At 69.0% G+C, this 111272-nt stretch carries 105 protein-coding genes, 4 tRNA genes and 2 pseudogenes (2 of these 111 only partly in view); 63 read left to right on the forward strand and 48 right to left on the reverse strand.

The features are described from left to right. The 4 genes from pstS to pstB form a co-directional block, all read left to right on the forward strand. Positions 1–633, forward strand: partial view of a phosphate ABC transporter substrate-binding protein PstS gene (pstS, locus tag AB0333_RS05480; protein ID WP_366217700.1) — the 3' portion only. It extends 468 nt beyond the left edge of the window; the window shows 633 of its 1101 coding nt (coding positions 469–1101); its start codon lies beyond the left edge, outside the window; it ends in the stop codon at positions 631–633. A 150-nt stretch (positions 634–783) separates the two neighbouring features. After that, positions 784–1752, forward strand: coding sequence for a phosphate ABC transporter permease subunit PstC (pstC, locus tag AB0333_RS05485; protein WP_366217701.1), 969 nt, complete (start codon positions 784–786; stop codon positions 1750–1752). Next, positions 1752–2933 (forward strand): phosphate ABC transporter permease PstA, encoded by a 1182-nt coding sequence (pstA, locus tag AB0333_RS05490; protein WP_366217702.1) that lies wholly within the window; start codon positions 1752–1754, stop codon positions 2931–2933. Before pstC ends, pstA begins: the two co-directional genes overlap by 1 nt. 34 nt (positions 2934–2967) lie before the next feature. Then, positions 2968–3747 carry a phosphate ABC transporter ATP-binding protein PstB gene (gene pstB, locus AB0333_RS05495; protein WP_188804931.1) on the forward strand — a complete coding sequence of 260 codons (780 nt, stop codon included), beginning with the start codon at positions 2968–2970 and terminating at the stop codon, positions 3745–3747. Positions 3748–3852: 105 nt separating this feature from the next. Here the strand turns inward: pstB and AB0333_RS05500 are convergent, their stop codons facing one another. The 3 genes from AB0333_RS05500 to AB0333_RS05510 form a co-directional block, all read right to left on the reverse strand. Beyond that, a complete protein-coding gene (locus tag AB0333_RS05500) occupies positions 3853–4872 on the reverse strand; it encodes an inorganic phosphate transporter (RefSeq protein WP_366217703.1) in 1020 nt (339 codons plus the stop codon). A gap of 5 nt (positions 4873–4877) precedes the next feature. Further along, positions 4878–5504 (reverse strand): hypothetical protein, encoded by a 627-nt coding sequence (locus AB0333_RS05505; RefSeq protein ID WP_366217704.1) that lies wholly within the window; start codon positions 5502–5504, stop codon positions 4878–4880. Between the two features lie 178 nt (positions 5505–5682). Continuing rightward, complete coding sequence (locus AB0333_RS05510; protein WP_366217705.1) at positions 5683–6357, reverse strand: hypothetical protein; 675 nt, start codon at positions 6355–6357, stop codon at positions 5683–5685. A 214-nt stretch (positions 6358–6571) separates the two neighbouring features. Here AB0333_RS05510 and AB0333_RS05515 point away from each other — a divergent pair. The 4 genes from AB0333_RS05515 (at position 6572) to AB0333_RS05530 (ending at position 10232) form a co-directional block, all read left to right on the forward strand. Beyond that, positions 6572–6644: transfer RNA gene (locus AB0333_RS05515), tRNA-Lys, on the forward strand. 394 nt (positions 6645–7038) lie between these two features. Beyond that, positions 7039–8436 (forward strand): endonuclease/exonuclease/phosphatase family protein, encoded by a 1398-nt coding sequence (locus AB0333_RS05520; protein WP_366217706.1) that lies wholly within the window; start codon positions 7039–7041, stop codon positions 8434–8436. A 7-nt stretch (positions 8437–8443) separates the two neighbouring features. Next, positions 8444–9163 carry an esterase gene (locus tag AB0333_RS05525; protein ID WP_366217707.1) on the forward strand — a complete coding sequence of 240 codons (720 nt, stop codon included), beginning with the start codon at positions 8444–8446 and terminating at the stop codon, positions 9161–9163. A 40-nt stretch (positions 9164–9203) separates the two neighbouring features. Further along, positions 9204–10232, forward strand: coding sequence for a hypothetical protein (locus AB0333_RS05530; RefSeq protein ID WP_366217708.1), 1029 nt, complete (start codon positions 9204–9206; stop codon positions 10230–10232). A 19-nt stretch (positions 10233–10251) separates the two neighbouring features. Here AB0333_RS05530 and AB0333_RS05535 read toward each other — a convergent pair whose 3' ends face one another. Continuing rightward, positions 10252–11520, reverse strand: coding sequence for a DUF445 domain-containing protein (locus AB0333_RS05535; protein WP_366217709.1), 1269 nt, complete (start codon positions 11518–11520; stop codon positions 10252–10254). A 171-nt stretch (positions 11521–11691) separates the two neighbouring features. On the opposite strand from AB0333_RS05535, the gene AB0333_RS05540 reads away from it, so the two are divergent. Further along, on the forward strand, positions 11692–12570 hold the full coding sequence (locus tag AB0333_RS05540) for a glycerophosphodiester phosphodiesterase family protein (RefSeq protein ID WP_366217831.1): 879 nt from the start codon (positions 11692–11694) through the stop codon (positions 12568–12570). 3 nt (positions 12571–12573) lie between these two features. Here the strand turns inward: AB0333_RS05540 and AB0333_RS05545 are convergent, their stop codons facing one another. Further along, a complete protein-coding gene (locus AB0333_RS05545) occupies positions 12574–13659 on the reverse strand; it encodes a DUF418 domain-containing protein (protein WP_366217710.1) in 1086 nt (361 codons plus the stop codon). A 159-nt stretch (positions 13660–13818) separates the two neighbouring features. Here AB0333_RS05545 and AB0333_RS05550 point away from each other — a divergent pair, with 159 nt between their 5' ends. Further along, positions 13819–15624 carry a gamma-glutamyltransferase gene (locus tag AB0333_RS05550; protein WP_366217711.1) on the forward strand — a complete coding sequence of 602 codons (1806 nt, stop codon included), beginning with the start codon at positions 13819–13821 and terminating at the stop codon, positions 15622–15624. On the opposite strand, the gene AB0333_RS05555 is transcribed toward AB0333_RS05550, so the two are convergent. Both AB0333_RS05555 and pta read right to left on the reverse strand, forming a co-directional pair. Further along, on the reverse strand, positions 15621–16790 hold the full coding sequence (locus AB0333_RS05555; protein WP_366217712.1) for an acetate kinase: 1170 nt from the start codon (positions 16788–16790) through the stop codon (positions 15621–15623). The two genes, AB0333_RS05550 and AB0333_RS05555, sit on opposite strands and share 4 nt — an antisense overlap. Before the next feature lie 4 nt (positions 16791–16794). Beyond that, positions 16795–18960: a phosphate acetyltransferase gene (gene pta, locus AB0333_RS05560; RefSeq protein WP_366217713.1), complete on the reverse strand. Its 2166-nt coding sequence runs from the start codon at positions 18958–18960 to the stop codon at positions 16795–16797. 56 nt (positions 18961–19016) lie between these two features. Between pta and AB0333_RS05565 the strand changes: the two genes are divergently transcribed. The 5 genes from AB0333_RS05565 to AB0333_RS05585 all read left to right on the forward strand — a co-directional run bounded on the left by AB0333_RS05565 (position 19017) and on the right by AB0333_RS05585 (position 23379). Beyond that, complete coding sequence (locus tag AB0333_RS05565) at positions 19017–20366, forward strand: Nramp family divalent metal transporter (RefSeq protein ID WP_366217714.1); 1350 nt, start codon at positions 19017–19019, stop codon at positions 20364–20366. Between the two features lie 117 nt (positions 20367–20483). After that, complete coding sequence (locus tag AB0333_RS05570; RefSeq protein WP_366217715.1) at positions 20484–20819, forward strand: thiamine-binding protein; 336 nt, start codon at positions 20484–20486, stop codon at positions 20817–20819. Next, positions 20816–21385, forward strand: a complete 570-nt coding sequence (locus AB0333_RS05575; RefSeq protein ID WP_366217716.1) for a GNAT family N-acetyltransferase — start codon at positions 20816–20818, stop codon at positions 21383–21385. Before AB0333_RS05570 ends, AB0333_RS05575 begins: the two co-directional genes overlap by 4 nt. Next, complete coding sequence (locus tag AB0333_RS05580) at positions 21375–22346, forward strand: fused MFS/spermidine synthase (RefSeq protein ID WP_366217717.1); 972 nt, start codon at positions 21375–21377, stop codon at positions 22344–22346. The genes AB0333_RS05575 and AB0333_RS05580 overlap by 11 nt, the downstream gene beginning before the upstream one ends. Before the next feature lie 61 nt (positions 22347–22407). Then, entirely contained in the window at positions 22408–23379 is a 972-nt protein-coding gene (locus AB0333_RS05585; protein ID WP_366217718.1) for a universal stress protein, read from the forward strand. Positions 23380–23536: 157 nt separating this feature from the next. Here the strand turns inward: AB0333_RS05585 and AB0333_RS05590 are convergent, their stop codons facing one another. Together AB0333_RS05590 and AB0333_RS05595 are read right to left on the reverse strand one after the other, a co-directional pair. Further along, positions 23537–25135 carry an NlpC/P60 family protein gene (locus tag AB0333_RS05590; protein WP_366217719.1) on the reverse strand — a complete coding sequence of 533 codons (1599 nt, stop codon included), beginning with the start codon at positions 25133–25135 and terminating at the stop codon, positions 23537–23539. Between the two features lie 277 nt (positions 25136–25412). Further along, a complete protein-coding gene (locus AB0333_RS05595) occupies positions 25413–25766 on the reverse strand; it encodes a metallopeptidase family protein (RefSeq protein WP_115933465.1) in 354 nt (117 codons plus the stop codon). A gap of 161 nt (positions 25767–25927) precedes the next feature. Here AB0333_RS05595 and AB0333_RS05600 point away from each other — a divergent pair. The 3 genes from AB0333_RS05600 to AB0333_RS05610 all read left to right on the forward strand — a co-directional run bounded on the left by AB0333_RS05600 (position 25928) and on the right by AB0333_RS05610 (position 26314). Beyond that, a tRNA-Glu gene (locus tag AB0333_RS05600) sits at positions 25928–26000 on the forward strand. Positions 26001–26091: 91 nt separating this feature from the next. Further along, a tRNA-Asp gene (locus tag AB0333_RS05605) sits at positions 26092–26165 on the forward strand. Positions 26166–26238: 73 nt separating this feature from the next. Then, positions 26239–26314 (forward strand) — tRNA-Phe (locus AB0333_RS05610). A 52-nt stretch (positions 26315–26366) separates the two neighbouring features. Here AB0333_RS05610 and AB0333_RS05615 read toward each other — a convergent pair. The 7 genes from AB0333_RS05615 to AB0333_RS05645 form a co-directional block, all read right to left on the reverse strand. Continuing rightward, positions 26367–28280: a glycoside hydrolase family 13 protein gene (locus tag AB0333_RS05615; protein ID WP_366217720.1), complete on the reverse strand. Its 1914-nt coding sequence runs from the start codon at positions 28278–28280 to the stop codon at positions 26367–26369. Positions 28281–28358: 78 nt separating this feature from the next. After that, positions 28359–29033: a hypothetical protein gene (locus tag AB0333_RS05620; RefSeq protein ID WP_115932551.1), complete on the reverse strand. Its 675-nt coding sequence runs from the start codon at positions 29031–29033 to the stop codon at positions 28359–28361. A gap of 84 nt (positions 29034–29117) precedes the next feature. Beyond that, complete coding sequence (locus AB0333_RS05625) at positions 29118–30458, reverse strand: hypothetical protein (protein ID WP_366217721.1); 1341 nt, start codon at positions 30456–30458, stop codon at positions 29118–29120. A gap of 23 nt (positions 30459–30481) precedes the next feature. Beyond that, positions 30482–32089: a hypothetical protein gene (locus AB0333_RS05630; RefSeq protein ID WP_115932553.1), complete on the reverse strand. Its 1608-nt coding sequence runs from the start codon at positions 32087–32089 to the stop codon at positions 30482–30484. Further along, the gene (locus AB0333_RS05635) at positions 32086–32493 is read right to left on the reverse strand and encodes a hypothetical protein (RefSeq protein ID WP_115932554.1); all 408 of its coding nucleotides are present in this window, start codon (positions 32491–32493) and stop codon (positions 32086–32088) included. The genes AB0333_RS05630 and AB0333_RS05635 overlap by 4 nt, the downstream gene beginning before the upstream one ends. Before the next feature lie 135 nt (positions 32494–32628). Beyond that, complete coding sequence (locus AB0333_RS05640) at positions 32629–33459, reverse strand: hypothetical protein (protein WP_115932555.1); 831 nt, start codon at positions 33457–33459, stop codon at positions 32629–32631. Positions 33460–33470: 11 nt separating this feature from the next. Beyond that, complete coding sequence (locus AB0333_RS05645; RefSeq protein ID WP_115932556.1) at positions 33471–34289, reverse strand: exodeoxyribonuclease III; 819 nt, start codon at positions 34287–34289, stop codon at positions 33471–33473. A gap of 206 nt (positions 34290–34495) precedes the next feature. Between AB0333_RS05645 and AB0333_RS05650 the strand changes: the two genes are divergently transcribed. From AB0333_RS05650 to AB0333_RS05660, 3 genes are read left to right on the forward strand one after another with little or no spacing between them, the layout of a single operon-like run. Then, positions 34496–34888, forward strand: coding sequence for a GntR family transcriptional regulator (locus AB0333_RS05650; RefSeq protein WP_115933466.1), 393 nt, complete (start codon positions 34496–34498; stop codon positions 34886–34888). Positions 34889–34896: 8 nt separating this feature from the next. Continuing rightward, positions 34897–36021 (forward strand): ABC transporter ATP-binding protein, encoded by a 1125-nt coding sequence (locus tag AB0333_RS05655; protein WP_366217722.1) that lies wholly within the window; start codon positions 34897–34899, stop codon positions 36019–36021. Next, complete coding sequence (locus AB0333_RS05660; protein ID WP_366217723.1) at positions 36018–36800, forward strand: hypothetical protein; 783 nt, start codon at positions 36018–36020, stop codon at positions 36798–36800. The genes AB0333_RS05655 and AB0333_RS05660 overlap by 4 nt, the downstream gene beginning before the upstream one ends. Positions 36801–36813: 13 nt before the next feature. Here AB0333_RS05660 and nadE read toward each other — a convergent pair whose 3' ends face one another. Beyond that, positions 36814–37638: an ammonia-dependent NAD(+) synthetase gene (gene nadE / locus AB0333_RS05665; RefSeq protein ID WP_366217724.1), complete on the reverse strand. Its 825-nt coding sequence runs from the start codon at positions 37636–37638 to the stop codon at positions 36814–36816. Positions 37639–37664: 26 nt separating this feature from the next. After that, positions 37665–38129, reverse strand: coding sequence for a MarR family winged helix-turn-helix transcriptional regulator (locus AB0333_RS05670; protein ID WP_366217725.1), 465 nt, complete (start codon positions 38127–38129; stop codon positions 37665–37667). A gap of 61 nt (positions 38130–38190) precedes the next feature. Here AB0333_RS05670 and pyrE point away from each other — a divergent pair, with 61 nt between their 5' ends. Next, entirely contained in the window at positions 38191–38754 is a 564-nt protein-coding gene (gene pyrE / locus AB0333_RS05675; RefSeq protein WP_366217726.1) for an orotate phosphoribosyltransferase, read from the forward strand. Between the two features lie 101 nt (positions 38755–38855). Here the strand turns inward: pyrE and AB0333_RS05680 are convergent, their stop codons facing one another. Next, positions 38856–39854: a magnesium and cobalt transport protein CorA gene (locus AB0333_RS05680; RefSeq protein WP_366217727.1), complete on the reverse strand. Its 999-nt coding sequence runs from the start codon at positions 39852–39854 to the stop codon at positions 38856–38858. A 40-nt stretch (positions 39855–39894) separates the two neighbouring features. On the opposite strand from AB0333_RS05680, the gene AB0333_RS05685 reads away from it, so the two are divergent. From AB0333_RS05685 to AB0333_RS05700, 4 genes are all read left to right on the forward strand, one after another. Further along, entirely contained in the window at positions 39895–40224 is a 330-nt protein-coding gene (locus AB0333_RS05685) for a hypothetical protein (RefSeq protein ID WP_366217728.1), read from the forward strand. A gap of 119 nt (positions 40225–40343) precedes the next feature. Continuing rightward, positions 40344–40982 carry an RNA methyltransferase gene (locus tag AB0333_RS05690; RefSeq protein ID WP_366217832.1) on the forward strand — a complete coding sequence of 213 codons (639 nt, stop codon included), beginning with the start codon at positions 40344–40346 and terminating at the stop codon, positions 40980–40982. A 140-nt stretch (positions 40983–41122) separates the two neighbouring features. Further along, positions 41123–42145, forward strand: a complete 1023-nt coding sequence (fbaA, locus tag AB0333_RS05695) for a class II fructose-bisphosphate aldolase (RefSeq protein WP_366217729.1) — start codon at positions 41123–41125, stop codon at positions 42143–42145. A 71-nt stretch (positions 42146–42216) separates the two neighbouring features. Next, positions 42217–42507 (forward strand): hypothetical protein, encoded by a 291-nt coding sequence (locus AB0333_RS05700; protein WP_366217730.1) that lies wholly within the window; start codon positions 42217–42219, stop codon positions 42505–42507. Between the two features lie 10 nt (positions 42508–42517). Here the strand turns inward: AB0333_RS05700 and AB0333_RS05705 are convergent, their stop codons facing one another. From AB0333_RS05705 to AB0333_RS05715, 3 genes are read right to left on the reverse strand one after another with little or no spacing between them, the layout of a single operon-like run. Then, on the reverse strand, positions 42518–44212 hold the full coding sequence (locus AB0333_RS05705; RefSeq protein ID WP_366217731.1) for an ABC transporter permease subunit: 1695 nt from the start codon (positions 44210–44212) through the stop codon (positions 42518–42520). Then, the gene (locus AB0333_RS05710) at positions 44209–45006 is read right to left on the reverse strand and encodes an ATP-binding cassette domain-containing protein (protein ID WP_366217732.1); all 798 of its coding nucleotides are present in this window, start codon (positions 45004–45006) and stop codon (positions 44209–44211) included. The genes AB0333_RS05705 and AB0333_RS05710 overlap by 4 nt, the downstream gene beginning before the upstream one ends. A 3-nt stretch (positions 45007–45009) precedes the next feature. Further along, positions 45010–45966 (reverse strand): putative selenate ABC transporter substrate-binding protein, encoded by a 957-nt coding sequence (locus tag AB0333_RS05715; protein WP_366217733.1) that lies wholly within the window; start codon positions 45964–45966, stop codon positions 45010–45012. A 178-nt stretch (positions 45967–46144) separates the two neighbouring features. Here AB0333_RS05715 and AB0333_RS05720 point away from each other — a divergent pair, with 178 nt between their 5' ends. From AB0333_RS05720 to AB0333_RS05735, 4 genes are all read left to right on the forward strand, one after another. Continuing rightward, a complete protein-coding gene (locus tag AB0333_RS05720; protein WP_366217734.1) occupies positions 46145–46576 on the forward strand; it encodes a DUF3151 domain-containing protein in 432 nt (143 codons plus the stop codon). Between the two features lie 3 nt (positions 46577–46579). Further along, entirely contained in the window at positions 46580–47827 is a 1248-nt protein-coding gene (locus AB0333_RS05725) for a beta-propeller fold lactonase family protein (RefSeq protein WP_366217735.1), read from the forward strand. A 106-nt stretch (positions 47828–47933) separates the two neighbouring features. Continuing rightward, a complete protein-coding gene (gene catC, locus AB0333_RS05730) occupies positions 47934–48212 on the forward strand; it encodes a muconolactone Delta-isomerase (RefSeq protein WP_366217736.1) in 279 nt (92 codons plus the stop codon). Positions 48213–48242: 30 nt separating this feature from the next. Continuing rightward, positions 48243–48935 carry a thymidine kinase gene (locus tag AB0333_RS05735; RefSeq protein WP_366217737.1) on the forward strand — a complete coding sequence of 231 codons (693 nt, stop codon included), beginning with the start codon at positions 48243–48245 and terminating at the stop codon, positions 48933–48935. 48 nt (positions 48936–48983) lie between these two features. Here AB0333_RS05735 and AB0333_RS05740 read toward each other — a convergent pair whose 3' ends face one another. Further along, positions 48984–50306 (reverse strand): TIGR00366 family protein, encoded by a 1323-nt coding sequence (locus tag AB0333_RS05740; RefSeq protein WP_366217833.1) that lies wholly within the window; start codon positions 50304–50306, stop codon positions 48984–48986. 239 nt (positions 50307–50545) lie between these two features. On the opposite strand from AB0333_RS05740, the gene AB0333_RS05745 reads away from it, so the two are divergent. Next, positions 50546–50980, forward strand: a complete 435-nt coding sequence (locus AB0333_RS05745) for an SRPBCC family protein (protein ID WP_366217738.1) — start codon at positions 50546–50548, stop codon at positions 50978–50980. A 21-nt stretch (positions 50981–51001) separates the two neighbouring features. On the opposite strand, the gene AB0333_RS05750 is transcribed toward AB0333_RS05745, so the two are convergent. Both AB0333_RS05750 and AB0333_RS05755 read right to left on the reverse strand, forming a co-directional pair. Continuing rightward, positions 51002–52381 (reverse strand): hypothetical protein, encoded by a 1380-nt coding sequence (locus AB0333_RS05750; RefSeq protein ID WP_366217739.1) that lies wholly within the window; start codon positions 52379–52381, stop codon positions 51002–51004. A gap of 35 nt (positions 52382–52416) precedes the next feature. Then, positions 52417–52815, reverse strand: coding sequence for a hypothetical protein (locus tag AB0333_RS05755; protein ID WP_366217740.1), 399 nt, complete (start codon positions 52813–52815; stop codon positions 52417–52419). 200 nt (positions 52816–53015) lie between these two features. On the opposite strand from AB0333_RS05755, the gene AB0333_RS05760 reads away from it, so the two are divergent. Beyond that, positions 53016–54311 carry an adenylosuccinate synthase gene (locus AB0333_RS05760; RefSeq protein WP_366217741.1) on the forward strand — a complete coding sequence of 432 codons (1296 nt, stop codon included), beginning with the start codon at positions 53016–53018 and terminating at the stop codon, positions 54309–54311. Positions 54312–54837: 526 nt separating this feature from the next. Here the strand turns inward: AB0333_RS05760 and AB0333_RS05765 are convergent. Beyond that, positions 54838–55956, reverse strand: a pseudogene (locus AB0333_RS05765) (FAD-dependent monooxygenase); the annotation flags it as partial. A 54-nt stretch (positions 55957–56010) separates the two neighbouring features. On the opposite strand from AB0333_RS05765, the gene AB0333_RS05770 reads away from it, so the two are divergent. Next, positions 56011–56817, forward strand: a complete 807-nt coding sequence (locus AB0333_RS05770; protein WP_366217742.1) for a carbon-nitrogen hydrolase family protein — start codon at positions 56011–56013, stop codon at positions 56815–56817. Positions 56818–56993: 176 nt separating this feature from the next. On the opposite strand, the gene AB0333_RS05775 is transcribed toward AB0333_RS05770, so the two are convergent. Beyond that, entirely contained in the window at positions 56994–58988 is a 1995-nt protein-coding gene (locus AB0333_RS05775) for a hypothetical protein (RefSeq protein WP_366217743.1), read from the reverse strand. A 522-nt stretch (positions 58989–59510) separates the two neighbouring features. Between AB0333_RS05775 and AB0333_RS05780 the strand changes: the two genes are divergently transcribed. The 4 genes from AB0333_RS05780 (at position 59511) to AB0333_RS05795 (ending at position 61805) form a co-directional block, all read left to right on the forward strand. After that, the gene (locus AB0333_RS05780; RefSeq protein ID WP_366217744.1) at positions 59511–59843 is read left to right on the forward strand and encodes a PadR family transcriptional regulator; all 333 of its coding nucleotides are present in this window, start codon (positions 59511–59513) and stop codon (positions 59841–59843) included. Then, the gene (locus AB0333_RS05785; protein ID WP_366217745.1) at positions 59840–60199 is read left to right on the forward strand and encodes a DUF1048 domain-containing protein; all 360 of its coding nucleotides are present in this window, start codon (positions 59840–59842) and stop codon (positions 60197–60199) included. The genes AB0333_RS05780 and AB0333_RS05785 overlap by 4 nt, the downstream gene beginning before the upstream one ends. Then, positions 60196–60930 carry an ATP-binding cassette domain-containing protein gene (locus AB0333_RS05790; protein WP_366217746.1) on the forward strand — a complete coding sequence of 245 codons (735 nt, stop codon included), beginning with the start codon at positions 60196–60198 and terminating at the stop codon, positions 60928–60930. Before AB0333_RS05785 ends, AB0333_RS05790 begins: the two co-directional genes overlap by 4 nt. Positions 60931–61043: 113 nt before the next feature. Continuing rightward, entirely contained in the window at positions 61044–61805 is a 762-nt protein-coding gene (locus AB0333_RS05795) for an ABC transporter permease (protein WP_366217747.1), read from the forward strand. 559 nt (positions 61806–62364) lie between these two features. Here AB0333_RS05795 and AB0333_RS05800 read toward each other — a convergent pair. Together AB0333_RS05800 and AB0333_RS05805 are read right to left on the reverse strand one after the other, a co-directional pair. Next, a complete protein-coding gene (locus tag AB0333_RS05800) occupies positions 62365–62880 on the reverse strand; it encodes a CoA-binding protein (RefSeq protein ID WP_366217748.1) in 516 nt (171 codons plus the stop codon). Beyond that, positions 62877–64205, reverse strand: a complete 1329-nt coding sequence (locus AB0333_RS05805) for an O-acetylhomoserine aminocarboxypropyltransferase/cysteine synthase family protein (RefSeq protein WP_366217749.1) — start codon at positions 64203–64205, stop codon at positions 62877–62879. The genes AB0333_RS05800 and AB0333_RS05805 overlap by 4 nt, the downstream gene beginning before the upstream one ends. Before the next feature lie 241 nt (positions 64206–64446). Here AB0333_RS05805 and AB0333_RS05810 point away from each other — a divergent pair, with 241 nt between their 5' ends. Both AB0333_RS05810 and AB0333_RS05815 read left to right on the forward strand, forming a co-directional pair. Then, positions 64447–65154 carry an NADPH-dependent F420 reductase gene (locus AB0333_RS05810; RefSeq protein WP_366217750.1) on the forward strand — a complete coding sequence of 236 codons (708 nt, stop codon included), beginning with the start codon at positions 64447–64449 and terminating at the stop codon, positions 65152–65154. 10 nt (positions 65155–65164) lie between these two features. After that, positions 65165–65545, forward strand: a complete 381-nt coding sequence (locus AB0333_RS05815; protein WP_366217751.1) for a MerR family transcriptional regulator — start codon at positions 65165–65167, stop codon at positions 65543–65545. Here the strand turns inward: AB0333_RS05815 and AB0333_RS05820 are convergent. Beyond that, positions 65497–66231, reverse strand: a complete 735-nt coding sequence (locus AB0333_RS05820; RefSeq protein ID WP_366217752.1) for a nitroreductase — start codon at positions 66229–66231, stop codon at positions 65497–65499. The genes AB0333_RS05815 and AB0333_RS05820 overlap by 49 nt on opposite strands. A 191-nt stretch (positions 66232–66422) precedes the next feature. On the opposite strand from AB0333_RS05820, the gene AB0333_RS05825 reads away from it, so the two are divergent. Continuing rightward, positions 66423–66977: a metallophosphoesterase gene (locus AB0333_RS05825; RefSeq protein ID WP_366217753.1), complete on the forward strand. Its 555-nt coding sequence runs from the start codon at positions 66423–66425 to the stop codon at positions 66975–66977. A 38-nt stretch (positions 66978–67015) separates the two neighbouring features. On the opposite strand, the gene AB0333_RS05830 is transcribed toward AB0333_RS05825, so the two are convergent. After that, positions 67016–68482: a protein adenylyltransferase SelO gene (locus AB0333_RS05830; RefSeq protein WP_366217754.1), complete on the reverse strand. Its 1467-nt coding sequence runs from the start codon at positions 68480–68482 to the stop codon at positions 67016–67018. A gap of 101 nt (positions 68483–68583) precedes the next feature. Beyond that, entirely contained in the window at positions 68584–69327 is a 744-nt protein-coding gene (locus AB0333_RS05835; RefSeq protein ID WP_366217755.1) for an MBL fold metallo-hydrolase, read from the reverse strand. A 172-nt stretch (positions 69328–69499) separates the two neighbouring features. On the opposite strand from AB0333_RS05835, the gene AB0333_RS05840 reads away from it, so the two are divergent. Next, a complete protein-coding gene (locus AB0333_RS05840; RefSeq protein WP_366217756.1) occupies positions 69500–69865 on the forward strand; it encodes a DUF4383 domain-containing protein in 366 nt (121 codons plus the stop codon). A gap of 31 nt (positions 69866–69896) precedes the next feature. Here AB0333_RS05840 and AB0333_RS05845 read toward each other — a convergent pair whose 3' ends face one another. The 3 genes from AB0333_RS05845 to AB0333_RS05855 all read right to left on the reverse strand — a co-directional run bounded on the left by AB0333_RS05845 (position 69897) and on the right by AB0333_RS05855 (position 75064). After that, a complete protein-coding gene (locus AB0333_RS05845) occupies positions 69897–70655 on the reverse strand; it encodes a DUF1648 domain-containing protein (RefSeq protein WP_366217757.1) in 759 nt (252 codons plus the stop codon). A gap of 119 nt (positions 70656–70774) precedes the next feature. Next, positions 70775–73003, reverse strand: a complete 2229-nt coding sequence (locus AB0333_RS05850; protein ID WP_366217758.1) for a catalase — start codon at positions 73001–73003, stop codon at positions 70775–70777. 141 nt (positions 73004–73144) lie between these two features. Next, positions 73145–75064 carry an ABC transporter ATP-binding protein gene (locus tag AB0333_RS05855; protein ID WP_366217759.1) on the reverse strand — a complete coding sequence of 640 codons (1920 nt, stop codon included), beginning with the start codon at positions 75062–75064 and terminating at the stop codon, positions 73145–73147. Between the two features lie 171 nt (positions 75065–75235). Here AB0333_RS05855 and AB0333_RS05860 point away from each other — a divergent pair, with 171 nt between their 5' ends. Continuing rightward, entirely contained in the window at positions 75236–75751 is a 516-nt protein-coding gene (locus tag AB0333_RS05860) for a MarR family transcriptional regulator (RefSeq protein ID WP_115932592.1), read from the forward strand. A 60-nt stretch (positions 75752–75811) separates the two neighbouring features. Then, a complete protein-coding gene (gene trxA / locus AB0333_RS05865; protein ID WP_366217760.1) occupies positions 75812–76264 on the forward strand; it encodes a thioredoxin in 453 nt (150 codons plus the stop codon). An 80-nt stretch (positions 76265–76344) separates the two neighbouring features. On the opposite strand, the gene AB0333_RS05870 is transcribed toward trxA, so the two are convergent. Further along, positions 76345–77427: a GTP-binding protein gene (locus AB0333_RS05870; protein WP_366217761.1), complete on the reverse strand. Its 1083-nt coding sequence runs from the start codon at positions 77425–77427 to the stop codon at positions 76345–76347. Positions 77428–77556: 129 nt separating this feature from the next. On the opposite strand from AB0333_RS05870, the gene AB0333_RS05875 reads away from it, so the two are divergent. Further along, entirely contained in the window at positions 77557–78186 is a 630-nt protein-coding gene (locus AB0333_RS05875; RefSeq protein ID WP_366217762.1) for a helix-turn-helix domain-containing protein, read from the forward strand. After that, entirely contained in the window at positions 78183–79940 is a 1758-nt protein-coding gene (locus AB0333_RS05880) for an MDR family MFS transporter (protein ID WP_366217763.1), read from the forward strand. Before AB0333_RS05875 ends, AB0333_RS05880 begins: the two co-directional genes overlap by 4 nt. A gap of 7 nt (positions 79941–79947) precedes the next feature. Here the strand turns inward: AB0333_RS05880 and AB0333_RS05885 are convergent, their stop codons facing one another. From AB0333_RS05885 to AB0333_RS05900, 4 genes are all read right to left on the reverse strand, one after another. Next, on the reverse strand, positions 79948–81138 hold the full coding sequence (locus AB0333_RS05885) for an MFS transporter (protein ID WP_366217764.1): 1191 nt from the start codon (positions 81136–81138) through the stop codon (positions 79948–79950). Between the two features lie 84 nt (positions 81139–81222). After that, positions 81223–83334, reverse strand: a complete 2112-nt coding sequence (locus tag AB0333_RS05890) for an S-layer homology domain-containing protein (RefSeq protein WP_366217834.1) — start codon at positions 83332–83334, stop codon at positions 81223–81225. Then, positions 83217–83711, reverse strand: coding sequence for a hypothetical protein (locus tag AB0333_RS05895; RefSeq protein ID WP_366217839.1), 495 nt, complete (start codon positions 83709–83711; stop codon positions 83217–83219). The genes AB0333_RS05890 and AB0333_RS05895 overlap by 118 nt, the downstream gene beginning before the upstream one ends. Before the next feature lie 144 nt (positions 83712–83855). Then, entirely contained in the window at positions 83856–84635 is a 780-nt protein-coding gene (locus tag AB0333_RS05900; protein WP_170144601.1) for an IclR family transcriptional regulator, read from the reverse strand. 87 nt (positions 84636–84722) lie between these two features. Here AB0333_RS05900 and AB0333_RS05905 point away from each other — a divergent pair, with 87 nt between their 5' ends. Both AB0333_RS05905 and AB0333_RS05910 read left to right on the forward strand, forming a co-directional pair. Then, positions 84723–85739 carry an ABC transporter substrate-binding protein gene (locus tag AB0333_RS05905; RefSeq protein WP_366217765.1) on the forward strand — a complete coding sequence of 339 codons (1017 nt, stop codon included), beginning with the start codon at positions 84723–84725 and terminating at the stop codon, positions 85737–85739. A gap of 14 nt (positions 85740–85753) precedes the next feature. Continuing rightward, on the forward strand, positions 85754–87031 hold the full coding sequence (locus AB0333_RS05910) for a cytochrome P450 (protein ID WP_115932600.1): 1278 nt from the start codon (positions 85754–85756) through the stop codon (positions 87029–87031). Between the two features lie 97 nt (positions 87032–87128). Here AB0333_RS05910 and AB0333_RS05915 read toward each other — a convergent pair whose 3' ends face one another. Both AB0333_RS05915 and AB0333_RS05920 read right to left on the reverse strand, forming a co-directional pair. Beyond that, positions 87129–88169: an ABC transporter substrate-binding protein gene (locus AB0333_RS05915; protein ID WP_115932601.1), complete on the reverse strand. Its 1041-nt coding sequence runs from the start codon at positions 88167–88169 to the stop codon at positions 87129–87131. Positions 88170–88305: 136 nt separating this feature from the next. Beyond that, complete coding sequence (locus AB0333_RS05920; protein ID WP_366217766.1) at positions 88306–88797, reverse strand: MarR family transcriptional regulator; 492 nt, start codon at positions 88795–88797, stop codon at positions 88306–88308. Positions 88798–88846: 49 nt separating this feature from the next. Here AB0333_RS05920 and AB0333_RS05925 point away from each other — a divergent pair, with 49 nt between their 5' ends. Continuing rightward, positions 88847–90532 (forward strand): dihydroxyacetone kinase family protein, encoded by a 1686-nt coding sequence (locus AB0333_RS05925; protein ID WP_366217767.1) that lies wholly within the window; start codon positions 88847–88849, stop codon positions 90530–90532. Positions 90533–90787: 255 nt separating this feature from the next. On the opposite strand, the gene AB0333_RS05930 is transcribed toward AB0333_RS05925, so the two are convergent. Both AB0333_RS05930 and AB0333_RS05935 read right to left on the reverse strand, forming a co-directional pair. Continuing rightward, entirely contained in the window at positions 90788–91570 is a 783-nt protein-coding gene (locus AB0333_RS05930; protein ID WP_366217768.1) for an SDR family oxidoreductase, read from the reverse strand. A 24-nt stretch (positions 91571–91594) separates the two neighbouring features. After that, positions 91595–92470 carry a helix-turn-helix transcriptional regulator gene (locus AB0333_RS05935; RefSeq protein ID WP_115932604.1) on the reverse strand — a complete coding sequence of 292 codons (876 nt, stop codon included), beginning with the start codon at positions 92468–92470 and terminating at the stop codon, positions 91595–91597. A gap of 132 nt (positions 92471–92602) precedes the next feature. Here AB0333_RS05935 and AB0333_RS05940 point away from each other — a divergent pair, with 132 nt between their 5' ends. The 6 genes and pseudogenes from AB0333_RS05940 to AB0333_RS05965 all read left to right on the forward strand — a co-directional run bounded on the left by AB0333_RS05940 (position 92603) and on the right by AB0333_RS05965 (position 96840). Beyond that, positions 92603–93484 carry an aldo/keto reductase gene (locus AB0333_RS05940; protein ID WP_366217769.1) on the forward strand — a complete coding sequence of 294 codons (882 nt, stop codon included), beginning with the start codon at positions 92603–92605 and terminating at the stop codon, positions 93482–93484. Between the two features lie 42 nt (positions 93485–93526). Beyond that, entirely contained in the window at positions 93527–94237 is a 711-nt protein-coding gene (locus AB0333_RS05945; RefSeq protein WP_366217770.1) for a flavodoxin, read from the forward strand. Then, complete coding sequence (locus AB0333_RS05950) at positions 94180–94392, forward strand: NmrA family NAD(P)-binding protein (protein ID WP_366217771.1); 213 nt, start codon at positions 94180–94182, stop codon at positions 94390–94392. The genes AB0333_RS05945 and AB0333_RS05950 overlap by 58 nt, the downstream gene beginning before the upstream one ends. Next, positions 94392–94832, forward strand: coding sequence for an NAD(P)H-binding protein (locus AB0333_RS05955; RefSeq protein ID WP_366217772.1), 441 nt, complete (start codon positions 94392–94394; stop codon positions 94830–94832). The genes AB0333_RS05950 and AB0333_RS05955 overlap by 1 nt, the downstream gene beginning before the upstream one ends. Positions 94833–94862: 30 nt before the next feature. Further along, positions 94863–95701 (forward strand): annotated as a pseudogene (locus AB0333_RS05960) (oxidoreductase). Next, positions 95698–96840 carry an SDR family NAD(P)-dependent oxidoreductase gene (locus AB0333_RS05965; RefSeq protein ID WP_366217773.1) on the forward strand — a complete coding sequence of 381 codons (1143 nt, stop codon included), beginning with the start codon at positions 95698–95700 and terminating at the stop codon, positions 96838–96840. Before AB0333_RS05960 ends, AB0333_RS05965 begins: the two are co-directional and overlap by 4 nt. A gap of 63 nt (positions 96841–96903) precedes the next feature. Here AB0333_RS05965 and AB0333_RS05970 read toward each other — a convergent pair whose 3' ends face one another. Together AB0333_RS05970 and AB0333_RS05975 are read right to left on the reverse strand one after the other, a co-directional pair. Then, positions 96904–98106 carry a cytochrome P450 gene (locus AB0333_RS05970; protein ID WP_366217774.1) on the reverse strand — a complete coding sequence of 401 codons (1203 nt, stop codon included), beginning with the start codon at positions 98104–98106 and terminating at the stop codon, positions 96904–96906. Between the two features lie 68 nt (positions 98107–98174). Next, positions 98175–99140, reverse strand: a complete 966-nt coding sequence (locus AB0333_RS05975; RefSeq protein WP_115932610.1) for a LysR substrate-binding domain-containing protein — start codon at positions 99138–99140, stop codon at positions 98175–98177. 138 nt (positions 99141–99278) lie between these two features. Between AB0333_RS05975 and AB0333_RS05980 the strand changes: the two genes are divergently transcribed. Beyond that, complete coding sequence (locus tag AB0333_RS05980; RefSeq protein WP_115932611.1) at positions 99279–99608, forward strand: 2Fe-2S iron-sulfur cluster-binding protein; 330 nt, start codon at positions 99279–99281, stop codon at positions 99606–99608. Between the two features lie 3 nt (positions 99609–99611). Continuing rightward, complete coding sequence (locus tag AB0333_RS05985) at positions 99612–100949, forward strand: FAD-dependent oxidoreductase (RefSeq protein ID WP_366217775.1); 1338 nt, start codon at positions 99612–99614, stop codon at positions 100947–100949. Between the two features lie 34 nt (positions 100950–100983). On the opposite strand, the gene AB0333_RS05990 is transcribed toward AB0333_RS05985, so the two are convergent. Next, positions 100984–102417: an SLC13 family permease gene (locus AB0333_RS05990; protein WP_366217776.1), complete on the reverse strand. Its 1434-nt coding sequence runs from the start codon at positions 102415–102417 to the stop codon at positions 100984–100986. A 156-nt stretch (positions 102418–102573) separates the two neighbouring features. Then, on the reverse strand, positions 102574–104103 hold the full coding sequence (locus tag AB0333_RS05995; RefSeq protein ID WP_366217777.1) for an aldehyde dehydrogenase family protein: 1530 nt from the start codon (positions 104101–104103) through the stop codon (positions 102574–102576). A gap of 386 nt (positions 104104–104489) precedes the next feature. On the opposite strand from AB0333_RS05995, the gene AB0333_RS06000 reads away from it, so the two are divergent. From AB0333_RS06000 to AB0333_RS06030, 7 genes are all read left to right on the forward strand, one after another. Further along, on the forward strand, positions 104490–105353 hold the full coding sequence (locus AB0333_RS06000; protein ID WP_366217778.1) for a transketolase: 864 nt from the start codon (positions 104490–104492) through the stop codon (positions 105351–105353). A 2-nt stretch (positions 105354–105355) separates the two neighbouring features. Next, entirely contained in the window at positions 105356–106393 is a 1038-nt protein-coding gene (locus AB0333_RS06005) for a transketolase C-terminal domain-containing protein (RefSeq protein WP_366217835.1), read from the forward strand. After that, positions 106390–107526: a zinc-binding dehydrogenase gene (locus AB0333_RS06010; protein ID WP_366217779.1), complete on the forward strand. Its 1137-nt coding sequence runs from the start codon at positions 106390–106392 to the stop codon at positions 107524–107526. The genes AB0333_RS06005 and AB0333_RS06010 overlap by 4 nt, the downstream gene beginning before the upstream one ends. After that, complete coding sequence (locus tag AB0333_RS06015) at positions 107523–109052, forward strand: sugar ABC transporter ATP-binding protein (protein WP_366217780.1); 1530 nt, start codon at positions 107523–107525, stop codon at positions 109050–109052. Before AB0333_RS06010 ends, AB0333_RS06015 begins: the two co-directional genes overlap by 4 nt. A gap of 1 nt (position 109053) precedes the next feature. Further along, positions 109054–110061 carry an ABC transporter permease gene (locus AB0333_RS06020; protein WP_366217781.1) on the forward strand — a complete coding sequence of 336 codons (1008 nt, stop codon included), beginning with the start codon at positions 109054–109056 and terminating at the stop codon, positions 110059–110061. A gap of 81 nt (positions 110062–110142) precedes the next feature. After that, the gene (locus AB0333_RS06025) at positions 110143–111144 is read left to right on the forward strand and encodes a sugar ABC transporter substrate-binding protein (RefSeq protein ID WP_366217782.1); all 1002 of its coding nucleotides are present in this window, start codon (positions 110143–110145) and stop codon (positions 111142–111144) included. A gap of 25 nt (positions 111145–111169) precedes the next feature. Further along, a protein-coding gene (locus tag AB0333_RS06030; RefSeq protein WP_366217783.1) for an SDR family NAD(P)-dependent oxidoreductase crosses the window boundary here: on the forward strand, positions 111170–111272 show its 5' portion. The gene runs 755 nt beyond the window's last position; only the first 103 of its 858 coding nucleotides appear in the window; its start codon is at positions 111170–111172; the stop codon falls past the right edge of the window.

Below are 111272 nucleotides of genomic sequence, written 5' to 3' on the forward strand. Positions count from 1 at the left end.
GGCGAGATCACCACCTGGAACGACCCGGCCATCGCCGATCAGAACCCGGACGCCGAGCTGCCGGACACCGACATCACGGTGGTGCACCGCGCCGATGACTCCGGCACCACCGAGAACTTCACCGACTACCTGACGGCCGCGGCGCCGGAGTCCTGGACCTACGACGTCGTCGAGACCTGGCCCTCTGAGATCACCGCCGAGTCCGCCCAGCAGACCTCCGGTGTGGTTTCCCTGGCCCAGTCCACGGACGGTGCCATCACCTACGCCGACGCCTCCCAGATCGGCGAGCTCGGCACCGTGGCCGTCAAGGTCGGCGACGAGTATGTGCCGTACTCCGCCGATGCCGCCGCCGCCGCCGTCGAGAAGGCTGCGCCGGGCGAGGCCGGTGCCGTCGAGCTCGACCGCACCACCACCGAGGCCGGCGTCTACCCGATCGTGCTGGTCTCCTACCACATCTTCTGCAACCAGTACCAGGACCAGGAGACCGCCGACACGGCCAAGGCCTTCGGCGAGTACGTGGTGTCCGAGGAGGGCCAGGCCGCTGCCGAGTCCTCCGCGGGTAACGCCCCGATCTCCGACGCCACCCGCGAAGCCGCTCTGGAGTCCATCCAGGCCATCTCCGTCCAGGGCTGATCATCGCCCGTTCCGGCCGGTGCTGATCGGCCTCTCGGCACAGCCGCCGCCCCTCTCAGGGAGGGTCGGCGGCTGTGCCATGCTTGACACGCTATCCATTCCTGAGATGTGGGCCCCGAGCCCGCACCACGAACTCCGAGGGGAGTCACCGTGACAGAAACTGCCACTGAGCCGGCGAAGAAGTCCTCGCTCACGGCACCGCGCAGCGGTGCCGCAGGGGACAAGGTCTTCTCCGGCCTGGCCCTGGCGGCCGGCGTCGTCATCTTGATGGTCCTGGCGTTCGTCGCGATCTTCCTGGTGATCGAGTCCCTGCCGGCCCTGTGGCCGGAGGTCTTCTCCAACGAGGAGAGCATCGAGAGCGCGGACACCTTCTGGCAGTACGTCTGGCCGCTCATGGCCGGCACGCTGATCGCCTCGATCATCGCCATCCTGCTGGCCACCCCGGTCGCGATCGGGATCGCCCTCTACATCTCGCACTACGCCCCCAAGTCGGTGGCGACCCCGGTCGGCTACGTCATCGACCTGCTGGCGGCCATCCCGTCCGTGGTCTTCGGTGCGTGGGGCATGACCACGCTGGCCGGCGGCGTGGTGCCCCTCTACAAGTGGCTGCACGAGTACCTGGGTTGGATCCCGCTGTTCGGCGGCGATGCCGGCAACACCGGCCGGGCCCTGCTGACGTCCGCGATCGTGCTGGCCGTGATGATCCTGCCGATCATCACGTCCCTCTGCCGAGAGATCTTCATCCAGACCCCGAAGCTGCACGAGGAAGCCGCCTTGGCACTCGGTGCCACCCGCTGGGAGATGATCAAGATGACCGTCTTCCCGTTCGCTCGGGCTGGCATCATCTCCTCGATCATGCTGGGCCTGGGCCGTGCCCTCGGCGAGACCATGGCCGTGACCCTGGTGCTCTCCCCGGGCATCTTCTCCTGGAGCATCATCACCTCCGGGCGGAACGCGACCATCCCGTCTGAGATCGCGCTGAACTTCCCCGAGGCCTTCGGCATGCGCCAGTCCGAGCTGATCGCAGCCGGCCTGATGCTGTTCATCATCACCCTCGTGGTCAACATGATCGCGCGCTGGATCGTCAACCGGCACAAGGAATTCTCGGGAGCGAACTGATGACCACCTCAACTGACACCACCCTGCGGGGTGCACCCCAGCCGGGCGGAACCCGGAAGAATTCCCTGACTGCCGGCCAGATGCCGCGCTGGACCTGGATCGCCGTCGCCCTCGGCGCACTGGTCCTCGCTGCCGGCCTCACCGCCCTGCTGGGCGGCGGGAGCTTCAGCTGGACCGGCTGGCTGATCTTCGCCGCGGTCCTCTACATCGTCGGCATGTACGCCACCACTCGCGTCATCAAGAACAAGCGGCGTGCCACGGATGGGATCTGGCGCAACCTCGTGTGGTCCGCCTTCATCCTGGCGCTCATCCCGCTGATCTCCGTGATCTGGACCGTGTTCGCCAACGGCCTGCCCACCCTGCTGGCCAATCCGCAGCTGCTCTGGACGGACATGGACGGCGTGACCGGCGCGGATGACATCGCGACGCAGAACGAGGGCGGCTCCCTGCAAGGCGGCTTCCTGCACGGACTGGCCGGCACCCTGATGATCACGCTGATGGCCACGATCATCTCGGTACCGATCGGGCTGCTGACCTCGATCTACCTGGTGGAGTACAGCCGGGGCGGCTGGTTCTCCCGCTCCATCGTGTTCTTCGTGGACGTCATGACCGGCATCCCCTCGATCGTGGCCGGCCTGTTCGCGTTCGCCCTGGTGGAACTGTTCATCACCACGTTCATCGGGGAGTCACCGCGGCACGTCCAGATGATCAAGATGGGCTTGACGGCGGCCATCGCCCTGTCCGTGCTGATGATCCCCGTGGTGGTCCGCTCCACCGAGGAGATGCTCCGGGTGGTCCCGAACGAGCTCCGGGAGGCGTCCTACGCCCTCGGCGTGCGCAAGTGGCGGACCATCTTCAAGGTCGTGCTCCCCACGGCCATGTCCGGCATCGCCTCCGGCATCACCCTGGCCATCGCCCGCGTCACGGGCGAGACGGCACCGATCCTGGTGACCGCGGGCTATGCGGCGGCCACCAACTGGAATCCGTTCGGCGAGTGGATGACGGCCCTGCCGGTGTTCATCTACCGCCAGCTGATGAACCCGACCGCACCGGCCGCCGGCATGCCCTCGGCAGACCGTGCCTGGGCCGCGGCCCTGGTCCTGATCGTCATCGTGATGCTGCTGAACCTGGCCGCCCGCATCATCGCCCAGGCGTTCGCGCCGAAGAAGACCGGCCGCTAAGCCGAGCAGAGACGAAAGACAGAGGAATTCCCCCATGTCAAAGCGCATCGAAGCCATTGACCTCAACGTCTACTACGGCAACTTCCTGGCTGTGGAAGGCGTCAACATCAACATCGAGCCGCGGTCCGTCACCGCGTTCATCGGTCCCTCCGGCTGCGGCAAGACCACCTTCCTGCGGACCATCAACCGCATGCATGAGGTCCTCCCCGGGGCGCGCGCCGAGGGACGGCTGCTCCTGGACGGCGAGGACGTCTACGCCACGGGCGTGGACCCCGTCACCGTCCGCACTCAGGTGGGCATGGTCTTCCAGCGCCCGAACCCCTTCCCCACCATGTCCATCCGGGACAACATCCTCGCCGGTCACAAGCTGAACGGCGCCCGGATGTCCCGGTCGGAGGCGGACGGGATCGTGGAGAAGTCCCTGCGAGGCGCCAACCTCTGGAACGAGGTCAAGGACCGCCTGGACAAGCCCGGCTCGGGTTTGTCGGGTGGCCAGCAGCAGCGTCTGTGCATCGCCCGTTCCATCGCCGTGGAGCCGGATGTGATCCTGATGGACGAGCCCTGCTCCGCCCTGGACCCGATCTCCACCCTGGCGATCGAGGACCTGATCAACGAGCTGAAGAACGAGTTCACCGTGGTGATCGTGACGCACAACATGCAGCAGGCCGCTCGCGTGGCGGACAAGACGGCGTTCTTCAACATCGCCGGCACCGGCAAGCCGGGCAAGCTCATCGAGTACGACGAGACCTCGGTCATCTTCAACAATCCCGCCAACAAGCAGACCGAGGACTACGTCTCCGGCCGCTTCGGCTGATCGTCGGCGGCCGGGGCTCGTCTCACATCTGGAACCGGGCGCCGGTGGCCGCACGCATCCGGTGATGCCGCGGGCGGGGTGGGCCGCCTCAGGCCCAGCTCCGGCTCAGAACAGCGGGCTGGCTGCCGCGGCGAGGATGAGTGCCACGGCGGCCGGCACCACCAGGCTCGCGAGCCAGTAGCCGATCACCCGCTGGACCTGCTGCCAGCGGACCGCGGTGTAGCGCTGGTTCTGGCCGGCGCCGAGGATGGTCGCCGCCGCGGCGTGCGTGGAGGACAACGGCAGGTGGAGGGCGAACGAGCCCACGAACAGCAGCCCGGCGCTGACGCCCGAGGCCACCGCGGAGCGCAGCGGGTCCAGGTGCACGAGCTTCTCCGTGAGGGTGTGGGCCACTCGCCACCCGCCGAACAGCGTGCCGATGGCCAGGGTGAGACCGGCTGCCACCGGAATCCACCAGCCCATGGCATCGGGCCGGCCGATGGCGGTCAGGGCGATGGCGATCATGAAGGTCATGCGCTGGCCGGACTGCACGCCGTGGCCGAGGGCGTTGGCGGCTCCGGTGATCGCCAGCCCCATGCGGGCGGTGTGGTTGACCGTGCCGGGTGCGGCATCGCGGGCCACCCAGGTGGCCGGGGTGACGAGGATCCAGGACAGGAAGCTCCCCAGCAACGGAGTCAGCAGCAGCCCCACCAGCATCGCGGTGACCAGCACGGGGGACCAGATCCCCTCGAAGGACGCGTCACCGGTCACGGTCAGGGCCACGCCGCTCCCGACGAGGCCGGCGATGAGGGCATGCGTCATGGACACGGGCATGCCGCGCTGCCAGGCGAACCACCCCCACGCGATCGCCACGGCCAGGGCGACGACGGCCATCAGCAGGCCCGGTCCGCCGCTGGGGATGGCCGGAGGGAGTTCCTGCCACACGGCGGTCAGCAGGCCACCGGACAGGACGCCGCCGCCGAGGTTCATCACAGCGGCCAGGAGCAGGGCCACCCCCGGAGTGAGGGCCCGGCTGCGGACGGGCAGGGCGATGGCGTTGGGGGCATCCCGCATGCCGTTGAGCAGCCCGTACCCGACTGTGAGGGCGAGGACCAGGCACAGCAGGACCAGGACGAGGGGGGACACGTCCGTCAGGATTCCTGCACCAGGACGCTGCCGACGTGAACGGTGATCTGCCGGACGGCGAGGATGGCGGCATCCACGGCGTGCGCTGCCTCCCGCTGCCGGTTGTAGCTGCGCTGCAGCAGGTCGCCGGTCATCCCGGCGACCCATTCGACCATGACGCGCTCGGCGCGCTTCGAATTGCGTTGGAGCTGGATCCAGGTCTCCTCAAGGGCGTCGAGGGTCCGGAACTGGGCCGTGGCCTCCTGGAGGAGTTCGGCTTGCCGGCCGAGGGTCTCCAGGATGTCCATGGCCTCGGCGGGCAGCCGGTACTGCTCGGTGGAGACGATGAGCAGTCCGGCGTTGCAGACCTTCTCCACGGCGTTGTTGAGCCCATCCGCCATCAGGTAGAGGTCCTGGCGCGGCAGGGGGGTGATGAAGGAACTGCGCAGGCTGGTGAGCAGGGCCATGTGGCGCCCGCTGGCCTCGCTGTCGATCTCGGACAAGCGGGATCTGACCTCCTCAGCGGCTGTCTTGGAGGAGCCCATCAACTGGGCGACCTGGTGCACGGCGGCACCCAGACCCTCCGCCAGGGCCGCGAGGTGTTCGAGGCTGGCGGTGTCCGGGGCGAGGAGGGAGGACAGTGAGAGGTTCATCAAGGACGAGGGTATCCCGCGAGAGGGGGCAGTGCCGGACCGGGAACGCCTCTCGGCGAGTGGCCGCTCGTAGCGGCAGAATATTGGAGCCCGGGGTTACCGCGGCCCGACACCAATATCCAGTGTGCGCGGTCGGGGGCGGAGATGTCCACCGGCGCCGGGGTTGTCAGCCCTCGGCTCAATCGAGCGTGCCGCGGCGCCAGGCGGCCGCTGCCTCCTCGAGTTCCTCGGCGGTGCCCAGGAGCCGTTTGGCCTGGCGCAGCAGGACGGCGGCCTGGGCCGGCTGACCGGCCTCGAGCGCCTCGGAGTGATGTGCCTGGCCGAGGCAGACCACCCGGCCGTAGGCGGCGGCCCGCTCAAGAGCCACGTCGAAGTCACCGGTGAAGGCCCCGGTGAGGATGTCGGTCGTCAGTTGTTGCAGTTCGCGGGCGCCGGGCGGTTCGACCGGACCCGCGACGGCACGGGCCACATGCGCCTCGTGGCCGGCTCGGTACCAGGCGGCCCACTGGGCCCCGTTGCGGAGCGTCGCCGAGCGGAGGGCGTACAGCCGCCAGAGGACACCGCTCAGGGAGACCGCCGGGGCATCGGCCCACCACTGGGCCACGGTGTCGATCCCGGCCTCCTCGACCAGGCCGACCAGCCGCCGGACCGCGGCCTGGTCTGAGGTGGACCGGCCGCCCTCGACCAGGGCGCGGGCCAGCAGCGCCGCGCCCTCGGCGGTGGCGGCCGGGTCGGAACCACCCTGGAAGGCGGCGAATTGGTCCGGGGCGAACGGCCGGGGCCGGTGATGGCGGACCGTGCCGGCCGCCGTCGAGCTCGCGGACCGGCCGGAACGATTCCGGGAGGACGTCACGGGAGGGCCACCTTTCCGGGGATGGGGTGTGTCTGCTCGGGGTCCCGGTGCCGCGCCGGACGTGATGCTGCCATGAGCGGCGCCACCGGGAGCCCCCTCCACGGTACGCCTTCGCCGGCGGCACAGTCTGGTCACCGGGTGCCGGGCGCCGGGGGATCGGTGGCCTCGCGGTGACCCACATCCGCTAGCATGGGACGCGGCCACCGGCTGGCCAGGGCCTTTAGCTCAGTTGGCAGAGCATCGGACTTTTAATCCGCGGGTCGCGGGTTCGATCCCCGCAGGGCCCACCGCGCAACGGCCCCTGAATCGGCATCAGGCCGGGTCAGGGGCCGTTTTGGTCCCCAGCACCCGGGGCCGCGCGCCCCTCGTTCACGCCGGAACGACGGCGGGACCCGCCCTCCCGGCGCTCCCGATTCCGGCCGAACGCTTGAATGTTTCAGGGATGTCTCGGTGCCAGAGCCAAGATCAAGATTTGATAACCGACCATGGTGCCCGACGGCTCGACTGAGACGTTGGAGCCATGGAACCACTCTGGAGATAGTGGCCGCGACACGCGCTGTCCTCGGGGTTTTGGCCCGGGGCGCACGCCTCGGCGGAGCCGCCGATCACGTCAGTGAGCCGCCGATCCGGCCCCGGGAGGCCCCTACCGCCGAAGGGAGGTCCGTGCCTAGGGTGGTGCGCATGAGTGCTTTCCCCCGGGTGCTCCGCCGGCGCATGGTGCTGGGCGGTGCCCTTGTGCCTGCAGCCGCCGTGACGGCGCTGCTCGTCGCACCCCTGGCGACCGCCGCGCCATCCCTCCAGCAGGCGCCATCCCTCCAGCAGGCACCCGCGCTCACCTCGGTCTCACCGGCACAGCGCGCGGCCTCCTTCGATTTCAATGACGCCCTTCCCGAGAATCCCGACCTGTTGCGGCAGATGCTGTGGATCAAGCAGGGGCAGGTGCCCGCCGCCGCCCCGGGGAACCTGCGCGTGGCCACCTTCTCGGCCGGACTGAGCCGGTCCGCCCCCGGGGAGCTGACCGAGGATCTCTCCGCTCCCGGAGACGAGCAGGCGCAGCAGGTGGCCGAGACCGTCCAGCGGGCCGCGCCGGACCTCGTGCTGCTGACGGATGTGGATGTGGACGGCGGCGAGGCGTTCGCCCAGTCCTTCCGGACGAACTACCTGGCCGTCGGGACGGGGGGTCAGCAGGGCATCGACTACCCCTACATGTATGTGGCCGAGGTCAACAACGGTGTGGACACCGGGGCGGACCTGGACAACGACGGCGTCATCGGCGGACCCGGGGACACCTTCGGCCCCGGAGAGTTCGCCGGCCAGCACGGCATGGTGCTGTACTCCAAGCATCCCCTGGACACGGAGGGCATCCGCACCTTCCAGGAATTGCCGTGGGATTCCATGCCGGACAACGCCATCCCGGAGGACACCTTCTCCGATCTGGAGCGGTCCGTCCTGCGGCTCTCGTCCACCTCGCACTGGGACATCCCCGTCCAGGTCGGCGGTCAGACCGTGCACGTGCTGGCGGCCCGGCCGAGTGATGCCGGAGACGGCGTCGCCGGAGCGGAACGCCACCACGACGAGATGCGGATGTGGGCGGACTACGTGTCCGGTGACCCGGCGGACTCCGGCTACATCGTGGACGACGAGGGTCGATCCGGCGGGTTGGACGAGGGCGACTCCTTCATCCTGGCCGGCGATTTCGGGCCGCTGACCGGCACCGCCCTGGACGAGGAGGAGCACGCCTCGGTCATCGCCGGCCTGCTGGAGTCGGAGGCCATCCAGGATCCTGAGCCCACCTCCCGCGGCGCCGAGGCGCTCACCGAGGCCGAGCAGCCGATGGCCACCGAGGTGGTGGGCCGCGAGGGCGGTGACTGGACGGTGGCGCGGTCGGACTACCTGCTGCCGTCGGCGTCCCTGACCACCGCGTCCTCCGGCGTCTTCTGGCCCCAGTCCGGTCAGCTGGGCTCGCACCTCACCCGCGTCAACGCCCCGGGTGGCGAACCCGGCGAACCCAACGAGACCACCCCGAGCGAGCACCGCCTCGTCTGGACCGACCTCGACCTCGGCTCCGGAAGCGACTGACGGGCCCGTGCGGGAAACCCTCTCCACCGGACACCACGTGGTCTGGTCACGGCCTGAGTCGCAGCGCTACGGCACCGACCTGGTGCTGGTCATCCACGGCTACGGGGCCAACGAGGTCCGAGCCGCCCAGGCCTACTTCGGCATGCTTCCCGAGAACGTCACGGGCCTGGCCGTGCGCGGCGGGTTCGAGATCGACGGCGGCGCCGCCCCGGTCATGGAGGGCACGGACGGTGCCGGGGCCGGACCGGGCTCCGATCCGGGCGCCTGGGGCTGGTTCCTGCTGGACTACTTCCTGACGAACGACTTCGCTGAGGTGGTGGCGGCCGCCCATCGCGTCTTCGACCTGCTGGACGCCGACGAGGTCACCCGGAGCGGCTTTCGGACGGTCTCGGTGCTCGGCCACTCCCAGGGGATGGCCATGGCCTCCACGGTGTACCGGCTCCGCCCGGAGGCCTTCACGTGCGTGGTGGGCCTCAGCGGCTTCGTGCTCTCCAACCAGCTGCTGGAGACCTTGGACTCACCCCCGGAGGGCCCGGGGCCCAGGCCCTTCTTCTGGGGCCGGGACGTGGAGGACCTCGTCATCAACCCGGACGCCATCGCCTACACGGCGGACTGGCTGGAGGCCAACACCCGGCTCACGGCCCGCACCTATGAGGGCATGGGGCACGGCATGAGCGCCGAAGAGGCCCGGGATGTCCGGATCTTCCTGAAGCACGCGCTCCGGTAGCGTCGTCGGTAGGATTCACCAGCGTCAGGAGGCCACCACCATGGCAAAGAAATCGATCATCTCGACGGTCGCCGGGCAGAAGGCTACCGATTTCGCCCTGAACCGGGCCGTGGACCCCCACGGGAACCCGACGCCGGCCTTCCAGAAGATCGTGCTCAAGGCCGTGGAGGTCCAGCGACCGCTGGTGCTGCGCAACCTCAACCGGCTGCGCCGGTCGCACCCGGACGAGACGCCCGCACAGCTCGCCGAACGTCTGGGCAAGCAGTACCTGACCGCCGTCACCGGGGGCGGGGCCGCCGTCGGGGGAACCGCCGTGGTGCCGGGGGTCGGCACGGCCGCCGCCCTCGGCCTCTCCGCCGCGGCCACCATCGGTTTCCTCGAGACCACCGCGCTGTACGCCCAGTCCGTGGCGGAACTGATGGGGGTCACCACCGATGACCCGCAGCGCGCACAGACCCTCGTCATGGCCGTGATGCTCGGCGACGACGGCCGCAAGCTCCTGCGCGACTTCACCAGCCAGGCGAATGGCTCCGGAACCGGCCCCCTGGGCGGCGCGGTGGCCGCGATCTCCGGGGCGTCCGGCATCTCCGATGTGCTGTTCCAGCAGATGAAGCGCATGTTCATGAAGAAGTTCATCGTCCGTCAGGGCGCCGGCATGCTCGGCCGCCTGGTGCCGTTCGGGGTGGGCGCCGTGATCGGCGGCGTCGGCAACCGGGCTATGGGCAAGAGCGTCATCAAGGCCGCCCAGAACATCTTCGGACCGCTGCCGGCGGCGCTGCCGGGGCGGCTGGTGACGGACCTCCAGGCCCTGCCGGCCGGGAAGAAGCGCCAGGCGTCCGCCGGGGCGTCCGGCTCCGGTGACGTGCGAGAGGTGGCCGCGGGAGCGGAGGAGCCCGGAGCGGATCCGGACCTGGTGGCCCTGCTCGAAGAGGGCGTGCGCGAGGACATCGAGGCGCTGCGGGCGGACGGGACCCTGGACGCCCTGAAGGCGGAGGACCCGGCCGGGTTCGCGGCCGACGTCGAGGCCGCCCGCGCCGAACACCGCCGGAACCGCACGCGCGGCCAGTGAGCCAGCCCGGTCGGTCTGGCTAGCCGAAGGCCAGGGTGGCGACCGTGTAGATCGCCAGGCCGGCCAGGGCGCCGACGATGGAGCCGTTGATCCGGATGAACTGCAGGTCCCGGCCGAGGTAGAGCTCGATGGTGCGCGAGGCCTGCCGACCGTCCCAGCGTTGAATGGTCTCGCCGAAGATCCCCACCAGCTCCGGCCCGTAGCGGCGGGCCAGGTGCTGGGCGCCCTCGGAGGCCCAGCCGTCCACGCGGCCCGCCAGCGCCGGATCCTCCTCGAGCCGTCCGCCCAGGTCCTGCAGGGCGGCCACCAGGGCCAGGTGCAGGTCCGAACCCGGGTCCCGCAGCTGGACCAGCAGCGCGGACTTGGTCGTCGCCCAGGCCTTCTCGGCCCATTCCCGCATGCGCGGATCGTTGAACAGCTCCCTCTTGGCCTGCTCCACCCTCGCCCTGGTCGCCGGATCCCGGTGCAGGTCGGTCACCAGGTCCGCGAGCCAGTCGTCCACGGAGCGGCGCAGCTCGTGGTCCTGATCCTCCCGCACGGCAGCGAGGTACTTCAGGGCCTCGGCTTGGATCCGCTCGGCCAGCAATTGGTCGACGACGCCCGGCACCCACTGCGGGGAGCGTTGCCGCACGCTGTTCAGGAAGAACTCCGGGTGCCGGGTGACCCAGTCCCCGGTCCGGGACACCACCAGGTCTACCACCTGGTCATGGTGACGCTCGGCGGTCACCTTGCCCAGGACCTCGGACAGGGTGGGCGCCCAATCGGGGTCGATCATGTGCTTCTGGGCCAGGTTGGCCACCAGGTCCCGGACCAGGACATCGTCCATGGCATCCAGGATCCGCTCGGCGGAGGCGGAGACCTCGGCCGCCACCCGCTCCGTATGCGGGCGTTGGCGCAACCAGGCCCCGGCGCGGCCTGCGAGTTTCAGCCCGGCGAGCTTCTCCCGGGCCACGTCCCCGTCCAGGAAGTTCTCCTGCACGAAGGCCCCCAGGGATTCCCCGATGGTGTCCTTCTTGCGCGGGATGATCGCCGTGTGCGGGATCTTCAGGCCCATCGGGTGCCGGAACAGGGCGGTGACCGCGAACCAGTCGGCGAGGGCGCCCACCATGCCTCCCTCGGCCGCCGCCCGGACGTACCGCAGCCAGGGGTAGTCATCCTGCAGGGCGAAGGACACCACGAAGACCACCGCCAGCAGCACCAGGACACCCGTGGCCACCGCCTTCATCCGGCGCAGGGCGGAGGCGCGCTGGGCCTCGGAGGGTCCGGCGTCGAGCGTCTGGTTCTTCATGGGTCCTCCGACCGGGATCAAAGTGTCAGCACAAGTTAACCAGCCCGTCGCCTGTCGACGGCGGTGACCGCGGTGCAGGGACCGTACCCTGGGGGCGTGTCCGACACCCCGAGCCCCGGCACCACCCCGAACCCTACCGACGATGACCGGCACCGGCCGTTACGGCGACCACTGGTGATCGCTCACCGGGGGTCCTCCGGAGCCTACGCCGAGAACACCAGGGCGGCGTTCCTGCACGCGCTCGCCGAGGGCGCGGACGGCGTGGAGGTGGACGTCCACCTGACGCGGGACCGGCACCTGGTGTGCCTGCACGATCCGACCCTGGAGCGCACCTCTGACGGGTCCGGCCCGGTGGCCGAGCACACGCTGGCCCAGTTGCGCCGGCTCGACGTCCACCGGTGGAAGGGGGTGCGGATCCCTGGGGAGTACGGTCCTGCCTCCACCCAGCTGCTGACGTTGCCGGACCTGATCGAGCTGCTCGCCGCCGCCGGCCGCCCCGTGAAGCTGGCTCTGGAGCTCAAGCATCCGAGCCCCTTCGGCCATGAGCTCGAGGAACGCGCCCTGTCCTGGCTGCTGAGCGCCGGCTGGGATCCGGAGACCTCGAGGATCGGGGCGGTCGAGGTGTCCTTCATGAGCTTCTACGCCGGCTCCCTGCAGTACCTCGCCCCGTCGGTGGGCACCGAGCACCTGTGCCAGCTGCTCTCTGTGGTGCCCGCCGCGCCGGTGCCGAGCCGCTTCAACCTCGGCCCACTCAGCCGCGCCGCCGTGCGGGCCACGCTGCGCCAGGCCGTGGCGGACGCCGAGCGGCTGATCTGGGACGGCCGGGCGGGCATCGCGGGGCCGGGGGTGGCCTATGTGCGGGAGAACCTGGCCGACGTGAAGGCGTGGCTCGCGGCGGGGCGCACCCTGCGGGTGTGGACGGCGGACCGGGATGAGGACGTGGACCTGCTGCTGAGGGCCGGGGTGCAGCAGATCACCACGAACCTGCCGGCCCGGGTACTGGAACGGGTCCGCCGCCGTGAGCGCGTGCTGGTCGGCACCGGGGCCTGAACGTCAGCGTCTCCCCGGCAGGCGCAGGAGCTGCTCCAACGGGCCGATCGGCCGCCATTTCACCCACAGGTGGGCCAGCAGGACCAGCACCACGGACAACACGATCGTGATGAGGTAGCCCCGGAGCAACGTCTGCGGCTCCGGCCGGATGAAGGCGAGGACGATGAGATGAGCCACGTAGATGGTGAGGGAGAGCCGACCGGCTGAGACCAGCATCCCCAGGTGGCGGTCCACGAGGTCCCCGGCCCAGAGGAACCCGCCGATGGTCACGAGTGCCGTGCCGATGCTGGAGATCAGCCACAGCGGCATCTGCGAGTGCCCGACGGCGGACAGGAGCCGGTCCCAGCCGATCTCGTCCCCCGGCTGGCCCAGCAGCCGGATCAGGACCTGCGAGAGCGCGTAGGCGCCGACGGCCGCGACCCCGCCCCACAGCACCAGCCGCTTCTGCAGCCTCCGGTCGGTGAGGGGAGCCCGTCCCAGGATGAGCCCCACCAGGAAGGGGACGCACCACACCAGCACCGGGTAGGGGCCGGAGAGGAAGATCCGGTGGAGCAGGTGGGGAGCATCGTTGCTCAGGTCCGGATCAGCGAACTGGAAGACGGTCCCGGAGGCGAGCTGCGCCCCGATCCAGACCACCGGTCCCACGGTCAGCAGGGTCCCCGCCAGGGCGGCGATGACCGGGGTCGGGGCCTTCAGCAACGGCAGGGACAGCAGGAACAACACCCCGTACACGGCCAGGATGACGCTGACGTCATGCCCCAATTCCTGCAAGGCCAGGCCGCCGACGAACAGCAGCGCGGAGCGCCACAGGACCGTCCGCCATGGCAGGGCTCCGCCGGGCGTGCGGGCGGAGCGGGTCAGGAAGGACATGCCCACGCCGGCCAGCACCACGAACAGGATGGAGGCCCGCCCCACCGGCAGGTCGTACACGAATCCCGCGATCCCCGGTTCACCCCGGGGGCCCACATTCACCGCGATCATGCCGACGATGGCCAGCGCCCGGGCCGCGTCGAGGCCCGTCAGGCGCACGCCAGCGGGCGGAGACGCCACGGGGGAGCCCGGGGTGGCCGGCACGTTGGCTGGGGTCATGGAAGCCATTCTGTCCTGTGCGGTGGTGGTGGCGGGGGAGGTCGTGGGCAGTGTAGGGGCGGCGACTGGATGACGCGCCCAGGTACCGCCCAGGCGGTGCACAGGAGGGACCGTTAGGATCGCTCGGGCCCGCCGTACTCGAGCACCCGAGGAACCCTGATGCAGCGGACCCGCACCTCCGCCCCCGCCCTGGCCTGCGTGGCCGCGCTCTCGGCCGCACTGCTGGCCCTGACCGGATGCGCCTCCCCGGCACCGGAGGAACCATCGGACGCGGACTCCGGTGCCCCGTCCTCCTCAGCCCCTGGGCCACCCGCGGACCACACCCCCGGAACGACGCCGGCCCCGTCGGCCCCTGCGACAGCCCTCCAGGAACAGGCGGTCGCCGCCGGACACCCGGCGGCGGTGGAGGCCGGGACCGAGATCCTGGAACAGGGTGGCAACGCCGCCGATGCCGCCATCGCCACCGCCTTCGCCGTGGCCGTGGTGGAGCCCTTCGCCTCGGGCATCGGCGGTGGTGGCTCGGCGCTGGTCGCCCGCGGAGACGGCGGCCCGCTGGCCTACGACTACCGCGAGACCGTGGCCCAGGACGGGGACATCCCGGCCTCTGGCACCGGTGTCCCGGGCTTCGTGGACGGCATGGCCACCCTGCACGCCGAACACGGCTCCCTGGAGTGGGCCGAGCTGCTGGCCCCGGCCATCGAGCTGGCCGACGAGGGGTTTCCGGTCTCGCCTCTGCTGGCCCAGCGGATGCGCTCCGACTATGGGCCCGGGGCCATCGAGGGGCTCGCCCCGTTCCACTCCGGTTCGGCCGGCGGGGGTACGGCGGGCTCGGGAGGCGCCGCGCCACTCGAGGAGGGCGAGACCCTGGTCCAGTCCGAGTTGGCGGCCACCCTGGAGACGCTCGCCGACGAGGGCCCGAACGCCCTCTACACCGGAAGCCTGGCGGAGGAGCTCACCGCCGTTGACGGGCTCGATGCCGAGTCCCTCGCCGCCTATGAGACCGTGACCACCGAACCGGTCAGCGGCCCGGTCGGCGACTACGAGTACGTCTCGGCCGCACCTCCGCTTCCCGGTGCCGCCGTCGTGCAATTCCTGCAGGTCGCCGAGGCGCTCGGGGTGGCGGAGTCCGAGCCCGGGTCCGCGGAGTACGTGGACGCCATGGCCGCGGCCTGGCAGGTGGCGGACGCCAGCGTGACGGAGTCCTTCGGGGACCCGGCCTTCGTGGACGTCCCCGTGGACCAGCTCACGGACCCGGAGGCCAATACCGAACTGGCTCGGACCGAGGTGGCGCCGGCGCTCTCCTCGTCCGCCGTGACGGACCAGAGTGCAGCCAGAACGGCCAGAACGGCCGGGACGACGGGCACCGGCGACGACGCACCCGCTGAGCCCGTTGAGGCCGGGAACACCACCCATCTGACCGTGGTGGACGACGAGGGACTGACCGTGTCCATGACGAACACGATCACCAGCTTCTGGGGCGGCGCCGAGGCCAGCACCGTGGGAGGGTTCTTCCTCAACAACCAGCTGTCCCGATTCGAGTCCCTGGACACCCCCGCCAACCAGCCGGAGCCGGGCCGCAAGTCCGTCAGCTGGTCGGCCCCCAGCCTGGTCCTCGACTCGGAGGGCCGCGTGGTGATGGGCCTGGGATCTCCGGGCGGGCAGGTCATCCCCTCGATCCTCGCCACCGTCATGGTGCCCTGGGCCCTCCAGGAGGCGCCGCTGCAGGAGGCGGTCGACTCACCGCGCCACTACCTCCAGGACGGGGTGCTCTCCCTGGAGGAGCAGCCGGATCCGGACGTGGCCGCCTTGATCCGCCAGCGCGGGTGGCAGCCGCGCGTAACCGAGCGGGCCGACGCCGTCTTCGGCTCGGTGCAGGCGCTGGAGATCGACTACGAGACCGGGACCATCACCGGGGCCCAGGACTCCCGGCGGGAGGGTGACGTGGCGGTGGTGCCGGCGGACTAGCGCTCCAGCGCGCCGCTCTCCTGCGCCACCGCGAGGGTGAGCTGGGCGATCGCCATCTCCTCGTTGGTCGGCACCACCAGGACGGGGAGGGCCGAGTCCTCGGTGGAGATCACCCGGGGTGCGTCGGACCGCTCGAGGTTCGCCTCGGCGTCGTAGGCGATGCCCAGGGGCTCCAGGCGGTCCAGCACGGCCGAGCGGAACGGTGCCGAGTTCTCGCCGATGCCGGCGGTGAAGACCACGGCCTGGGCGCCGCCGACGGCCACGTGGTAACCGCCCACGTACTTCGCGAGACGGTAGGAGGCCACCTTCAGCGCGGTCCGGGATCGCCGGTGACCGGCGTGGGCGGCGTCGATGACCTGGCGCATGTCCGCGTTGCCGGTCATGCCCAGCAGGCCGGACTCCTTGTTGAGCATCCGGTCCATCTGGTCAGCGTCATACGCGCCGTTGCGGATGAGGTGCGTGATGATCGAGGGGTCGATGTCCCCTGACCGGGTACCCATCACGAGGCCGGCCAGCGGCGTGTAGCCCATGGACGTGTCCACCGAGGCCCCACCGCGGATGGCCGTGGCGGAGGCACCGTTGCCCAGGTGCAGGATCACCGCGTTGAACTCTGCCCGCGGGATGCCCAGCGTCTCCGCGGCGATCCCGGTGACGAGATCGTGGCTGGTGCCGTGGAAACCGTAGCGCCGGATGCCGTTTTCCGTGTAGAGGGCGTCCGGCAGGGCATACCGCCAGGCCTCCTCGGGCATCGTCTGGTGGAACGAGGTGTCGAAGACCACGGCCTGCGGCAGATCCGGCCACTTCTCGGCGATGGCACGCAGGCCCTGCGCGGCGGCGGGGTTGTGCAGCGGGGCCAGGGGTGCCAGGCGCTCGATGGCACGGATGACCTCCATGGTGACCAGGGTCGGGGCCTTGAAACGCTCGCCGCCGTGGACCACGCGATGACCGGCGGCGTCGATGGTGCGGCCCTGGAGGGCCTGTTCCAGCTCCGCATCGATCTGCTCGAGGGCCTCGGCGTGGTTGTCCACGCCGGAGCCGGGCACACCGATGCGTTCGACCAGGCCGTGGGCGACCACGGGCTCTGCCGGCTCGGTGCCGTCCGCGGCGACCTCACGCAGCTGGTACTTCAGCGAGGAGGAACCGGAGTTGATGACGAGGATCAGCATGGGTTCACTCTCCTGATCGGCCGGACTGGTGGGGCCGGTTAGGCTGACCGGACTGGGTTGTCTGGGTTGTCTGGGTTGTCTGGGTTGTCTGGTCTGTCTGGTCTGTCTGGGCTTGGATGGCGGTGATGGCCACCGTGTTGACGATGTCGTCCACGGTGCAGCCCCGGGAGAGATCGTTGACCGGCTTGTTCAGCCCCTGCAGGACGGGCCCGACGGCGACGGCCCCGGAGGACTGCTGGACGGCCTTGTACGTGTTGTTGCCGGTGTTCAGGTCCGGGAAGACGAACACGGTGGCCTGGCCGGCCACCTCCGACTCCGGCATCTTGGAGGCGGCCACCGAGGCGTTGACGGCCGCGTCGTACTGCAGAGGGCCATCCACCTTCAGCTGCGGGTGCTCGTCCCGCACGAGTTCGGTGGCGGTGCGGACCTTGTCCACGGCGTCCCCCGTCCCCGAGCCGCCGGTCGAGTAGGACAGCATGGCCACCCGCGGCTGGACGCCGAACTGCCGCGCCGTCAGGGAGGAGGCGTAGGCGATGTCCGCCAGCTGCTCGGCGTTCGGATCAGGGTTCACGGCGCAATCGCCATAGACGAGGGCACGGTCCGGCAGCAGCATGAAGAACACGGAGGAGACGATTGAGACGCCGGGCCGGGTCTTGACGAACTCCAGCGCCGGACGGATCGTGTTCGCGGTGGTGTGGGCGGCGCCGGAGACCATGCCGTCCACGTCCCCCAGGTGGACCATCATCGTGCCGAAGTAGGCGCCCTCGGTCATGATGTCCCGGGCGCGGTCCAGGTCGATCCCCTTGTGGGCGCGCAGCCGGGAGTATTCCTCGGCGTAGCGCTCGCGGGCCTCCGAGGTGGCGGGGTCCACCAGGGTCAGCCCGGTCAGGTCCACCCCCTCCTTGGCGGCGAGGTCGCGGATAGTGGCCTCCTGCCCGAGCACCACCAGGTCGCAGACGTCCCGCCGGCGCAGGATCTCGGCAGCGCGCAGGATGCGGGCGTCTTCGCCCTCTGGGAGCACGATCGTCTTCCGCTCGGACCGGGCCCGTTCGATCAGCCCGTGCAGGAACCGCAGGGGTGTGGTGCGCGTGGCCCGCGGCAGGTCGATACGCCGCAACAGCTCCGTGCCGTCCACGCGCTGGTGCCAGGCGCCCAGGGCCGCGGCCGTCTTGCGGGGCTGGGCGCTGGAGAGCTCACTGCGCACGGCGGACACGGCCCGGGCGGTGCTGAAGGTGTCCGCGAACGTGCTGAAGATCGGGAACGGGGCCTCGGCGTAGAGGCGCCGGATCTGCTCGTTCGGCTCGATCCCGTTGGTCAGGATCATCCCGGACGCCACGGGGAACTCCGTGGCCAGTGACGAGGCCACGGTGGCCAGGACGGCGTCCGAGCGGTCTCCGGAGACCAGCACGAGGGCGCCCTCGCGGAGAATCTGCAGGAAGTTGCCACCCTCCATGGAGACGGCCTTGACCTCGGAGACGTCGCGGTCCAGGTTCAGGTTCCCGGCCACCTGGGTCAGCCCGAGCGCGGTGGCGACCTCCGAGACGGACGGTAGGGACAGCTCCGGCAACTCGGGCAGCACGTACACGGGCCACTCATGGCGTCCGGGCCGGATGGCGGAGTCGATCTCGTCGAGGCGGGCGGGATCGGCCCGGTTGACGATCATGGACAACAGGTCCACCCCGGACTCGTCCAGGGTGCGCCGGGCCAGATCCACCGCGTCGGCCGCAGCGGCGCCGTCCAGTCCGGCGGCGGACACCACGCCCACCACGGGAAGACTCAGGTGGCGGGCCAGCTCGGCGTTGAGATCGAGCTCGACGGCGGGATCGGCGCCCGCCAGGTCACTGCCCTCCACCACCACGATGCCGCAGGCCCCGGCCATCTCCTCGAACAGGGCCACGCAGCGCTCGTAGAGCTCGTCGGTGCGGCCCTCGGTCACCATGTGCCGCGCCTCGGCGGCGGTCACGCCGCCCCGGGCCAGGCCGGCGTCGAGCCCGTAGTCCTCCCGCATCAGCTGGACCATGGGGTCCGTCTCCACGGAGTCTCCGGGGACGACCGGGCGGAGGTAGCCGATGCTGCCGGAGCTCTTGTAGAGGGAGTCGGCGATCCCGAGGGTGACGAGTGATTTGCCGGCGCCGTTGGTGGTGGTGGTGACGAAGATTCCTGGACTCACGGCAAACCACACTAGTCTGTGGTGCACACCGCACGAAGTAGTCATGAGGGGCACACATGTCAAGAGGCGACCACGTGGATTCGGGGCACCCGGTCCACAATCCGAACATCGTCGGCTTCACCGAGGCCGAGATCAACGAGAAGCCCGTCAAGGTCAAATGGAACTCGCTGGGGCCGGGCATCGTGGCCGCCGCCACCGGTGTGGGCGCGGCGGACCTCGTCGCCACGCTGACCGCCGGCTCCCGTTACGGCTACATGCTGATGTGGGCCGTGGTCCTGGGCGTCATCTTCAAGATCGTGCTCGTGGAGGGCGTCGGCCGCTACTACCTGTCCACCGGCAAGACGATCTTCCAGGGCTGGCGCACCCTCGGCGTGTGGACCAGCTGGTACTTCGGCATCTACATCATCATCTGGGGCTTTGTGTACGGGGCCACCGCCATGAGCTCGGTGGCCCTGCCGCTGGCGGCGCTCTTCCCGGGGGTGGATTCGAAGATCTTCGCCATCGCCTCGGGCCTGATCGGCATGGGCCTGGTCTGGATGAACAGGTACAACCTCATCGAGAAGCTGATGATGGTGCTGATCGGCATCATGTTCGTCGCGGTGCTCATCTCGGCGTTTTTGACCGCCCCGAACCTCGGCGAGATCCTCACCGGCCTGATCCCACGGATCCCGGCCGAGGACGGCGCCATGTTCTATGTGCTCGGCCTCGCCGGCGGCGTGGGTGGCACCATCACCCTCGCGGCGTACGGGTACTGGCTGCGTGAGAAGGGCTGGAACACGCCCAAGTGGATGAAGGTCATGCGCTATGACAATGCGACCGCCTATGTCCTGACCGGCATCTTCGTTGTCGCCACCATGATCATGGGCGTGGAGCTGCTGCACTCGGCCGGCCTGGCCATCTCCGCCGGTGACGAGGGCCTGTTGGACATCGGCAATGTGCTGGCCGAGCGTTACGGTCAGGTCTTTGCCTACATCTTCCTCCTCGGCTTCTTCGCCGCCTCCTTCTCCTCCCTGCTGGGAGTGTGGCACGGCGTCTCGCTGATGTTCGCCGACTTCTGGACGAACTTCCGCAAGCCCGCGGACAGCCTGGACCAGGACGATGCCCCGTCCCTGAAGTCCAAGCCCGCCCGCTTCTACCTGCTGTGGCTGACCATCCTCCCGATGTCCCTGCTGTTCCTGGACCAGCCGATCTTCCTGATCCTGCTCTACGGCACCCTCGGCGCGCTGTTCATGCCGTTCCTGGCGTTCACCCTGCTGATCCTGAACAACCAGAAGCGGTTGGTCCCCTCCCAGTTCCGCAACAACTGGGTGCACAACGGCCTGCTCGGCATCACCGCCCTGGTATTCGTGGTGCTGGGTGTGCAGCAGCTCGTCAACGCGTTGTCCCCGCTGTGGGAAGGCGCCTGACGGGCTCATCCGCACCCACGCGCGTGACCGGCCGGATGCCGTCCTGTGAGCCTCCGGCAGGCCGGTGGCCAGCCACGGGCGCTTAACCTCCCGACGGCGGTGCGGCAGACTGGGTGCATGATCGTCGCCTTCTCTGTCTCCCCCTCCGGTAACCCCCGTCCCGATGGCCCGGCCGCCCAGAGCCAAACCGGGGACGGTTCCGTGCATGATGCCGTGGCAGCGGCCGTGAAGGTGGTCCGCGGCTCCGGTCTGCCCCACCGCACCTCGTCGATGTTCACGGAGATCGAGGGTGACTGGGATGAGGTGATGGGCGTGGTCAAGGAGGCCGTCGAGGCCGTGGCCCCCTACGGGTCCCGGATCTCCCTGGTCCTCAAGGCGGACATCCGTCCCGGCCACACCGGTGAGCTGGACGGCAAGATCGAACGGCTGGAAGCAGCCCTGAAGGACCAGTGACCGCCCGAGGACACGGTGCCGCCGGCACCCGCTACTACGTTCGCGACGCCGCCCCCGCGGACCTCGAGACCGTACTATCCATGAAGGCCCGGTCCTGGCGGGAGGCCTACGGGCACCTGCGGGATGAGTCGTTCTTCGCTGCGGCGGAGGCCACCCTGGACCGGCAGGTCGAGCACTGGCGCGGACTGATGGCGCACGGGCAGGTGCTCTGGATGGCAGAGGACTCCCGGGGACGCTGCGTGGGTCTGGCCGCGGCCGGCCCCGTCCAGGACGCGCAGAAACCGCAGGACGCGCAGGACGCGCAGGAACCGCAGGATGCCGCTCTGCCGCAGACCCAGCTCTCCGCGCTGTACGTCCTGGCCGAGGCCCAGGGCCGTGGCGTGGCCGATGCCCTGCTGGAGCGGGCCATCGGGGACAGCCCGTGCCTGCTGTGGGTGGTCGAGGACAACGCCCGCGCCCAGTCCTTCTACCGGAGACACGGCTTCGCCGCGGTGGGGGCCCCGGTGCCGATGGACGGCCCCTGGGCCGGGCTGACGGAACGGCTCATGGTGCGCCGTGGCGCGTGACCGCGGCTCCAAGGCCGGCAAGAGCAGCAAGAGCAGCAAGGGCGGAGCGAAGGCCGGTCCGGCCGGGGCGAAGGACGCCCAGGGAGGCGGGAAGGACCACCGCGGGGAACGGGGCCGTCGCGGCGCCGCCGAGCCGGCCCTCGAGCCCGGGGTCTTCCCCATCGACGCCGGCACCGCCGAGATCCTGCGTGACCCGTTCACGGACGGCGCCTGGCTGCTCAAGCTCAACGGGGCGGAGTCCTCCCAGATCAATCCCGAGACCCCGCTGGACCTGGGCTTCGAGTACATGCGGTGGATGGCCGCCGTCGTGATGCACCGCTGGGAACCGGATGCCGGGCTGAGGATCCTGCACCTCGGCGGAGCCGGGTGCACCCTGGCCCGCTGGGCGGCCGAGTGGTTCCCGCAGGCCCGGCAGACCGCCGTCGAGCTCGACGCCGGCCTGGCCGCCCTGGCCCGGGAACGCTTCGCCCTGCCCCGGGCCCCGCAGCTGCGGATCCGGGTGGGGGAGGCCGGTGAGGTGCTGGCCGGGGCGCACGAGGGCAGCCGGGACGTGATCATCCGGGACGTGTTCGCCGGAGACACCGCAAAGGATCAGTCCACGCCCGGACACCTGCTCGGGGTGGAGGCCGCCCGAGCCGCGGCGCGCGTGGTGGGGGACGGGATCTACCTCGTTAACCACGGCGGCGGCCCGGACCTGAGTGCCGCCCGGCAGGAGGCGGCGACCCTCCGGGAGGCGTTCTCCACGGTCGCCGCGCTGGCCGATCCGCAGATGCTCAAGGGCCGGCGCCGGGGCAACATTGTGTTCGCGGCGAGCAACGGACCGTTGACCGGAGGGGGCACCCGCCGGGATGCCCTCGTGCGCCACCTGCTCTCCGACCCCCTGCCCACGCGCCTGGTGGAACCCCTCGGCGACTTCACGGCCGGGGCCAGGTACTGCGAGGAACCACTGCAAGGGTCCTAAACTGGAATCACCATCATCCCGTGTCAACGGAGACAACGGGCAGGAATGACAGGAGGCCGTCATGACCGGTTCGCACGAACAGGACAACACCCCGAGCACCCAGGACGCCGCTACCACGCACGGCATCGTGGTGGGTGTGGACGGTTCCGAGCAGTCCGTCTCGGCCGCCAAGTGGGCCGCCCGGGAGGCCGAGCTGCGCGGATTGCCGCTGACCCTCGTCACGGCCTACACGATGCCCGTGTTCGCGGCCTCGGCCCTCGAGGCCGGCTACGGTGTCCCGGACGACACGATGATCCGCGACGGCGCCATGCAGGTGCTGCAGGGTGTGGTCAACCAGCTCGGCCGGCTCGAGGTGCCGCTCGTGCACCGCGTGGAGATGGGGGACGCCGCCGGTGTCCTCGTCGACTACTCCGCCAACGCCAACCTGCTGGTGGCCGGCACCCGCGGACGCGGCGGCTTCTTCGGCCGGTTGCTCGGCTCCGTGGCCTCCGCCCTGCCCGCCCATGCCAAGTGCCCCGTGGTGATCGTCCCCAAGGGTGAACACGCCTCCCGTGCCGCCGCCGGGGTGCCCGTCATCGTGGGCGTGGACGGCTCGGAGCAGGGCCGGATCGCGGCGCTCGCCGCCGCCCTGGAGGCCGAGGTTCGTCAGTCCCCGCTGCGCGTGGTGATCGCCATGCCGCCGATCTCCGGAGCCGTCGCCTGGCTGCCCGCCACCGTGGACGAGCAGTCCCTGATCGGGGAGATGCGGGAGCGGCTCGAGGCCGGCATCGATTGGCTGAGGTCGGAGTTCCCGTCCCTGGAGATCACCTCGGACATCGTGGACGGTGTCCCCGTGGATGTCATGGTCAACGAGTCCAAGACGGCTCGGCTGACCGTGGTCGGTACCCGCGGCCACGGTGGCTTCACGGGCGCCCTGCTGGGCTCGACCTCCCAGGGTGTCATCTCCCATGCGCACGGCCCCGTCATGGTGGTCCCGTACCTCAAGGACAGCCGGCTGGCCCGGCGCGCCAGCTTCGGCCCCACCTTCTCCTGAACTTTGCGGGCACAGAAGAGTACTTTTTTGTGCCCGCAAAGTACACCCGGTTCACCGAGGACGACGCCGGCCGGTCACCTTCCGCAGGGAAGGTGACCGGCCGGCGTCGTGAGCTGTGCGCTGTGGGCTGTCGTCGGGAGCGGGCTGGCCTGACGGGTCAGTAGCGTCCGGCGTACGGGTGGATGTTGTACATGCCGCCGTAGTTCAGCGCCGTCACGGAGATGCCCATGCTGGGGTTGCGGGCGTGCGCGATCTTGCCGTTACCGATGTAAACGGCCACGTGATACATACTGGAGCCGCCGTTGGAGGACCAGAACACCAGGTCGCCGGGCTGCAGCTGGGACAGAGGGACGTACTGCTTGGCGGCCCGGTACTGGTCCGTCGACGTGCGCGGCAGATACTTGCCGGCGGCGTCGAAGGCGTCCCGGGTGAAGCCCGAGCAGTCATAGCCCTTCGGGCCGTTGCCGCCCCAGGTGTAGAAGGTGCCAGCCTCGTTGGCCTTGTTGACCGCCCAGGTGGTGGCGGTCGAGGTCCACGAGCCTGACGTCGGTGCCGGGGAGGGCTTCTGGGTAGGCGTTTTGGTGGGCGCCGGCGTCTTCGTGGGCTTCGGGGCGGCCGGCGTGCTCGGCGCCGGAGTCGGGGTGGCCGTCCGGGTGGGAGTCGGCGTCGCCGTCGGGGTCTTCGTGGGGGTCGGCGAGGCAGTGGCGGTGGCGGACGGGGTCGGCGTCGCCGTGGGAGAAGGAGGCGTCGCAGAGGCGGTCGGCGTGGCTGATGCCGTGGGCGTGCTCGCCGGGGCTGCGGGGATCACGGGAACCGTGGTGGCCGGTGCGGTGCTCGCCGGATCAGTGGCAGCGGGTGCGGCGGTCGGTGCCGGAGCGTCCACCGCCGGCTCCTCGGCCAGCTGTTCCGAGGCGGCGATGGCCTCCTGGAGCGCGTTGTCCCGCTCGGACTGCTCCATGGCCTCGACCTGGCTGGTGGCCTCGGCCACGGTGAGGTCCTCGAGCTCGGCCAAGAGGGTGATGAGTTGCTGGCGGTCAGCCTCGTTCTGCTGTTCGGCCTGTTCGGCCGCCTGGGCAGCTGCCTCGAGGCGGCGCTGCTGTTCCTCGGCGGCGGCCGTGGCCTCCGCCTGGGCGGCCTGGGCGGCTTCTGCCTGGCGGGCCAGCTCCTCGGCTTCCGCGGCCTGGCGTGCTGACTCCTCGGCCACGCGGGCCTTGTCCGCGGCGACCTTCTCTGCGGTGGCCTGGCGGGCCAAGGTGTCCTCGTCGCCGAGGAGGACCTCGCCGGCGCTGGTCTGGCCGCCGCGGTACAGATCCGCGGCCACGGTGCCGGACTCGTCACGGGCGGTAGCGGCCGACTCGGTGGTCGCATCGGCGCGTTGCCGGGTGGCGTTGGCGGTCTCGTTACGGTCTGCCAGAGCCTCGTTGGCGGTGCGGACGCCCTCGTTGGCCTGCTGGGCGCGGGCCTCGGCCTGGCGCTCCCGCTCCGCGGACTGGCGGATGGAGACCTGCAGGCGATCAGCCATCGCGGTCTTGGATGAGGACTGCTCCTTGGCGGCCACCACGTCATCGAGGGCGGGGATCTCCGGGCGGTCGATGTCCGGTTCGTTGGCCTTCGTCGCCTGGTCGGCGCGCTGCAGGTTTGCCTGGACGGTGTCCGAGGAGGCGTCGAAGACGGCCGGTACGGATACGGCGGCCAGGGCGGTGGCGGCGACGGCGGCCACGACGGCGGTCACGCCCACGGTGCGGCGGGTGTTCACGGCAGTTCCTCACTGTGGCACCCGTGCGAGTGGGTTGGCAGGTCCGGTCATCACCAGGATGAGCCGAACCACGGTGCGGGATGGTCACGTCACCGTCACGAGATCACTGCGCGATGGTCACGCGGCCTGCCAAAAGGCGCCACGGTAGTGACAATAGATGCACTATTGTCACAAAAGCAACACGAGTCCCATTGGAATCATAAACAACAGTGGTGTCATTTCCCGGGGCATCGCGGGGCGTGTTGCCCTTCCAGGGTGGAACGCCTGCTCAGGGCTGTCATCCCCAGCCCAGCGCATGCAGGGTGTCGTCATCGATCCCGAAGAAGTGCGCGACCTCGTGGACCACGGTCACGGTGATCTCCTCGACGAGTTCCTCGCGGTCGCTGCACATCCGCAACAACGGACCCCGGAAGACCACGATCCGGTCCGGGAGCTGGAACGGCATCTCAGCCCGTTCGGTCAGCGGGATGCCGTCGTAGAGACCGAGCAGCTCCATCCCCGGGTCTTCCCACGGCTCCGGTTCGTACTCCTCCTCCACGAAGACCGCCACGTTGGACAGTCGTTGGGCCAGCGCGGGAGGGATGGCATCCAGGGCATCGGACACGGCCTGGTCAAAGTCTTCCTCGGACATGTCGACGCCGACGGGGTCGGGCCCGGCAGGATCGGCAGGGGTGGGGGTGGGATCGTCATTCACCCCTCCATCCTCCCTCGTGTGCGTGGACACAGTTTGCGGTGGGGGGCCTTGACGGCCTAAACTCCTATGGGTCCACTTCGGGAACCCGAAGTGTTCTGGCCCCCATCGTCTAGAGGCCTAGGACACCGCCCTTTCACGGCGGCGACACGGGTTCGAATCCCGTTGGGGGTACGCAGTACTGACACGACCAGCCTTCCGGTTGGACTGGCCACTCGTGGTCAGAAGCCCGGAATCAGTCTGGTAGAGTTAGTTCTCGCACACTGGCCCTGTAGCGCAGTTGGTTAGCGCGCCGCCCTGTCACGGCGGAGGTCGCGGGTTCAAGTCCCGTCAGGGTCGCTCGGATGTTCCGATCACCGGTTTTCCCGGCTCGGAGGATCTTGGCGATCACCGGTTTCGGCCGGAGATGCCAGGCTCTGTAGCTCAGTTGGTAGAGCGTTCGACTGAAAATCGAAAGGTCACCGGATCGACGCCGGTCGGAGCCACCAGCAAGAGAAGGCCCCCACTCAGCAGAGTGGGGGCCTTCGTCGTCCTGACCTCTCAGCGTCGGAGGAACCAGGCGGCGGAATCGGGCATCAGCTGCCCGTCCTGCATCGCCTCGTCGTGGCTGAAGATCGCCGCGGCATACTCCTCGGGGACCTCCACCGCCGTCTGACCCATGTTGGCCATGACCAGCGCGACCTTCTCCGGGATGTGGTCACCGGAATCGAGGTCATAACCGCCCTGGCCGCCGCCCGTGGCCACGGTGAACGCCAGCACGCCGAGCTCGGGGCTGTGGAAGCGAGACCACGCGAAGGCCCCGGTGCCCAGGTCCAGCTCCCCGCGGACGCCGAGCAGCTGCCGATACAGCTCGAAGGTCGAACCGGCGACGTCGACCTGCCGGTCCGCCGCGTACGTCCCGTAGGACTCCGGCTGGGGCAGCCAGGGCGCCGCGGGAGCGACAGGTGCCGCGCCGGCGTCGTGCCCAGGGGTGGCGGGGGTGTTCGGGTTGACCGGAGACGGACCGGTATCGACGTGATGACCGACGGCGAAGCCGAACCCGGGTGCGTCGGCGCGCCAGGGCATCGGGACGCGGCAGCCGTCCCGGCCCTTCTCCGCGCCCTCGGTGCGTACGAACGTGGGGTCCTGGCGGAGGGAGTCATCCAGGGTCGTGTGCTCGGGCAGGCCGAGTTCGTCCCCTTGGTAGATGTAGGCCGATCCGGGCAACCCCAGCTCGATCATCGCCGCGGCGCGGCCGCGCTTCCAACCCAGGGCATCGTCCGGTTGTTCGTCCTCGGCTCCGAGGCCGTTGGGGTAGCGCGTGGGGTCGGCGAGCCCGAAGCGTGAGGCGTGCCGGACCGTGTCGTGGTTGGACAGCACCCAGGTGTTCGGCGCCCCGACCTTCTCGGCCTCCTGGACAGAGACCGTGATCGCATCGGACATGCGCACTGCGTCCCACCCTGCTAGGAGGAAGGTGAAGTTGAAGGCCTGGTGCATCTCGCCCGGCCGGACGTAACGGAACAGTCGCTCCAGCGGGGACACCCAGGCCTCGGCCACGAGCACCGGATCGTGGTCATACTCCGCCAGGACGGCGTTCCACGAACGGTAGATCTCGTGGACCCCCTCCTGATCGTGATAAGGGACGGGGTGGGCATGGTCCTGCGGGTTGGCCTCCCGGTGGCCGGCGACGTCCTCACCGGCATCGGCATCCCCTGCGGCGGCGAGGGGCTCGGCATCCGTGACCATGCCGGGGCGGGCATGGTGGTCCGGCAGGCCCTCGGCCTTGACGAGTCCGTGGGCCACATCCACGCGGAAGCCGTCCACGCCGCGGTCCAGCCAGAAGCGCAGGATGTCCTCGAACTCGCCCCGGACCTCGGCGTTGTCCCAGTTCAGGTCCGGTTGGGAGGAATCGAACAGGTGCAGGTACCAGTCTCCGGGGGTGCCGTCCGGATTCGTGGTGCGGGTCCAGGCCGGCCCGCCGAAGGTGGACTGCCAATTGTTCGGAGCCTCCGCGCCGGTCCCCGGCCGAAACATGTAGCGGTCGCGGACTGCGCGCCCGGCCTCGGTGTTCGGGTCCGCGGACAGTGCCTCGACGAACCAGGGATGGGCGGAGGAGGTGTGGTTGGGCACCAGGTCCACGATCACCCGGAGTCCGGCCGCGTGAGCGGCGTCCAGCAGTCGTTCGGCATCCTCGAGACGGCCGAAGAGGGGGTCCACGTCCCGGTAGTCTGCCACGTCATAGCCGCCGTCCCGCTGCGGGGAGACGTAGAACGGCGAGAGCCAGATCGCGTCCACCCCGAGCTCTTCCAGGTAGGGCAACTGGGCGGTCACGCCGGCGAGATCGCCCATGCCGTCCCCGTCCGCGTCCGCGAAGGAACGGGGATAGACCTGGTAGATCACGGCATCAACCCACCAGGGGTTGATGGGGTGGTTGCGTGCCTCGGACGGTGGGGTGCTCAGCGGTCCCGTGGTCATGGGCCCAGCCTAGTGGTCAGGTGGATTCATGCCAGGGGTCGGGCTCAGGGGCTTTCGGCTTCGCGCTCAGCGTCAGGTTCAGGACTGGTGGTTGCGGCGGGCTTGCTTCTGTTGGCGTTTCTCTTCTTTCCACCGGGCACGGTTGGCCCTGATGATCTTGGCGCGTTCGAAGGTGTCCATGTCTGGGGTAATGCCGTGCTTCTCGTCGTGCTTGATTCCCTTTTCCTCGACTTTGTCGAGAATGCCCTCGGGGACCATGCCCTCGACATGCTCCTCACCGGCGACGCGGGCGATGTCTTTGATGGCGCGGTTGCGACGTTTGGAGGGGGGCGCTGCCTTGACGCGCTCGATCTCCTCCAGGGACCACGGGGTGGCGCCAGGGTTGTTCTGCGCGGCCCAGTTGCGGAACCAGCGGGGCGTCCAGGCCAAGGGCCACCAGATGAAGGAGAGGATCACCAGGGCCAGGGGGATGAAGACGACGTTCCACGTGGCCTCACGGGCCTCTTCCATCCGGGCGGCCTCAAAGAACACCGAGGGCAGGGCTGTCAGCAGGGTGAGGCCGATCATCAGGAGCATGAACGGCCAGGTGTTGTGCTTGGATACCTGGAACGGGAAAGGTGGCAGCAGGGCCCACGTGCGGGTGTCCCCGTTGAGGCACCGCCAGGCGATGTAGAACAACAAGGCGGCGGCCCCGCCGATCAGGACGAGCATCCCCAGATACGCCGGGGTGGTCAGGATGGTGCGCAACAGCATGCGGGGCCTTTCGATTCTGGATCCACGTGGACAGTCAGGCTATGCCCTGAGAGTAATGGGCTGCGAAACGGTCCGTGGAACGTGTCAGCGAAGCCGGGCGGGTCGGCCGTAGATGGTAGCGGCGATCAGGTCGTCCAACTGGTCGTACAGGTAGACCGACGGGGTGGGCATCAGCCACGTGCGCCCGTCCTCGGACCCGAGGCGGTAGTGCCCCAAGGGGCCTCCGTTGAGGTAGGCGACCGGATCGATCTCACCCTCCGGCCCCTGGGCCGAGAGTTCCCAGGTGAACCAGTCCTGCTCCCAGAGGGCGGCCAGGACAGGATTCGCGGTCCCAGGGATCTCGGTATTGCCGGCCCAGCGCTGCTCGAAGCGTTCCGCGGGTAGGCCTGCGGGCAGCGCCGGCAGCGGCCAGGCCGGGCCCACGCCGAGCCAGGAGGCCATCTCCCGTGCCAACTCGGTGATCGGGAAGATCCGGACGTTGACGTGGTCCCGCGACGGTGCCTCGTCAGCCTGGAGTCCGACCTGGGTGTGATATCCGGTTCCTGCGGTGACCAGGGCCGTGGGGCCGTATAGCCAGGCCTGGTAGTACATCGCGCCACCCGACCCGGCGGCGCTGATCCGGAACGAGGCGTCCGGCTCATCGAGGTGCAGGCGCGCGTACTCGCCGGTGTCCGTCAGCTTGGTGCCCTGGGCCAGTCCGGCGCTCTCCAGCTCGGCCAGTTGGTCCCGGTAGGAATCGGCGTTGATCCGTCCGATCCTGAGTCCCTCGGCCATCTCGTCCAAGAGGGCGATCGCCGAGGCGTGGACCCAGGCGCCGGCGTAATCGAAGGTCTGGGTCCGGCCGATGCCGCTGATGGATTCCACCGGAGCTCCCAATTCTCCGCTCGCCAGCTCGTCCAGGGCGCCCTCGGGCAACTCCGTGCGGACCGGGGCACCGGCGGTGCCGGCGTCCTCGGCCAGCACCAGCGAGGAAGCGATCTGCTCCAGCTCGGGACCGAGGGCCATCCAGTCCGGGGCCGCCGTGGTTCCCGTGGCCTGTACGGCCAGCCCGTTCTCGATGAAGAGCCAGTCCGTAGTGCGGAGGACCTCTCCGGACGCGGGGGAGACGTGGGTATACGTCACGGCCCGGCCGTCCAGTGCAGGGGTCTGCCCGGGCAGGGCGCCTCCGGGATTCCATAGGGTGATGTCGATGAAGCGGACCTCGGTCAGGGTCTGGGAAATGTTCCCCACAGCCGAGGACAGAAACTCCGCCATCGACCCGTCGTGGGCGTTGAGAGTGACCACGAGGTTGGGGGCGAAGACCCCGTCCTTACCCTTCAGGACGGACAGCAGCTCGATCTCGTCCCGGATGTCCTCGGCGCTCCAGTGCTCCGGGATGGTCATCTGTGCCCGGTCGGTACGACCGGTGATGGTGACAGTGCTCAAGGATTGGACCTTTCCGTTTCGGCTCACCAGCCGAACAACTTCTTGCCGATACTCGACGCGACGTCCTTGACGCCATCAACTGCGGCCGTGCCCGCATCACCGATCGCTTTCCCGGCGTCCCCGAATGCCTTGTCGGCTCCGCCCTGACGCCAGTCATTGATGAATTCGCCAGCGGCAGCCCCAACCTTGCCCCCAACGTAGTCGCCGACGACGCCGCCGACGAAACCTCCGACGGCCGCACCCACTCCGGGAATGGGAATCAGTGCCTGGCCCACGGCGGCACCGGCAGCACGGCCGACCACGCCGCCGACGACCTTGCCGGCGTTCTCAGCCGTGCCCTCGATGGCCGTCGAGGCGATCGCCTCGTTGCGGACCGCATCGGGAGAGCCATTCGGGTTCTCCCGCAATGCCTCGTTGTAGTTGTTGCCGTAGGACTCGTAGTAGGTGGCCCCCATGTCCAGGGCGCCGAGGACCTTCCCGCCGTTCTTGACGACCGGATTGTCCCCGACCTTTTTGAAGAAGTCGTTGGCCTTGTCGAACTTGCCCATCTGGGATCGGATCTTCTCCGGGACCAGGTAGGAGCGCTTGCCGCCGACGTTGACCTCGACCTTCCACTTGCCGTTGACCTTCTTGACCGAGTTCAGACTGAGGAACTTCCCAGCGCGGCTGTTCTTCAGCTTGTCCAGCTGGTTGAAGACCGGAGCGGGCATGGATGCCATCAGCATGCCTCTGAACCGATCGGAGGCGTGGGACATCTTGGTGATGCCGGACTCATACCAGCTGTCCATGGCCTTGACGGCATTCAGGTCCGTGAAGTTCGCGGGGTCAGGAATCCTGTTCTTGAACCACCCGGGGGCATTGTTGAGCCAGGTTCCCTCCGTGTGCACGGCCTTCCAGCCGGGGACGCCGTCCTTGACGAAATCGGAGAGGGTGTTGACATCGGCACGCCATATGAACCGCATGCGGCCCTGGCCGGCGCCGCGGAAGGCCGCGCCACGCTCGGACCAGGTGGCGGCGAGCTCATAGGATTTCTGGATGAGCTTGATGTTCGCGGTGACGTTCGCAGGTTGGTCCTTGACCACCGACGGCGTGGCCGCCTCGATGGCCGAGACACAGGTGTCGATGTAGCCCTCGTACTCCTCCTGGGCCTGGATGAGGTCCGTCTCGAGGACGGCGCGGCGGGTCTCGGTCCTCGTGGTCGGCAGCCACTCGCCGTCCTCGATGGCCACGGACTTCTGCGACGCGGTGTACTCGGTGGCGGGGAGCGCGTTGTACTCGTCCACCCGCTCCTTGAGCCTCTGGTGCGTGGAGGCGAACCCGACGATCGAGTCGCCATACGCGTCCATGGCGGACTTGATGTCATCGATGCCGTCCACGACGGCAGCGCCGAGAGGCTCCACCATGTCTCGCAGGGCTGTGAGGGTGGTCGCCATGTCCGGTTCGGGGATCTGGAAATTCTCGGGCAGGGTGCCCCACGTGGTGTTGGTCTCGACATAGGCATCGTCCATCGTGGTCCCGTGTGTGGTGTACTCCTTGGCTGCCGCCTTAACGGCCTCGCCGTCCGGCAGCGGGTCCGGAAGGAAGGACGTGAACATGATGCCGGCATGAGTGGGTCCTAGGGCCGTGGTCACCAGGAAGTCTCCTCTTTGCCTTGGTCGCCAGTGGAGTCGGTGGCGCTGTAATCCGGGACGTTGTCGTACTTGGTGGCCTCGTAGACCATGTCCTCGACAGCCGTGGCCTTCGCATCGTCCGCCATGGAGGAGTCCGCGTTGTCATAGATGTTGATGACGTTGTCCGTCGTGGAGAAGATGCTGTCCGCGGTGCTGATCATGGTCACCACGAAGGGACGCTGGAAGTTCGTATAGGAGTCCTTCAGCGCCTTGGTGATCTTGTCCTCGTCCGCCGCCGACGCCACGGCATCGCCGGTGGCCTCGAGCTTGTTCTCCATGCCGTCGAGGTCCTGGAAGCGGCCGCGTGCCGACTCTACGATCGCGCGCGCGGGATCCGCGCTGATCTCGTAGTCACTGAATCCCACTGCGAAGTCCTCCCCTGTGGTGGTGGCCCGGGCCGCGGTCGGCCTCGATTCTCCCGCCCACCATTACACCGCGTTCACAAGTCCGGTGCGATGGGGAGAACTCCCCATGTGAACCGCCGGTCAGCGCGCCATGGCTCAGCTTGCGCGCCCCAGCTGCCGCACCGGCAGCCAGCGGCGCACCATCCGGTGGTTCGCGATCACGGCGGCCTCGGTCTCGCCGTCCTCCAGGGCCTCGATCGCGGTGCGGACATCGAAGGGGGAGTCGTCCGGCCACACGAGCCGGGCCAGCCCGCCGTAGTCCAGCTCCACGCGGGAGTCTGGGTGGAAGGACTCCAGCCAGGACACCAGGATGGTCAAGTCGTTCAGCAGGTCCATGTCCGGGGCGTGCAGGGAGAGCACGACGGCGGCGTGCCGGCCCCGCTCCAGGGCCAGTTCCAGCGGCACGGTGCGGCGCACGGACTCGGGGGAGTCCGGGTCCCCGATCACGGTCACCTCGTCGTCCTCGTGGACCAGGGCGAACCATCCGGCGGGCACGCCCCACACCGCGGTGCGGGTGTGGACCTGGTGCAGGGCCTCGGAGTCCTCGAACTCCAGGTGCTCCGCCAGCCGCTCGATGTTGGCCTGCCGGGCCGCTTCTGGGACGAGCAGGGTGAAGATCTGCGGGCGCATCGAGTCAGCCAGCTGCTCGGCCGCCAGTTCGCTCCGCAGGGCCATTTCGTCCGGGCAGAAGTACTCGGAGACCGGGGCCTCGCCGTCTGCCACGGGGACCCGCAGCACGCGGACCAGATCGCGACCGTGCGGGAACGGGTCGGTGACGTCGCGCAGCAGCCGGCGTTGTGCCCGGAGGGCGGCCTCCTGCTCGGCAGCCGCGCGCGTGCGGCGGCTGGCGCGCTGGTACTCGGCCTGGACGGCGTCGGGAAAGGCCGCGAGGGGCTGGTAGACGCGCAGCTCGGACTGGTACTCCATGATGTTCCGGCTCAGGGGCCGAGGTCCACCACCACGGGGGCGTGGTCCGAGGCGCCCTTGCCCTTGCGCTCCTCACGGTCGATCCAGGCGTCCGTGACGGAGCCGGCGAGAGCCGGTGAGGCCAGGACGAAGTCGATGCGCATGCCCTCCTTCTTGGGGAAGCGCAACTGCGTGTAGTCCCAGTAGGTGTAGACCCCGGGGCCCGGGTGGCGCGGGCGGACGACGTCCTGGAACCCGGCCTTCTCGAAGGCGTGGAAGGCGGCGCGCTCCGGTGCGGACACGTGGGTCAGGCCCTGGTCCCGGAAGAACTGGATGTCCCAGACATCCTCGTCCTGCGGGGCGATGTTCCAGTCGCCGGTCAGGGCCAGGCGCAGGTTCGGGTCGGCGGCGAGATCCGCGGCTGCCTGCTCTTTGAGCACGTGGAGCCACTGCAGTTTGTAGGGCATGTGCTCGTCATCGAGGGCTCGGCCGTTGGGGACGTAGAGGGACCACAGTCGCACCGCGTCCGCCCCGGTGCCCACGGTCGCGGCGATGGCCCGGGCTTCCTGGACGGGGTCCAGGCCGCCCTTGCCGAAGGCGGGCTGGCCCGCGAAGGTCCGTTCGACGTCTGTCAGGCCCACGCGGGAGGCGATGGCCACACCGTTCCACTGGGAGAAGCCGAAGTGGGCCACCTCGTAGTCCATGCGCTCGAAGAGCTCCCAGGGGAAGTTCTCGTCCTTGCACTTGGTCTCCTGGATGGCCAGGACATCCACGTCGGTGCGTTCGAGCCAGGACTCGACGCGGTCGGCTCGGGCACGGAGGGAGTTCACATTCCAGGTCGCGATCTTCACTTGGCCAGCCTAACGAACCGGAGGCCGGAGATTTTCAGTCGAGTTCGGGTGGGTGTTCGCGTCGAACACCCACCCGAACTCGACTGAAAGCGGGGGTGGACAGGGTGAGGGCAGGTTGCTAGGTTAGTTACACAAGTAATGAACCAACGGACCGGGCCGATCGAGCCTCCCGGCTCTGACCCCCAGGAATGGAGCGCCGCATGGAGATGGACGCCACGCAGCCGATCTTCCGCCAACTGGCGCTCCGGATCGAGCAGGGGATCGTGGACGGAACCTACCCGGAGGAAACGCAGGTGCCCTCCACCACCGAGTTCTCCGCGTTCCTCCGGATCAATCCGGCCACCGCCAACAAGGGGATCAACCTGCTGGTGGACACGGGGATCCTCTACAAGAAACGGGGCATCGGCATGTTCGTGGTGCCCGGTGCCCGGCAGAAGCTGCTGAGCTCCCGCCGCGAGGCCTTCACCCGGCAGTACATCCACCCGTTGCTCACCGAGGCGGCCCGGTTGGAGATCACCCCGGAGGACCTGTCCGAGATGATCCGCAGTACCGCCGCCGATCTCACGACCACCGCAGACACCACCCGATCATCCCTGTAGGGGGAATCATGCACGTCACTCCCAACACCGTTCCCGAGACCGCTCCCGGCGGCATCAACCACACCGCACGCGACGCCCCATCCGGCACCTCGTCCGGCACTGCGGCCGCCGCGCCCTTCGGGGCCGAGTCCGCTTCCGGCAGCAGCACCGGCACCGGCCATGCCGCCGGCGCCCTGAGCCACGAGGCCAGGCCGCTGCCGGCCGGGCGGCCGATCAACCCCGAGGCGGTGATCAGCGTGCGCGGGCTGCGGAAGTCCTTCGGCCGCAAGGAGATTCTGCACGGCCTCGACTTCGACATCCCCGCCAACTCCATCTGCGGCCTGCTCGGACGCAACGGCGCCGGCAAGACCACCGCCCTGTCCATCCTCTCCGGACAGGACCGGGCCACCCAGGGGGACGTCTCGGTGATGGGCCGAGAACCCTTCGAGGACATCGAGACGGCCTCCCACCTGTGCTTCGCCCGGGAGAACCAGAAGTACCCGGAGTCCTTCAAGGCCGGGCACGTGCTGAAGTCCGCCCCCTGGTTCTTCGAGAGCTGGGACCAGGACTTCGCCGAACGGCTGGTGAGGATGTTCCGGCTCCCGGTGGAGACCAAGATCCAGAAGCTCTCCCGCGGGCAGTTGTCCTCGGTGGCGATCGTCGTCGGCCTCGCCTCCCGAGCCCCGTTGACGTTCTTCGACGAGCCCTACCTCGGCCTGGACGCCACGGCCCGCCAGTTGTTCTACGACGTGATGTTGCAGGACTACCTGGAGTACCCCCGCACCATCGTGATGTCCACCCACCTCATCGATGAGGCTGCGGACCTGCTGGAGAAGGTCCTGGTGATCGACGACGGCCGGATCCTCATGGACGCCGACGCGGACTCGGCGCGCAGCGCCGCCTTCTCCCTCTCCGGCCCGGCGGCCGCCGTCGGGCAGCTCACGGAGGGCAGGAGCGTCCTGCACTCCCGCCGGATCGGCGGCCTGTCCTCCGTCACCCTGGCCGGGCAGCCCGACGCCGGCCTGGCCGCCGCCGCGGCCGAGCAACACCTGGAGATCGGTCCAGTCGGGCTCCAGGACCTGGTGGCCGCGATCGGCTCGAGGCCGACCGACACCGTGGACGAGACCGCCGGAACCCCGAAGGAGTCACGATGAGCACCGCAACCCTGACCCAAGCCGGATCCGCACCGGCCGCCTCCGCCCATCACGGGATGAATCCCGCCCTGCGCATCGTCCGGCTGCACTTCGTGGACCGACTGCAGATGATCTGGGTGCCGATCATCATGCTGGCCTCCGTGGCCGCCGTGTGCGTGGTCATCTTCCTATTGCTGGCGGCCCTGACGCCGGCCACGGCCGACGAGCTGACCGAGGGCTTCCGCTACAACCAGGCCGCCCTGTGGTCCTGGCCGGGCTTGATCGTGACGATCGGTGTCTACGCCTACGCCCGGACCATGCCCTTCGCCATCGGCATGATGGGCTCCACCCGCCGGCACTACTGGGCCGGGACCGCCCTGTGGATCGTGGTGCACTCCGCCTACCTGGCGGCGCTGATCGGCATCTTCCTGCTGCTGGAGCAGGCCACCGGCCACTGGTTCACGGGGGCGCGCATGTTCGATGTCTATGCGCTGGGCGACGGTGACCTGGGGGCGGCCCTGCTGATCAGCTTCGCGATCGCCCTGGCGTGTCTCTCGGTCGGCGCCGGACTGGCCGCCGTCTACCTGCGGTGGGGGCAGTACGGCGTGATGGCCGGCATCGCCGGGCTACTGGTGGTCATCCTCGGGGCGCTGGCCCTGGTGCTGGGCACCGGGATGGACCTGGTGACGTTCTTCTCGACGAACCTCATCGCCAAGATCGCCGGCCTGCTGATCGTGATCGCCGTCCTCGCCAACGGGATGTCCTGGCTGGTCATGCGCAAGGTGCCCGTGGGACGTTAGGCCCGGGCGAACGTCAGCCGCGCCACCACCCGTCCAGGATGGTGACCGGCGTCGTTCGCTTGTGCCGGGAGCGCAGGTAGATCGATTCCAGCTTCTCGGCGGCCTCCTCCGGGACGGTGCGGCCCTCGAGGTAGTCGTCGATCGTGTCGTAATCCAGGCCGAGTTCGGCCTCGTCGGTCTGACCCGGCTTGCCGTCGAGCAGGTCCGCCGTGGGCACCTTGGCCCAGAGCCTCTCGGCCGCGCCGAGGTGCTGGAGCACCGCGCGGTTCTGGCGCTTGTTCAAGCCGAACAACGGCAGGACGTCCGCGCCGCCGTCGCCGTACTTGGTGAAGAACCCGGTCACGGACTCGGCGGCCTGGTCCGTGCCTATCACCAGGAGGCCACGGCCACCGGCGATCGCATACTGGGCGACCATGCGCACGCGCGCCTTGACGTTGCCCTTGTTGAAGTCGGAGATCGGTTCACCGAGGGCGGTGGCGAACTCGGCCTTGAATCCGTCCACGGCGTCGGCGATGTCATAGGTGACCTCGCGGTCCGCGCCGATGAACTCCAGGGCGGCCCGGGCGTCGTCCTCGTCATGCTGCACGTTGTAGGGCAGGTGGACCGCCACGAACTCGGCCTGCTCGCCCTCGGCCCGCAGCCCCTCGACCGCCAGCTGCGCCAACCGGCCGGCCAGGGTGGAGTCCAGACCTCCGGAGATGCCGAGGACGAACCCCTGGGCGCCGGAGGCCCGGAGATAGTCCTGGAGGAAGGCCACGCGTCTGGCCGCCTCGACGGCCGGATCGATCTCGGGGCTGACGCCCATTTCGGCGATGATCTCTCGTTGCAGTTCACGCATGGGCCCAGCCTAGGCGCAGTGATGTTTCAGGCATGTTCCCAGCCGAGATTCCTGGCCATGGTCTTCAGCGCCTGGACCACCCTCTGGTACTGCCCGTCATCGAGCCCCTCGGTGATCTCCGCCCGCAGCTCTTCGACGACGGCGGCCACGCGCTCGCCGGACGTGCGTCCCGTGCTGGTGAGGGTGTACATCCCGCCCTCGGCCACCAGCCAGCCGGACTCCACGAGCTCGTCGAGGTGCTCCTCGACCGTCCGCGGTCCCTCCTCGGTGGTCGCCGCCGCGGGCGCCAGCGACTGGCTGAGTTCCTCGGTGGTCTGGGGCCGTGCCGTCAGGGTGTTCATCAGCTGCCACTGGGCGCGGGTGAGCCCGTGTTCGGCGAGGGACTCGTTGACGCGCGTGGTCAGCAGGGTGTCCACCAGGTTGATCCAGTAGCTGAGCATCTGTTCGGTGGGGTTGCCCGAGGGGGCCTCCCGGTCAATGGGGTCACTCATGGCACCACCCTAGGAGTGCGCTGCCGGAGAATCCAGAGCCGGGGAATCTAGGATGGAGTCCATGACGACTCAGACCCAGGACCGTGCCCGACTGCTGGAACTCATCAAGGAGCTGGCCGTGGTGCGCGGACGGGTCACCCTCTCCTCCGGCAAGGAGGCCGATTACTACATCGACCTGCGCCGCATCACCCTCCACCACGAGGCCGCACCCCTGGTGGGACGGGTCATGCTGGGTTTGCTGGACGAGGCCGGCGTCGAGGCCCAGGCCGTCGGCGGCCTGACCATGGGCGCGGACCCGGTCGGCACCGCCATGCTGCACGAGGCCGGCCGCCAGGGCCGGGCCCTGGACGCCTTCGTGGTCCGCAAGGCGCAGAAGTCCTACGGCATGGGCCGTCAGGTGGAGGGGCCGTCGGTGGAAGGACGCCCCGTCGTCGTCCTCGAGGACACCTCCACCACCGGCGGGTCAGCACTGACCGCCGTCGAGGGAGTCCGCCAGGCCGGCGGCCAGGTGCAGGCGGTGGCCGTGATCGTGGACCGGGACACCGGCGCCGCCGAACGCATCGAGGAAGAGGCCGGGGTGCGGTACCTGTACGCCTTCGGCAAGGACGAACTCGGCCTCGACTGACCCCGGTTGAACGAGCACGACACGCGTCGACCGCACCGGCGTGTCTCGACGCCGGGCGTGCTCGTCACCCGGGATGTCGGGTCGGGGCGGCCGCTGGTGAGCTACAGCCAGTCGTTGCGCTTGAACAGGACGAACAGCGTCAACGCCACGGCCAGCATCAGCCCCAGGGCGAACGGGTAGCCCCACACCCAGTGCAGCTCCGGCATGAGGTCGAAGTTCATGCCGTAGATCGAGCCCACCAGCTGCGGGGCGAAGATGATGGCTGCCCAGGACGAGATGCGCTTGACCTGCTCGTTCTGCGCCACGGAGACCTCGGCGAGCTTTTTTGAGGTCAGGGTGGAGTCCAGTTCCAGGGCGTGTTCGAGCATCGTGCGCATGGAGGTGACCCGGTCATCGAGCTGCACGGTGTGGTCGTGCACGTCGCGCAGCTTGCGGAGGACCTCGACCTTGCCCGGATCCCCCTCCAGGTGCTCGATCAGGGTCTCGAGCATGTGCGGCAGGGACCGGATGGCCCGCTGGAAACCCACCACCTCGCGGGAGAGCTCGTAGATGCGGCGGGAGACGTTGCCGTCGCCGGCGAAGATCTCATCCTCGATCTCGGCGATGTCGTTCTCCAGGCCCTCGGCCACGGGGAAGTAGTCGTCCACCACGGAGTCGAGGATCCCGTGCACCACGGCGGAGGTCCCGGCGGAGAGCAATTCCGGCCGTTGCTCCTCCAGATGGCGCCGGACCCGGGAGAGGTCCGGGACCTCCGAATGGCGGACCGTGACCACGAAGTCGTCGCCCACGAACACGTTGAGCTCGCCGAACTCCACCGTCTCCGACTCGTCCAGGTACCGGGCGGGGATCAACACGAAGAAGCGGTCATTGTCATACCGCTCGAGCTTGGCCCGCTGCCCGCCCACCAGGGCGTCCTCCACGGCCAGCTCGTGCAGGTTGAGCTCGTGTGCCACCTCCTGCAACTCCTCCTCGTCCGGCCGGTACAGCCCCACCCACGCCATCCCGCCGAGCCGTTTGCACTGCTCGAAGGTCTCCTGCAGCGTGGTGGGCGCCAGGATGCGCTGGCCGTCCTTGTAGATGGCGTTGTCGACGATGGTCACGGGTCCATTGTGCGCCGTGGACAGCGGCTACCGTGGTGCCATGAGCGAAACCGGTGTGTTCAAGCCCGCAGAGTCCGTTGTGACCGCCCCCCTGGCCGCCCTCGGCCTCGTCGGCGGCTACCTCACCGCCCGGGAGACCGGAGTCCGCGCGCTCGGCGGCGTGGTCCTGGCCGCGGCCGGCGCCTACGCGGGCCGCACCTGGGCCGCCAAGGGCGGTGCTGCCACCACCGTCGCGCTGTCGGCGCTGTACCTCGGCGGCTTCGGAGCCTCCCACCCGCTCGCGAAGAAGATCGGCCCGTGGCCGGCCGTCCTGACCGTGGCGGGAGCCTCGGCGTTCGCCTCGTGGGCGCTCGTCGACCGTCTCAAGTGACGCCCGACGCCGGCCCTGGCACCTCGGGTGCCGCGGTGCCGGACAGCACGGCGGCGCCGTCGCCTGCACCCGGCCCCGTGCCCGGCGTGGACGCGCCGGAGAACGGGGGCGCCGACGTCGTGCGCGGGGTGGACTCAGCGATACCGGAGCGCGAGGTGGGCGTGGGCCCCTGGGAGGGCGACTGGCCCGCGGGGGAGCAGTGGGACCCCGACCTGCTGCGTGAGGGCGACCGGCGCAATGTGGCGGATCCCTACCGGTACTGGACGCTCGAGGCGATCGTGGCGGACCTGGACTCCAAGCGGCACCCCTTCCACGTGGCGATCGAGAACTGGCAGCACGACCTGAACATCGGCACCGTGGTGCGCACTGCCAACGCCTTCAACGCCGCCGGCGTGCACATCATCGGACGGCGTCGCTGGAACCGCCGCGGGGCCATGGTCACGGACCGCTACCTGCACGTGCACCATCACCCCACCGTGGAGGATTTCACGGCCTGGGCCGCCGCCGAGGGGCTGGCCGTGATCGGCATCGACATCTTCCCGGACTCTGTGCCGCTGGAGACGTTCGCGCTGCCCGAGCGGTGCGTGCTGGTATTCGGGCAGGAGGGGCCGGGACTCTCCGAGGAGGTCCATGGGGTGGCCGAGGCCACGCTGTCCATCGCGCAGTACGGATCCACCCGGTCCATCAACGCCGCCTCCGCCGCCGGCATCGCCATGCACGCGTGGATCCGCCAGCACGTCTTCGGCCAGCACCCCTGACGGGGCGTGGAGCCTGACCGGCCGTGCTCACGGACGGGGGTGCAGCCCACGGTGGCCCTGCGGCCTCGGTGGACGAGCTCGGTTGACTAGGATGGGCCATGGACAGGTCACCCGATACCTCTCGATGTCAAGGAGCCGCAATGCCCATCGCCTCACCGGACAAGTACGCCGAAATGATCGACTCCGCCAAGAACGGCGGTTATGCCTACCCGGCCATCAACGTCACCAGCTCCCAGACGCTGAACGCCGCCATCCGCGGCTTCGCCGAGGCCGGCTCGGACGGCATCATCCAGGCCTCCACGGGTGGCGCGGCGTACTTCTCCGGCTCCTCCGTCAAGGACATGGTCACCGGGTCGCTGGCCATGGTGGCCTTCGCCCGCGAGGTGGCCAAGCAGTACGACGTCAACATCGCCCTGCACACGGACCACTGCCCGAAGGACAAGCTGGACGGCTTCGTCATGCCGCTGCTGGACGCCTCCGAGGCCGAGGTCAAGGCCGGCCGTGATCCGTTCTTCAACTCGCACATGTGGGACGGCTCCGCCGAGACGCTCGAGGAGAACCTGCGCATCGGCCGCGAGCTGCTGGCCCGCACCCACGCCAACCGGCAGATCCTCGAGGTGGAGATCGGTGTGGTCGGCGGCGAGGAGGACGGTGTGGCGCAGGAGATCAATGACAAGCTCTACACCTCCGTGGCGGACGGCCTGGCCACCATCGAGGCCCTCGGCGCCGGGGAGAACGGCCGCTACATCACGGCCCTGACCTTCGGCAACGTCCATGGCGTGTACAAGCCGGGCAACGTCAAGCTGCGCCCGGAGATCCTGGACGAGATCCAGCGGGAGGTCGGCGCCAGCATCGGCCAGGACCGCCCCTTCGACCTGGTCTTCCACGGCGGCTCCGGCTCCTCCCAGCAGGAGATCTCGGACGCGGTGTCCTACGGCGTCATCAAGATGAACGTGGACACGGACACCCAGTACGCCTTCACCCGCCCCGTGGTGACGCACATGTTCCAGAACTACGACGGCGTCCTGAAGGTCGACGGTGAGGTCGGCAACAAGAAGCTCTACGACCCGCGCACCTGGGGTGCCAAGGCCGAGGAGGCCATGGCCACACGCGTGGGGCAGGCCTGCCAGGAGCTCGGCTCCGCCGGTCAGTCCATCGGATAACCCATCACGACGCCGGCCGGGCGCGTCCCGTCACGGGCACCCCGGCCGCCGTCCTCGAGAAGGAGAAACCCATGCCCTGGTTCGCATGGATCGCCATCATCGCCATCCTCGTCTGGGGCGGCCTGATGGTGTTCAGCATGGTGACCGGCAAGGCCATTCCGGGCTCGGATCAAGAGTCCGACCCGAAGGAGCTCGAAGGCCTCAAGAAGCGCATCGAGGCCCTGGAGTCGGGTCAGGTCAAGCCCGAGGTCGAGCGCCGCATCGACCGCCTCGAGGCTCGCGTGGAGAAGCGCGAGGTGCGGGACAACGAGCATGACGCGTGGGAGCGCAAGGCCAAGGAGCTGGGTCTCGGGGACGAGTGAGCTGACCCGGTCAGCGCAGGGTGCGCCGCACGGCGCTGCTGATCAGGTCCACCAGGGCTGAGAGCACCACCAGGGCCAGGATGGTCCCGGTCATGCCGCCGTAGTCGAATCCGACCCGCTGGTCCTCCAGGAGCCGCCCCAGGCCGCCGGCCCCCACGACGCCGACGACGACGGTCTCCCGCATGGCCACCTCCCAGCGGTACAGCCCGTAGGACAGGAACCGTCCTCCGGCCGGGGGAACGATCCCGTAGGCGAAGGCACTGAGCGGCGGGGCTCCGGCCGCGATGAGGTGGTCATGGGGCCGCCGGTCGAGGTTCTCCACCACTTCGGCGCAGAGCCGGCCCAGGATCCCGAAGTTGTAGGCGGCCAACGCCAGGGCCCCGGGCAAAGGCCCGGGCAGGAACAGGAACAGGGCCAGCAGAGCCCAGACCGGTGGAGGCAGGGACCGGGTGAACAGCAGCAGCCACCGGGCCGCCACCCCGGCCAGTCGCCGAGCATGGCTGACATCGGCGCCCCTGCTCCGGGCCGCCACGAAGGCCACGCCCACGGCCGCCAGGCCGGCGATGGACCCGGCCACGAGGGACATCTGCAGCGTCTCGAGCGCATCCTCCAGCAGCCGGGGCCACCCGCCGTCGGGCAGGGCCGGGGGCAGCAGGCCATCCACCAGACCGGCGAGCAGGCCGGCGGTCCGAGCCGAGAACACCCGGGACAGGTCCGGCCCCAGGTGCACGAGCGCGGCGATGGCGAGGACGGCCGTGACCAGCACCGTCCCTCCGGTGCGCCACCGTCGTCCGCCAGCACGCCGGAGGCCCGAGCCCCAGCGGTCCACCACGGCTCCCAGCAGCACCAGGGTGAAGATCAGCGTCCAGACCTCACCGTGACGGGATCCCGAGAAGCTCAGGATCAATTCGAAGCCGAGGCCGCCGGCACCCACCATGCCGAGGATCACGGCGGAGCGGACGGCGCACTCGAACCGGTAGAAGGCATAGGAGGCCAGGTCCGGCAGGGCGATCGGCGCCACGGCATAGAGCAGTGCGGTCCCCCGCCGGGCACCGGAGGCCCGCAACGCCTCGAAGGGGCCGCGGGCCGACTCGTCGATGATCTCGGCGTAGACCTTGGCCGTGATGGCCCCGAACGGGATCGCGATCGCCAGCACGCCCACCAGGGGGTCCCGGCCCAGCACGCTGAGCAGCAGCAGGGCCCAGACGGCCTCGTGGATGCCCCGCGGCAGCGCCAGGCCGAGCCGGGTGACCAACCAGCCGGCCCGGCGGGCGGTGCGGCCTGCGCGGTGACTCGACGGCCGGCCACGGGGACGTGAGCCGGCCGCCCACCAGGTCTCCGAGATGAGCACGCCGACCACCAGGCCCCCGGCCACGGCCAGCAGCGTCCCCAGGATCGCGATGGAGAGCGTGGTCAGGGTCGCCTCGCCGATGCGGGCCAGGAAGTCCGGCGAGAGGTCCGGGGTGAGCGCCGCGGCGAAGAACTCGGCGAACATCGGCCAGCCCCGGGTATTGACCACCGGGCCGTCCTCGGCCAGCCAACTGCCCACGGACCAGATCAGGACGAGCACCCAGGCGGCCATCCACATCCGTCCCCCGCCGGGCAATCGCCACCGGGGGCGCCGGGCGGGCCGATCGAAGCGCTGGCCGGGGTGCCGGCCGGACCCCTCCAGCCGGGTCAGGACCGTCAATCCGCTGGGGCTCATCGGTCGGGTTCCAACGCGTAGAGGCGCTGCCGGGCGTGCGCATCCACCTCGGCCGCGGGCAGATCGAGGACCACGCGGCCCTGGCGCAGTCCCACCACCCGGTCGCAGTGCCGCACGGCGAGGTCGAAGTCGTGCAGGCTCACCACGAGGGTCCGGCGCGGCCGGTCGTGGCTGAGTACCCCGCAGAGCAGGCCCATCACCTCGTCGGCGCGGGCGGGGTCCAGGCTGGAGACCGGTTCGTCGGCGAGGACGAGATCGGGGTCCTGCACCAGGACCCGGGCCAGCGCCACCCGTTGCTGCTGGCCGCCGGAGAGCCGGTCGGTGCGCTGGTACAGGTGGCCGGCGATCCCCACCCGGTCCAGGGCCACGCGGGCCTGGCCCACCTGCAGGGGGCGGATCAGGGAGCGCAGGGCCCGCCCCCGCCCCCAGCTGCCCAGGTGCCCGGCGTTGACGTTGTGCACCACCCGCAGCGGACCCACCAGGTTGAGCTGCTGGTGCACGGAGCCGATCCTGCTCCGCCAGGCCCTCAACTCCCGGGCCGAGGCCCGGGCGGGGTCCGTGCCCAGGACCTGGACCTGGCCGGAGGCCGGGGTGACGGTGCCGTTGCACAGCCCCAGCAGGGTGGACTTTCCCGCTCCGCTGGGCCCCACCAGGGCCACCCGTTCGCCGGGCTGGATCCGGAGGGTGATCCCGTCCAGAGCGGATCGGCTCTCGTGGCCCCCGCGACCCCCGTAGGAGACCGTGAGGTCCTGCAGGGCCACGGCGGGGGTCGGCTCCGCGCTCGGGTCAGTCATGCGTCATCGGATCAGGCCGAGCGTGCGGCCGATCTCCTCGATCCGTTCATGGTCGGACGCGTCCGCCGGGATGATCGACTCCGCCCCGTAGGCCTCGAGGAGTGACTCCTCCTCCGGGTCTGAGCCGTCGAGGTCGAGCAGAGCCTGGCGGAGGTCCGCGGTGAAGCCGTCGCCGAGCCGCTCGTCCAGGGCGGGGGAGCCGATCCAGTGGTAGTCGGCGTACTCCGGGGTCGTGAAGATCTCCTGGACCGCCTCGGTGTCCACCGTTCCGGACTCGGTCCGGGAGCGCCACACCTGTTCGTTGAGGGCGCCGGCCTCGTAGCTGCCGGACTCGACCAAGTCGATGGTGAGGTCGTGGGATCCGGAGAAGCCGGGCTCACCCTCGAGGTCGGCCGCCGGATCCACGCCGGCCTGGTCCAGGAAGTAGGACGGCATGAGGCGCCCGGAGGTGGAGGACTCGCTACCGAAGGTGAACCGCGTGTCCGCGAGCTCCGCCAAACCGGCCACGTCCTCGACCGGTGCGAGGCCGGCGTCGCGATGGGCGATGAAGACGCTGCGGAAGCGCTCGTCGATGTCCCGCTGGGCCAGCACCTCAGCCCCCTCGGTGCGCAACCGTGCCTGGACGCCGGTCAGGCCCCCGTAGAAGACCAGGTCGAGGTCCCCGGTGCCGAACAGGCTGACGGAGGCGGCATAGTCACTGACGGGGACGTACTCCACCTCCACGCCCAGCTCCTCGGCGAGATAGGCGGCCATCGCCTTCTCACGCTCAGCGAGGTCGGAGGGGTCCATGTCCGGAATGGCGCTGATGCGCAGCGGGCCCGCCTGCTGTTCTCCGGCGGCCGCGGTCCCGCCTGCGCCGGAGTCAGAGGACTCGGGTGATCCGCAGGCGGAGGCCGCCAATGCCACGGCGAGGCCGAGGCCCGCGACTGACCAGGGGAGACGGCGGTGGGGGGTGCGCATGGTGGCATCCTAGCCAACGGGCGTCGCCGGAATCGGTGTTCGTCGTGGGTGACCCGGCCCACGGCCCCGGCGGGGTTCCACGGGTAGGGTCGGAGGTGTCCCCGTCCTCCTCCGGCGCGGGCCACCGCGCCAGTACCGGTGCCGCCCGCCTCCGGAGCCAGCCGAACCAAGGAGCACCATGTCCTCTGACGCGTCGATCGTCGGCAAGAACCTCATGCAGCCCGCCCCCACGCAGCTTCCGGAGGAACCGGAGGTCCTGGCGCGGATCGAGGCGGGCGACCTGCCGGAGGACATCGCCATCCGGTTCCCCACGTCCTCCCTCGCCTGGGCCCTGATGGCCGAGGACGCCTGGGCCGAGGGGCGCACCATCGATGCCTACGCGTTCGCCCGGGTGGGCTACCACCGTGGCCTGGATTCGCTGCGCGGGGCGGGGTGGCGGGGTGCCGGCCCGGTGCCCTACTCCCACGAGCCGAACCGCGGTTTCCTCCGCTCGCTCTACCTGCTCGGCCAGGCCGCGGCCGCCATCGGGGAGGGCGAAGAGGTCCACCGCATCGAGGCCTTCCTGGCGGACGCCGATCCCACGGCCCCAGAACAGATCTCCCGGGGCTGAGCGATGAGGCCGAACCCCGCCGTCGGCGCAGGCGGCAGCGATGGTCCCGCCGGGGCCGACGCCGTCCTCGTGGGCACCTTCAACACCCCGGGGGCCGATGCCCCCGTGCTCGCCAACGCCGGCGGACTCGTGCGCACGACCGGCTGGCCGGACCCCGTGGAGGCGGTGGCCGGTGGCGGCCCGGACGCTCCCTCGTGGTTGGTCCGGGGCCTTGCTGGCACGCCGTCGGAGGGCAGGCTGTATGCCGCCCTGCACATGCCAGAGGGTGAGATCGCCGTCCTGTCCCCGTCCCCTGCGCGCGCGGAGGTAGCTGCGGAGGTGAACTCCATGGACGCCTCCGGTTCCGGCAACGACGTCGGCTGGGTGACCTCCCAGCGCCTGCCCACCGGTGGCGTGAACACGTGCCACGCAGACCTGAACCCCGCCGGCACCTGGCTGGCCGCGGCCTCCTACGACTCGGGCACCCTGACCGTGGCCCCCGTGCTCGAGGGCGGCCTGCTGGGGCTGCCAGTGGCGGTCCAGGCTCCGGACGGGTCCGGGCCGGTGGCCTCCCGCCAGGAGGCCCCGCACCTGCACTTCGTGCTGTTCCTGGACGACGACCGCCTGCTCGTCACGGACCTGGGCGCCGACCGCGTCCTCGAGTACTCCGTCCAGGACATCGTCCGGAACGGGGCGGAAGCCGTCCCGGATGAAACTCAGGGTCTGGTGGCGAGTGACTGCACGCCGTCACGGGTACACCTCCTGCCCGCCGGCACCGGTCCCCGCCACCTCGCACTGTTGCCCCCGTTGCCGGAAGCCGGGATCGAGGGACGGCACCTGGCCGTGGTCGGCGAACTGGACTCACGGCTGCACGTGCTGGACCTGGACGCCACGCCCGAGGGATTCCACGAGGTCGCCATCGTGCCCACCCACGCTCAGGACCAGGATCCCGGGTCCGCCCAGGACAACCTGCCCTCACACCTGGTGCTCTCCCCGGATGGTGCGCTCATCTATGTGGCCAATCGTGGCCGGGACACCATCGGCGTGATCCGCCGCGCCGGCACCCCGGAACTGGTCGCCGAGGTGCCGTGCGGCGGGAGCTGGCCCCGCCACATCGCCCTCGGCCATCCCGGCGGGGCACCCACGCTGCTGGTTGCGCTGGAACGGGGCGACGCCGTCGTCGGGCTCCCGCTCGATGCCGACGGGATCCCCGGAGACGCGGGAACCCGGGTCACCGTGCGGCGACCCGGGTTCGTCTTGCCTCAGGGCTGACCCGCCGGGCTCACCACGGGCCGTCTATAGTGACAACGGCCGAACGCCCTCGGCGATCTCAGCCCCAGCGCAGCCACCGCATGATGCGCCGAACGAAGGAGTGACGATGCTGTTTCTGGCACGGATGGACGTGACCTTCCCCGAGTCGATGACCGAGGAGACCAAGGCGGATTTCCAGGTCAAGGAGAAGGAGTACTCCGGCAACCTGCAGCGCGAGGGCAGGATGCGGGACATCTGGCGCGTGGTGGGCGAATACGCCAACTACTCCGTCTATGACGTGGCGGACAACGACGAGCTGCACACCGTCCTCAGCGGTTTCCCCATGTACCCCTACATGGACATCAAGGTCACTCCGCTGTCGAAGCACCCGAACTCGATCAAGTAGCGCACCGGACCAGCACTAGACTTCTCGATCGTGGCCAAGCTCTACTTCCGCTACGGGGCGATGAACTCCGGAAAGTCGACCGGATTGCTCCAGGCGGCGTTCAACTACGAGGAACGCGGGCAGCGGGTACTGCTGGCCAAGCCCCAGGTGGACTCGAAGGGCGAGGACCAGATCGTCTCCCGACTGGGCGTCACCCGGAATGCCGACTTCCTGATCCCGCCCGGGGCCGATCTCATGGCGCTGTTCCGCCAGGAGGCCCGCCGGGACGACCCCACCGCCCTCCTCACGCACCTGGACGGCGAGGTCAAGCCCGTCGCCTGCCTGCTCGTGGACGAGGCCCAGTTCCTCGAGCCCGCCCAGGTGGACGACCTGCTGCGGATCGCCGTGCTCGAGGGGGTTCCCGTGATGGCCTACGGCATCCGCACCGACTTCCGAACAGCCTCCTTCCCCGGCTCGGCCCGGCTCATGGAGCTGGCCCACTCCCTCGAGGAGCTCAAGACCATCTGCCGGTGCGGGCGCAAGGCCATCTTCAACACCCGCAAAGTGGTGGACACGGTGGCGGGGCACGACGCCGGCCCGGTGGCCGGAGCGCGCGAGCCCCGGCGCGAACGCTTCGTCTTCGAGGGCGACCAGGTGGCGATCGACGGCGTGGAGGTCACCTACGAGTCCCTGTGCGGGGTCTGCTATCTCGAGGAGTCCGGCGGGCGGTTGGGCGCGGAGTGACCGGCCGCGCCGCATGGCTGGGCACGGAGTCTGCTGACGCATGTGGCGTCAGAGGGAGACGATCAGCAGCGTCCCGGCGAACACGAGTCCGGAGGCGATGAGCACCACGGTCGTGTAGCCGAGGATGTCCCGCATCTTCAGCCCGGCGATCGCCAGCAGGGGGATGGCCCAGAACGGCTGGATCATGTTCGTCCACTGATCGCCGTAGGACACGGCCATGATGGTGATCGCGGGGTCCACGCCGAGATCGGCGCCGGCGCCGAGCATGATGGGCCCCTGCACCGCGAACTGCCCGCCGCCGGAGGGAACGAAGAAGTTCACCAGGCCGGCGGACAGGAAGGCCAGCACGCCGAACGTCGTGGGGTTGGAGATGGCCACGAAGGCGTCGGAGAGGATCTGCACCAGGCCAGACTCGGTCATCATGCCCAGGATGCCCGCATAGAGGGGGAACTGCAGCAGGATCTCCCCCACATTGGACGCGGCGTTCTTGGTCAGGTGGATCAGCTCGAAGGGATTGCGCACCAGCAGCAGGATCAGGGCGAGGAAGGACCAGTTCACGGTGTCCAGGGTGAGCGTGCCGCCCTGGACGAAGTGCAGCACCAGGTAGGCCACCAGCATCAGGCCCAGCAGCAGGGTCGGCAGGCGGCTGGCATCCACGCGATCGGCCGGGGTCACGATCTCCTCCTGGCCGTCATCGGCCTGCTCGCGCGCGTCCTTCGCCAGCTCCACGATCTTGTCACCGCGGCGCGGGGCCACCAGGAACAGGGCCAGGGCCACCACGAGGATCGTCACCACGGCGGCGATCATGTTCCAGGAGGAGAACACGGTCTCACTGATCGGCACGGGCTGTCCGCCCAGGGAGTCCATGAGGAAGGATCCCTCGGTGGCGGCGGTCAGGGGGCCGGAGGCCGAATAGCCCATGTGCCAGACCACGAAGCCGGCGAACCCGGCGGCCACCAACATGGGGAAGTGCAGCTTCAGGCCGCGCTCGCGCCCCTGGTAGGCGACCTCCCGGGCCAGCAGGCCCCCGACCACCAGGCCCAGCCCCCAGGTGATGAGGCTGGCCACGGCGGCCACGGCGAAGACGAACACGTAGGCGGCGAGCTCCGTGCGGGGGACCGAGCCCAGGAAGGCCAGCACGCGCCGGACCGGTCCGGTGTTGGCCAGGATGTGCCCGAGCAGCAGGATCAGGGCCATCTGGGTGATGAAGTCGAGCAGCCCGGCCAGACCGTCGCCCCAGTGGACCACGAGGTCGCCGGGGCCGGTGCCGGTCAGGATCAACGCGAGGATCGCGACGACGAAAGTCAGGACGATCGAGAAGACGAGGGCGGACGGGATGAACCGTTCCACCACGTGGTTGACGGGGCGCATGGCGCGGGAGAGCGGGGTTCCTTCCTTGCGAGGCGGCGTTTCGGTGGTTCCCGGGGTGCTGGACATGCCGATGGCTCCTGATGGTGCGGGGCCGGCGCGTTACGGTGCGGTGGTGGCGCTGGGAGGCCCCTGGGCGAATGTGACTGGCACCACCATAGGCAGGCGCGGTCTGGACGCAGTGGAACCTAGCGGCGTTTCACCCCTTAACACCGAGGGCGTCCAGGGGCGAGGATCGGATCATGTTGACCATCGCGGCCCTCGAAGACGACATCGTGGTCCACCTGCCTGCTCCGAGGGTGTGGGAGCTGCTCACGGACTGGGCCGCCGCGCCGGCGTGGCTCCCCGATGTCGAGGAGATGCACGTCAACGGGCCGGCCGGGCCGGGCCAGGAGCTCGCCTATGCGACCGGCGGCCATCAGCGCCAGTACACGCTGGCCACCTATGAACCCGGGCACGGGCTGACCATGGTCTCCGGTGCCGATGACGCGGACGTCCGCGTGGAATACGGCTACCTCCTGCTGCCCGACGCCGGCGCCACCCGGGTGCACCTGCGCATCGCCGTGCGAGCGGCGGAGGAACTGCGCGAGGAGGCGCTCGGCCTGGCCGCCGCGCTCGCCGACGCGGACGCCGGACAGCTCGAGTCGCTGCGCGACTACGCGGAGAAGGCACCCTGAGCGCTCAACCCCACTGCGCCCTCAGCTCAGCTGGGGCGCCCGCCCGAAATGGGCCGCCTGGATGAGGTCTTCCACCAGGGCCAGCAGGAACGAGCTCTCCACCGGCCAGAGCAGTACCCGGTCCTGCCCCGTGGCCGGGTCGGGGACCAGACCGACCCGGTATGTGCCGCGCTGAGGGGTGGTGAGCACCGTCGTCTCGGGGAAGCCCTCGGCACCGTCCGCATCGGCCTCGATCCGCCAGACCCACCACGGCTGGTCCCACAGGGCCGTCAGGGCGGGGTCGGCCCCGGCGGGCGGTGGCGTCGGCCCTGCCAGCCGGGCGTCGTAGGCCGCGGGCGTGATCAGAGCCGGGGTGGGCAGGAGGTTCCACGCAGGGGCGGCCCCCGCCCACGCGAGCAGCCGAGCCGAGAGCTCGGAAAGCGGGACCATGCCCACGTGCAGGTGCTCGGGCCCGGGAGCCTCCCATGGCCCGCCGAGGATCCGTTCGCCGAAGCCCGGCTGCGAGACCATGAGGGCCACATCGGAGAGGCCGAACACCTGGACGAGGTGGTCACCGCCCCCGGCGGTACCCGTCAGGCGCAGGCGGAACGCCGACTCCAGCAGGGTGGCGGAGAGGAGGTCTCCGACCTCGGTCAGGCGGCCGTCCTCCGCCAGCCCCGTGGCCTCGAGCTCAGCCGCCGACACGTCATGCCCCGGCCACCCGAGGCGTCCGTGGCCGGCGGCCCCGAGCTCCTGGAGCCGCTCGACCGCCGCCGGTGTCAGCCAGTCGCCTCCGCGGTCCATGCCGTCGGGGCGTTGCCACGGCGTGAGGTCCTCGACGGGGAGGTCGTAGGCGGCCGAGGCAGTGGCGTCATACCCGGGTTCGGCCGTGACCGGTGCCGAGGGCGGGGCCATACCGCCCGGCGCGAGCTCCACGCTGCGGGCCATCGCCTCCAGGTCCGCGGTGAGGAAGAGCCGGTCCTGGACCGCGCAGGTGGTCGATATCTGGACCGCCCAACCGTCCATCAGCACCAGGTGGTCCACGCCGGAGACCAGCCGGCCGTTGTCCGCGCGGTGGAGGTACTCGATGCGACGGGACTGCAGGGAGGTGTCCGTCTCGACGCCCAGATGCTCCTGTGGCCGGTCCTCGGGCCGGCGCTCCCAGCCGCCGACGTCGACGATCCGGCAGGCCCGGAGGGTGGAGGTCAGCCCCGTCAGGGCCTTGACGCTGAACTCGCGGATGCTGCCTTCGAAAGGGTTGACCGTGACCACGATCGAGGGGCGGAACGTGTCCTCGTCCACCGGGAGAGTGGCGATCAGCTCGATCTCCGGGCGGACCGACTCCGGGACCCAGTGGGGTGCCGGGTGGAACTGCAGGATACCGAGGTAGCCGGTGGTCAGGGCCGGCGCTGAGGGTGTCATGGGGTGCTCTTTCCGGTTCAGAGGAAGGTCCGTGGTCAGGGGCCGTCGGGGCCGCGCAGCGGGGTGTCATACCGACCACCGCGGTCCACCCAGTCTCGATGCCAGGCGGGGGTGAGGAAGCGAGGCCACCAGAAGTTGAGGAGGACCGTGATGACGAGGAACGGGAAGAGCAGCCAGAAGCCGGGCACACTGCTCGTCCAGCCCGGGTGGAAGTAGTCGATCCAGAGGCTGACCCACAGCATGATCCAGGTGAACCCGATCCACCCGATGTGCAGGGGGAACATGTTGTACCGCGTGGTGGACCAGGTGGACTTCGGCTGCCGGGCCCAGTTGCGGTATCTGCCGCTCCACGCCAGCCAACCCGGGATGAGGCCGGCCAGTCCGGGGATCACCGTGATGGCGAGGAAGAACAGGTGTTCCTGCAAGGGGGTCATCCGGCTCCTCCGTTCGACTCCGCCCACCGTATCCGTTCCCCATAGGCCTCGACTGGTAAACTCCGGTTGTAAGGCCCTCGTGTGATGCACCGCACGGCAGAGAACCGTGGGAGCGGTCACCGGGGGCGTTTTCCATGTCGAGGGCCGGACGGGACCGCCGCAAGTACGGTTGCCGTGGCCTGCTCAGGAGAGATGCATTCATGCCAGCAATCGCGATCGTCGGCGCCCAGTGGGGCGACGAGGGCAAGGGTAAGGCCACCGATCTGCTGGGCGGCCGCGTGGACTACGTGGTCAAGCCCAACGGCGGCAACAATGCCGGACACACCGTCGTCGTCGGCGGTGAGAAGTTCGAACTCAAGCTGCTGCCGGCCGGCATCCTGTCCCCGAACGCCGTCCCCGTGATCGGCAACGGCGTGGTGGTCAACCTCGAGGCCCTGTTCGAGGAGATCGACGGACTCGAGGCCCGCGGTCAGCGCTGTGACCACCTGAAGATCTCGGCCAACGCGCACCTGGTGGCCCCGTACCACCAGACCATGGACAAGGTCACCGAGCGCTTCCTCGGCAAGCGCGCCATCGGCACCACCGGCCGCGGAATCGGCCCCACCTACATGGACAAGGTCGGCCGCCTCGGCGTGCGCGTCCAGGACATCTTCGACGAGTCGATCCTGCGCCAGAAGATCGAGGGTGCCCTGCGCCAGAAGAACGAGCTGCTGGTCAAGCTCTACAATCGCCGGGCGATCACCGTGGACGAGATCGCCGAGTACTTCCTGTCCTACGCCGAGCGGCTGCGGCCCATGGTCGTGGACTCCACCATCCTGCTCAATGACGCCCTGGACGAGGGCAAGGTCGTGCTGATGGAGGGCGGCCAGGCCACCTATCTGGACGTGGACCACGGCACCTACCCGTTCGTGACGTCCTCCAACCCGACCGCCGGCGGCGCCTCCGTGGGCGCCGGGATCGGCCCCACCCGCTTCACCCGCACCATCGGGATCGTCAAGGCCTACACCACCCGGGTGGGGGCCGGCCCGTTCCCCACCGAGCTCTTCGACGAGGATGGCATGGGCACGCGCCTGCGCACCGTGGGCGGCGAGTTCGGCGTGAATACCGGCCGCCCGCGCCGCACCGGCTGGTATGACGCGGTGATGGCCCGGTACGCCACCCGCATCAACGGCTTCACCGACTACTTCCTCACCAAGCTGGACGTCCTCACCGGCATCGAGCAGATCCCGGTGTGCGTGGCGTATGACGTGGACGGCGTGCGGCATGACGAGATGCCTATGACGCAGACCGCGTTCCACCACGCCAAGCCGATCTTCGAGTACTTCGAGGGCTGGACGGAGGACATCTCCGGCGCACGCACCATGGAGGACCTGCCGGCCAACGCCCGCGACTACGTGCTGGCCCTCGAGAAGATGTCCGGGACCCGGATGTCCGCGATCGGCGTCGGCCCGGGCCGCGACCAGGTGGTCCAGGTCCGCGACCTCGTCGAGGACTGACCAGCTCCACCACGAAGCCGTCTGGGCGGATCAGCAGTGCCGTTCCGTCCGGCAGGCCGGCTTCCGGGGCTGCCCGGAATCCGAACACCGGCAGGCCCGACGCCGGCCCGGCGCGTCCCGCGACCCTGTCCTGGTGGCGGTCGGCCAGGTCCCGCGCCAACCTGTCGGCGGCCGGACCGTAGGCGTGCACCTGCCACTCGGCCGTGTTGAGCGCCTCATGGTTGTCTCCGCGCCCGTCCCAGCCGGGCACCGGACCGTCATGGCCGGCGTCGGGCACCCAGGGAAGGCGACGGCCCAGGACCGTGCCGCGGCGCCGCCGCCGTTGGCCGGTGCGGTCCGCCCCCGGCATCCAGTAGTGGATCCGGATCTGGGAGAGATAGCCGAACATCCGGCCGCCCAGGGGAAGCCGAGGGACCACGCGCAGGAGGGCCGGTGCGACCACGGGAAAGACGCGCGTCCGTGCCAGGCGTGCCAGGGGGGAGAGGGAGGTGACGGCGCCGAACACCACGTCGGTGGTTCGGACCAGGTTCAGGGCCACCGGCCGGCGCTCGGCCTCATAGCGGTCGAGGACGTCCTCGGGCTCCCGGCCGGCGAGGACGTCCGCGATCTTGGTGACGATGTTCTGGGCGTCCTGCAGTCCCGTGTTCATCCCCTGCGCGCCCACGGGGGAGTGGATGTGAGCGGCGTCCCCGGCCAGGAACACCCTGCCGGCACGGAAGGCGTCGGCCACGCGGTGATGCACCCGGTAGGTGCTGTACCAGTCCGTGCCGGCATACCGGACGCCGAACTCCTCGGCCAGGGAATCGCGGGCCCGGGCCTCATCGCGAGCCTCGGCGGCGGGGGACGCGGCCACAGTGTCGGCGTCCTCGTCGGGATCCGCCGGGTTCCTGTCCTCGGCGCGCAGGATCCCCAGGAGGCGTGCGCGCCGGCCGCCCCGGCCGTCGTCGCCCAGGGGGAAGGCCAGCATGAAGTGCTCGCGGGAGGCGCGCAGGGTGATGCCGGACTCGGTGCCGGTGACTCCGTAGGCATCCAGCACATAGAACTCGAACCGGTTGGTGGCACCTTCGAAGGCGATGTCCAGGGCGCGTCGGACCGCTGACGAGGCGCCATCGGCGGCCACCACATACCGGGCGCTGACCTGGACCAGCCCTTCAGGAGCGTCGAGTTCGACGGTGACGGCTCCGCCGGGCCCTGCCGCCCGGGGGCCGGTGGAGAAGGACTTGAATGAGGTGTTCCAGGCGACGGACCGGTGCTGGTCCCGGAGGTGGCCGGCCAGCAATTCCTCGTTGGCGCTCTGCTCGAAGATGGTGATTCCCGGGAAGGGCGTCAGCTGCTGGCCCACCCGTTCCAGCCGCACGGTGCCCAGCGTGCGGTGGCCGAATCCGGGACTGACGGACGTCGCGGGGGTCGCGCCATCCAGGACGGCCTGCGCCAGGCCGAGCTGCCGGTAGACCTCCAGGGAGCGGGCTTGCACGGCCAGTGCCCGGGACTCGCGCGTGGGCCCGGCCTTGCCGTCCACCACGAGGGCCTGGAGCCCGAGCTTCGCACACCAGGCTCCAGCCATCAGCCCGGTCGGCCCTGCGCCGACCACCAGGACGTCGGTGGAGACCCGGCGTCCGGGACCGTGGTCAGGGGCGGCGGACATGGCCTCAGGTTAGGCTGGGGAGACGGTTTCACACCATGCGAGGAGGACGGTCACATGAGGATCAGCGTCGGACAATTCCGCCCCACGGGTGTGGTCGCCGAGAACGTGGCCACGCTGCGGCGCCTGGCCGAATCAGCCAAGGACGACGGCGCCGAGCTGGTGCTGTTTCCCGAGGAATCCATGTTCACCGTGCGGCACGTGGACGGCCCGCTGGCCGAGGCCGTCGACGCCGGCTGGTCGGCCTTCGTCTCCGAGGTCACGCGGATCGCCGCAGACCTGTCCATCGCCGTGGTGGCCGGCGGGTATGAACCCTCGGGCACCGAGCGTCCGTACAACACCGTGGTGGCCGTGGATGCCACGGGCAAGATCCTGGGGACCTACCGCAAGCTGCACCTCTATGACGCCTTCAAGTACAAGGAATCGGACCGCATCACCGCCGGCGACCGGGGCACCTTGATGGTCGAACTCGGCGGCCTGAGGTTCGGCATCATGACCTGCTACGACCTGCGCTTCCCGGAGGTGGCGCGGTCGCTGGCTGTGGCCGGGGCCGACGTCGTGCTGGTGCCGGCCGCCTGGTTCAAGGGCGACTACAAGATCGAGCACTGGCAGCTGCTGCTCAAGGCGCGCGCCGTGGAGAACACCGTGTGGATCGTGGCCGCGGGCACGCGCAGTGACAACACCGTGGGCCACTCGGCCATCATCGACCCGCTCGCCGTGCCCGTGGCCTTCCTCGGCGAGGAGGGAGAGGCGATCGAGACCGCCGATGTCACCCGAGAGCGCATCGACGAGGTGCGCTCCTTCCTGCCCGTGCTGGCCAACCGTCGCACGGACGTGGGCCAGTTGGGGTCCGCCGGTTCCTAGGCGGCTCCGGCATTGCCAGGGACCTCCCAGCTGGCGCCCGGGCGATTCTCACTCCCGGTTCCTAGGGTGGAACCACCTCATCAAGGTGCGAGTGATGACAGAGGGCCCCGGGCCCGGCAGATGGCGTTCCCCTCACGCCGCCGGACAACCCGGGGCCCTGCCATGTCCGCCGGCCCCTAGTAGGAGTCCACGGACCGCTCGCGGTGCCGCATCACGAACATCATGGCCACCGGGATGGCCAACAGCAGCAGCGGGATGAGCAGCAGCAGCCCGGCTGGCTTCGTGACCATCTGGTCCGCGCTAGCGGCTCGGGAGGAGGAGCGCAACTCATCCGTGCCGGAGACGAGCTGCAGGGAGCCGGAGGCCAGCTTTCCGGTGCCCTCGGCGAGGGCGCCGTTGCCGTCGGCCAGGGCGGTGGCTCCCTGCTGCAGCTGGGCGGCACCATCATCCAGGTCGCCGGCACCAGCCTGCAGTTCCATCAGGCCGCCTTCCAGTCGCCCGGCGCCGCCGGACAGCTTCTTGGCACCGGTCTCCAGGGCCGCGGACCCCTCGGCCAAGGCGGCATTGCCGTCTTGGAGCTGTACGGCGCCCGCACTCAGCGACTGGGCTCCGGTGGTGAGCCTGCCCGTACCGTCCACCAGGTCCGGTGTCTTGGCGGCCAGCTCCGAGGTTCCGTCCTGCAGCGTGCCCGCTCCGGTGGCCAACGCGCCATTGCCGTCAGCCAGTTCTGAGGCTCCGGAAGACAGCTCCCCGGCCCCAGCGTTCAGCTCCGCGGCACCGGCGCGCAGGCGGCCCGTGCCGTCCACCAGTTGGGTGGATCCCTCGGCCAGGGCGGTATTGCCCGCGGCGAGCTCGCCTGCGCCGGCCTCGAGTTGTTCGGCGCCGCCCACGAGGCCGGGCGACTTCTTGGTGCCCTTCACGCCGGCCTGGATCTGGTCCAGGCCCTTGCTCAGCGCCTGGGACCCGGTCAGCGCCTCCTTGCCACCGGCGTCGAGCTGCACGAGCCCGGCGTGCAGGTCCGTGGCACCCGCCGCGGCTTGGTCGGCACCGGTGGACAGGGCGGCTGTGCCGTCCGCCAGCTGCTGGCCTCCGTCGCGCAACTGCAGCGTGCCCGTCTGGAGTTCACCGACGCCGGCGTCGAGTTGCTGCCCGCCCGCGGCGAGCTGTTCCACGGCGAGGCGGAGGTCCGGCGGGGACAGGGGATTCTTCCGGACCTCGTCCCGCAACTGGATCAGACCGGCCGAGAGCTGCGCGGAGCCGTCCTTGAGTTCGGAGGTGCCATCCACGCCCTGCTGCAGCCCGGCGTATAGCTGAGCCGCACCGGCTTCCAGCTCGGAGGCGCCTGCGGCCAGTTCGCCGGTGCCGGACTTCAGGGCGGTGGAACCCGCAGAGGCCTCGGTGAGCCCGGCCGAGAGGGTGCCCAGGCCGGTGGAGAGGTCGGCGGAGCCTGCGGCTGCCTCATCCACGCCCGCACCGAGCTGGCGTGCGCCATCCGCTAGCGTGCCTGCACCGGTGGAGAGTTCTCCGGCACCGGCGGCGGCCTGGCCGGCACCTGACTGGAGGGCCTTCGCCCCGGCATCGAGATCGCCGGCACCCGTTGCCAAGGTGTCCGTGCCACCCTGCAGCTCTCCGGCACCAGCGGACAGGGCCTGGGCGCCCGCCGCTGCTTCCTGGGCACCGGTGGTCAGCCGGCCTGCCCCGGCATCCAGCTTTCGGGCGGCGTTGTCCGCGCGGACGGCGCCGGCCGCCACCTCCTGAGTGCCGGCGAACAACTGACCGGCACCGCCGGCGAGCTCTCCGGCCCCGGCGGAGGCCTGGTCCGAGCCGGTCTTCAGCTCGGTGGTCCCCTTGTGAAGATCGGTGGCCCCGGCGGACAGTTCGGTGGATCCCTCATGGGCATCGGTGGCCCCCTGGGCCAGCTGAGCCGAGCCCTCCTTCAGGACACCCGTGCCGGTGGCCAGCTCCTTGGCCCCGTCTTCGGCCCGGACGGCGCCTTCGTTGAGGTCTGCACTTCCGGTCTGGGCGGTGCGCATGCCGTTGTCCAGCTGGGCGGCGCCGTTGGCGACCTTGGAGCTGTAGAGGGAGTAGAAGGCGAGCCCGGCAATGAGGAAGAGGGCGAGGAGTGCGGCCAGCACCGCCCAGGGCAGGTGGTGGCGAGAGCGGGTGTGCATAGGAGTCCTTGGCGTCAGGCCGCGAGGAATGCGGCTGTGGCGTCAACCGGGTTCACCGGTTGGGGTATCGCCGGACGGCTGGTCCCCAGTGGTTTGCCACGGGTCCAGGGCGGGCCCGTGACAATACTGGATGTGACGAGTGCCACATGCGATGACACTCATAGTTACCAGCGAGTAGATGTTGACGCAAGGGGAGTATCGGGTAATTCCGGCAATTGGCTGAGAAGGTCGCCCATGCCGCCATGGCGCGAGCTGTCGCCTTGACCAGCGAACGCACAGGCGCCGTGGGGTTCGTCCCCATGTCGGATCCCTACTCTGGAAGAGCCTCATCAAGGTGCGAGTGATGAAGGTGCGAGTGATGACAGGGACCCCGGGTCCGGTTCGCCTCACGGCGTCCGGCAGCCCGGGGTCTCGTCGTGTGGTGGGCGCATCCTGGTGTTGGCCGCCGGACCCTTGCGTCTCTACTACCTAGTGGTACTACCTACCACTAGGTAGTAGAACTAAGTACTGGGGGTGGGATCCATGGCCAACCTGATGACGGAGATGTTGAAGGGAACCCTGGAGGGCATCGTCCTCCAGATCCTGGCGGGGCAGCCGGCCTACGGCTATGAGATCACGGCGCGGCTACGGGCCAACGGCTTGACCGACATCGCCGAGGGCACCGTCTATGCCCTGCTCATCAGGATTGAGAAACGCGGCCTCGTCGATGTGGACAGGCTCCCCTCGGAAAAGGGACCACCCCGCAAGGTGTACTCGCTCAATGCCCTCGGGCGGGACTACCTCAATGAATTCTGGAGGACCTGGAGCTTCCTCTCGGAACATCTCGATCAGCTCCGCAACGGAGGTTCATCATGACTGGATGGGTAGAGAAGGTCGTCGGCAATGCTGGTGACAAGCGGCGGTGGAAGCAGTACAGGGCCCGTGCCGAGGCGCTACCGGCCGGGTACCGCGAGGCGCAACAGGCACTCGAGCGGTACCTGACCCGGTACGGGGCCATCACCAAGGGGGACACCTTCGTGACGATGCTCGAGGACCTCGTGGAACTCATCGAGCAGGGCGCCGCTGACGGGACGGCCCTCCGGGGGATCGTGGGGGAGGACCCCGTGGCGTTCGCCGAGGACTTTCTGGCCAATTACGCCGAGGACCAGTGGATCAGCAAGGAACGGGCGCGCCTCGCCGAGGCCATCGATCGTGCGGCGGGTGCGCCATGACCGGTGCGACGGCGGTCCGCCGGCCGGTTCCGGCACCCGCGATCCACGTGCAGGGCCTGGAGAAGTCCTACGGGAAGAACCATGTGCTGCGCGGCGTCGACTTCGACGTGGAGCGCGGATGTGTCTTCGCCCTGCTGGGCTCGAACGGCGCCGGCAAGACCACGGCCGTCCGGATCCTCTCCACGTTGCTGCAGCCCACGGCGGGCAATGCCACCGTCAACGGCTTCGCGGTTGGCGGGCAGCCAGGCCGAGTGCGGGAATCGATCAGCCTGACCGGTCAGTTCTCCGCCGTGGACGAGATACTCACGGGACGCGAGAACCTCATCCTGGTGGCCCGGTTGCGGCACCTGCCCCACGCCGGGACCCTGGCGGATGAGCTGCTGGAACGCTTCTCGCTCACCGGTGCCGGAGGGCGCAGGGCTGCGGAGTACTCGGGCGGCATGCGCCGCCGGCTGGACATCGCGATGAGCCTGATCGGGAACCCGCCGGTGCTCTTCCTGGACGAACCCACCACGGGTCTCGATCCGGAGGCGCGCCTTGAGGTGTGGCAGGCCATCCGTGAACTCGCGCAGAACGGCACCACGGTCCTGCTCGCCACCCAGTACCTGGATGAGGCTGAGCAAATTGCCGACCGCATCGCCATCCTCCATCACGGGCGCATCATCGCCAATGGCACTCTGGCCGAACTGAAGCTGCTCCTTCCGCCCGCGACGGTCGAGTACGTGGAGTAACAACCCACCCTGGAGGAGATCTTCCTGGCCCTGATCTCGAGTCCGGACCAGCGTGAGGCCGATGATCGCGGTAACGGCCGTCCCGTCGCGAGGGAAAGCGCAGGTGACCTCTCATGAGTGGGGACCTCCTCACTGACACAGGAGTCCTCCTGGGCCGGTCCCTGCGCCACATCGCCCGCAGTCCGGACACCATCATCACCACGGCGGTCATGCCGATCGCCATGATGCTGCTGTTCGTCTACGTCTTCGGCGGGGCCATCGACACCGGAGGCGGTTCCTACGTGGACTACCTGCTGCCCGGGATTCTCACCATCACCATCACCATGGGCATCACCTATACGGCGTACCGGCTCTTCCTGGACCTGCAGGGCGGCATTTTCGAACGCTTCCAATCGATGCCGATCGCGCGGTCAGCGGTGCTGTGGGCGCACGTCCTGACCTCGGTGGTGGCCACGGTCATGTCCCTGACGATCGTGGTGGGCGTGGCCCTGCTCATGGGCTTCCGCTCAGGAGCCGGGGTGCTCGAGTGGCTGGCCGTCGCCGGGATCCTGGTGCTGCTGACCCTGGCACTGACCTGGGTGGCCGTCATCGCGGGCCTGAGCGCCCGGTCCGTGGATGGGGCGAGCGCCTTCTCCTACCCGCTCATCCTGTTGCCCTTCGTCAGCTCGGCCTTCGTGCCGACGGATTCCATGCCCGGCCCGGTGGCGGCCTTCGCCGAGCACCAGCCCGTGACGTCCATCGTCAACACGGTCCGCAACCTGTTCAGCGGTCAACCCGTCGGCACAGAGATCTGGATCGCCCTGGCCTGGTGTGTGGGCATCCTGGGGCTCGGGTATGCCCTCAGTGTGCTGGTCTACCGGCGCCGCGCCGGTTAGGTGGAGTGGGCGGCAAGGCTCAGTGAGGGGTCACAGCCTTCTCACAGGCAGTGTGGGGTGCGAGCACAAGTTCGTTTCCTATGCTGAAAGTACCTCATCATGGTGCGAGTGATGAAGGTGCGAGTGATGACAGGGACCCCGGGTCCGGCGAATGCGATTCCCCTCCGCAGCCGGTAGCCCGGGGTCTCGCTCGTACGAGGAGGGGTGCAGCTGTCCATGCCACGGAGAAGAGACCATGAAGTTCAAGGATCTGGCTAACAAGGCCCAATCATTCGCGAACAGCCCGCAGGGCCGGAAGATGATCCATCAGGCCACGAGCGCCCTCAACCGGCGTGGCAGTGGGAAGAACCCCGGTGCGGGCCGGTCGTCCGGCATCGGCCGAATCATGGATGCTGCGCGCCGATTCACCGGTGGTCCCGGAGGTCAGCCCGGCGACGGCGGTGTAGGCGGGTCGAACCAGCCACCACGGAACTGAGCCAGCCCGTCGGGCGTAGCCCGGCAACTGAGTCGGCCGCCACCTCGCCGGTGGCAGTATCTCTTGGGCCAGTCCCGCCGGGCGTCAGCGGTCCAGCTGCTGGCGCCGGGAGGAGATCACCCCGGTGTTGAAGCCGGCCAGGTTCAGGCCCCCGTGGAAGCGGGCGTGCTCGATCTTCACGCAACGGTCCATGACCATGTTCATCCCGCCCGATTCGGCGGCGCGGGCGGCATCCTCGTTCCAGATGCCCAGCTGCAGCCAGACGGTCTTCGCACCGATGGCACGGGCCTCCTCCACGATGCCGGGGGTGTCCTCGGCCTTGCGGAAGACCTCCACCAGGTCCGGCACCACGGGCAGGTCCGCCAGTGAGGCGTAGACCCGGTGGCCGAGGATCTCGGTGGCCTTCTCGGCGAGGATCGGGTTGATGAAGTACAGGTCGAACGTCGTGGAGCTGTTCAGGTAGGTCGCCACGAAGTAGGACGCGCGGGCCGGCTTGTCCGAGGCGCCGACGATGGCGATGGACTTCGCCTCGCGCAGCAGGCGCAGCCTCTCGGGTGCGGACGGGCCGGTCCAGGTGCGGTCAGGCAGTGCGGTGCTCATTCGGAGACCTCTTCGGTGGCGGGGACAGTGCTGGCGGCGCCGTTCACGGCGGCCTCGAGGGCTTGGTCCAGGTCCCAGAGGATGTCCTCCACGTCCTCGATGCCCACGGACAGGCGGATCAGGTCCTCCGGAACGCCCGCGGAGACGAGCTGCTCAGCGCTCAGCTGCTGGTGCGTGGTGGAGGCGGGGTGCAGGACCAGAGTCTTGGCGTCGCCAATGTTGGCCAGGTGGCTGGCCAACTGGAGGTGCGAGATGAAGGAGGCGCCGGCGTCGCGCCCTCCCTTGACCCCGAAGCTGAACACGGAGCCCACACCCAGCGGGAGCAATTCCTTGCCGCGCTCGTGGTGCGGGTGGGAGGGCAGGCCGGCGAAGTTCACCCAGGAGATGCGATCGTCGGCCTCGAGCCACTCGGCCACCCGCTGGGCGTTCGCCAGGTGGGCGTCCATGCGCTGAGCGAGGGTCTCGATACCGAGCATCAGCTGCTGGGCGGAGGCCGGCGGAAGGGCGGGCCCGAAATCGCGCAGCTGCTCGGAACGCAGCTTGGTCAGGAAGCCGTACTCGCCGAAGTTGCCCCACCAGGAGACGCCGCCGTACGAGGGCACGGGATCGGTCATGGCCGGGAACTTGCCGTTGTCCCACGGGAACAGCCCGGACTCGACAACGACGCCCCCCAGGGTGGTGCCATGGCCGCCGAGGAACTTGGTGGCGGAGTGGATGACGATGTCCGCGCCGTGCTCGAAGGGGCGGATCAGGTACGGCGGGGTCAGGGTGGCATCCACGATCAGGGGCACCCCGGCCGCGTGGGCCACGCGGGCCAGGCCGGGCAGGTCCACGATGTCCCCCGAGGGGTTGGCCACGATCTCCGTGTAGACGGCCTTTGTGTTCGGTTGAATCGCGGCCTCGAAGTCCGCCGCCTCCATCGAGTCCACGAAGGTGGTCTCCACCCCGAAGCGGCGCAGCGAGACGTCCAGCTGCGTGATGGTGCCGCCGTAGAGCTTGGACGAGGCCACGATGTGGTCCCCGGCGCCGGCCAGGGCGGCGAAGGTGACGAACTCGGCGGACATGCCGGACGCCGTCGCGACCGCGCCGATTCCCCCCTCCAACGCCGCCATGCGCTCCTCGAAGGCGGCGACCGTGGGATTGCCGATGCGGGAGTAGATGTTGCCGTACTTCTGCAGAGCAAACAGGTTCGCGGCGTCCTGCGCGGACTCGAAGACGTAGGAGGTGGTCTGGTGGATCGGCACGGCGCGGGAGCCGTGCACGGCATCAGGGACGGCGCCGGCATGCAGCGCGCGGGTACGGAAGCCGAACTGGTGTTCTGCCACGAAGATCCTTCCAGCGGGTACAGGGTCGGGGTGCGGTGCGCCAAGGCGATGCCGGGTGGTGATGCCTGGCGCAACGGTCCCGTTGCGTTCATTGTTCCCGACGCCGGCCCGTTCCCCTTAACTGGGGGTCGAAAGATGACCTGGGGCCGACCTTGACCTTGACAGTGGTGTGAAGGCTGCAGACTGAAACCGACGGGGGCGGCAGGCGTCACTGTAAACCAAGGAGGATCGCATGACTCGCATGGGCATCATCGGCAGTGGATCAATCGGGGCGGGGCTTGCCCGGCTGGCCGTCGCGGCCGGCCACGACATCATGATCGCGAACTCGCGCGGCCCTGAGACGCTCGCAGCACTCGTGAGCGACCTCGGCACCGGAGCTCAGGCTGGAACCGTGGACGAGGCTGCCCGGTATGGCGACCTCACGATCCTCGCGATCCCGCTGTCGGCCTATGAGTCTCTTCCGGCCGAGGCGCTGTCCGGCCGTACCGTGCTCTCGACGGGCAACTACTACCCCAGCCGCGACGGACGGATCACCGTGCTCGACTCGCTGGATCTCGCGACCGCCGAATATGAGGCGACGCTTCTGCCTGGCGCGGAGATCGTAAAGGCATTCAACAACATCGTCGCCCACCACATCCCCTCGCTCGCTCGCCCGGCAGGGGCGCAGGACCGTTCGGGTATGGCCGTGTCCGGTGACTCCGACGAAGCCACAGCGCTCGTCTCGGAGGTCGTCGACAGCTTCGGGTTCGATCCGGTCGATGCCGGTCCGCTGGCTGAGTCCTGGCGGGTCGAGCCGGAATCGGGCGCGTATACGTTGATCTACGCCGCCGATCCCGAGTCGTTCTACTCGAACTTCTCCGCGGACACCGGCGCACCAGTCCCCGCGCCGCGGCTTCGCGAGTTGATCGACTCCTCCACCCGCCCGGCGGTGGCCGAGCGGCAGTTCTGAAGGAGTGTCCATGAGGATCGGTGAGCTGGCCCAGAAGACCGGGGTGCCCGCGCGCATGCTCAGGTACTACGAGGAACAAGGCCTCATCGCGCCGCGTCGTCTCCAGAACGGCTACCGGGAGTACGAGGACTACCTGGTCCACCGGGTTCGCAAGATCCGCGGACTGCTCGACTCCGGGATCCCGACCCGGATCATCGGCGATATGTTGCCTTGCTTGAACAACACCGAGGCCACCGTGGTCGCGGACCCCGACCCGGAACTGCGGGAGATGCTCGTCGAGCAACGAGGCAAGATGACGGAGCGCATCTCGTTCCTTGAACAGAACCGGGACGCCCTGACCCGCTACATCGAAGCCATGGACCGCGCCGTCCCGGCGTCCGCAGCGTCCTGAAGGACGCCGTCGTCGAGCGTGCCCGTGTCATGCAACACCACGCTGTGATCCAGCGGGACGCGCCCGATGTCGAGGCTGCGCAAAGGTGAATCCGGGTCAGCCGTTCCGAACGCGATGCCGAAGAGCAGCTTCTGGTCGCTAGGCACTCCGAGCGTCCTGCGCACCGTGTCGGCGTACATGCCATGGACCGCCTGAGGGATCCCCTGGTACCCGTGGCCGTGTAGCGATAGCAGGAAGTTCTGCGCGTACATACCCACATCGCTGGCCGCACGCACCCCATCCCCGAGCTGCGGGACGAACATCATTGCTACGTGCGGTGCACCGTAGAAGCGTAAGTTCTCGCGCACGACTTCGTTGCGACCAGCGCGATCGTCGCGCGCGATGCCACGGACCCCATACGTCGCGGCAGCAAGGCGCTGGGAGCGCTCGAGATGCACGCCGTCGCCATAGGTCTCGGTGAAGTCAGGAGAGCGTATGCCGGCATCGTGAGCTTCCAGCAACGCCGAACTCAACGTGTCCCGCGCGGCCCCGGAGACGACGTGCGTGGTCCACGGTTGGGTGTTGCTGTGCGACGGCGCCCAGCGAGCATCCTCGAGCACCTCACGGATCACATCTCCGGGCAAGGGATCAGACAGGAAAGCGCGCGGCGAGCGACGCGAACGGATGGCCTCGGTGATCGTGGACATGCAGGTGGACCTCTCTGACGGGACGACGGTGAGCGCTCTGGGGAGGAGCAAGGCCATCGTTCAACATTCACACTGATGTGAAGGTCAAGTCGGCACCAAGAGATCTTCGGCACGGACTCGCGAGCCATCCCCAAAAGGCCCCACGCGGTCGCAGCTTTTCTCCGCGAAGCGCGTGCACATAGGTTGTGCGCATGGACATGACCGCCGCTTTCGATGCCTCCGCACCGGTCCGCCTGCTGCTGTTGGCCGACACACATGTCCCCACCCGGGCGCGCGCCCTGCCCGCGCGGGTGTGGCAGGCCGTGGAGGCGGCCGACGTCGTCTTCCATGCCGGTGACTGGCAGGTCCCGGAGGCGCTGGACGAGCTCCAGGCCCGGGCTCGCCGCCTGGTGGGCGTGTGGGGCAACAATGACGGCGAGGAATTGCGCCGGCGATTACCGGAGATCGCGCGGGTGGAAATCGGCGGCGTCCGGTTTGCCATGACCCATGAGACCGGGGCGGCCCGTGGTCGGGAGCAGCGGATGGCCACCGCCTTCCCGGAGGACGACGTGTTGATCTTCGGCCACAGCCACATCCCTTGGAACACCGTGGCCGGGGAGGGGACGGCCAACCCCGGGCTGCGGCTGCTGAACCCCGGCTCGCCGACAGACCGGCGGCGCCAGCCCGAGTGCACCGTGATGACCGCTACGGTGCAGGACGGGCGGTTGGTGGACGCCCGGCTGGTCCCGGTGGATCGGACACCCTGAGCCCGACCGCCAGATGAGCAGGGTCTGCGGGTTGCGGTTCAGGTCCCGCAATAGGTGCGGTACTGACCGAAGTCCTCCGGCGGGGGTTCGGCGTAGCGCTCGAACCCGGGGCGCTCGCGGAAGGGGTCGCTGACGGCCTCCAGCAGATGGTGCAGAGGCGCCAGGTCATCGGCCGTCGCAGCCTCGAGGGCCTCCTCGACCAGATGGTTGCGGGGGATATAGACCGGATTCGCGCGGCCCATCACCTCGGGATCCGGGGTGAAGGACTGCCAGCGCTCGATCCAGGCGTCGAGGGCGGGCCGGTCGGTGAACACGTCCCGGACCGGACCCAGGTCTCCGCGGGCGGCCTGGCCGAGGCGGCGGAAGAACTGCGTGTAGTCGATGTGGTCCTGGTGCAGCAGGGCGAGTAGGTCATCGATCAGCGGGCCCACGGCCTCGTCTGGAGCGTCCGACAGCAAGCCCAGCTTGCGGCGCATTCCGGCCGAGAAGGCAGTCCCGAACTCCCGGGGGAACTCTCCCAGGGCCTCCGTGGCCAGGGTGACGGCCTGGTCCTGGTCCCCGTGCAGCAGTGGCAGCAGGGCTTCGGCGAAACGAGCCAGGTTCCACTGGGCGACCACCGGCTGATTTCCGTAGGCGTACCGCCCGCCCGTGTCGATGGAGCTGTAGACGGCGTTGCGGTCGAAAGCGTCTATGAAGGCGCAAGGACCGTAGTCGATGGTCTCACCGGAGATGGTCATGTTGTCCGTATTCATCACCCCGTGCACGAAGCCCACCAGCAGCCACTGGGCCACGAGGCCGGCCTGCGCCGCCATCACGCCGCGGAGCAGGGACAGGTAGGGGTTCTCGTCCTGGGCCGCCGCCGGGTGGTGAAGTTCCACGGCCTGGTCCGCCAGACGGCGGAGGACGGCTGGGTCTTCGTGATGGCGGGCGTACTGGAAGCTGCCCACGCGCAGGTGGCTGGCCGCCACGCGGGTGAGCACGGCCCCCCGCAGCGGGCCCTCCTCGCGCAGGACGGTCCGGCCGGTGGCGACGACGGCCAGCGAGCGGGTGGTGGGGATGCCGAGTCCGTGCATGGCCTCGCTGATGAGGTACTCCCGGAGCATGGGCCCGACGACGGCCCTCCCGTCCCCGCCGCGCGCGAAGGGCGTGCGCCCGGAACCCTTGAGGTGGACGTCCCGCCGGTGGCCGCCGGTGTCCGTGATCTCGCCCAGCAAGATGGCCCGGCCGTCGCCCAGCCGGGGGACGTAGGAGCCGAACTGGTGCCCCGCGTAGGCCTGGGCCACGGGCGAGGCATCCTCGGGCACGCGGTTTCCGGTCAGGAGTCCGATGCCGTCCTGGCTGCGAAGCCACTCCGGGTTCAGGCCGAGATCGGCGGCCAACGGTTCATTGACCACCAGCAGTCGTGGCTCCGGGGCCTCCTCGGCCTGCCACGGGATGGCCAGTTCGGGGAGATCGGAGGCGAAGTTCGCCTGCAGGGACAGGGTGGGTTGTGGAATACGGCTCACGCTCTCCACGGTATCCGGGCGCCGCGGCAGGAAACGAGGGGCTGTCGTCGTGACGTTTGCCCGATCACCTCCACGACGACTGCACTCACCCGGTCACCGAATCAGGAGCGCCCGTGGCGGCGCGCCTCGGCCACGGCGCCTTCGATGCCCCCGGTCCACGGTTGGCCATGGCCAGTCAGAACCGTGCCGGCCTGCGTCTGTGCCAAGGCGTCCAGACTCCGTAGAGCCAGGTCGCTGTCCGCGGTGGCCGCCCCGGCGACGATCCGGGGCCCGGTCTCCCCGGTGTACGGGTCCAGCGTCACCAGGGCGTCACCGGTCAGCAGGACGTCCCGGTCGGGCAGGTGGAGCGCGCAGTGGCCGGCAGTGTGGCCAGGGCTGGGGACCACGCGGGGGTGGCCCGGTACCGGCACCGTGGCGGCGGCGCCGAACTCGTCAGTGATCTGCACGCCCTTCACGGCCAGGGCTCCGGCGAAGAGCATGGACGTCAGGATCGGCACGGCCCGGGGATGCTTCAGCGGGTACGTGGCGCGGGGGTTCTCATGGGCGTACCGGTAGGGGCGGGCCGCCAAGGTGCGCTCGTCCCGGTGGCCGTACACCGGTACCCCCAGCCGCTGGACCAGTCGCCGCGCGACGCCCACGTGGTCGAAGTGGGCGTGGGTGAGCACCAAAGCCTTCACGTCCTCCGGCTGTCGACCGACGGCGCGGATCGCCTGGCCCAGTTCGGTCCAGACCCCCGGCAGGCCGGCATCGACGAGGGTCAGGCCCTCCTCGTCCTCCACGAGGTAGCAGTTGACGTTGGCATGCTCGATCAGGTGCACTCCGGGGGCGATATCTGGGGTGAACATGGTCCCTCCTGGGTGTGGCGTCCGCGTCCGCGGTCCACCGTAGTCATCTGCCCCTGGGCGCGGGGAAGGGCCGGTCCGCGCCTCCGAGATCTTCACCCTGCCGCGGCCCCTGCGTCATGATCGCACCACGGCCAACCGCCTGTGGAATTCACGCCTGACGAAAGGAACCGTCATGTCCACGTCGTCGCAGCATCCCACCACACCCGCCCGCCCTGCCGCCGGCGAGGACAGGCCTGGTCGCAGCCCTGTCCAGATCGTCGCCATGGTGTACGGCGTGGTTTTCCTGCTGGTCGGCATCGCCGGACTTGCCCTGGCCAGGACGGGCACCATGGCGCGGCACTACCTGTTGTGGGGCGGCGTGATCTACCTGGTGCTGTGGTTGTACGGCCTGTTCGTCGGCCACGACTCACCCGGGAACTTCGTGCCTCTCAATGACGCCGACAATTGGCTGCATCTGGGCCTGGGCGTGACGATGGTGGCGTTGTCCTTCCTGCCACGGTTCTCCTCTGATCGGCCTGACCGGGTGGAGTCGCGCTGACACAGGGACTGGCGGGAGAGGAAGCGCCGCGTCAGGCGACCGCGAAAACGAGCGCCAACGGGCCGCCCACGAACACCACGAGGAACACGATCACGGTGATCCGGCCGGCCCGATTGCCCACGTTGATGGTGGCGCCGGTGCCGTAGCCCTCCCGCTTGGGGACCAGGATCAGGGGCTCATCCGGGTTGTTGTAGATGCTCCCGGGCAGCCAGAGCTTCTCCTCGGCCTGCTCCTCGGCGGTGGGAGTGAAGCCGTGCTCGCTGGACTGGGCGTCTGCCCAGCGGCTCCAACGCCGGTAGGGCAGGAAGATCATCACGAAGATCAGGATGAGGTAGAGGGCCATCGGCCACTGGAAAGAGACCTCTTCCGGCGTGAACCAGCCTTGGACGCCGAGGTACCCGACGAACAGCACGGTCAAGAGGGAGATCCAGCCCAGCACGGAGATGGTGGCGCGCTCGGCACCCTCCAGCCGGTATCGCTTCCAGGCCGAGGGATCCTTCGGCGGGTTCATCAGCGCCGGGATGATCAGCGCCAGGACAGCCATCAGCGCGGTGGTGCCGGCGGCGATCATCTGCGGCATGAACACGGTGCCGAAGGACTTCTCCTCCCAGGCATCGGGCACCCCGCCGGGGCCCCAGTGCGTGGGAATGGTCTCGGGTAGGTCGGGGTAGATCCGGAGTCCCCAGATGACGATGGCGGCCAACGCGATCAGGCTCAGCAGGAACGGGATCCACGCGACTGACCTGCCCTGGCGGAGTCCGGGCAGGGCGGTGCTGTTGTCATCGGTCACGCCCCGATCCTAACCGTGACCCGCCAACCGGCCCGCCGCTGGTCAGGCGCCGGTTGAGTCGCCGTGGACGGCGGCGGGCCGGAGGGTTGGCCGGATGGTGGGGCGGAGCGGGGGCCGGGTCAGGTGGTGGCGAAGCGGCCCGTCGTCGGGAACCGCTCCCAGACCCGGTGCGCCGGCATCAGGTTCAGCAGCTGCTGAACCGCCTCCTCGGCTCCGGACCCGGTGACGACGCCGGCTCCCTCCAGGTACCCGGTCGTGCGCAGCACGTCCTCGCCGGCCCCGTAGGCGCCGATGGCCTTGGCCTGGCGCCACACCTCGCCCAGCAACAGGGAGACCCGGGGATCGATGCCGTCCGGGGTGGAGGCCCCGACCTTGCTGTCGAGCCCATTGGCGGCGTCCGGGGCCGGCGGCGTCGCCGAGGCGACCAGGACGGCGTCGAACTCGATGGACCGGGCGGTGAGATAGGTGCGTTGGGCCACCAGATCCTTGCCCAGTAACCGCGTGGCGGCCTCCCCGCCGCTCGGCGCGATGATCAGCGGCACCAATCCGGCCTGGTGCACCGAGGTGACCGTGCCGGACAGCTCGCCGGCATCGACGTCCGGCCCGACCACGATGCCCACCTGCCGTCCGTCGAGCGGCCATTCCCGGCCCACCTGGGACAGCGCCGGGGACGGCACGACGTCGGCCGGGGACTCCGCCGGCTTCGGCACCGGCAGGCCCAGCCCGTCCGCGACGACCTGCGCCAGGGTCGGGTCGATCGCGGCCAGGGCCTTCAGCTGGCGCTCGCGGATGGCCTGTTCGTAGCACTTGCCGAGCTCGAAGGTGTAGGCCTGCGCCACGTGCTCCTTCTCCACCTCGGACAGGGACTGGAAGAACAGCCGGGCCTGGCTGAAGTGGTCCTCGAAGGAGGCCGGCAGGGCCCGTTCCTTCACGGAGGCCGGCACCGGGGCGGGGTGATCGATGAAGGGCCGGTCGCCGTCGGGCGTCTCGAAGGGGTTGCCGCCGTCCAGCGAGTTCGGCCGATAGGGGGCCACCCCGGCGTGCACGGCGGTCTGGTGCATGCCGTCCCGCAGCATGTCATTCACCGCGGCGTGAGGGCGGTTGATGGGCAGTTGGTTCCAGTTCGGCCCGCCGAGGCGGGTGATCTGGGTGTCCAGGTAGGAGAACAGTCGGCCCTGCAGCAGCGGGTCATTGGTGACGTCGATGCCGGGGATGAGGTTGTTCGGATTGAAGGCCACCTGCTCGGTCTCGGCGAAGAAGTTGGTGGTGTTGCGGTTCAGGGTCATCTTCCCGATCGGTTCCACCGGCACCAGTTCCTCCGGCACGATCTTGGTGGGATCGAGCAGGTCGATCCCGGCGAACATCTGGTCCTCGGTGTCCTCGAAGACCTGGACGCCCAGCTCCCACTCCGGGAACGCGCCGGCCTCGATGGCGTCGGCCAGGTCGCGGCGGTGGAAGTCCGGATCGGCTCCGCTGATGATCTGGGCCTCCTCCCAGGTCACCGAGTGCACCCCGAGCTTCGGCTTCCAGTGAAACTTCACCAGCACGGTGGAGCCGTCCTGCGCGATGAGACGGAAGGTGTGGATGCCGAAGCCCTCCATCATCCGGTAGGACCGCGGAATGCCGCGGTCCGCCATGTTCCACATGGTGTGGTGCTGGGCCTCGGTGTGCAGGGAGACGAAGTCCCAGAACGTGTCATGGGCGGACTGGGCCTGGGGGATCTCGCGATCCGGGTGCGGCTTGACGGCGTGGACGACGTCCGGGAACTTGAGGGCGTCCTGGATGAAGAACACCGGGATGTTGTTGCCGACCAGATCCCAGGTGCCCTCGTCCGTGTAGAACTTGGTGGCGAAGCCCCGGGTGTCCCGGGCCAGGTCCGAAGACCCGCGGGAGCCGACCACGGTGGAGAAGCGGACGAAGACCTCCGTCTCCTTGTCCTGGGCGAACACCCCGGCCCGGCTGATCTTCGACGCGGTGCCGTATCCCCGGAACACGCCATGGGCTCCGGAGCCGCGGGCATGGACCACGCGCTCGGGGATCCGCTCGTGGTCGAAGTGGCTGATCTTCTCGCGGAAGTGGTGGTCCTGGAGCAGGATCGGGCCGCGGTTGCCGGCCTTCAGGGAATGGTCTGAGTCTTTGAGGCGGGCACCGTGGGCGGTGGTCAGGAACTTCCCGCCCTGGGCCATCTTGTCCTGCGGTGTGCCCGTCTCCTGGCCGGTGGGGGACACGGTGGCGGGCCCGGACTGGTCCGGGGAGGGCGGCAGCGGTCCGGCCGGGGTGGTCGGTTCCGCGACAGGGGGAGTGGCTGAGCCGGGCGAGCCAGGGATGCGGGGCTGCTTGTCGGGCATGGAAACTGGCCTTTCTTCGGGTCCTGCAGACCGTGACCTGTGACGCGGAGGGCGCCGACGACGTCGTGCGGGACGGGATCCCAGGACTGCAGGACTGGGGTGGGTCCGTGGCCACCCTAGGCACGGTCCCGGGTGGCCTGGCTAGCCCGTGGCGACTGGCGATCTGAGGGCCGTGGCCGACGGCTGTCCGCCACGGGCCGCGAGCACCGCGAAGGGGCCGCTGCCGGCCAGGAGTGCAGCCGGACTGCCCTGCTCCACGATCCGGCCGGCGTCGAGCACCACGACCTGGTCCGCCTGGGTGACCGTGGACAGGCGGTGGGCGATCATCAGCGTGGTGCGGCCCACGGAGAGGCGGTCCAGGGCGGCCTGTACGCGGGCCTCGGTGGTGTTGTCCAGGGCGGAGGTCGCCTCGTCCAGGACCAGCACGGGGGGATCGCGCAGGATGGTCCGGGCGATGGCCAGCCGCTGCTGCTCGCCGCCGGAGAAGCGGTGGCCGCGGGCGCCGACCAGGGTGTCCAGTCCTGCGGGCAGGGCCGCGATGGTGTCCGCCAGCGAGGCGGCGCCGAGGACGTCCCAGAGTCGGGCATCCGTGGCCTCCGGGTCGGCCAGGAGCAGGTTCTCCCGCACGGAGGCGTGGACCAGATAGGTCTCCTGGGAGACCACGCCGACGATCCTCGCCAGGTCCTGCGGGGCGATGTCCCTGACGTCGATCCCGTCGACCGTGACGCGGCCGGTGGTGGTGTCGTAGAGCCGGGGGAGCAGCCCGGCCAGCGTGGACTTGCCGGACCCCGTGGGCCCGACGACGGCCGTGGAGGTTCCAGCCGGGACCACCAGGTCGATGCCCTTGAGCACGTGGCGTGGCTCGGTCACCGGGTTACGCTCCGCGGCAGGTGCGCCGTCCGCGGTGGGGGTGCCGCCGTCGTAGGAGAAGGAGACATTCTCGAAGCGGACCTCGCCGCGGACCTGTGTCGGCTCGATCACGGCGGGCGAGGCCGGCGGCTTCAGCTCGGGATCGAGGTCGAGATATTCGAAGATGCGGGAGAAGAAGGCCAGCGCGGTGACCCACTGGACGCCGATGTTCAGCAGGCCCATGATGGGGCGGAACACGGTGCCCTGCAGGGCGGTGAACGCTACGAGCGTGCCGATGGTCATGCCGCCGGAGGTCGCCGGGAAGCCGGCGGCCAGGTAGATGACGGCGGGGATGGCGGCGAAGATGATCTGCATGGTGGCCATCCGCCAGCGACCGGCCAGCTGGGAGCGCATCTCCAGGCCCACGAGCGCCTCGGAGCGGTCGGTGAAGCGGCCGGCGTCCCGCTCGGTGGTGCCGAGGGTCTTGGCCAGGCGCACGCCGGAGACGGAGAGGCCCTCCTCCACCTGGGTGTGCAGCGCCGCGAGCGTCTGCTGGCGTTCGGCGGTGACGGCGCGGCGGATCAGGGCCACCCGGCGAGAGAGCCAGATGGCCGGCGGCAGCACCACGAGGGAGATCAGCGAGAGCTGCGGGGACAGGGCCACCATGGCGACGGCGGTGGCCACCGTGGTGGTCAGGTTGGTGGCGACGCCCGTGGCGGTGGACGTGACCAAGGACTGCATGCCCGCGATGTCATGCGTCAGGCGGGACTGGACCTCGCCGCCGCGGGTCCTGGTGAAGAACCCCAGCGACTGCTGCTGCAGGTGCGTGAAGAGCTTGACGCGCAGGGTGTGCATGACCCGTTGGCCCATCTGCGTGGCCATCCACGTCTGGACCACGCCGATCACGGCGGTCACGGCCGCCACGGCGACCATCGCTCCGGCCAGGAGGGCCAACAGGGAGAGGTCCTGGTGCGGCAGGGCATCATCGATCACCCCGCGGACCAGGAACGGCTGGGCGAGATTGACGACCGAGGAGACGGAGATCAACAGCACGACGACGGCGATGGTCACCTTGTGCGGGGCGAAGAGCGCCGCGATGCGGCGCAGGGACACGGGGTGGCGCTGGATCTGGGCTTGGTCGGCCGGGTTCTTCCGGGCGGGACCACCGCGGCTGGTCGGGTCGGACGGGGTGTGGAGGGCGGGGGTGCTCATGGGTGTGCGCTCCTTCGGTAGGGGCCTCGGGAAAGGAAGTCGTGGGGCTCGGGGTGCCGGCTGTTCGGGCGGGCGTTCCCGGCGAAACGGGTGAGGCTGGCGCTCGAACCCGATATAGAGAGGTTACCTCACTAAGAGGTTGAGCGTCAATAATCGCGTAGGATGAGGGGCATGACTGCTGGCGGCCCCACGGCTGAGACCCCGGATCTGGGCGACCTCATGCACGCCGCCTTCCGCCGGCTGCGTCACCGGTGGAGTCATCAGCTGGCCCCCTTCGACCTGACGCCGTATCAGTTCCGGGCCCTGCAGGCCGTGGCGGGCGGTGCCCACGGGCACGGGCCGGATGGTCACGGTGCGTGTGCTGACCACCGCCGTTGCCAGGAAGCGGGTCGGCATGTTGAGGAGGGGCTGCGCCTGAAGGACATCGCCGACCGCCTGCGGATCGCCCCGCGCTCGGCCACCGAGGTCATCGACCAGCTCGAGGCCAAGGGGCTCGTGGAGCGTCGCCCCGACCCCGCGGACCGCCGGGCCACGCGCATCAGCCTGTCCGAGGCCGGCGTCGGTCTGCGGGAAGAGGTCCGCGAGGCCCGGCGCCGGGAGGCCGGCGACTATTTCTCAGTGCTGTCCCAGCCCGACCAGGCCGAGCTGGCCCGGCTGCTGACCGAGCTGGCGCGCGCCCAGGAATAGCAGGCAGGGTCGGACGGGTTGAGGGGTGTAGATCCCGACCCCTCTCCTGACAGGAGCCCCATGGCCACCGTTGACCTCACCGTAGACACCTTCGGCACCACCGTTGCCGAGAATGACACCGTCCTCGTTGACTTCTGGGCCGCGTGGTGCGGCCCGTGCCGCCAGTTCGCCCCCGTATTCGAGGCCGCCTCCGAGCAGCACCCTGACGTGGTGTTCGCCAAGGTGGACACCGAGGCCGAGCAGCAGCTGGCCGCGATGGCCGGCATTACGTCCATCCCCACGCTGATGGCCTTCCGTGGCGGCGTGCTGGTCTTCTCCCAGGCCGGAGCCCTGCCCGGCTCGGCGCTGAACGATCTGCTGGACCAGGTCACCGGCCTGGACATCGCCGAGGTCCGGCGGTTGGCCGAAGAGCAAGCGGACCAGGAGGCGGCGCAGTCGGGCGGGCAGGAGCCCTCCGTGGACGAGGCCGTCGAATCGGCTGCGGGCCAGCTGAACGCCCTGCACGGGCGGTAGGCCGGACCGCGAACGCGAGAACCCCCTCTCGCGCGAGGCCGTGAGGGCGTACCGCTCGGCTCGCCGGTCCTCCGGTGGCGTCAGCCGCTGAGCCGTCGGTAGCGAGCCAGGCGCCGCAGTCCTGCTGTGTCCGAGCGCTGCGCCGGGGCGGCTGCGGTGGCGTCAAGGCTGCGCTGGGCGGCCGCCGGGTCCATCCGCATGCCGATGGCGACGAGTTCGCCGGCCGCGGGCGGCTCCGGCAGCGGGGCGATGTTGACCATGGGCCCCACCAGGTTCACGGCGTAGCCGTGTTCGCCGCGGGGGCCGAGCACCCTCACCCGTCCCTTGATCCGGTATGCACCGGCGGGTGGGCGCTCCAGCAGGTCGATCAGGGCGCTGGGCGAGACGGGCCCCGCCAGTGCCACCGAGGCGGATCGTGCATGCGCATGGTCGCCGTGGCCGTGGGTGGCCTCCCGCATCAGCTGGGCGATCGGGAGCTGGTCGGAGGGGTCCTCGTCCTCGGCGGTATCGAAGGCGAGGGCCGGATCGATCCGACCCTGACGGGCCACCACCACGGTCACCACTGGATTGCGCTCCCTGATGCGTCCGGTGATGCGCGCGACCGCCCGTTCGCGGTCCTCCACCGGCAGCAGGTCCGTCTTGCCGATCACCACGAGCGTGGCCGCCTGGTACCTGGACGGCGGGTCCGACCAGGTGTCCACGGTGTTGAAGTGCTCGATGGCGTCGATCACCTCGATCACGCCGCCCGGCCGGATCCGCGCCGCTTCGCTGTGGTGGATCAGGCGCGCCACGGTGATCGGATCGGCGACGCCGCTGGCTTCCACGAGGATCGCATCGAGCCTGAGCTTCGGCTGGGCCAGCCGTTCGAGGGCCTGGTCCAGGCCGCCTGCGTCCTCCAGGCAGCAGAGGCAGCCGCCGGAGATAGATGCGGCCACGTCCACGTGGCCGGTGACGAAGGCCGCGTCCACGTTGAGCTGCCCGAAGTCATTGACCACCACGCCGAGGCGGGCCCCGGGCCGGAGCAGCAGGTGGTTGAGCAGGCTCGTCTTCCCTGCGCCGAGGTGGCCCGTCAGGGCAATCACCGGGACCCGGCCCGTGGCCCGGGTGACGTCGCCGACCACGGTGGTGTCCGACGTCGGCGATCCGGTAGAAGGGGTGGTCATGGGACCAGTCCACGCCACGCGGGGGAGGGGTGCAAGTGGGCTCGCGGCTACTGAGCGGCGGCCCGCAGTGAGCTGCATCACTGCAATTTTGCAGTTGCGCAATAAGTGCAGTTGTGCAAAAATATAGCCATGCCCCCCACGGATACCCCTGCTTCGACGTCCCTTCGCGAGCGCAAGAAGACCGAGACCTGGCACGCCATCCATGACGCTGCCGCAGAGCTCGCCCTCGATGACGACACCAAGCACGTCACCGTCGAGGCCATTGCCAGCGAGGCTGGAATCTCCCAGCGAACGTTCTTCAACTACTTCCCCACCAAGGAAGACGCCATTCTCGGCGTGATGCCGCCCAGTGCACCTGAGCTCCCCGAGGACTTCCTCGATGAAGAGGGGCTCATCCACCGCACCACGGAACTCCTGCTGACCGTCGGCCGGAGCACGTACGCGGAGGGGGATGCCGACCGGCGGAGCAAACTCTTCGAGAAGTTCCCGCACCTGCTGTTGCGGCGCCGGGAAATGATGATGCAGGGCGAGGACCTCGTCTATCAGATGATCGCCACGGCCATGGCCGACCATCCGGCCTGGTCCGGCGGACTCAACGGCCACAGCGTGGAGCAGGCAGCCCGCATGCTCACCATGGCGGCCGGCGTCCCGCTGCGCTATCTCATCGTGACCCGTGGCGCGGCCGGCGGGTATCTCGCACAGTCCTCCGTGGACGACGCCCTTGACCTCTACCAGGACCTCTACAGGAAGCTTTCATGACCCACCACCCCGAGGATGCTCTCAAGGGGTCCGCATCCGCCCCCGCCGCACCGGTCCAAAAGACCGTGTCCGACGCCGGCCCGGCCACACCCCCGGCCACGTCCGGCTCTGCGATTCCGAAAGGAACGCTCGTCCCGTTGTTCATCGGCCTGATGCTGGCCATGCTGCTGGCCTCCCTGAACCAGACGGTCTTCTCCACGGCTCTGCCCACCATCGTCGGTGAGCTCAACGGAGTGTCCAGCATGGTCTGGGTCATCACCGCCTTCATCCTGGCCACCACCATCGCCATGCCCATCTATGGCAAGCTCGGTGACCAGATCGGCCGCAAGCCACTGCTGATCTTCGCCATCTCCGTGTTCATGGCCGGTTCGGTGGTCGGCGGCCTGGCCCCGGACATGGGCACTCTGATCGTGGCTCGCGTGATTCAGGGCCTCGGCGGCGGCGGTCTGATGATCCTGTCCCAAGCGGCCATCGCGGACGTGGTTCCGGCCCGCGAGCGCGGCAAGTACATGGGCATCATGGGCGGCGTCTTCGCCCTCTCCTCGGTGATCGGCCCCCTGCTCGGCGGCTGGTTCACGGACGGTCCCGGCTGGCGATGGGCCTTCTGGATCAACCTCCCGATCGGCGTGGTGGCCCTACTGGCCGCCATCGTGTTCCTCAAGTTGCCCCGCAACACCCAGGGCCGCCCGACCCTGGACTGGGGCGGCATGGCACTGATCGCCGTGGCCACCACCGCCATGGTCCTGGTGACCACGTGGGGCGGCGGGACCTATGCCTGGACCGACCCGATCATCCTGGGCCTCGCCGCGCTGTTTGTGCTGGCCGCCGTCGGCTTCGTGCTGGTGGAGCGTCGCACCGCGGAGCCGCTGATCCCGATGACCCTGTTCCGGGAGCGCAACTTCGTGCTGACCACCATCTCCGGACTGTTCATCGGCGTCGCGATGTTCGGTGCCCTGGGCTACATGCCCACCTACCTGCAGATGTCCTTCGGCCTGGAGGCCTCCGTGGCCGGGCTGATGATGATCCCGATGATGGGCGCCATGCTCATCACCTCGACTGTCTCGGGGCAGCTGGTCTCCAAGTACGGCAAGTACAAGTGGTACCCGGTGGTCGGTGCCTTCATCATCGCGATCTCCATGGGGCTGCTGTCCCTGATGGATCCGCATCAGCCGGTGTGGCTGGCCTGCACCTACCTGGGCCTGCTCGGTATCGGCCTGGGCCTGTCCATGCAGATCCTGGTGCTGGTCGTGCAGAACACCTTCCCGATCTCCATGGTCGGGACCGCCACCGCCTCGAACAACTATTTCCGCCAGATCGGGGCCACCCTGGGCTCCTCCCTGGTCGGCAGCCTGTTCGCCGCCCGCTTGGCCAACCTGTTCACCGAGCGCCTCCCCGCTGATGGGGCCGGGCAGATGGGCAGCGCCGAGTCCTTGACCCCAGATGTCATCGCCGGACTGCCGGATCCGCTCCATGACACGGTGATCACCGCCTACAGCGACGCACTGACCCCGATCTTCCTGTGGATAGCTCCCTTGGGCCTGGTTGCTGCGATCCTGTTGATGTTCATCAAGCAGAAGCCCCTGGCCACCCGGATCGAGCGCTCGGTCGAATCCGAACCCCTGGCCACGGGAAGCATGTCGATCATCTCGGCGGGGGCCGCCCCGGCCAAGATCCCTGCCAAGGCAGACGAGAACCGTGATGAGTCCCGGCCTGAGGTGCGGGAGGAGACTCCCGCCGCGGTTCAGTCGCGCTAAACCAGCGTCAGGGGCGCCCTGCGGCGAGGTAGCGCCGTTGCGCCACCACCACCAGCCCCACCAGCACCGCGGCCACCGCGGCCGTGGCGCTGAACAGCCAGGCCCACTGGCCGGCGTCGGCGAGGGGACCCGCCACCAGGGTGCCCACCGAACTGCCGGCGAACAGGGAGGCGGCGAACAGGGCGACGGCGGTCCCGCGCAGCCCCGGCAGCACGTCCGTGGCCCAGACTTGCAGCGAGGTGTGCAGCAGGGCCCACGTCCAGCCCAGCGCGGCGGCCGCGAAGGCGACCGTCGGCACCGAGACGTGGACGGCGACGGCGGCGTAGCCGGCCACCATGCCCGCCCCGCCGAGGGCCATGGTCGCCGGGACGGACAGCCGGCGGAGGATGGGCCGGACCAGCCGGCTGCACGCCAGTGTTGACACCCCGTACGCGGCAACGGCCAGACCCGCCACGGACGCGTCCAGTCCTTGGTCCTGCAGTGCCGGGGCCAGCAGGGTCAGCAACCCCAGCACCACGGCCCCCTCCACGAACACCAACCAGATCACCGCAAGCATCCATCGGTGCCGCAGCGCCTCGGCGAAGGCCCCCAGGAGGGGCCGCCGGGCGGGCAGCGGGGGCTCGGCGGTGGTCCACAGGGCCGCGATGCAGCCGACGGCCAGCACCGGCGGGAGGGCGAACATCAGCCGCCAACCCACGGTCTCGCCCACGACGCCGGCCGCGGCCGTCGCGATCGCCGTCCCCACCGCGATGGCCGCCATGTTGTCCGCCAGTGCGGCCTGGCGGCGCAGTGGGGGCACGGTGTCCCCGATGAAGGTGATGGCGGTGGGGATGATCCCGCCGAAGCAGGCGCCGGTCAGGCTGCGGAAGACCATGAGCAGCGGCAGGGTGGGCGCGATCGCGGAGAGCAGGCCGAACACCACGGACCCGGCCAGGGCGATCCGCATCATCCGCATCCGCCCGAAGCGGTCCGAGAGGCCGCCCCAGAGCGGCTGCGTGAATCCGTAGGCGAGGAAGTACACCCCGGCCACGGCCACCGCCTCGTCCAGGGAGGCGCCCAGGTCCACGGCCAGGAACACCAGCAGCGGGCTGACCGCGAAACGGTCCACGCTGGAGGTGAAGGAGGCCAGCGCGATGGAGACGGGTACGCGCTGGGGTGCGCCGCCGTCGGGCATCTGGGGGTTCTTCGGGTGCCTCACCAGGACAAGCTACGCCATGGAATAAGGCAAGGGCCGCCGATGTCCGAAGACACCGGCGGCCCTTGATGCTGTCACATCACCGGATCAGTCGAGCATGAACACGTCCAGGACCTCCGGCTGCGCGTCCGGGTTCTTGGTGTCCAGGATGAACGAGGTCACCGAGCCGGCCTGGGCGTCCAGGTTGGTGAAGATGCTGTAGTCGTTGGAGGCCACGTACGGGGCATCCTGGTCCGGGTCCACCAGGGACGCGAACGGACGCTCGGACGGAACGATCGGCTCGAGGCCGCCCGGGCTGCCCTGCTCCACGTAATTGTCCGCGTTCCACGGGGCACCCGGCACCGGGCGGGAGTCGCCGGAGAGCTCGTGGTAGGCGCCGTAGGAGTTGCCCACGTTGGAGGTCTCCAGGTAGTTCACGCCGTTCTCGGACTCGAAGCGGTTCCACAGGTGGGAGTGGCCGTTGAACACCAGGTCCACGGAGGTGCCCTCGGCGTCAATCAGCGGAGTGAGGTCGGTGAGGAGCTTGTTGTTCTCCGCCTCGTACTCGTAGCGGATGCCGGTGACGTTGCCCTCGGCGTCCTTCTCCTCGATCTTCGTCGGTTCGGCGAAGGCGGGGGTCACGTTGTCACCCAGGCCCTGCGGGCCCTCGTGCATCATGACGACCACGTTCTCGGCCTCGGTGGTGGCGTCCGAGGCCAGCTCGTCCTGCAGCCAGCGGTACTGGTCCGAGTCCACGGCCAGGGTCTCGAAGATGAATGAGCCGTGGCCCTGGGACATCGGGTCGTCCAGCGTGTCCGCGGCCTCCTGGAAGCGCGAGGCGGCCTGACGCGCCGCCGGATCGGACTCGGCGGTGCCGGAGCGCCAGATGCGCGTGGAGTAGAGCGAGATCAAGCGGGTGTTGCCCACGGTGGTGGCGTAGTACGTCTCGCCGCCGGACTCGGACTCGGGCAGCGTGAAGAGCTCCTCGTAGGTGGTGGTGGAGAAGGAGTTGTCCTCGATCCACTGCTCCTTGACCTCGGCGTGGCCGTCCGGGTTGACCTCTACTGCGACCTTCTCGTACTCAGCCTCGGCCACCTCGCGCGGCACCGGGGAGTTGAAGGACTCGTCCAGGGAGTTCATGCCGTCGACCCGGCCCTGGACCTCGTGGTTACCGATGGCCGTGTAGAGCGGGGCATGCTGCAGGATCTCGCCGCCGTCGTACGTCTCGCCGTTCGGGGCCTCGAAGCCGGCGTTGCCCTGCAGCCCGCGGAAGAAGGCCAGGCCGTTCTCCGAGTCGAACCACTCGGAGGCGCGGTCCGGGACGTTGGCCAGGTCGCCGGCCATGAAGACGGCGTCGATGTCACCGATGACCGTCTCGGCCCACTCGAGGTTGGCCGGGGTGTTGTTCTTGGCCTGGTGGTCCGAGGTCAACAGGATGTTGGCGTCCTCCTCGGCGGTCTTCGCGTCCTCGAGGGAGAACGTGTCCGAGAGGACCGGCTCGCCGTCCAGGATGGAGACAACGCGGTAGTCGACCTCGCCGGCGTCCTCCAGCCCGGTCACGGTGGCCTCGTGGCGGAAGATGTCCCGGGACACGATGCCGTCCTCTTCGGCCGGGGCGTCGGACAGCACCGAATCGGCGTCCTCAGCAGTGCGGGACATCTGCATGGACTCGGCCTTGGTCACGGTGAACTGTGTGTTGTTCGCCTCGGACTGGAAGACTCCGGAGCGGGAGTTGGTGGCCTTGTCCACGGTGGGCGCGAGATCTTCGGCGGTCAGGCCGTAGACATCACCGGTGATGACCCAGTGCTGGCTGCCCTCGAGCTCGGTGAACCACGCGACGTTGGTCTGGCCGACCTCGGGGACCTGCAGGAACGGATCGGTCAGCAGGACCGGCTCGCCGGCGGGCATCTCCGGTTCCGGAGCCTCCGGCTCCTCGGGGTTGATGACGCCGTCGAGGCGGCTCATGAGGGCGGCGACCTCGCCGCGGGTGATGGGGTCCTTGGCCTTGAAGGTCCCGTCCTTGTACCCGGTGGAGATGTCCTCGGAGGCGAGCCAGATGATGGCGTCGTGGTGGGTGTTGGACTCGGCCACGTCCGGGAAGCTCACGTCGGTTTCGGGGTCGGTGGTGGGGTCGAGGGCGCGGTAGAGGAAGGAGGCGAACTCGCCGCGTTCCACGGGACGGTGGGGCTGGAAGGTCCCGTCGGCATAGCCGGTGGTGATCTCCTCGGCGGCGCCCCACTCGATGCCTCGAAGTGGGTGGAGCCGGCCGGGGCGTCGGGGAAGGTGGCCTCGCCGGGGGTGAAGTCCGCGTTGAGGTAGCGGTAGACGAAGGCCATGGACTCGCCGCGGTCGATGTCGGCGCCCTTGCGGTAGGTGTTGTCCGCGTAGCCGGTGGTGATGCCGGAGCACTGCATCCAGCGGACGTAGTCGAAGTACTGCGAGCCGGCCTGGTTGTCGGCGAAGTTCGCCGCGGTGCACTCAGCGCCGGGCTGGGTGGGCCCGGCGGGCTCGGGGGTGGTGGTGGCGGTGGCGGGGGTTGCCAGGAAGCCGATGGTCATGAGTCCGGCCAGGGCGGCCGCGGGTAGCTTGCGCTGCATGTTGGGGGCTCCGATGTTCAGGCCTGGGGCGCCTGTCCGTGCGGAGGCCAGGCGCGAGTGATGAGCGGCGGGGTTTCCCCACCGTGACCTGGACAGTTCATCGGTCGCCGTCAACGCGCAGGAGAGCGCCCGGTGAACACCACGCTAAGAACGGTGGACATCGCGCCCACTGGTCAGGGCCGCGTAGTCCCGGGCGATCGCCGCGGCGGCGGTCTGCAGGAGGGTGACGTAGGGCAGGGCGGGAGCGGCATCGTTGGGGACGATGACGGAGAGTGCGCCCAGCAAGTCATCCTGATGCCCACGCAGCGGCACCGCGATGCCGCGTGCGGCGGTGTGCAGGAAGCCATCATTGACGACGTGACCGGTGCGGCGGATCTCGGCGAGGCGGCGGCGGATCTGGGCCGGGTCCGTCACGGTCATCGAGGTGAACTGCTGCAGCCCACCGGCCAGGGCGGCCTCCTGCTCCCGCTCCGGCAGCCACGCGAGCTGGACGAGACCGGACGAGGAGGCCAGTGCGGGCAACCGCTGGCCGATCACCGAGTAATTCACGACGGCGTCCGGCGCGGAGAGGCGTTCGATGAACAGGACGTCGCGGCCCGAGAGGATCCCGATCTGGGCATGCTGCCGGACGGCATGATGGACCTTCTGCAGGTGGGGCAGGGCCGCGGCCCGCAGGCCGGCGGCACCGGGGGAGCGCGCCGACCATTCCCAGATCCTCGCCCCGAGTCGGTACGTCCGGTCCGGGGCGCGTTCGAGCAGGCCCAGCGAGGTGAGTTCTCCCAACAGGCGGTGGGTGGTGGAAACGGGGCTGCCGGTGCGCTGCGCGATGTCCGTGGCGGTGAGGAACACCGAGTTGGAGTCGAAGGCATCCAACAGGTCCACCGCACGGCTCAGTGAGGAGCGGCCCGCGGACGTTCTGGCCATGCGTTTCCTTTCAGAGGGAGAACTGCGACGGGAACAGTGTGACATGACTCATAGTCGAAGGCACCCCCGTCAACCAAGGAGACCACGATGCCCACACGAAAACTCCTGGCCGCCCGACGCCGCAGCCTGCTGGCCGCCGGCGTCTTGTCCATGGCCGCCCTGACCCTGACCGCCTGTGGTTCCGGCGCACCCAGCAGCGCCGAAGCGGACGCCGCCGGATCGTCCTCCGCCGCTGGGGAGGGCTCGGGCGAGCTGGAGTCCGTCAACATCGGCTACTTCCCCCTCGTGCACACCTCCACCTTGGTTAATGCCGATGAGCAGGGGTACCTCGAGGACGCCGGCATCGATGCCGAGCTGACCCAGACCCAGGGTGGCGCGGCGGCCATCCCGGCCCTGGCCTCCGGCAATGTCGACGTCACCTACGCCAACTACACCTCGGCCCTGCTCGCCGCCCAGCAGGGGCTGCCCATCGTCCTGATCGCCGGCAACGACGTCGGCGCTGACGATCACGGCATCTACGTGGACCCGGAGTCTGGCATCGAGGAGATCGCCGACCTGAAGGGCAAGAGCTTCGCGGTGAACAACCTGCAGAACATCGGCACGGTGGCCCTCTATGCCCAGCTCGAGGAGGCCGGACTCTCGCCGGCCGATGTCGAGGTGATGGAGATGCCGTACCCGGACATGGCCGCCGCCGTGCAGAACGGCAACGTGGATGCCGTCTGGCAGGTCGAGCCGTTCCAGGCCGTCTCCGAGAAGGAGGGGCTGGTGAAGATCGGCAACCTGTTCGCGGGACCGGCCGAGGAGATGCCCGTGGCCGGATGGATCACCACCCGCGAGTACGCCGACGCCCATCCCGAGGTCATCGACGGGCTGCGTTCGGCCCTGTCCTCATCGATGGAGGACCTCGACGGCAACCGTGAGGCCTTCAGTGCGCTGGTGCCGGAGTTCACCACGGTCACCGCTGAGGTGGTGCAGGAGATCGAGCTGCCCGTGTTCTCCGCCGAGCTGGACCTCGAGAAGCTCCAGCAGGGCGCCGACCTGATGCTCGAATACGACCTGATCGACGAGGCCCTGGACGTCCAGGGCACGGCCTACACCAACTGACAGGAGAAGCCCTCATGACTGGCACCGCCGCCATCCAGACCCAGGTGAGCCCCCACGGAGAGCGCCCTGCCCCGCCCCTCGCGACTCCTCCCGCCCCCGCCGGCGTCCCGGTGGTCGACCTCGACCCGTTCTCGGATGAAACGCTGACCGATCCCTATCCCCTGCATGAGGCCCTGCGGGAGGCCGGGCCTGTCGCCTGGCTGCCCCACTACGGCGTCTATGCGGTGGCTCGGTACGACGAGGTGGTCCACGTGCTGCAGAACCACGAGATCTTCGTGTCCGGGCGCGGTGTGGGGCTCTCGGACTACCAGAAGGAGAAGCCCTGGCGGCCGCCGTCGCTGTTGTTGGAGGCGGACCCGCCCCAGCACGCCCAGGCCCGCAAGGTGGCGACCTCGGTGTTCAACCCCAAGACGATGCGCCAGATTCGGGAGGAGTTCCAGGACACCGCCAACCGCATGGTGGACGAGCTCTTCGCCGAGGGCTCGACGGTGGAGATCGACGGGGTGGCCGAGCTGGCCGCCGCCTACCCGCTGTCCGTCTTCCCGGACTTCATCGGCCTGTCCGAGAGCGGGCGGGAGAACCTGCTGCCCTACGGCAACATGGCGTTCAATGCCTTCGGCCCTCAGAACCACCTCTACGATCGGGCCATGGAGACCGGAGGCCAGGCGGCTCCATGGATCGTCGAGCAGTGCGTGGTGGGTACCCCGAAGCCCGGGCGGTTCGGTGCGACCCTGCATGAGAAGGCCGCCGAAGCGGGGTTGGACGAGGACGAGTCGGCGCGGTTGCTGCGGTCCTTCCTGACCGCTGGCGTGGACACGACCGTCCATGGCATCGGTGCCGCGCTGCGTGAGCTGGCCGAGAATCCGGAACAGTGGGCCGCGTTGCGCCAGGATCCGTCCAAGGCCCGGGCGGCCTTCGATGAGACCGTCCGCTACGTGGCTCCCGTCCAGACCTTCTTCCGCACGGTGAATGAGGACACCGAGGTGTCCGGTGTGCATCTGCCTGAGGGATCCAAGATCCTGATGTTCCTGGCCGCCGCGAACCGGGATCCGCGCCACTGGAAGGATCCGGACACCTTTGACATCAGCCGCCAGGCCTCCGGCCACGTGGGCTTCGGCTTCGGCATCCACTCCTGCGTCGGCCAGATCATGGCCCGGCTCGAGGGCGAATGCCTGCTCGGGGCGCTGGCCCGCAAGGTCGCCTCCATCGAGGTCGTCGGAGAGGCCCGACTTCAACTCAACAACACCCTGCGGGGCTGGGACAGCCTGCCGCTGCGGCTGACCGCGGCGTAGGCGCGAACGCACCCCAGGAACGACGGCGGGCCGTCCGATCGGATCGGCAGGATCCGGTCGGGCGGCCCGCCGTGTGGGGGCTGGTGGTGCTCCCGGTCTACTGCAGGACGTCCACCACGAGGCCGTCCAGGCCGGCCTCGGCATCCTCGACGATGCCGGCCTCCTGCGCGGCCTGCGCCCCGCGCTGCATGGCCTGCTCGGGGAAGCCCCAGCCGAACTTCGTGAGGATCATGGTCTTGGCCGTCTCCGGATCGATCTCCGTGAAGTTGGACAGCTCGGTCCGGAACTCCTCCGGGTGCTCAGTGGCGTACTCCTGGGACTTCTTGACGACCTCCACAAAGTCCTGGACGAACTGCGGGTCCTGGGCCCACTTCTGTTCCGAGGTCAGGTAGACGGCCGTGACGAACTCCGGGTCCACGTCGATGTAGGGGTCGGCGATCAGGCGATGTCCGGCCTCCTTGGCATTGCCGAGGAACGGCTCCGAGGTGGAGATGGCGTCCACGGAGCCACGCTCCAGGGCCGGCTGCATGTCCGGCAGGGCCAGCTCGAGGAAATTCACCTCATCCGGGTCTCCGCCGGCCTTCTTCACGGACTGCCGGATGGCCGCCTCGTGGAGCCCCTTGACCGCGTTGACGGCCACGGACTTGCCCTCGAGGTCGCCGGCATCCTGGATCTCCGAACCCTCGGGGACCACGATGCCGCCGTGGTCGGCGCCGGGCTCGCCGGTGGTGCGGCCGCCCTCGGCCACGGCGATCACCGGAAGCCCCTTCTCACGGGCCTGGAAGGCGTTGACGCTACCGGTGTAGACCATGTCGTACTGGTCCTGCAGCAGGGCGGGGATGGAGATCGAGCTTCCGGTGGTGAATTGGATGTCGATCGTCATGCCCTTCTCGGCGAAGAAGCCCTTCTCCTCGCCGAGGTAGATGGCAGCCACGTCCACCACGGGGACGGCCGCCACGCGAACGGTCTGCAGCTCGCCGTCGGCCGCGGGGCCGGAGGCGGTGGAGGCCGCAGCGGAGCCGGCGCCCGCTGTGGCCCCCTCCGAGGTGGCGGCACCGGAGGTGGTGCCGCTGCCGCAGCCGGTCAGCACCAGCATGGAGGCGGCCGCGGTGGCGAGGGTGGCGCGAAGTCTGTTCATGGGTACCTGCCTTGGGTGATCCGGACGGGGTCCGGCGGAACATGACCGGGAGAGTCACTTTCCGAGTTGCAATTGCAACGAGTGTCGCATCTCACATACGATTCGACAAGTACCAAAAAATCTGTGACGTAGCGCTTCAGGAGTTGTCGAGTGAGGGTGGGTTGTTCATCAGGGGAATGTTCTCGTACATCCGCCGCAGGAAGGACTGCAGCACCGCACGTTCTTCCGTGGAGAAGCCCTGCACCATCAGCTCGGCGCGCTCCAGGGCCACGGGCAGCACCGCATCGTGGACCTCGGCGCCCTGGGGAGTCAGGAACAACCGGCGGCGGGAACCCTCCTGCTCCCAGCAGATGAGTCCCTTGTCCCGCAGGCGCTGGAGCCGCCGGCTGACCACCGACTTGTCCAGGGCTACCTGCTCCGAGATGTCCACGGCCTGGCATCCCGGGCGGTTGGACAGCGTGGACAGGATGGCGAAGTCCGGCGAGGTGACCCCGAACCGCTCGTTGTAGAGGCGCGATCCGCCCCACACGTGGGCGTTGTCCACGAGGGACAGGTAGGCCGGGGGGAAGGTCTCCCGGTCGATCGTGTGCTTGAGTCGGGTGCGGATCGGTTCGGCGGCGGACGTCATGAGGCCCATCAAACCATCAGTAGTGACCAATCCAGAGACGAAGGACAGCATGAAGAAGCTCATCAACGACCCGCGCAACGTCGTGGTCGAATCCCTGACTGGACTGGTGCGGATGAACCCGGGCCTGCGGCTGCTGGAGGGCTCCCGCACGGTGGTGGAAGACCGGGCCTCCGAGCGTGGCCGGGTGGCGGTCCTCTCCGGTGGCGGCGCCGGCCATGAGCCCGCGCACGCCGGTTTCGTGGGAGCCGGGATGCTGACCGGAGCGGTCTCGGGTGAGGTCTTCACCTCCCCCTCGGTGGACGACATCCTGGCCGGCATCCGTGCGGTGGACTCCGGGGCCGGGGTGCTGCTGATCGTGAAGAGCTACACGGGTGACCGGCTGAACTTCGGATTGGCTGCGGAATTGGCCCGCGCGGACGGCATCGACGTCCGGATGGTCGTGGTGGCGGATGACGTCGCCCTCGCCGGGTCCAGTGACCACGCAGGGCATCGCGGGATCGCCGGCACGGTGTTGGTGCACAAGATCGCCGGGGCCGCGGCGGCTGCGGGCCAGGACCTGGATGCTGCGGCACGAGCGGCGCAGTCCGCGGCGGATTCCCTCGCCACCATGGGCGTGGCCCTGGGCTCGTGCACGGTACCGGCCGCCGGCAGCCCGAGCTTCGAGCTCGGTGAGGATGAGGTCGAGTGGGGCCTGGGAATCCATGGGGAGCAGGGGGTGCAGCGCTCTGCCCTGGCGTCCGCCCGTGGGACCGTGGACCGGTTGCTGTCAGCCTGCCTGGCCGTGGACCGGATTCCCGACGCCGGCCGGGTCGCCCTGCTGGTCAACAACCTGGGCGGCAGCTCGGTGATGGAGGTCTCCCTGGTGGCCGACGCCGCCCTGACCTGGTTGCAGGAGCGTGGGCTCGACGTGGTGCGGGCGTGGTCCGGCACCTTCTTGACGGCCATGGAGATGGAAGGCGTGTCCGTGTCCCTCCTGGCCGTGGACGACGGCCTGCTGGACCTTCTGGATGCGCCGGCGCAGACGTCGGCGTGGCCTGCCCTCTCCGGCCGGGTGAATACCGAGCCGTTCCTGGCGGCGCCGCCGGCCGAGGCGTTCGGCCTGGAGGGTCCGGCGCTCGCCGGACGTTGGTGGACGGTGCTGGAGGCTGTCCTGCGGGCGTTGCAGGACGCGGAGCCTGAGCTCACGGCCATGGACCAGCAGGTGGGCGACGGCGACCTCGGCCACAGCCTGGACCGCGGCGCCCGCGCGGTGCTCCAGGAACAGGTCAGCCTGCCGTGCCGTCCGGACCTGCTGCTGCGGCGGGTCTCCGCGGTGGTCCGCAAGAGCATCGGGGGCACCTCGGGGCCGCTGTATGCCGTCTTCCTGCTGAAGGCCTCCGAGGCGCTGACCGGCATCGACCGGCCTGCATCCGCTGACTGGGCCAGGGCGCTGGCCGCCGGCCAGCACGGGATCCAGGATCTGGGCGGGGCCTGCCCGGGAGACCGCACCATGCTTGATGCCCTCGCCCCGGCGGCTGAGGCCCTCGCCGGTGCCGGATCAGCACCGCTGCCGGTGGCCCTACGCGCCGCTGCCGACGCGGCCCGGACCGGCGCCGAGACCACCGCGGACATGGCCCCCCGCCGGGGCCGCTCCAGCTACGCGGGGGACCGCGTCAAGGGGCACCTGGACCCGGGAGCCTGGGCTGTCTACCTGTGGCTGGACGCGGCGGCCCGGGCAGTAGAGTGCTCTGATTAGCCTGGGGACATGGCTGCGCGGCTTGCCACTAGTGCCACAGACGTGACGACTCCCGTCAGCAGGAGCACCTCAGTGTGTGCCCGGAACGATACTGACCGAGGGAAAGGTGCGAAGGCTGGCTGGCAGGAGATTCGGCCGCCCCAGCCTCGGTACTGTCCGATCAAGGGTGTGTCAGTCACGGCCGTCCCCCTTCGGATCAGGCCGGACCCTCACACATCGTTTTTCTTACAGTTCCAAACACATCGGCGGGGTCGGTCAGATTTGGTCGGCGGGGCGGAGCAGGATCTCGTTAATGGCCAGGTGCCGGGGGCGGGAGAGGGTGTAAGCAATGACTTCGGCGATGTCTTCGGGGGTGACTGTCGCTTTGTCGTAGAGGTCGGTGATCGCGGTTTTGGTGTGGCTGTGGGTGATGTGGTTGGGGAGTTCGGTTGCTACGACGCCGGGTTCGATGAGGGTGACGCGGACATCGGGAAGAAGCTCTTGTCTGAGGGATTCTGACCATCCGTTGATGCCCCACTTGGTGGCGGCGTAGACGCCGTTGCCTGCGCGGGCGGTGCGGCCGGCGACGGAGGAGATGTTGACGATGTCGCCGCCGGGGGAAGCGGTGAGCTGATCGAGGAAGACCTCAGTGGTGGTGATCGCGCCGAGCAGGTTGATGTCAATCATCTGTCGGTAGTCATCGCGCTGGTCGGGTGAGAAGGGGCCGAGGAGCATGACGCCGGCGTTGTTGATCAGGACGTCGGTGTTGCCGATCTCATCGTGCAGCTGTTGTGCGGCGGCGGTGAGGGAGTCTCGGTCGGTGACGTCGGTGACGTCGGTGACGTCGGTGACGTCGGTGACGTCGGTGACGTCGGTGACGTCGGCGGGGATGGCGAGAGCACCGGTGCCGAGCTCGTTCGCGATCGCCTGGATACGGTCGGTGCGGCGGGCGAGGAGGGCGACGCGGTAGCCGGTGGCGTGGAGGGCTCGGGGGGTTGCCTCACCGATGCCGGAGGAAGCGCCGGTGATGACCGCGACGCGGGGGCTTTGACTGCTCATGTTGGTTTCTTCTGCGAGTGATGATCAGGCGGTGTGTGGTTCTTGGGCGGGAGCGGGGGTGGCCGTCCAGCTGCGGAGCAGATCGATGGCGTCGGCGGATGGCGATCCTGCCTCCGCGAGGTAGGTCGCGAGCCGAATCTTGGGGGCGGACGGGAGGGTGAGTGTCTGGTAGCTGAGGGTCAGCTCGCCGACGACGGGATGGGCGATGCGTTTGGTGCCGGCGGTATGGGTGCGGACGGTGTGGCTGCCCCACCACGTGCGGAACTCGCTGCTTCGAGTCGCGAGTTCCCCGACGAGGGCGGTGAGTTGTCGATCGCTGGGATCATGACCGGCGAGAAGTCGCATCGCCGAGACGGATTCCCGTGCCACATCATCCCAATCGGGGTAGAACGATTGAGATCTCGGATCGAGGAACAGGTAGCGCGCGGTGTTGACTGGCGCGGCGTTCTCGGGGAAGAGATGCGGGAAGAGGGCCCGACCGAGACGGTTGGACCCCACAGGGTCGCCGAGCTTGGACAACGCGACGACAGGGACGTCCCTCATGGTTTCCATGAGCTGGACGACCTGGGGCGACAAGCGCGTGTCCGTTTTGCTGCGGTCTGGTCTGCGGTTCGTGCCCGTGGCGTTGCGTGCCAGGTCGAACAGGTGCTGCGATTCGGCGTCGTTGAGTTGGAGCGCGTTGGCGAGGGCGTACAGGACGCTTTCGGACACGCCGCTGAGATCGCCGCGTTCCATGCGCGTGTAGTAGGCGGTGCTGACTCCAGCGAGCTGCGCGACTTCTTCGCGGCGCAGACCTAGTACCCGCCGCTGTCCACCGAACGCCGTCAGGCCGGCCGTCTCGGGGGTGATGCGTCCGCGCAGTGCGGTGAGGAACTCCTGTACCTCATGTCTGGTGTGCATGCCTCGACGGTAAACCTCGAAGCGGCGGTCCCGGGAGTCACCAGCATTCACCCCTTCAACGAACTCGTGTTTGCGGTGGGGGTGAACACTGGTGACTCCCACGCGGGCGCGGTCGGACGTAGCGTGGCAGACATGACTGCTTCCACCATCACCCTGAATAACGATGTCGTGATCCCCGCGATCGGGCTCGGCGTCTTCCAGACTCCTCCTGAAGAGACGGTCGCCGCCGTTGTCGCCGCATTGCAGACCGGGTACCGACACATCGACACCGCTGCCGCGTACGGCAACGAGCGTGAGGTGGGCCAGGGCATCCGCGAATCGGGCGTTCCCCGCGACGAGATCTTCATCGAGACGAAGGTCTGGATCAGCGACTACGGTTACGACGAGACGCTGCACGCGTTCGAGAAGAGCGCGGCGAAGCTTGGGGTCGATCAGATCGACCTGCTGATCCTGCATCAGGCGCTGCCGTCGGCATTCGACAAAACCGTCGGCGCCTACAAGGCGTTGGAAAAGCTCCTGGCTGATGGGAAGGTGCGCGCGATCGGCGTCAGTAACTTCATGGTCGAGCACCTGACCGACCTTCTCGCGCAGACCGACATCGTGCCCGCCGTCAATCAGATCGAAGTGCATCCCTACTTCCAGCAGCCCGAGGTGCAGGCCTTCGACAGGGAACACGGCATCCTCACCCAGGCGTGGTCGCCGATCGGAGGCATCACGTCCTACCGCGAGTCGGCCAAGCGCAGCTTCGACGAGCCCGTCATCCTCGCGATAGGCGAGAAGTACGGCAAGTCGGCCGCGCAGGTGATGCTCCGCTGGCACATCCAGAACGGCATCCAGGTGATCCCCAAGTCGACTAAGCCGGAGCGTATCGGCGAGAACTTTGACGTGTTCGACTTTGAGGTCACGGCCGACGACATCGCCCAGATCGACGCGCTGGACACCGGTGAGCGCGGCGGACCAGAGCCCGAGGACATCACGCTGGAAACCTTCGGGCGCCCGATCCCCGAGGCGTAACGTGCAGTGGAGTGCGGCTCCTGCTGCGCTCCACTGCCACCCATGATCACCCTTTCCACCACCTCTTCCCGCACCGTCACCCGCCGCGCCCTCCTCGGCGGGATCGCCGGGCTCGCCCTGGCCGGTCTTGCCGCGTGCACGCGGCCACCCTCATCAACAGCCTCGCCCACGCCTGGGAGCGTCATGCCCGCACCCTTCACCGGCAGCCGCGTACTCGTCGCCTATTTCTCTCGAACAGGAGAGAACTATTGGAACGGAGGCCGCCGGGAGCTGGACACCGGAAACACTGAGGTGCTGACGGGGTTGATCTCTGATCGGATCGACTGCGACGTGTACCGCATTGAGGCGGCCGAACCATACTCTGACCGCTACGATCCCACCGTGGCCCGCAACACCGCCGAACAGGATGACGACGCCCGCCCCGCCATCGCCGGTGCCTTGCCCGACCTTTCCGTATACAACACGGTGCTCGTAGGTAGTTCCCTCTGGAACGTGCAGCCGCCGATGATCATGGCGACCTTCGTCCAAGCAGTCGATCTCACCGGAATCCCGATCCACCCGTTCGTGACCTACGCCGTCAGCGGCCTCGGCTCCACCGCAGACTTCTACCGCGACCTGAACACCGGTGCCGATCTCCGGGACGGCCTGGCAATCCGTGGCGAAGAACTCCGCGACGCCGGTGCGGACGTTGACCAGTGGCTCCTAGCCGCCGGCCTCGTCGAAAGGCAAACCTCACGACCGATCCTCAACTGACCATCCTCGTCGTCGGTTCCACCGGCAGCATCGGCCGACATGTCGTCGGCGAAGCCCTCCGGAGTGGGCACCGCGTCCGCGCGCTCGTCCGCAGCGCCGACCGCGCCGCAGCGTGCTCAACGCGCTGGCCGGCCGACCGGTTCGGATCGCGCTGATGACGACCATCGGCGTGACCGCGCTGCGCGACAGCTCGACATGGAAGCGGCGCGGGGAACGCCTGGTGCGCGCCAGCGGCAACGAATACACGATCGTGCGTCCCGGCTGGTTCGACATGAACGACGACGACCAGCTCGCCATCGCTCCCCGACAGGGCGACAGCCACCAGACGGGCACCCCCGCCGACGGCGTTATCGCTCGCAGCCAGATCGCCCGCGTCCTGGTCGACAGCCTGACCAACCCCGACGCGGCCCACAAGACGTTTGAACTCGTCGCCGCCCGGGGCCTCGAACAGGACGATCTCCGGCCGGTGTTCGCCGCGTTGCCGGCCGACCCGGACGGCGCCCTCGACGGCCCCGGCGACGTCGCCAATCTCGCTCTCGAGGATGAACCTGCCTCTGTCCGCGCAGACCTCGACCGCACCCGGACACAGCACTGATCCGACCGCCCACGCATAAGGAGCATTCTCATGACCACCTGGCTGATCACCGGAGCATCCAGCGGCCTCGGTGCCGCCCTCGCGCGCGCCGTCCTCCACCGCGGTGACAACGCCGTCGTCACCGCTCGTAATACCGAACACCTCCATGACCTCACCACCGCCTACCCGGACACGGCCCTCGCCGTGCCGCTGGAAATTGGTGACCATGCTCAGGTCGTCGCCGCCGTCGATGTCGCGACCTCTCGGTTCGGGGCGTTGACGTACTGGTGAACAACGCCGGTCACGGGTATCGCGCGGCGGTCGAGGAAGCCGCCGTGGACGAGGTCGGCGAACTCTTCGCCACGAACTTCTTCTGCCCCATCGACCTGATCAAGCAGGTGCTGCCCCAGATGCGTGGCCGCCGGTCCGGGGCCATCGTCAATGTCTCCTCCATCGGCGCGCCTCGATCCAACCCGGCCTCCGGGTACTACACCGCCACCAAGGCCGCCCTCGAAGGTGTCTCTGACGCTTTGCGTCGCGAGGTCGAGCCGCTCGGCATCCGCGTACTGGTGCTGGAGCCCGGCGCGTTCCGAACCGACTTCTCCGGCCGGTCGCTGAAGCAGTCCCGCACCGTCATCACCGACTACGCCGACACCGCCGGAAAACGGCGCAGGGAGAACGACACCAGCCACGGCACCCAGCCCGGCGACCCCGACCGCGCCGCCCAGCTCATCATCGACACCGTGTACGCAGGCCAGGCCCCCTTCCGGCTGCTGCTCGGTACCGACGCGATCAGCATCGTCGGCGATGAGCTCCAAGGCCGCATCGATGAGATCGACGCATGGGCCGACATCAGTCGCACCACCGACTTCAACGGAGCCGGCCCGTGAGCACGTGGTTCATCACCGGCGCCTCGAGCGGACTTGGCCGCGCCCTCGCCCAGCATGCCGCCGAAGCAGGGCATCAGGTTATCGCGACCGCCCGCAACACTTCGACCCTCGCCGACCTCGCCGCCGCGCACCCCGATCAGGTCGTCGTCTTCCCCCTCGATGTCACCGACCCTGACTCCCGGCAGGTGGCGATATCCTCGGCCGAGAACCGCTTCGGAGGCATCGACGTCCTCGTCAACAACGCCGGATACGGCTACACCGCCGCCGTCGAGGAAGGCGAGGAGGCCGCCGTCGAGCGCCTTTTCGCGACGAACTTCTTCGGGCCCGCCGCCCTCATCATGGCCGCCCTCCCCGGCATGAGGAGGCGCGCCTCCGGGACCATCGTCAACGTCAGCTCCGTCGGTGCGCGCTTCCCGATCCCAGGCGGGGGCTGGTACTCCGCAGCCAAGGCTGCGCTCGAGGGGCTCTCCGGAGCGCTACGGAAGGAAGTCGCGCCCTTCGGACTGAGCGTCGTGGTCGTCGAGCCGGGATCGTTCCGGACGGACTTCCGCGGCCGGTCCGCCGAACGGTCGTCGACGACGATCGACGCGTACGACGCTGTCCTCGGGCGGCCGACGCCGACGACGTGTCAGCGTTCGAGCACCTCACCCGCAGCACCGACGCGACCTCGTGAGCAGCCTCAACACGACCACTGGCATCTCCCGCCGCCTGCCACGACGGGCCGTTTGTCGAACCATCTCGGACGCCGGCCCGTCGCGATCCCCGTCGGAGCCCTGCTGTCGGGGACGCTGGTCGAGTTCGAGCCGGCCCCGCGCATCCTGATCTACTCGGTGGTCGCCGCAGTGCTGGTGGTCCTCGCCGTGGGCCTGTTCCTCAGCCCCGTCGCTGGTATCGCGCAGGGTGCCGCGAACGCGGGCGGCATGCGCGCCGGGCTCGCCGGCGTCTCGGCCGGCGACCGAGCGGGACTCTTGGCGACCATCTACCTCATCTCGTATTCTGGTGCGGCCGTCCCCGGTCTTGTGGCCGGCCGAATGGCGGCGTCGGTCGCCCCCGACCACATCGCACTCGGCTACGGCGTACTCATACTCATCGCGTCGATCGTCGCAGTGTCCACGCTGAACCGCCGGCAGCTGTCATGATGCCCGCCGCCTGTTGGCGGAAGGCGCATCGGCTGCACTCATCACCATGGTGGCTGTGGACAACTACTTCAGCGTCACCCGCATCGGCATCGAGGTGTAGCCGCGCAGCCAGTGGTTGAGTTTGCGCACTGGCTCGGCCGTGACCTCGAACGAGTCCACGCGGGTGGCGAAGGCCTTCAGCAGGCATTCGGCCTCCATGCGGGCCATCATCTGGCCCACGCAGGCGTGGATGCCGTAGCCGAAGGCCGAGTGGCCGCGGACGTCGCGGGTGATGTCAAAGGCCTCCGGGTCGGTCCAGCGGCGCGGGTCCCGGTTGGCGGCGGAGAGGCAGTTGATGATCTTCTGCTCTGGTTCCAGCACCACGCCGCCGAGTTCGGTGCGCGTGCCCACGGTCCGGCCGATGTAGGGGCTCGGGGCATGGCAGCGCAGGGTCTCCTCGAAGACCGTGCGGGCCAGGGACGGGTCCTCGCGGAGGGCGGACCAGGCGTCCGGGGTGCGGGACAGGGCCAGCAAGGCGTTGCCGATCGCGAGCATGGTGGTGTCCAACCCGGCAGAGAGGAAGGTCCGCACCAGCAGTCCGGCCGTCTCCTCCGTGATGGCACCCTCGTCCGCCGCGGTGAAGAACTTTCCGGCCAGCTTGGTCTGGTCCAGGTTCTCGCGGCGCATCTGCCATTCCACGTACTCCGTGGCCTCGGCCGCCTGGACCACCGCCTCCTCGTAGAGTGCATCGTCTCGAGGGCCCATGGCCTGGAAGTTCAGGTTGGCGTACTTCAACAGATACTGCCGCCCCTCGGGGGCCAGGCCGACAGCGTCCGGCAGCACCCGCAGTGGGTAGGCCTCGGCGAGGTCGGTCACGGCATCGAATTCGCCCCGGCCGCAGACCTCGTCCACCACGGCGAATGCCTCGGCCTGGAAGTCCTCCTTGAGCTGCTTGACGACCTTGAGGGAGAGCACGGAGTTCATGAGCTTGCGCGTGGCGGTGTGCTGCGGCTGGTCCTGTTCCAGGATCACGCTCGGCTTGCGCCAGTTCGCCTCCAGCGCGGTGTTCGTCAGGCCGGTGCCGTGCGAGGAGATGAAGGTCTCCTGGTCCAGGAAGATCTCCTGGACCAGGTCCGCCCGCCCGGTGGCCCAGATGCCGTGGGACTCGAGCCAAACGATCGGGCCTGCCTCGCGGATCGCGTCCTCGACGGGGTGCGGGTCCTGCAGTGAGGGGACGGAGAAGGGGTCCATGTCGAGAGTGGGCGCGCCGCTGGCCACGGTGGTCATGGTCTCTCCTTCACCGGCTCAGAGGCCGCTCGTTGCAATTGCAACTCAGTGTGCCATGAGTCACTACCTCAAGCAATGTCCGAGGCCTTGCGCAGGCGCCGCTCTTCATCAATCCGGGCGATGTGGGATGAGAAGTTCGTCTCCGCGAAGGTGACCATCTCGGTGATGCGGCGCGGGGGCCGGCGTCGGGCTTGGGGTTTGAGCCAGGCGATGTGGACGAAGACATTCCCGTCCTGGACGTGCAGGGGGACCTCGACCACCGGGTGGCCGTCCACGGTCCATGGGGAGGCGTCCGGTTGCACCAGGATGGCCACCCCCAGGCCCTTGCCCACGAGGGCGCGGGTGAGCGGCAGGGACGAGGTGACCCAGGCGATGCGCTCGTCGTCCTCCGTGGTGGCCAGATCCCGGAGCGTGTTGGCCTTGCTGGGGGCATCGCCAAGCAGGATGATCTTCTCCGCGGTCAGGTCGGCCAGCGTCACGGAGGGCCGGTCCGCCAACGGGTGGTCGGCCGGCATCAGGACGTAGGGCGGTCGCTCGAGGATGGGCTGGTGGTCCACCTCGGCCGGGACCTCATGGAGGTAGGTGAACCCCACATCGATGGCACCGGACGTCAAGCCGGCCATCAGCTCGGCATGCTGGACCTCCACGAAGGACAGCTCCACCAGGGGGTGCTCCGCGGCGAAGTCCCCCAGGAGCAGGGGCAGCACGTAGGGGGCCAGAGTCTGATAGACGCCGATCGTCAACGGGCCGCGCAGCTGACCGTCCCGCTCCTGCAGGATCCGGCCGGCTTCCTGGGCGGTGTGGAGGACGATCCCCGCCTCACGGTGCAGTTGGCGGCCGGCGGCGGTGGGCCAGGCGCCCTGGGCCTTGCGGCGGACGAGAAGCCGTTGGCCGACCTGCTTCTCGAGCTCGTCGATCGCGGAGGACACCGAGGACTGGGCCGTGTGCAGGTCACGGGCGGCGGCGGAGAGGGAGCCGGTGCGCACCACGGCATCGAAGATCTCCAACTGGCGCAGGGTGAAGGGCAGGGCCATGCGGCTCCTTTATCGGTAATAGCGATGAACTACCCCTAATCTTCCACTTTGCGCCGATGTGGTGTCCAGCACATTCTGGAGGTCACGCCACCCTCAGATCCCGGCTTTGCCGCCGGGCCGACCTCCCAGGAGCCCACCATGCCCACCATCACGTATCACCAGCCCGGCGGCGACACCCAGGTCATCGAACTGGAGAAGCCCGACCGCATCATGCAGGCGGCGCTGAAGAACAGCGTCCCCGGAATCGTCGGGGAATGCGGTGGCCAGGCGATGTGCGCCACCTGTCACGTCTACGTCCGCGAGGAGTACCTGGACGCCCTGCCGGAGATCGGCGACGACGAGGAGGAGATGCTCGAGGTCACCGCGTCCGAACGTGATGAGCGCCGCAGCCGCCTGGGCTGCCAGATCGAGGTCGGCGGCAGCGGTCTGGAGGCCATCGAGGTCGACGTCCCGGAAGAGCAGGTCTGAGCCATGACCGCGCACCAGCATCAGGGCCAGAGCCCATCCTCAGCGGCAGATCAGGACGCGCGGGGCGTCGTCATCATCGGCGGCGGCCAGGCCGGACTGCAGGCCGCCGCGTCCCTACGCTCCGAGGGCTTCACCGGCCAGGTCACCATCGTGGCCGAGGAGCCCGGCCTGCCGTATCAGCGGCCGCCGCTGTCCAAGGATTACCTGAAGGCCCGCCCCACGGACGGTACTGATGGTTCGGGCAGCACCTCGGCCTCACCCCTGCCCCTGCGCGGGGAGGCTTTCTTCGCGGACCACGCCATCACCCTGCGAACCGGTACCGCCGCCGTGGCCGTGGATCGGTCGTCCAAGACTGTCTCCCTGGCGGACGGCACAGTACTGGCCTACGACTCGCTGATCTTCGCCACCGGCGCCCGCAACCGCGAGCTGCCGACCCCGGGCATCGAGCTGCCGGGCATCCACGGCCTGCGCACCCTGGAGGACGCCGAACAGCTGGGCCGAGCCCTGGATTCGGCGAAGAACGTGGTCGTGGTCGGCGCCGGGTTCATCGGCCTGGAAGTCGCGACGGCGGCGCTCGCCCGCGGCTGCCAGGTCACCGTCCTGGAGTTCGCGCCCCGCCCGATGGGCCGCGCGCTCACCCCGCTGCTGGGCGACTGGTTCGCCGGCGCCCATCGCCACCTGGGTATCGACCTGCGACTGAACGAGGGCATCGCCTCCTTCGAGGCCGGCGACGACGGCCGGGTCGCGTTCGCCGTCTCGACCACCGGGGACCGGTACCCGGCAGATCTGGTGGTGGCCGGCGTCGGGGTCCAGCCGAATGACCAACTGGCCGCCGAGGCCGGGCTGGAGACCGCCAACGGGATCGTGGTGGATGCCCACCTGCGCACCACTGACCCGGACGTTTTCGCGGTCGGAGACTGCGCCAACTTCCCCAGCGTGCACTTCGGGGGGCCGTTCCGGCTGGAGTCCGTGCAGAACGCCACCGACCAGGCCCGGCACGTGGCCGGGGTGATCCTCGGCGCCGACGCCCCGTATGCGGACCTGCCGTGGTTCTGGTCCACGCAGGGGCCGTTCCGGTTGCAGATGGCGAACATCGTGCGGGCGGACGACGAGACCGCGGTGGTGGGGGATCCCGATCCTGCCCACCCGAAGTTCTCCGTGTTCTGCTTCCGTGACGGCATCCTGGCGGCCGTGGAGTCCGTGAACCAGCCCAGTGACCACCTCTCAGCCCGGAAGATCCTCGCCGCAGGCCTCGAGATCACTCGCGAGGAGGCCCTGTCCGAGGGGTTCTCCCTCCGGGAGGCCTACAAGGAGCGAACCCAGCCCGCGGCGGTGGTGTAGCCGGCACCCAGCACGTGCGCCGCCACCGTGTGGGCTAGGCGGGAAGCACCAGCGCGAGGATCACCACGATCGGCAGGGAGATGACCGAGGAGATGGACGTTGACATGGTGAGCGTCTTGAGGGATCCCTTGGTAGTGAGGCCGAGCAGCGAGTTGAACATCCAGAAGAAGTTGCTGTTCACCTGGAGCGCGAACATGGCGCCGGAGGCGATGGCCAGGCCCATCGCGATGGGGCTCACGTCCACTGCGCCGAGCACCGGTGCGATGATGCCGGCCGCCGCGATGGCTGCGACGGAGACCGAGCCGATGGCCAGGTGCAGCAGCGCCGCGACGAACCAGGCCAGCACGATGATGAGGATGGTCGGCATGCTCTCATTCGCCGTGAACAGGCCGGCCAGGACCTGGTCGAGTCCGGAGGCGCCGATCACGGCACCCAGCGAACCGCCCACGCCCGTGATGAGCAGGATCTCGCCCGTGGTGTGGAAACCCGACTGCAGCGCATCCTGCGTGCGGCCATTGCCGTTCGTGATCCGGGAGATCAGGTAGGCCCCGAGGAGGCCGATGAACAGGGCGATATTGGCGTCCCCGAAGAACTCGATGACCGGGTTGGTGAACTCGAAAAGGCCTGCGAAGGCCCCGAAGGCGATGAGGACCAGCGGTACGATGATCGGCAGGAACAGGACCACCAGTGGTAGTTCACGCGCCGGCGCAGTGCTGGCAGAACCGGTCGTTCCATCGCCGCCGGTGGACCCACCGCCACCGGTGGTTCCTGCGTGGCCGACGGAGTCCGCGTGGGCCTCCTGGAGGCGGGCCTCCTCGAGCTCCGCAACGGGGGTCGCTCCCTCGTCGGAGGCGGGCTTCCAGTAGTTCGTCCGTAGGATGAGGCGCATCACGAGCGTGGTGAGGAGGGCCGTGACTGGCCCGAGGACGAGGCCGTAGAGGAGCCAGTCGCCCAGCGGGATATCCATCAACCCGGTGATGGAAAGGGCAGCCAGACCGGGGACGACGAACACGTAACCCGAGAAGATCCCCGTGCCGAGCGCCGCGGCCAGCAGGGGCAGGCCGTGCTTGCCGATCTTCGGCGCGGCGGATCGTGCGACCGGGGCCGCGAGGACCACCTGGACATCCACGTAGATGGAAGGCATCACCACGGACAGCAAGGCGGCCATCGAGTACGGCAATCGATCCGCGCCCACCGTCCGCACGAGGACCGTCACGAGGCGAGTGAAGGCGCCACTGGCGTGCAATTGGGAGCCGATGAGCACGCCGAAGCCGATGAGCAGCCCGACCTCGACCATGATCTCACCAAATCCCGTGGTGATCGCCTCGATGGTGCCGGCCAGGCCCACCCCGGTGGCGATCCCCAAGTAGAGGGAGCCGAGGACCAGACTGATGACCGGATCCACTTTGAGCCGGATGATGAGGACCACGATCACCAGGATGGCGATGAGGGTGTGGACGGCAATCATGGTGAGACCTTCCGCAAGAGCTGGAGGCGTCATTCATCGTGCGGAGTCGAATGGCCTAGGGATGTTTTGACTCGCCGACTCTAGCAATCGTGTGAACCGCAGCACAAAGGAGCCCCGCGGCCTCGGCCGGGCCGTGGGGCTCCTGGGGCGCAGCGATCAGCCGACGGGCGTGCTGTCCGCCTCACCGGACGAGGGCCCGGCCTTCAACAGGCCCAGGGCGTGCGGCTCCTGGAAGTTTCTCAGGCCGATCGTGCCCATCTCGCGGCCGATGCCGGACTGCTTGATGCCGCCGAAGGGAGCGCGCTGATCCAGCAGGGCCGGTCCGTGGGTGTTGTGGAAGACGTAGCCCGCCTGCAACCGGGAGCCGACCTCGATGGCGGTCTGCTCGTCCGAGGTCCACACGGAGTTGCACAGCCCGTACTCGGTGTCGTTGACCATCCGGATGCCGTCCTCGAGGTTCTCGAAGGTGAGGATCGGGATGGTCGGTCCGAACTGCTCCTCGGTGACCACGCGCAGGGCCGGGTCTGGATCCAACACGAGCGAGGGGCGCATGAAGTGCCCCTCGGCCCATTCGCCGCCGGGTAGGTCGCCGAACTCGCGGACCTCGGCACCGGAGTCCTTGGCCTCCTGGACCAGGGTCTGCACGAACTCGAGCTGTGCCTTCTGGTGGAAGGGGCCCATGGTGGTGGAGGACTCCGTGGCCGGGCCGATCCTCACCTGCTCCAGGCGCTGGGTCAGCTCGGCGACGAGCTCGTCCCTCTTGGAGGAGTGGACGTAGATGCGCTTGGCGTTCATGCAGACCTGGCCGGTGCTGCCGAAGATGCCCATGAACAGCAGGTCCATGTTCTGCTCGGTGAACTCGGCGTCCTCGAGGATCAGCACGCCGTCATTGCCGCCGAGCTCCAGGGTGACGTTGGTCAGTGTCTGCGCGGCCATGGACATGATCTTCTTGCCGCCATTGACGGAGCCGGTGAAGCAGACCTTGGCCACGTCCTGGTTTGAGACCAAGGCCTCACCGATCTCAGCATCCTCGCCGGTCACCACGTTGAGCACGCCGGCGGGCAGCCGTTCCGCCACGCGCTGCACGGCGCGGGTGGTGGCCAGTGGGCAGGAGGGCGGCGGCTTGACCACCACGGTGTTCCCGGCCATCAGGGCGTAGGGCAGGGAGGCGCCGAGGATGGCGATGGGCCAGTTGAAGGGCACGATGATCGTCACCACGCCCATGGGCTGGTGGGAGATCCGCACCTCGGTGGGTGGCCCCGGAAGGGTCTCGACGGCGTCCACCTCCTCGGCGAGGCCGATCGCCAGTTCGAAGCGCTGGACCAGGCCCATCAGGTCGAAGGTCGATTCCCCGACGACCTTGCCGTTCTCGGAGGAGAGGATGGCGGCCTCCTGTTCGGAACCCTCCATGATGGCGGCCGCGGCCTCGGTCAGGGCCTTGCCTCGTTCGGCTCCGGACAGGGTGGCCCAGGCCGGAAAGGCGTCCTGGGCGGCGGCGACGGCGGCCAGTGCCTGCTCGCGCGACGCGGCGGCCGCCTGGCCCACCACCTCAGAGGGCTTGGCGGGATTGACGATGGTCAGCTTCGACTCGCCCTGGTGCTCCCGGCCCCCGTAGTACAGCGGCGTGTTGGGACGATCGTGGTCCTCGATGCTTCCCGGAGATGGGGAGGTGGTGGTGTCAGTCATGATGCCTCTTTCAGGGATGATGAATGCGGCCGATCTGAAGTGAAATGCCTAAAACAAGTGCGGTGGAAACCGATTCCGCGGTGAGACGGTGGGCTCCTGCGACGCAGGCGCGGCGGCGTGAGCCATATCACTTCAAGGATAGTGAACCAAAGCTGTCCGGGGTGCGTCAAGGAGGTGCCGCCGCTCAGGCGTCATTTTTGGTGCCATTAAGCTCGGTTGGGTGGATTCTGCAATAAAAGCTCAGGTCAGACGGCTCCTTGGGTAGTTAGCGCAAATTTGAGCGAAATACCCCTTTACGTGGACCCCTGTGGGGGCCTATGGTCTCGGGAGACATAGATCACATCTCAGCGAAGTGGCTGGGCAACGCGATTTTCCCGGGGGAACACATGGCGGCAACGATCACCAGGCCGGAGACAGATGTCTCTGAGTTGGAAGACCTTTCGTACGAGCTGAGGGAGAAATTGCTCCTTCTCTGCGGAGAGTATGACGGTTCAGTGCACATAGGTGGTGACCTTTCCTGTGCTGACATATTGACCTTGTTGTTCCAGTACGGGATGCACGTGGATCCAAAGGACCTGCACAACCCCGAACGGGACCGGTTCGTCCTCAGCAAGGGCCACGCAGCGGTCTGCATGTACATCACGATGGCCATCCGCGGGTTCTTCGACTACCGGGAGATCGTGGACACCTACGGCCAGCTCGGCTCCGCCTACGGCATGCACCCGTGCAAGGTGCAACTGCCCGGTGTGGAGGTGTCCACCGGCTCCCTCGGCCACGGCCTGCCGCTGGCCACCGGCATGGCCCTGCATGGCAGGCGTAGCGGCATGGACCACCGCGTCTTCACCCTCATGGGGGACGGCGAGACCGGCGAGGGGTCCGTGTGGGAGGCGGCCCTGGCAGCCCACAGCAACAACCTGGGCAACCTGGTGGCGTTCATCGACCGCAACCGCCAGCTGATGACGAGTTTCTCCGAGGAGCGCGTGAAGCTGGAGCCCTATCCGGACAAGTGGCGTGCTTTCGGCTGGAACGTGATCGAGGTGAACGGCCATGACATGGCTGCCCTCGTGCAGGCCTTCGACTCCCTGCCGGCCCCGGATTCGGACGTTCCCACCGTGGTCATCTGCGACACCGTCAAGGGCAAGGGCGTCGACTTCATGGAGCGCAACCTCGCCTGGCACGCCGGCTCCCTCAATGACACGGATCTGGCGCGGGCACTGACCTCGCTGGCCCACGGACGAAAGGCGGCGTGAGCATGTCCACCGCAGCCAAGACAGTGACCGAACCCGGCATGGACCAGATCACCTCCTTCACCTTCGGGGAGCTGCTCTCCTCCCGGACCGTGATCGGCCAGACGCTCAAGGAACTCGGCGAGACCCATGACAACCTGTGGGTGCTGACCCCGGATATCGGGGCGACCCTGGTCGAGTTCCGGGACACCTACCCGGACCGTTTCGTGGACGTGGGCCTGTCCGAACAGGCCTGCGTGGGCATCGCCGCCGGTCTGGCTAACGAGGGCAACATCCCGGTGGTCTCCGGCATGCTCCCGTTCCTGAGCATGCGCGCCCTGGAGCAGGTCCGCTCGGACATCTGCTATCCCAACCTCCCCGTGAAGATCGTCGGCACCCATGGCGGGCTGGTCGGCAACGGCGGCTCCACCCACTACGCCGTCGAGGACCTGGGCCTGATGACCTCCCTGGTGAACATGACCGTCACCTCCATCGGTGATCCGCTGATGGTCGGAGAGGTCCTTCGCCAGTCCATGTCCATGACGGGGCCGCTCTACATCCGCCTGGCTGTGGGCAAGAAGGACAAGGTGATCTACGAGCCCGGCTCCGTCACCGTGGAGATCGGCAAAGGCATCACCGCCCGCGAGGGCACCGACCTCACCCTCTTCGCGCACGGCGAGACGGTGTCCCAGGCTCTCGAGGCCGCGGAGGTCCTGGCCGCCGAGCACGGCATCGACGCCCGCGTGGTGGACATGTTCACGCTCAAGCCGATCGACGCCGACCTCATCCAGCGCTGCGCCGAGGAGACCGGCCGCTTCGTGGTGGTCGAGGACCACCTGGCCTATGGCGGGCTGGCCTCGCAGGTCTCGGACGTCATCGCGGATCGGGGCTTGCGGCTCGAGGGCTTCCGGCGGCTCGGCATCCCCCAGGTCTTCGCGGGCTTCGGCGAGGACACGGAGCTCCGGGACAAGCACGGTTACGGACTGCAGGCCACCGTTGACGCGGCCCTCGCCGTCACCGAGAACCGTCCTTCCGCACGTGCAAACCAGGGGAGCGTCGCATGACCAGCACCAGCACCACCGTCAGCGCCGCCCCGGAACAGACCTCGAGCGGCGTGGAGACCGTCGCGGTCACCCGCATCGGCAGCCTTCGCGCGCCCGACGCCGGCCAGCGCGGCAGCATCGGCGTCGTCACCTTCCCGGCGGACGAGGTGGGGCCGCAGGATGTGCGCATCACCGTTGCCTACGCCGCGATCTGTGGTTCCGACCCTCACCTGGCCGAGGGGTTCTTCGGCACGGACGTGCCGATCGGGCTGGGACACGAGATCTCCGGCGTCGTGGCCGAATTGGGTCCGCAGGTCCGCCGGACCGACCTGCAGGTGGGGGACCGCGTCTCCGGCAACTTCGTCCGCTTCTGCGGGGCCTGCCAGCCGTGCCAGGACGGACGCCAGCAGTTCTGCGAACACCTGGGCGACTACAACCGCCCCGGCATGGCCCGGTCCGTCGTCTGGCACGAATCCCAGATCTACAAGCTCCCGGAGGAGGTCTCCCTGCTCAAGGGCTGCCTGCTGGAGCCGACGTCCGTGGCCGTGCGGATCGCGGACAAGACCCGTGTCCGCGCCGGCGACCGGGTGGCGATCTGTGGCGGCGGGCCCATCGGTCAGCTCACCCTGCAACTCATGGCGCGGTACGGGGCCACCTCGCTCACGCTCATCGAACCGATCGCGGAGCGGCGCGAACTCGCCCGGCAATTCGGCGCGCTGCACGTGATCGACCCCAATGATGACTCCCTGGAGGAGCGGGCACGCGAGATCACCGCGGGGGCGGGATACGACGTCGTGATCGATGCCTCCGGCTCCCGGCACGCGGTGGCGGGGCTGCTGGACATCGCGGCCCCGGGCGGCACCGTGGTCTACGGGGCCATGTACCCGGAGGACTACGAGCTGCCGCTCAACCTCTCCGACTACCTGTACCGCAAGGAACTGACCCTCACCGGGGTCTTCGTCTCCCCGTACACGTTCCCGCGGGCCGTGAGGCTCTTGGCCGAACTGGACCTGGAGCCCTTCCTGCAGTCGGTCTTCGACCTGGAGGACGCGTCCGAGGCCTTCGAGACGCACGTGAGCGGCGAGCATCCGAAGGTGGTCATCCGCTGCAACGACCTTTCGGAGCCCGGCACCGAGAGGGCGTGTCGGCGATGAGCACCGCAACCGCAGAGACCGCTGCCCCTCAGGCCGAAGAGCTGGTGCTGCAGGCGCAGGGCATCTCCAAGCACTTCGAGGGTGTGGCCGCCCTCACGGACGCCCGGCTCGACGTCCGGCCGGGAGAGATCCACGCGCTGCTGGGAGAGAACGGGGCGGGCAAATCCACCCTGATCAAGGTCCTCACCGGCGTGTACCGTCCTGACGCGGGCTCCATCGCCTCCAACGGCGAGAACGTGCACTTCGCCGCGGTGCGGGACGCCCACCACTCCGGTGTGGTGGCGTTGTACCAGGAGCTGTCCATCGTGCCGACCATCAGCGTGGCCGAGAACATCCTCCTCGGCGAGCGCACCCCGAACACCGTTGGCCTGGTGCGGTGGCCCGAGGCCAACCGTGAGGCGCAACGGCACCTCGACCGCCTCAATCAACGTATCCCCGTCCGCCGGCTGGCCGGGCAGCTCTCGCCGGTGCAGCAGACGATGGTGGCCGTGGCCCGTGCTCTGGCCGCCGACGCCCGCGTCTTGATCCTCGATGAGCCCACCGCCTCTCTGACGGATACCGAGATCAAGGACCTCTTCGCCGTCCTGCGCAGTCTGCGCGACGAAGGAGTCGGGATCGTCTACGTCTCGCACCGGCTGGAGGAGGTGTTCGAGCTGTGCGACCGCGTGACCATCATGCGCAACGGATCGACCATCTCCACCCGGGACGTCGCGGACATCACGATCGACGGAGTCATCTCCACCATGGTCGGCCGCGCCCCGGGTGAGCTGTTTCCGGATCGGGGCACCGCGACGGACCGCGCTGTGGTCTCGGTCGAGTCGCTGACCGGTCGCAGGGTCCAGGACGTCTCCTTCACGGCGCACGCCGGCGAGGTGCTCGGCATCGGCGGACTGGCCGGATCCGGGCGCAGTGAACTCTTGCGCCTGCTGGCCGGGGCCCAGAAGGCCACCGGTGGCACCATCACGGTGGCGGGGCGCGTACTGCCCGCCAAGGGCGACGTCGGCGCGGTCCTGAATGCGGGCATGGTGTTGGTTCCCGAGGAGCGCCGCAGTCAAGGCGTGTCCCTGAACGCCTCGATCCAGGACAACATCGCCCTGGCCAATCTGGAGAAGGTCAGCACCGGCGGATGGGTGTCAGCCCGACGGGTGACCGAGCTGGCGCGCCGGAGCATGGAGAACCTGCGGATCAAGGCGCGCGGCCCACGGCAGCACGTCGGTCTGCTCTCGGGAGGCAACCAACAGAAGGTCGTCCTGGCCAAGATGTTGGCCCGGGAGCCGCACGTGCTGTTGCTCGACGAACCCACCCGAGGGATCGACGTCGGCACCAAGGCCGAGATCTACCGGCTCATCCGCGAGCTCGCTGCCCAGGGGACCACGATCATCGCCGTGAGTTCCGAATTGCCCGAACTGATCGGTCTCTCCGATCGGATCCTCATCATGCACGAGGGCCGGATCTCCGGGCAGGTGCCCGCCGAGGGCGCCGACGAGGAACTCCTGCTCTCCTACTGCTACGGAAGGAATGCCTGACATGGCAACCACCGAAACCGTCTCGGCAGCGCCATTGCCTCAAGACCGGCCCGACGAAACCCGTGAAGAGCGCAAGTCCCTCTCTCAGATGGTGCTCCAGAGCGGCACCATCATCGCCCTGGTGGGGCTGATTGTCATCTTCGGAGTCCTGAGTCCCAGTGGATTCCTCAGCCTGGGGAACCTGACGAACATCCTGGCCCAGGTCGCCATCCTGACCATCATCGCTGGGGCCCAGACGATCGTCATGGTCACCGGGCATTTCGATCTCTCGGTCGGCACCACGGCCACCCTCTCCGGAGCCAGCGCCTCGGCCTTCATGTTGTCCGGTCTCCCGGTACCCGTCGCCATCATCCTGGGGCTGCTGGTCGGACTGGGAGTGGGCATGATCAACGGCTTCCTGGTGGCCTTCCTGAACATCTCGGCCATCGTGGCCACCCTGGCAACCCTGACCACCGTCGGCGGCCTCGCCTTCATCGTCACGGACGGCACCACCCTGTACGGCATGCCCGAGGTCTTCTACTGGGTCGGCCAGTCCCGCATCGCCGGCCTGCCCATGCCCGTGGTCATCGCCCTGGTCGTCGCCCTGGTCATCTGGGTCGTGCTGAAGTACACCACGGTCGGCCGCCGCTGGTACGCCGTCGGCGGCAATGCTGATGTCGCCCGGTTGTCCGGTGTCAGCGTGCGCGGCAACGTGTTCTGGGCCTTCGCCTTGGCCGGCTTGGTCTCCGGGCTGGGCGGGATCGTCCTGGTCAGCCGGCTGTCCAGCGCCAGCGCCACCAGCGCCAACGACTACATGATGCTGGCCGTGGCAGCCGTATTCCTGGGCATGACGCTCTCCAACTCCGGACAGGCGAACCTCGGCGGGACCCTCGTGGGCGTCGGCATCATCGGCGTCCTGCAGAACGGCCTGAACATCGTGGGGGTGAACACCTACGTGCAACAGGTGCTGACCGGAATCATCATTGTCGCCGCCGTGCTGCTCTCCTCCTTCAAATCACGCCGGGCGTGACGCCCGTCAGTCGTCCTCTTCATCACCCCCTGTCACCCTTCTATCCCCACACCACGGTGTGCCCTACCTCGGGAGAAACCCATGCGCACTCGACTGAAGATCATCACCGGCCTCGCCGCGGCCGCCATGCTCGGCCTGACGGGCTGCTCGGCCCCCGGCGCTGATGCCGGAGCAGCGGGAAGTTCCGGAGGCTCTGGCGATGACGGCACCTTCAAGGTCGCCGCCTTCACCGCCGGCTACGCGACGCCCGGCGGCAAACTGACCCTGGACAAGTTCGTGGAGGAGGGCAAGGCCAAGGGCTGGGACATCACCCTGTACACCTCCGACTTCGACTACGACAAGATCAACTCGGACATGCAGTCCGCCATCACCCAGGGGGTAGACGTCATCCTGGCGGGCTTCCCCGATCCACGCCAGATCGCCCCGCTCGTCAACTCCGCCGAGTCCGCGGATATCCCCATCTTCTCCATCGATGGCGGGGTGGAACCCAACGAGGACTTCGTGGAGGACGTCACCTTCGACCAGGACCAGCTCGCCTCACTCACCGTGGGCGCGCTCGAAGAAGCCATGGGCGGCCTTGAGGGCAAGGACGTCATGGTGATCGGCCACGATCCCCACATCGGCATCATGACCCGCAGCAACCTCGCCTACGACATGCTCGAGGAGGCCGGGGCCAACATCGCCGGCGGTGAGATGAAGCAGGCCCTGAACCCGGGCACCTCCCAGGAGGAGGCGCTGAAGTTCGTCACCGACTTCCTGCAGGCCAACCCGGACGGCCTGGACGGCGTGTGGGTCGGTTGGGACCACGCGGCGCTGGGCGCCGCGCAGGCCATCGACGAAGCCGGTCGGGATGACATCTACGTCACCGGCGTGGACGCGCTCGGCGTGGCCGTCGAGGAGATCAAGAAGGACGGTCCGTTCTATGCCTCCGTCCACCAGGACTGGTTCTCCGTCGTCGACGTCGTGGTCGAAGACATCGAGGCCTACCGGGCTGACGGAACCCTGCCTGAGGAGAACTTCGTCGAGGTCGAGGGCGAGTTGATCGACCGCGACAACGCGGCGGACTTCACCCCGTCCATGTGATCCCGTTCGATCAGAAAGGCATGAGATGACCACCACCGATTCCACTGCCGAACACGTCGCTGGACCAGCTACCGGCACTCAGCGTCTGCTGGACCTGTTCTCGATGCACGACGACATCGTCGTGGTCA

The organism is Citricoccus sp. NPDC079358, assembly GCF_040702545.1.
In the GTDB taxonomy this organism is placed as follows: domain Bacteria; phylum Actinomycetota; class Actinomycetes; order Actinomycetales; family Micrococcaceae; genus Citricoccus.

Excerpts from the sequence above, each read along its gene's own strand:
- pstA (WP_366217702.1), top strand. The coding sequence starts at position 1,752 with ATGACCACCTCAACTGACACCACCCTGCGGGGTGCACCCCAGCCGGGC.
- pstB (WP_188804931.1), top strand. The coding sequence starts at position 2,968 with ATGTCAAAGCGCATCGAAGCCATTGACCTCAACGTCTACTACGGCAAC.
- AB0333_RS05505 (WP_366217704.1), bottom strand. The coding sequence starts at position 5,504 with ATGAACCTCTCACTGTCCTCCCTCCTCGCCCCGGACACCGCCAGCCTC.
- AB0333_RS05520 (WP_366217706.1), top strand. The coding sequence starts at position 7,039 with ATGAGTGCTTTCCCCCGGGTGCTCCGCCGGCGCATGGTGCTGGGCGGT.
- AB0333_RS05530 (WP_366217708.1), top strand. The coding sequence starts at position 9,204 with ATGGCAAAGAAATCGATCATCTCGACGGTCGCCGGGCAGAAGGCTACC.
- AB0333_RS05535 (WP_366217709.1), bottom strand. The coding sequence starts at position 11,520 with ATGAAGAACCAGACGCTCGACGCCGGACCCTCCGAGGCCCAGCGCGCC.
- AB0333_RS05545 (WP_366217710.1), bottom strand. The coding sequence starts at position 13,659 with ATGACCCCAGCCAACGTGCCGGCCACCCCGGGCTCCCCCGTGGCGTCT.
- AB0333_RS05550 (WP_366217711.1), top strand. The coding sequence starts at position 13,819 with ATGCAGCGGACCCGCACCTCCGCCCCCGCCCTGGCCTGCGTGGCCGCG.
- AB0333_RS05555 (WP_366217712.1), bottom strand. The coding sequence starts at position 16,790 with ATGCTGATCCTCGTCATCAACTCCGGTTCCTCCTCGCTGAAGTACCAG.
- AB0333_RS05565 (WP_366217714.1), top strand. The coding sequence starts at position 19,017 with ATGTCAAGAGGCGACCACGTGGATTCGGGGCACCCGGTCCACAATCCG.
- AB0333_RS05570 (WP_366217715.1), top strand. The coding sequence starts at position 20,484 with ATGATCGTCGCCTTCTCTGTCTCCCCCTCCGGTAACCCCCGTCCCGAT.
- AB0333_RS05585 (WP_366217718.1), top strand. The coding sequence starts at position 22,408 with ATGACCGGTTCGCACGAACAGGACAACACCCCGAGCACCCAGGACGCC.
- AB0333_RS05595 (WP_115933465.1), bottom strand. The coding sequence starts at position 25,766 with ATGTCCGAGGAAGACTTTGACCAGGCCGTGTCCGATGCCCTGGATGCC.
- AB0333_RS05615 (WP_366217720.1), bottom strand. The coding sequence starts at position 28,280 with ATGACCACGGGACCGCTGAGCACCCCACCGTCCGAGGCACGCAACCAC.
- AB0333_RS05620 (WP_115932551.1), bottom strand. The coding sequence starts at position 29,033 with ATGCTGTTGCGCACCATCCTGACCACCCCGGCGTATCTGGGGATGCTC.
- AB0333_RS05640 (WP_115932555.1), bottom strand. The coding sequence starts at position 33,459 with ATGGAGTACCAGTCCGAGCTGCGCGTCTACCAGCCCCTCGCGGCCTTT.
- AB0333_RS05650 (WP_115933466.1), top strand. The coding sequence starts at position 34,496 with ATGGACGCCACGCAGCCGATCTTCCGCCAACTGGCGCTCCGGATCGAG.
- AB0333_RS05655 (WP_366217722.1), top strand. The coding sequence starts at position 34,897 with ATGCACGTCACTCCCAACACCGTTCCCGAGACCGCTCCCGGCGGCATC.
- AB0333_RS05660 (WP_366217723.1), top strand. The coding sequence starts at position 36,018 with ATGAGCACCGCAACCCTGACCCAAGCCGGATCCGCACCGGCCGCCTCC.
- nadE (WP_366217724.1), bottom strand. The coding sequence starts at position 37,638 with ATGCGTGAACTGCAACGAGAGATCATCGCCGAAATGGGCGTCAGCCCC.
- AB0333_RS05670 (WP_366217725.1), bottom strand. The coding sequence starts at position 38,129 with ATGAGTGACCCCATTGACCGGGAGGCCCCCTCGGGCAACCCCACCGAA.
- pyrE (WP_366217726.1), top strand. The coding sequence starts at position 38,191 with ATGACGACTCAGACCCAGGACCGTGCCCGACTGCTGGAACTCATCAAG.
- AB0333_RS05685 (WP_366217728.1), top strand. The coding sequence starts at position 39,895 with ATGAGCGAAACCGGTGTGTTCAAGCCCGCAGAGTCCGTTGTGACCGCC.
- fbaA (WP_366217729.1), top strand. The coding sequence starts at position 41,123 with ATGCCCATCGCCTCACCGGACAAGTACGCCGAAATGATCGACTCCGCC.
- AB0333_RS05700 (WP_366217730.1), top strand. The coding sequence starts at position 42,217 with ATGCCCTGGTTCGCATGGATCGCCATCATCGCCATCCTCGTCTGGGGC.
- AB0333_RS05705 (WP_366217731.1), bottom strand. The coding sequence starts at position 44,212 with ATGAGCCCCAGCGGATTGACGGTCCTGACCCGGCTGGAGGGGTCCGGC.
- AB0333_RS05710 (WP_366217732.1), bottom strand. The coding sequence starts at position 45,006 with ATGACTGACCCGAGCGCGGAGCCGACCCCCGCCGTGGCCCTGCAGGAC.
- AB0333_RS05715 (WP_366217733.1), bottom strand. The coding sequence starts at position 45,966 with ATGCGCACCCCCCACCGCCGTCTCCCCTGGTCAGTCGCGGGCCTCGGC.
- AB0333_RS05720 (WP_366217734.1), top strand. The coding sequence starts at position 46,145 with ATGTCCTCTGACGCGTCGATCGTCGGCAAGAACCTCATGCAGCCCGCC.
- AB0333_RS05725 (WP_366217735.1), top strand. The coding sequence starts at position 46,580 with ATGAGGCCGAACCCCGCCGTCGGCGCAGGCGGCAGCGATGGTCCCGCC.
- catC (WP_366217736.1), top strand. The coding sequence starts at position 47,934 with ATGCTGTTTCTGGCACGGATGGACGTGACCTTCCCCGAGTCGATGACC.
- AB0333_RS05740 (WP_366217833.1), bottom strand. The coding sequence starts at position 50,306 with ATGCGCCCCGTCAACCACGTGGTGGAACGGTTCATCCCGTCCGCCCTC.
- AB0333_RS05745 (WP_366217738.1), top strand. The coding sequence starts at position 50,546 with ATGTTGACCATCGCGGCCCTCGAAGACGACATCGTGGTCCACCTGCCT.
- AB0333_RS05750 (WP_366217739.1), bottom strand. The coding sequence starts at position 52,381 with ATGACACCCTCAGCGCCGGCCCTGACCACCGGCTACCTCGGTATCCTG.
- AB0333_RS05755 (WP_366217740.1), bottom strand. The coding sequence starts at position 52,815 with ATGACCCCCTTGCAGGAACACCTGTTCTTCCTCGCCATCACGGTGATC.
- AB0333_RS05760 (WP_366217741.1), top strand. The coding sequence starts at position 53,016 with ATGCCAGCAATCGCGATCGTCGGCGCCCAGTGGGGCGACGAGGGCAAG.
- AB0333_RS05770 (WP_366217742.1), top strand. The coding sequence starts at position 56,011 with ATGAGGATCAGCGTCGGACAATTCCGCCCCACGGGTGTGGTCGCCGAG.
- AB0333_RS05775 (WP_366217743.1), bottom strand. The coding sequence starts at position 58,988 with ATGCACACCCGCTCTCGCCACCACCTGCCCTGGGCGGTGCTGGCCGCA.
- AB0333_RS05780 (WP_366217744.1), top strand. The coding sequence starts at position 59,511 with ATGGCCAACCTGATGACGGAGATGTTGAAGGGAACCCTGGAGGGCATC.
- AB0333_RS05785 (WP_366217745.1), top strand. The coding sequence starts at position 59,840 with ATGACTGGATGGGTAGAGAAGGTCGTCGGCAATGCTGGTGACAAGCGG.
- AB0333_RS05790 (WP_366217746.1), top strand. The coding sequence starts at position 60,196 with ATGACCGGTGCGACGGCGGTCCGCCGGCCGGTTCCGGCACCCGCGATC.
- AB0333_RS05795 (WP_366217747.1), top strand. The coding sequence starts at position 61,044 with ATGAGTGGGGACCTCCTCACTGACACAGGAGTCCTCCTGGGCCGGTCC.
- AB0333_RS05800 (WP_366217748.1), bottom strand. The coding sequence starts at position 62,880 with ATGAGCACCGCACTGCCTGACCGCACCTGGACCGGCCCGTCCGCACCC.
- AB0333_RS05810 (WP_366217750.1), top strand. The coding sequence starts at position 64,447 with ATGGGCATCATCGGCAGTGGATCAATCGGGGCGGGGCTTGCCCGGCTG.
- AB0333_RS05815 (WP_366217751.1), top strand. The coding sequence starts at position 65,165 with ATGAGGATCGGTGAGCTGGCCCAGAAGACCGGGGTGCCCGCGCGCATG.
- AB0333_RS05820 (WP_366217752.1), bottom strand. The coding sequence starts at position 66,231 with ATGTCCACGATCACCGAGGCCATCCGTTCGCGTCGCTCGCCGCGCGCT.
- AB0333_RS05825 (WP_366217753.1), top strand. The coding sequence starts at position 66,423 with ATGGACATGACCGCCGCTTTCGATGCCTCCGCACCGGTCCGCCTGCTG.
- AB0333_RS05835 (WP_366217755.1), bottom strand. The coding sequence starts at position 69,327 with ATGTTCACCCCAGATATCGCCCCCGGAGTGCACCTGATCGAGCATGCC.
- AB0333_RS05840 (WP_366217756.1), top strand. The coding sequence starts at position 69,500 with ATGTCCACGTCGTCGCAGCATCCCACCACACCCGCCCGCCCTGCCGCC.
- AB0333_RS05850 (WP_366217758.1), bottom strand. The coding sequence starts at position 73,003 with ATGCCCGACAAGCAGCCCCGCATCCCTGGCTCGCCCGGCTCAGCCACT.
- AB0333_RS05855 (WP_366217759.1), bottom strand. The coding sequence starts at position 75,064 with ATGAGCACCCCCGCCCTCCACACCCCGTCCGACCCGACCAGCCGCGGT.
- AB0333_RS05860 (WP_115932592.1), top strand. The coding sequence starts at position 75,236 with ATGACTGCTGGCGGCCCCACGGCTGAGACCCCGGATCTGGGCGACCTC.
- trxA (WP_366217760.1), top strand. The coding sequence starts at position 75,812 with ATGGCCACCGTTGACCTCACCGTAGACACCTTCGGCACCACCGTTGCC.
- AB0333_RS05870 (WP_366217761.1), bottom strand. The coding sequence starts at position 77,427 with ATGACCACCCCTTCTACCGGATCGCCGACGTCGGACACCACCGTGGTC.
- AB0333_RS05875 (WP_366217762.1), top strand. The coding sequence starts at position 77,557 with ATGCCCCCCACGGATACCCCTGCTTCGACGTCCCTTCGCGAGCGCAAG.
- AB0333_RS05880 (WP_366217763.1), top strand. The coding sequence starts at position 78,183 with ATGACCCACCACCCCGAGGATGCTCTCAAGGGGTCCGCATCCGCCCCC.
- AB0333_RS05895 (WP_366217839.1), bottom strand. The coding sequence starts at position 83,711 with ATGCAGCGCAAGCTACCCGCGGCCGCCCTGGCCGGACTCATGACCATC.
- AB0333_RS05900 (WP_170144601.1), bottom strand. The coding sequence starts at position 84,635 with ATGGCCAGAACGTCCGCGGGCCGCTCCTCACTGAGCCGTGCGGTGGAC.
- AB0333_RS05905 (WP_366217765.1), top strand. The coding sequence starts at position 84,723 with ATGCCCACACGAAAACTCCTGGCCGCCCGACGCCGCAGCCTGCTGGCC.
- AB0333_RS05910 (WP_115932600.1), top strand. The coding sequence starts at position 85,754 with ATGACTGGCACCGCCGCCATCCAGACCCAGGTGAGCCCCCACGGAGAG.
- AB0333_RS05915 (WP_115932601.1), bottom strand. The coding sequence starts at position 88,169 with ATGAACAGACTTCGCGCCACCCTCGCCACCGCGGCCGCCTCCATGCTG.
- AB0333_RS05920 (WP_366217766.1), bottom strand. The coding sequence starts at position 88,797 with ATGACGTCCGCCGCCGAACCGATCCGCACCCGACTCAAGCACACGATC.
- AB0333_RS05925 (WP_366217767.1), top strand. The coding sequence starts at position 88,847 with ATGAAGAAGCTCATCAACGACCCGCGCAACGTCGTGGTCGAATCCCTG.
- AB0333_RS05930 (WP_366217768.1), bottom strand. The coding sequence starts at position 91,570 with ATGAGCAGTCAAAGCCCCCGCGTCGCGGTCATCACCGGCGCTTCCTCC.
- AB0333_RS05935 (WP_115932604.1), bottom strand. The coding sequence starts at position 92,470 with ATGCACACCAGACATGAGGTACAGGAGTTCCTCACCGCACTGCGCGGA.
- AB0333_RS05940 (WP_366217769.1), top strand. The coding sequence starts at position 92,603 with ATGACTGCTTCCACCATCACCCTGAATAACGATGTCGTGATCCCCGCG.
- AB0333_RS05945 (WP_366217770.1), top strand. The coding sequence starts at position 93,527 with ATGATCACCCTTTCCACCACCTCTTCCCGCACCGTCACCCGCCGCGCC.
- AB0333_RS05955 (WP_366217772.1), top strand. The coding sequence starts at position 94,392 with ATGACGACCATCGGCGTGACCGCGCTGCGCGACAGCTCGACATGGAAG.
- AB0333_RS05970 (WP_366217774.1), bottom strand. The coding sequence starts at position 98,106 with ATGACCACCGTGGCCAGCGGCGCGCCCACTCTCGACATGGACCCCTTC.
- AB0333_RS05975 (WP_115932610.1), bottom strand. The coding sequence starts at position 99,140 with ATGGCCCTGCCCTTCACCCTGCGCCAGTTGGAGATCTTCGATGCCGTG.
- AB0333_RS05980 (WP_115932611.1), top strand. The coding sequence starts at position 99,279 with ATGCCCACCATCACGTATCACCAGCCCGGCGGCGACACCCAGGTCATC.
- AB0333_RS05985 (WP_366217775.1), top strand. The coding sequence starts at position 99,612 with ATGACCGCGCACCAGCATCAGGGCCAGAGCCCATCCTCAGCGGCAGAT.
- AB0333_RS05990 (WP_366217776.1), bottom strand. The coding sequence starts at position 102,417 with ATGATTGCCGTCCACACCCTCATCGCCATCCTGGTGATCGTGGTCCTC.
- AB0333_RS05995 (WP_366217777.1), bottom strand. The coding sequence starts at position 104,103 with ATGACTGACACCACCACCTCCCCATCTCCGGGAAGCATCGAGGACCAC.
- AB0333_RS06000 (WP_366217778.1), top strand. The coding sequence starts at position 104,490 with ATGGCGGCAACGATCACCAGGCCGGAGACAGATGTCTCTGAGTTGGAA.
- AB0333_RS06005 (WP_366217835.1), top strand. The coding sequence starts at position 105,356 with ATGTCCACCGCAGCCAAGACAGTGACCGAACCCGGCATGGACCAGATC.
- AB0333_RS06010 (WP_366217779.1), top strand. The coding sequence starts at position 106,390 with ATGACCAGCACCAGCACCACCGTCAGCGCCGCCCCGGAACAGACCTCG.
- AB0333_RS06015 (WP_366217780.1), top strand. The coding sequence starts at position 107,523 with ATGAGCACCGCAACCGCAGAGACCGCTGCCCCTCAGGCCGAAGAGCTG.
- AB0333_RS06020 (WP_366217781.1), top strand. The coding sequence starts at position 109,054 with ATGGCAACCACCGAAACCGTCTCGGCAGCGCCATTGCCTCAAGACCGG.
- AB0333_RS06025 (WP_366217782.1), top strand. The coding sequence starts at position 110,143 with ATGCGCACTCGACTGAAGATCATCACCGGCCTCGCCGCGGCCGCCATG.